The 115343-nt window shown below is 49.0% G+C and carries 111 protein-coding genes, 1 tRNA gene and 1 other RNA gene (2 of these 113 cut by a window edge); 48 read left to right on the top strand and 65 right to left on the bottom strand.

Features of this window, described 5'->3' with window-relative positions; translation table 11 throughout:
• Positions 1–1048 carry the 5' end (the start) of a putative bifunctional diguanylate cyclase/phosphodiesterase gene (locus BW941_RS01095; RefSeq protein WP_076513571.1) on the bottom strand. 1622 nt of this gene lie to the left of the window's left edge, so the window shows 1048 of its 2670 coding nt (coding positions 1–1048); the start codon lies at positions 1046–1048; its stop codon lies beyond the left edge, outside the window.
• Positions 1049–1401: 353 nt separating this feature from the next.
• On the opposite strand from BW941_RS01095, the gene BW941_RS01090 reads away from it, so the two are divergent.
• Together BW941_RS01090 and bfr are read left to right on the top strand one after the other, a co-directional pair.
• On the top strand, positions 1402–1602 hold the full coding sequence (locus BW941_RS01090; protein ID WP_068435260.1) for a (2Fe-2S)-binding protein: 201 nt from the start codon (positions 1402–1404) through the stop codon (positions 1600–1602).
• Between the two features lie 218 nt (positions 1603–1820).
• The gene (gene bfr, locus BW941_RS01085) at positions 1821–2300 is read left to right on the top strand and encodes a bacterioferritin (protein WP_076513568.1); all 480 of its coding nucleotides are present in this window, start codon (positions 1821–1823) and stop codon (positions 2298–2300) included.
• A gap of 94 nt (positions 2301–2394) precedes the next feature.
• Here the strand turns inward: bfr and BW941_RS01080 are convergent, their stop codons facing one another.
• Complete coding sequence (locus BW941_RS01080; RefSeq protein ID WP_076513566.1) at positions 2395–3693, bottom strand: YncE family protein; 1299 nt, start codon at positions 3691–3693, stop codon at positions 2395–2397.
• Positions 3694–4179: 486 nt separating this feature from the next.
• On the opposite strand from BW941_RS01080, the gene doeB2 reads away from it, so the two are divergent.
• From doeB2 to BW941_RS01060, 4 genes are read left to right on the top strand one after another with little or no spacing between them, the layout of a single operon-like run.
• Positions 4180–5340, top strand: a complete 1161-nt coding sequence (gene doeB2, locus BW941_RS01075; protein WP_076513563.1) for a N(2)-acetyl-L-2,4-diaminobutanoate deacetylase DoeB2 — start codon at positions 4180–4182, stop codon at positions 5338–5340.
• Positions 5341–5388: 48 nt separating this feature from the next.
• Positions 5389–6663 carry an aspartate aminotransferase family protein gene (locus BW941_RS01070; protein ID WP_068443251.1) on the top strand — a complete coding sequence of 425 codons (1275 nt, stop codon included), beginning with the start codon at positions 5389–5391 and terminating at the stop codon, positions 6661–6663.
• Positions 6660–7946, top strand: coding sequence for an ectoine hydrolase (gene doeA / locus BW941_RS01065; RefSeq protein ID WP_076513560.1), 1287 nt, complete (start codon positions 6660–6662; stop codon positions 7944–7946). Before BW941_RS01070 ends, doeA begins: the two co-directional genes overlap by 4 nt.
• Before the next feature lie 12 nt (positions 7947–7958).
• Entirely contained in the window at positions 7959–9317 is a 1359-nt protein-coding gene (locus BW941_RS01060) for an NAD-dependent succinate-semialdehyde dehydrogenase (RefSeq protein WP_076513558.1), read from the top strand.
• Positions 9318–9732: 415 nt separating this feature from the next.
• Here BW941_RS01060 and ggpS read toward each other — a convergent pair whose 3' ends face one another.
• The 3 genes from ggpS to gtfA all read right to left on the bottom strand — a co-directional run bounded on the left by ggpS (position 9733) and on the right by gtfA (position 15004).
• Positions 9733–12012, bottom strand: a complete 2280-nt coding sequence (ggpS, locus tag BW941_RS01055) for a glucosylglycerol-phosphate synthase (RefSeq protein ID WP_076513555.1) — start codon at positions 12010–12012, stop codon at positions 9733–9735.
• Positions 12013–12193: 181 nt separating this feature from the next.
• Positions 12194–13525, bottom strand: coding sequence for an MFS transporter (locus BW941_RS01050; RefSeq protein ID WP_076513552.1), 1332 nt, complete (start codon positions 13523–13525; stop codon positions 12194–12196).
• A 36-nt stretch (positions 13526–13561) separates the two neighbouring features.
• Positions 13562–15004: a sucrose phosphorylase gene (gtfA, locus tag BW941_RS01045; protein ID WP_076513550.1), complete on the bottom strand. Its 1443-nt coding sequence runs from the start codon at positions 15002–15004 to the stop codon at positions 13562–13564.
• A gap of 450 nt (positions 15005–15454) precedes the next feature.
• Here gtfA and mqo point away from each other — a divergent pair, with 450 nt between their 5' ends.
• Complete coding sequence (mqo, locus tag BW941_RS01040; RefSeq protein WP_076513547.1) at positions 15455–16936, top strand: malate dehydrogenase (quinone); 1482 nt, start codon at positions 15455–15457, stop codon at positions 16934–16936.
• 97 nt (positions 16937–17033) lie between these two features.
• Here the strand turns inward: mqo and BW941_RS01035 are convergent, their stop codons facing one another.
• From BW941_RS01035 to BW941_RS01020, 4 genes are all read right to left on the bottom strand, one after another.
• Positions 17034–17516 (bottom strand): MgtC/SapB family protein, encoded by a 483-nt coding sequence (locus tag BW941_RS01035; RefSeq protein WP_076513543.1) that lies wholly within the window; start codon positions 17514–17516, stop codon positions 17034–17036.
• Between the two features lie 151 nt (positions 17517–17667).
• Entirely contained in the window at positions 17668–18969 is a 1302-nt protein-coding gene (locus BW941_RS01030) for a sodium ion-translocating decarboxylase subunit beta (RefSeq protein WP_076513541.1), read from the bottom strand.
• Between the two features lie 13 nt (positions 18970–18982).
• Positions 18983–20764 carry a sodium-extruding oxaloacetate decarboxylase subunit alpha gene (gene oadA / locus BW941_RS01025; RefSeq protein ID WP_076513538.1) on the bottom strand — a complete coding sequence of 594 codons (1782 nt, stop codon included), beginning with the start codon at positions 20762–20764 and terminating at the stop codon, positions 18983–18985.
• A 63-nt stretch (positions 20765–20827) separates the two neighbouring features.
• Positions 20828–21076, bottom strand: coding sequence for an OadG family protein (locus tag BW941_RS01020; RefSeq protein ID WP_076513536.1), 249 nt, complete (start codon positions 21074–21076; stop codon positions 20828–20830).
• Between the two features lie 230 nt (positions 21077–21306).
• On the opposite strand from BW941_RS01020, the gene BW941_RS01015 reads away from it, so the two are divergent.
• Positions 21307–22290: a tRNA dihydrouridine synthase gene (locus tag BW941_RS01015; protein WP_076513534.1), complete on the top strand. Its 984-nt coding sequence runs from the start codon at positions 21307–21309 to the stop codon at positions 22288–22290.
• Positions 22291–22380: 90 nt separating this feature from the next.
• On the opposite strand, the gene BW941_RS01010 is transcribed toward BW941_RS01015, so the two are convergent.
• Genes BW941_RS01010 through BW941_RS00995 form a run of 4 tightly spaced genes read right to left on the bottom strand, consistent with a single transcriptional unit; the run spans position 22381 to position 25897 of the window.
• Positions 22381–24063, bottom strand: coding sequence for a flotillin domain-containing protein (locus tag BW941_RS01010; RefSeq protein WP_076513532.1), 1683 nt, complete (start codon positions 24061–24063; stop codon positions 22381–22383).
• A 35-nt stretch (positions 24064–24098) separates the two neighbouring features.
• On the bottom strand, positions 24099–24752 hold the full coding sequence (locus tag BW941_RS01005; RefSeq protein WP_076513529.1) for a YqiJ family protein: 654 nt from the start codon (positions 24750–24752) through the stop codon (positions 24099–24101).
• The gene (locus BW941_RS01000) at positions 24753–25406 is read right to left on the bottom strand and encodes a PspA/IM30 family protein (protein ID WP_076513527.1); all 654 of its coding nucleotides are present in this window, start codon (positions 25404–25406) and stop codon (positions 24753–24755) included.
• A 26-nt stretch (positions 25407–25432) separates the two neighbouring features.
• A complete protein-coding gene (locus tag BW941_RS00995) occupies positions 25433–25897 on the bottom strand; it encodes a hypothetical protein (protein ID WP_076513524.1) in 465 nt (154 codons plus the stop codon).
• Positions 25898–26078: 181 nt separating this feature from the next.
• Between BW941_RS00995 and BW941_RS00990 the strand changes: the two genes are divergently transcribed.
• Both BW941_RS00990 and BW941_RS00985 read left to right on the top strand, forming a co-directional pair.
• Positions 26079–26300 carry a DUF2061 domain-containing protein gene (locus BW941_RS00990; RefSeq protein ID WP_076514176.1) on the top strand — a complete coding sequence of 74 codons (222 nt, stop codon included), beginning with the start codon at positions 26079–26081 and terminating at the stop codon, positions 26298–26300.
• Between the two features lie 38 nt (positions 26301–26338).
• A complete protein-coding gene (locus BW941_RS00985; protein ID WP_076513521.1) occupies positions 26339–26821 on the top strand; it encodes a LabA-like NYN domain-containing protein in 483 nt (160 codons plus the stop codon).
• Positions 26822–26836: 15 nt separating this feature from the next.
• On the opposite strand, the gene cmoB is transcribed toward BW941_RS00985, so the two are convergent.
• The 5 genes from cmoB to rpe are packed head-to-tail and all read right to left on the bottom strand — an operon-like array spanning position 26837 to position 31589.
• Positions 26837–27841, bottom strand: a complete 1005-nt coding sequence (gene cmoB, locus BW941_RS00980) for a tRNA 5-methoxyuridine(34)/uridine 5-oxyacetic acid(34) synthase CmoB (RefSeq protein WP_076513518.1) — start codon at positions 27839–27841, stop codon at positions 26837–26839.
• 25 nt (positions 27842–27866) lie between these two features.
• Positions 27867–28592 (bottom strand): carboxy-S-adenosyl-L-methionine synthase CmoA, encoded by a 726-nt coding sequence (gene cmoA, locus BW941_RS00975; protein ID WP_076513515.1) that lies wholly within the window; start codon positions 28590–28592, stop codon positions 27867–27869.
• Positions 28589–30214 (bottom strand): DNA recombination protein RmuC, encoded by a 1626-nt coding sequence (locus BW941_RS00970; RefSeq protein WP_076513512.1) that lies wholly within the window; start codon positions 30212–30214, stop codon positions 28589–28591. Before BW941_RS00970 ends, cmoA begins: the two co-directional genes overlap by 4 nt.
• 7 nt (positions 30215–30221) lie before the next feature.
• On the bottom strand, positions 30222–30911 hold the full coding sequence (locus BW941_RS00965) for a phosphoglycolate phosphatase (protein WP_076513509.1): 690 nt from the start codon (positions 30909–30911) through the stop codon (positions 30222–30224).
• A 3-nt stretch (positions 30912–30914) separates the two neighbouring features.
• On the bottom strand, positions 30915–31589 hold the full coding sequence (gene rpe / locus BW941_RS00960; protein ID WP_076513507.1) for a ribulose-phosphate 3-epimerase: 675 nt from the start codon (positions 31587–31589) through the stop codon (positions 30915–30917).
• A gap of 142 nt (positions 31590–31731) precedes the next feature.
• Here rpe and BW941_RS00955 point away from each other — a divergent pair, with 142 nt between their 5' ends.
• The 4 genes from BW941_RS00955 to BW941_RS00940 all read left to right on the top strand — a co-directional run bounded on the left by BW941_RS00955 (position 31732) and on the right by BW941_RS00940 (position 35233).
• Entirely contained in the window at positions 31732–32898 is a 1167-nt protein-coding gene (locus BW941_RS00955; protein ID WP_076513504.1) for a DUF3530 family protein, read from the top strand.
• A 52-nt stretch (positions 32899–32950) separates the two neighbouring features.
• Entirely contained in the window at positions 32951–33559 is a 609-nt protein-coding gene (locus BW941_RS00950; RefSeq protein ID WP_076513501.1) for a protein-tyrosine phosphatase family protein, read from the top strand.
• Positions 33553–34290 carry an oxygen-binding di-iron domain-containing protein gene (locus tag BW941_RS00945; protein ID WP_076513498.1) on the top strand — a complete coding sequence of 246 codons (738 nt, stop codon included), beginning with the start codon at positions 33553–33555 and terminating at the stop codon, positions 34288–34290. Before BW941_RS00950 ends, BW941_RS00945 begins: the two co-directional genes overlap by 7 nt.
• A gap of 118 nt (positions 34291–34408) precedes the next feature.
• Positions 34409–35233: a PhzF family phenazine biosynthesis protein gene (locus tag BW941_RS00940; RefSeq protein ID WP_076513495.1), complete on the top strand. Its 825-nt coding sequence runs from the start codon at positions 34409–34411 to the stop codon at positions 35231–35233.
• Between the two features lie 332 nt (positions 35234–35565).
• Here BW941_RS00940 and BW941_RS00930 read toward each other — a convergent pair whose 3' ends face one another.
• Complete coding sequence (locus BW941_RS00930; protein ID WP_076513489.1) at positions 35566–36474, bottom strand: hypothetical protein; 909 nt, start codon at positions 36472–36474, stop codon at positions 35566–35568.
• Between the two features lie 285 nt (positions 36475–36759).
• On the opposite strand from BW941_RS00930, the gene BW941_RS00925 reads away from it, so the two are divergent.
• Positions 36760–38466 (top strand): S8 family serine peptidase, encoded by a 1707-nt coding sequence (locus tag BW941_RS00925; RefSeq protein WP_076513487.1) that lies wholly within the window; start codon positions 36760–36762, stop codon positions 38464–38466.
• A 68-nt stretch (positions 38467–38534) separates the two neighbouring features.
• Here the strand turns inward: BW941_RS00925 and pnp are convergent, their stop codons facing one another.
• The 14 genes from pnp to rlmE all read right to left on the bottom strand — a co-directional run bounded on the left by pnp (position 38535) and on the right by rlmE (position 53782).
• Entirely contained in the window at positions 38535–40637 is a 2103-nt protein-coding gene (pnp, locus tag BW941_RS00920; protein ID WP_076513484.1) for a polyribonucleotide nucleotidyltransferase, read from the bottom strand.
• Positions 40638–40866: 229 nt separating this feature from the next.
• Positions 40867–41136, bottom strand: coding sequence for a 30S ribosomal protein S15 (gene rpsO / locus BW941_RS00915; protein ID WP_076513482.1), 270 nt, complete (start codon positions 41134–41136; stop codon positions 40867–40869).
• A gap of 94 nt (positions 41137–41230) precedes the next feature.
• A complete protein-coding gene (gene truB / locus BW941_RS00910) occupies positions 41231–42193 on the bottom strand; it encodes a tRNA pseudouridine(55) synthase TruB (RefSeq protein WP_076513479.1) in 963 nt (320 codons plus the stop codon).
• 1 nt (position 42194) lies between these two features.
• The gene (gene rbfA, locus BW941_RS00905; RefSeq protein ID WP_076513477.1) at positions 42195–42626 is read right to left on the bottom strand and encodes a 30S ribosome-binding factor RbfA; all 432 of its coding nucleotides are present in this window, start codon (positions 42624–42626) and stop codon (positions 42195–42197) included.
• A gap of 114 nt (positions 42627–42740) precedes the next feature.
• The gene (gene infB / locus BW941_RS00900; protein ID WP_076513474.1) at positions 42741–45269 is read right to left on the bottom strand and encodes a translation initiation factor IF-2; all 2529 of its coding nucleotides are present in this window, start codon (positions 45267–45269) and stop codon (positions 42741–42743) included.
• Positions 45270–45295: 26 nt separating this feature from the next.
• Positions 45296–46792, bottom strand: a complete 1497-nt coding sequence (nusA, locus tag BW941_RS00895) for a transcription termination factor NusA (protein WP_076513471.1) — start codon at positions 46790–46792, stop codon at positions 45296–45298.
• A 22-nt stretch (positions 46793–46814) separates the two neighbouring features.
• Entirely contained in the window at positions 46815–47276 is a 462-nt protein-coding gene (rimP, locus tag BW941_RS00890) for a ribosome maturation factor RimP (RefSeq protein ID WP_076514175.1), read from the bottom strand.
• A gap of 273 nt (positions 47277–47549) precedes the next feature.
• Positions 47550–47635: transfer RNA gene (locus BW941_RS00885), tRNA-Leu, on the bottom strand.
• A 15-nt stretch (positions 47636–47650) separates the two neighbouring features.
• Entirely contained in the window at positions 47651–48055 is a 405-nt protein-coding gene (gene secG, locus BW941_RS00880; protein ID WP_076513468.1) for a preprotein translocase subunit SecG, read from the bottom strand.
• 15 nt (positions 48056–48070) lie between these two features.
• Entirely contained in the window at positions 48071–48811 is a 741-nt protein-coding gene (tpiA, locus tag BW941_RS00875) for a triose-phosphate isomerase (protein ID WP_076513466.1), read from the bottom strand.
• An 82-nt stretch (positions 48812–48893) separates the two neighbouring features.
• Positions 48894–50228 (bottom strand): phosphoglucosamine mutase, encoded by a 1335-nt coding sequence (gene glmM / locus BW941_RS00870; RefSeq protein WP_076513463.1) that lies wholly within the window; start codon positions 50226–50228, stop codon positions 48894–48896.
• On the bottom strand, positions 50221–51063 hold the full coding sequence (gene folP, locus BW941_RS00865) for a dihydropteroate synthase (RefSeq protein WP_076513461.1): 843 nt from the start codon (positions 51061–51063) through the stop codon (positions 50221–50223). The genes glmM and folP overlap by 8 nt, the downstream gene beginning before the upstream one ends.
• Positions 51064–51152: 89 nt before the next feature.
• Complete coding sequence (ftsH, locus tag BW941_RS00860; protein WP_076513459.1) at positions 51153–53090, bottom strand: ATP-dependent zinc metalloprotease FtsH; 1938 nt, start codon at positions 53088–53090, stop codon at positions 51153–51155.
• A gap of 71 nt (positions 53091–53161) precedes the next feature.
• Complete coding sequence (gene rlmE, locus BW941_RS00855) at positions 53162–53782, bottom strand: 23S rRNA (uridine(2552)-2'-O)-methyltransferase RlmE (protein ID WP_076513457.1); 621 nt, start codon at positions 53780–53782, stop codon at positions 53162–53164.
• Between the two features lie 116 nt (positions 53783–53898).
• Here rlmE and yhbY point away from each other — a divergent pair, with 116 nt between their 5' ends.
• From yhbY to BW941_RS00840, 3 genes are all read left to right on the top strand, one after another.
• A complete protein-coding gene (yhbY, locus tag BW941_RS00850; RefSeq protein ID WP_068437937.1) occupies positions 53899–54201 on the top strand; it encodes a ribosome assembly RNA-binding protein YhbY in 303 nt (100 codons plus the stop codon).
• 98 nt (positions 54202–54299) lie between these two features.
• Positions 54300–55424, top strand: coding sequence for a beta-ketoacyl-ACP synthase III (locus BW941_RS00845; protein ID WP_076513454.1), 1125 nt, complete (start codon positions 54300–54302; stop codon positions 55422–55424).
• A gap of 164 nt (positions 55425–55588) precedes the next feature.
• The gene (locus BW941_RS00840; protein WP_068437929.1) at positions 55589–56107 is read left to right on the top strand and encodes an acyl-CoA thioesterase; all 519 of its coding nucleotides are present in this window, start codon (positions 55589–55591) and stop codon (positions 56105–56107) included.
• Between the two features lie 36 nt (positions 56108–56143).
• Here the strand turns inward: BW941_RS00840 and BW941_RS00835 are convergent, their stop codons facing one another.
• Entirely contained in the window at positions 56144–56953 is an 810-nt protein-coding gene (locus tag BW941_RS00835; RefSeq protein WP_084188467.1) for a PaaX family transcriptional regulator C-terminal domain-containing protein, read from the bottom strand.
• A 125-nt stretch (positions 56954–57078) separates the two neighbouring features.
• Between BW941_RS00835 and BW941_RS00830 the strand changes: the two genes are divergently transcribed.
• Positions 57079–58098 (top strand): fatty acid desaturase family protein, encoded by a 1020-nt coding sequence (locus BW941_RS00830; RefSeq protein ID WP_076513452.1) that lies wholly within the window; start codon positions 57079–57081, stop codon positions 58096–58098.
• Positions 58099–58222: 124 nt separating this feature from the next.
• Here BW941_RS00830 and greA read toward each other — a convergent pair whose 3' ends face one another.
• The 3 genes from greA to carA all read right to left on the bottom strand — a co-directional run bounded on the left by greA (position 58223) and on the right by carA (position 63203).
• Complete coding sequence (gene greA / locus BW941_RS00825) at positions 58223–58699, bottom strand: transcription elongation factor GreA (protein ID WP_068437926.1); 477 nt, start codon at positions 58697–58699, stop codon at positions 58223–58225.
• A 117-nt stretch (positions 58700–58816) separates the two neighbouring features.
• Positions 58817–62032: a carbamoyl-phosphate synthase large subunit gene (gene carB, locus BW941_RS00820; RefSeq protein ID WP_076513449.1), complete on the bottom strand. Its 3216-nt coding sequence runs from the start codon at positions 62030–62032 to the stop codon at positions 58817–58819.
• A 22-nt stretch (positions 62033–62054) separates the two neighbouring features.
• Positions 62055–63203 carry a glutamine-hydrolyzing carbamoyl-phosphate synthase small subunit gene (gene carA, locus BW941_RS00815; protein ID WP_076513447.1) on the bottom strand — a complete coding sequence of 383 codons (1149 nt, stop codon included), beginning with the start codon at positions 63201–63203 and terminating at the stop codon, positions 62055–62057.
• 325 nt (positions 63204–63528) lie between these two features.
• Here carA and BW941_RS00810 point away from each other — a divergent pair, with 325 nt between their 5' ends.
• Complete coding sequence (locus tag BW941_RS00810; protein WP_084188465.1) at positions 63529–64182, top strand: TetR/AcrR family transcriptional regulator; 654 nt, start codon at positions 63529–63531, stop codon at positions 64180–64182.
• Positions 64183–64306: 124 nt separating this feature from the next.
• Positions 64307–65071 (top strand): SRPBCC family protein, encoded by a 765-nt coding sequence (locus tag BW941_RS00805; RefSeq protein WP_139325707.1) that lies wholly within the window; start codon positions 64307–64309, stop codon positions 65069–65071.
• Positions 65072–65323: 252 nt separating this feature from the next.
• On the opposite strand, the gene dapB is transcribed toward BW941_RS00805, so the two are convergent.
• The 4 genes from dapB to grpE all read right to left on the bottom strand — a co-directional run bounded on the left by dapB (position 65324) and on the right by grpE (position 70557).
• On the bottom strand, positions 65324–66127 hold the full coding sequence (dapB, locus tag BW941_RS00800; protein WP_076513442.1) for a 4-hydroxy-tetrahydrodipicolinate reductase: 804 nt from the start codon (positions 66125–66127) through the stop codon (positions 65324–65326).
• Between the two features lie 449 nt (positions 66128–66576).
• Positions 66577–67701 (bottom strand): molecular chaperone DnaJ, encoded by a 1125-nt coding sequence (gene dnaJ / locus BW941_RS00795; protein ID WP_076513440.1) that lies wholly within the window; start codon positions 67699–67701, stop codon positions 66577–66579.
• A 242-nt stretch (positions 67702–67943) separates the two neighbouring features.
• Positions 67944–69860, bottom strand: coding sequence for a molecular chaperone DnaK (dnaK, locus tag BW941_RS00790; RefSeq protein WP_076513438.1), 1917 nt, complete (start codon positions 69858–69860; stop codon positions 67944–67946).
• Positions 69861–69984: 124 nt separating this feature from the next.
• The gene (gene grpE, locus BW941_RS00785) at positions 69985–70557 is read right to left on the bottom strand and encodes a nucleotide exchange factor GrpE (protein ID WP_076513436.1); all 573 of its coding nucleotides are present in this window, start codon (positions 70555–70557) and stop codon (positions 69985–69987) included.
• A gap of 166 nt (positions 70558–70723) precedes the next feature.
• On the opposite strand from grpE, the gene recN reads away from it, so the two are divergent.
• Positions 70724–72400 carry a DNA repair protein RecN gene (gene recN / locus BW941_RS00780; protein ID WP_076513433.1) on the top strand — a complete coding sequence of 559 codons (1677 nt, stop codon included), beginning with the start codon at positions 70724–70726 and terminating at the stop codon, positions 72398–72400.
• 97 nt (positions 72401–72497) lie between these two features.
• On the opposite strand, the gene fur is transcribed toward recN, so the two are convergent.
• Complete coding sequence (fur, locus tag BW941_RS00775; RefSeq protein ID WP_217693554.1) at positions 72498–72902, bottom strand: ferric iron uptake transcriptional regulator; 405 nt, start codon at positions 72900–72902, stop codon at positions 72498–72500.
• An 89-nt stretch (positions 72903–72991) separates the two neighbouring features.
• Between fur and BW941_RS00770 the strand changes: the two genes are divergently transcribed.
• Positions 72992–73390, top strand: coding sequence for an outer membrane protein assembly factor BamE (locus BW941_RS00770; protein ID WP_076513428.1), 399 nt, complete (start codon positions 72992–72994; stop codon positions 73388–73390).
• On the opposite strand, the gene BW941_RS00765 is transcribed toward BW941_RS00770, so the two are convergent.
• The 3 genes from BW941_RS00765 to BW941_RS00755 are packed head-to-tail and all read right to left on the bottom strand — an operon-like array spanning position 73391 to position 75641.
• Complete coding sequence (locus BW941_RS00765; protein ID WP_076513426.1) at positions 73391–73696, bottom strand: RnfH family protein; 306 nt, start codon at positions 73694–73696, stop codon at positions 73391–73393. It lies immediately after the preceding gene.
• On the bottom strand, positions 73689–74120 hold the full coding sequence (locus BW941_RS00760; RefSeq protein WP_068435363.1) for a type II toxin-antitoxin system RatA family toxin: 432 nt from the start codon (positions 74118–74120) through the stop codon (positions 73689–73691). The genes BW941_RS00765 and BW941_RS00760 overlap by 8 nt, the downstream gene beginning before the upstream one ends.
• Positions 74121–74165: 45 nt before the next feature.
• Positions 74166–75641, bottom strand: a complete 1476-nt coding sequence (locus tag BW941_RS00755; protein ID WP_076514173.1) for a sodium-dependent transporter — start codon at positions 75639–75641, stop codon at positions 74166–74168.
• 104 nt (positions 75642–75745) lie between these two features.
• Here BW941_RS00755 and smpB point away from each other — a divergent pair, with 104 nt between their 5' ends.
• From smpB to cysE, 8 genes are all read left to right on the top strand, one after another.
• Complete coding sequence (gene smpB / locus BW941_RS00750) at positions 75746–76228, top strand: SsrA-binding protein SmpB (protein ID WP_068435346.1); 483 nt, start codon at positions 75746–75748, stop codon at positions 76226–76228.
• Positions 76229–76350: 122 nt separating this feature from the next.
• Positions 76351–76709, top strand: a transfer-messenger RNA (tmRNA) gene (gene ssrA / locus BW941_RS00745).
• A 162-nt stretch (positions 76710–76871) separates the two neighbouring features.
• Positions 76872–78125, top strand: a complete 1254-nt coding sequence (locus BW941_RS00740; protein WP_076513424.1) for an integrase domain-containing protein — start codon at positions 76872–76874, stop codon at positions 78123–78125.
• Between the two features lie 454 nt (positions 78126–78579).
• The gene (locus BW941_RS00735; RefSeq protein WP_076513422.1) at positions 78580–79068 is read left to right on the top strand and encodes a cysteine dioxygenase; all 489 of its coding nucleotides are present in this window, start codon (positions 78580–78582) and stop codon (positions 79066–79068) included.
• 16 nt (positions 79069–79084) lie between these two features.
• A complete protein-coding gene (locus BW941_RS00730; protein ID WP_076513420.1) occupies positions 79085–79924 on the top strand; it encodes a TauD/TfdA family dioxygenase in 840 nt (279 codons plus the stop codon).
• Positions 79925–79937: 13 nt separating this feature from the next.
• The gene (locus tag BW941_RS00725; RefSeq protein WP_076513417.1) at positions 79938–80702 is read left to right on the top strand and encodes a TSUP family transporter; all 765 of its coding nucleotides are present in this window, start codon (positions 79938–79940) and stop codon (positions 80700–80702) included.
• A 21-nt stretch (positions 80703–80723) separates the two neighbouring features.
• Positions 80724–81482 (top strand): SDR family NAD(P)-dependent oxidoreductase, encoded by a 759-nt coding sequence (locus BW941_RS00720; RefSeq protein WP_076513414.1) that lies wholly within the window; start codon positions 80724–80726, stop codon positions 81480–81482.
• 8 nt (positions 81483–81490) lie between these two features.
• Positions 81491–82303: a serine O-acetyltransferase gene (cysE, locus tag BW941_RS00715; RefSeq protein ID WP_076513411.1), complete on the top strand. Its 813-nt coding sequence runs from the start codon at positions 81491–81493 to the stop codon at positions 82301–82303.
• 222 nt (positions 82304–82525) lie between these two features.
• Here cysE and BW941_RS00710 read toward each other — a convergent pair whose 3' ends face one another.
• A complete protein-coding gene (locus BW941_RS00710) occupies positions 82526–82777 on the bottom strand; it encodes a helix-turn-helix domain-containing protein (RefSeq protein WP_245820016.1) in 252 nt (83 codons plus the stop codon).
• A gap of 157 nt (positions 82778–82934) precedes the next feature.
• Here BW941_RS00710 and BW941_RS00705 point away from each other — a divergent pair, with 157 nt between their 5' ends.
• From BW941_RS00705 to BW941_RS00665, 8 genes are all read left to right on the top strand, one after another.
• Positions 82935–83288 carry a hypothetical protein gene (locus BW941_RS00705; protein WP_076513405.1) on the top strand — a complete coding sequence of 118 codons (354 nt, stop codon included), beginning with the start codon at positions 82935–82937 and terminating at the stop codon, positions 83286–83288.
• Positions 83289–83705: 417 nt separating this feature from the next.
• Complete coding sequence (locus BW941_RS00695; protein ID WP_076513399.1) at positions 83706–84023, top strand: hypothetical protein; 318 nt, start codon at positions 83706–83708, stop codon at positions 84021–84023.
• 34 nt (positions 84024–84057) lie between these two features.
• Entirely contained in the window at positions 84058–85014 is a 957-nt protein-coding gene (locus tag BW941_RS00690; protein WP_076513396.1) for a DUF932 domain-containing protein, read from the top strand.
• Between the two features lie 127 nt (positions 85015–85141).
• Positions 85142–85822: an AHH domain-containing protein gene (locus tag BW941_RS00685; RefSeq protein WP_076513394.1), complete on the top strand. Its 681-nt coding sequence runs from the start codon at positions 85142–85144 to the stop codon at positions 85820–85822.
• 2 nt (positions 85823–85824) lie between these two features.
• On the top strand, positions 85825–86391 hold the full coding sequence (locus tag BW941_RS00680; RefSeq protein ID WP_076513391.1) for a hypothetical protein: 567 nt from the start codon (positions 85825–85827) through the stop codon (positions 86389–86391).
• A 235-nt stretch (positions 86392–86626) separates the two neighbouring features.
• The gene (locus tag BW941_RS00675; protein WP_139325706.1) at positions 86627–87541 is read left to right on the top strand and encodes a hypothetical protein; all 915 of its coding nucleotides are present in this window, start codon (positions 86627–86629) and stop codon (positions 87539–87541) included.
• A 141-nt stretch (positions 87542–87682) separates the two neighbouring features.
• Entirely contained in the window at positions 87683–88741 is a 1059-nt protein-coding gene (locus BW941_RS00670) for a nucleoid-associated protein (protein ID WP_076513387.1), read from the top strand.
• Positions 88738–90213, top strand: coding sequence for a hypothetical protein (locus BW941_RS00665; protein ID WP_076513385.1), 1476 nt, complete (start codon positions 88738–88740; stop codon positions 90211–90213). Before BW941_RS00670 ends, BW941_RS00665 begins: the two co-directional genes overlap by 4 nt.
• A gap of 450 nt (positions 90214–90663) precedes the next feature.
• Here the strand turns inward: BW941_RS00665 and BW941_RS00660 are convergent, their stop codons facing one another.
• Positions 90664–90855, bottom strand: coding sequence for a helix-turn-helix transcriptional regulator (locus BW941_RS00660; RefSeq protein WP_076513382.1), 192 nt, complete (start codon positions 90853–90855; stop codon positions 90664–90666).
• A 60-nt stretch (positions 90856–90915) separates the two neighbouring features.
• Complete coding sequence (locus BW941_RS00655; protein ID WP_076513379.1) at positions 90916–91578, bottom strand: inovirus Gp2 family protein; 663 nt, start codon at positions 91576–91578, stop codon at positions 90916–90918.
• A 335-nt stretch (positions 91579–91913) separates the two neighbouring features.
• Here BW941_RS00655 and BW941_RS00650 point away from each other — a divergent pair, with 335 nt between their 5' ends.
• Positions 91914–92867: a hypothetical protein gene (locus tag BW941_RS00650; RefSeq protein WP_076513376.1), complete on the top strand. Its 954-nt coding sequence runs from the start codon at positions 91914–91916 to the stop codon at positions 92865–92867.
• Positions 92868–92900: 33 nt separating this feature from the next.
• Here BW941_RS00650 and BW941_RS00645 read toward each other — a convergent pair whose 3' ends face one another.
• The 10 genes from BW941_RS00645 to BW941_RS17695 form a co-directional block, all read right to left on the bottom strand.
• Entirely contained in the window at positions 92901–94508 is a 1608-nt protein-coding gene (locus tag BW941_RS00645; RefSeq protein ID WP_076513373.1) for a recombinase family protein, read from the bottom strand.
• Between the two features lie 22 nt (positions 94509–94530).
• The gene (locus BW941_RS00640; RefSeq protein ID WP_076513370.1) at positions 94531–94773 is read right to left on the bottom strand and encodes a hypothetical protein; all 243 of its coding nucleotides are present in this window, start codon (positions 94771–94773) and stop codon (positions 94531–94533) included.
• Between the two features lie 11 nt (positions 94774–94784).
• The gene (locus BW941_RS00635; protein WP_076513365.1) at positions 94785–96005 is read right to left on the bottom strand and encodes a relaxase/mobilization nuclease domain-containing protein; all 1221 of its coding nucleotides are present in this window, start codon (positions 96003–96005) and stop codon (positions 94785–94787) included.
• Positions 96002–96367: a plasmid mobilization protein gene (locus BW941_RS00630; protein WP_076514172.1), complete on the bottom strand. Its 366-nt coding sequence runs from the start codon at positions 96365–96367 to the stop codon at positions 96002–96004. The genes BW941_RS00635 and BW941_RS00630 overlap by 4 nt, the downstream gene beginning before the upstream one ends.
• 82 nt (positions 96368–96449) lie before the next feature.
• Positions 96450–96710: a hypothetical protein gene (locus BW941_RS00625; protein WP_076513363.1), complete on the bottom strand. Its 261-nt coding sequence runs from the start codon at positions 96708–96710 to the stop codon at positions 96450–96452.
• A 190-nt stretch (positions 96711–96900) separates the two neighbouring features.
• Positions 96901–97536, bottom strand: a complete 636-nt coding sequence (locus tag BW941_RS00620) for a hypothetical protein (RefSeq protein WP_076513361.1) — start codon at positions 97534–97536, stop codon at positions 96901–96903.
• Positions 97537–97550: 14 nt separating this feature from the next.
• The gene (locus BW941_RS00615; RefSeq protein WP_076513358.1) at positions 97551–98471 is read right to left on the bottom strand and encodes a hypothetical protein; all 921 of its coding nucleotides are present in this window, start codon (positions 98469–98471) and stop codon (positions 97551–97553) included.
• 4 nt (positions 98472–98475) lie between these two features.
• A complete protein-coding gene (locus BW941_RS00610) occupies positions 98476–98766 on the bottom strand; it encodes a hypothetical protein (RefSeq protein WP_076513355.1) in 291 nt (96 codons plus the stop codon).
• A complete protein-coding gene (locus tag BW941_RS00605; protein ID WP_076513352.1) occupies positions 98763–100511 on the bottom strand; it encodes a type IV secretory system conjugative DNA transfer family protein in 1749 nt (582 codons plus the stop codon). The genes BW941_RS00610 and BW941_RS00605 overlap by 4 nt, the downstream gene beginning before the upstream one ends.
• Before the next feature lies 1 nt (position 100512).
• Positions 100513–100728 carry a hypothetical protein gene (locus tag BW941_RS17695; RefSeq protein ID WP_139325705.1) on the bottom strand — a complete coding sequence of 72 codons (216 nt, stop codon included), beginning with the start codon at positions 100726–100728 and terminating at the stop codon, positions 100513–100515.
• Between the two features lie 120 nt (positions 100729–100848).
• On the opposite strand from BW941_RS17695, the gene BW941_RS00600 reads away from it, so the two are divergent.
• Positions 100849–101676: a hypothetical protein gene (locus BW941_RS00600; protein WP_076513349.1), complete on the top strand. Its 828-nt coding sequence runs from the start codon at positions 100849–100851 to the stop codon at positions 101674–101676.
• Between the two features lie 27 nt (positions 101677–101703).
• The gene (locus tag BW941_RS00595; RefSeq protein ID WP_076513346.1) at positions 101704–102399 is read left to right on the top strand and encodes an ankyrin repeat domain-containing protein; all 696 of its coding nucleotides are present in this window, start codon (positions 101704–101706) and stop codon (positions 102397–102399) included.
• A 17-nt stretch (positions 102400–102416) separates the two neighbouring features.
• On the opposite strand, the gene BW941_RS00590 is transcribed toward BW941_RS00595, so the two are convergent.
• Positions 102417–103736 carry a hypothetical protein gene (locus BW941_RS00590; RefSeq protein WP_076513344.1) on the bottom strand — a complete coding sequence of 440 codons (1320 nt, stop codon included), beginning with the start codon at positions 103734–103736 and terminating at the stop codon, positions 102417–102419.
• A gap of 701 nt (positions 103737–104437) precedes the next feature.
• Between BW941_RS00590 and BW941_RS00580 the strand changes: the two genes are divergently transcribed.
• The 5 genes from BW941_RS00580 to BW941_RS00560 all read left to right on the top strand — a co-directional run bounded on the left by BW941_RS00580 (position 104438) and on the right by BW941_RS00560 (position 109972).
• Positions 104438–105529 carry a dsDNA nuclease domain-containing protein gene (locus BW941_RS00580; protein ID WP_076513340.1) on the top strand — a complete coding sequence of 364 codons (1092 nt, stop codon included), beginning with the start codon at positions 104438–104440 and terminating at the stop codon, positions 105527–105529.
• Positions 105526–107277, top strand: coding sequence for a hypothetical protein (locus tag BW941_RS00575; RefSeq protein WP_076513338.1), 1752 nt, complete (start codon positions 105526–105528; stop codon positions 107275–107277). Before BW941_RS00580 ends, BW941_RS00575 begins: the two co-directional genes overlap by 4 nt.
• A gap of 157 nt (positions 107278–107434) precedes the next feature.
• Positions 107435–108037 (top strand): hypothetical protein, encoded by a 603-nt coding sequence (locus BW941_RS00570; protein ID WP_076513336.1) that lies wholly within the window; start codon positions 107435–107437, stop codon positions 108035–108037.
• 402 nt (positions 108038–108439) lie between these two features.
• Positions 108440–108949, top strand: a complete 510-nt coding sequence (locus BW941_RS00565) for an antirestriction protein ArdA (RefSeq protein ID WP_076513334.1) — start codon at positions 108440–108442, stop codon at positions 108947–108949.
• A 303-nt stretch (positions 108950–109252) separates the two neighbouring features.
• On the top strand, positions 109253–109972 hold the full coding sequence (locus BW941_RS00560; protein ID WP_076513331.1) for a hypothetical protein: 720 nt from the start codon (positions 109253–109255) through the stop codon (positions 109970–109972).
• Here the strand turns inward: BW941_RS00560 and BW941_RS00555 are convergent.
• Complete coding sequence (locus tag BW941_RS00555) at positions 109955–110275, bottom strand: hypothetical protein (protein WP_076513328.1); 321 nt, start codon at positions 110273–110275, stop codon at positions 109955–109957. The genes BW941_RS00560 and BW941_RS00555 overlap by 18 nt on opposite strands.
• Before the next feature lie 209 nt (positions 110276–110484).
• Here BW941_RS00555 and BW941_RS00550 point away from each other — a divergent pair, with 209 nt between their 5' ends.
• The gene (locus BW941_RS00550) at positions 110485–111096 is read left to right on the top strand and encodes a tyrosine-type recombinase/integrase (protein ID WP_084188457.1); all 612 of its coding nucleotides are present in this window, start codon (positions 110485–110487) and stop codon (positions 111094–111096) included.
• Between the two features lie 133 nt (positions 111097–111229).
• Here the strand turns inward: BW941_RS00550 and BW941_RS00545 are convergent, their stop codons facing one another.
• From BW941_RS00545 to BW941_RS00525, 5 genes are all read right to left on the bottom strand, one after another.
• Positions 111230–111619, bottom strand: coding sequence for a carboxymuconolactone decarboxylase family protein (locus BW941_RS00545; protein WP_245820015.1), 390 nt, complete (start codon positions 111617–111619; stop codon positions 111230–111232).
• Positions 111620–111816: 197 nt separating this feature from the next.
• Positions 111817–112188, bottom strand: a complete 372-nt coding sequence (locus BW941_RS00540; protein ID WP_076513326.1) for a MerR family transcriptional regulator — start codon at positions 112186–112188, stop codon at positions 111817–111819.
• A gap of 303 nt (positions 112189–112491) precedes the next feature.
• A complete protein-coding gene (locus BW941_RS00535; RefSeq protein WP_076513323.1) occupies positions 112492–114135 on the bottom strand; it encodes a hypothetical protein in 1644 nt (547 codons plus the stop codon).
• Positions 114136–114183: 48 nt separating this feature from the next.
• Positions 114184–114489, bottom strand: coding sequence for a DUF3892 domain-containing protein (locus BW941_RS00530; RefSeq protein WP_076513321.1), 306 nt, complete (start codon positions 114487–114489; stop codon positions 114184–114186).
• A gap of 710 nt (positions 114490–115199) precedes the next feature.
• Positions 115200–115343 carry the final stretch of a ferredoxin reductase domain-containing protein gene (locus BW941_RS00525; RefSeq protein ID WP_076513319.1) on the bottom strand. 639 nt of this gene lie beyond the right edge of the window, so only the last 144 of its 783 coding nucleotides appear in the window; its start codon lies off the right edge, out of view; the stop codon is at positions 115200–115202.

Here is a 115343-nt window from a genome sequence, read left to right as displayed (position 1 = left end):
CACTGTTGAGGTAGAGCAGAAGACGGTCGCTGGTAATGCCCACCGTACTGATCACCGCGATGACGATGAACATACCGCTAACGACACCGAGGCTGAAACCGCTCATGATGTCATGGAAGAGAATCAGTAAGCTGTACCAGGCAAGCTGATTCAGAACTACGCCGGCACCAAAGAGCAAACGCCAGTCCCGGAGACGCAGCCTTTCTGGGTTTTCACCATGCGCCAGGAATCCTGCAGTCCGCAACGTCTGTACCGACAGATAGCCCAGTAACCAGCACCAAAGCAGGCTTTCGTATGCTTCAACCCTTAGGGTAATGACCATGAAGAAAGCGGCAACCGACTGCATCATTACCGCAGGGGTGCTGTTAGCATGGAGAGAAAATACGAGGCGCTTGCGAAAGCCCTCCTCTGACATGTCGGGCTCCTGATCAGGAGCGCCATCGGCTTCGTTTTTCTTGAGTGCGAGCATGTCTTTACGATGAAGCCAGCAGAAAGTCCCCACCTCCATGAACAACAACATTACACCACACAGGCCGAAGGCTATGACAGAGTCATCATTGAGTAAGGTCAGCTGGATAGCCAAAGGCAACAGGTTGAGAGCCATTAGCCCCATGCCGATTAAGGGAAACAGGGCGAACGGCAGGCAATGCGCATACACAACGACAATAAAAATAGACACCGCAACAAGGCGGGTATCGGCATCCAGCCCGGGCAGGATGATCATGCCCACGATACTCCAGAGCGTAACCATAGCGATGGACATGTAGAGCAGGTTGCGCCTTGCAGTTGTTGGGCGCCTCTTCTCTTCTGGCGTACGAATATAACGGTAGGCGTAGGTTGCAGGCACCAGGTAGAAAGTCAGTAAGGCAGATACTATATCCCAGTGGGGCCAACCCGTACGGAGAGCAACCATAGACAGAGCGGCAATGCTGAAGCCCAATGCAACAAAAGCTCCTGCAATCGCTCTCTTCATCAGCGAAAGTGTTCTCTCATCTGCGTACTCTTCAGTAGCCCGCAAATTCTTTGGGAAGAAGTTCGACATCAACATGCTGTGCGCACCAAAACGTATTTTTATTATTTGTAGTGCCTTCCCTGAGCGTAGATATGAATCCGGTAAATCAGAACCACACCTGACAACACTTATTCTAAACAAGTGTACACCAGAAAATGTGACCCGATTAACGTTTGTTCGTTTTTTAATTGATCTTTACTCAACAAACGGCCCCTACCTGACAGAACTGTCAGTAAACCCTCCCTACTCTCTGCCCCCTGGCCTAAACGCTTCATACGAGCTTAATTGTTACAAATCATTCGCACTTCCATCCTCTGAAAACTTGCGTTTGATAGTAATTCGTATTTATAATGGCATCAGTTTCTTAACAACAACTCAGGTGGGCTTAAATGTACGTATGTATCTGCAAAGGAGTAACTGACCGCGACATCGTTGCTGCTGCTGAGCAAGGTGCTACCCGCATGAGCCAGCTGAAAGAGTGTACCGGTCTTGGAAGTCAGTGTGGAAAATGTGCTCGTGATGCCAAAGCCATCTTTAACGAAGCCAAACAGACGGCCGCGCAGATGAGCCACCTCTTCTCTGCGGCTTGATCAGCGGACACCTGACAAATCTGATTCGTTACGATTTCGACCTGTATTAAGCCATAAATGCCTATCATTTATGGCCAAATATCCCCCAAATAAGGGACTGAAAACTAAATCGTTTTCAGTCCCTTATTTTTTTCACCCCAAAGCTCCCTAATCGTTTGACTCAAGACCAAATCAGTATCCAGAATAGAGTCATATTCACTCACAGGGAGACGCTGGCAATGAAAGGCGACGCTAAGGTTATCGAACACCTCAATACAATTCTGGCCAATGAACTGGTGGCCATTAATCAGTACTTCCTGCATGCGCGCATGTACAAAGACTGGGGGCTCAAGAAAATTGCAGATCACGAGTACCACGAGTCAATTGATGAAATGAAACACGCAGATGTCCTGATCGAGCGCATCCTCTTTCTGGAAGGTTTACCCAATCTTCAGGATCTGGGCCGCCTCATGATCGGTGAGAACACCAAAGAAATGATCGAGTGCGACCTCAAGCTCGAGATGAAGGCCATCCCAGACTTGCGTGAAGCTATTGCCTACTGTGAAGAAGTAAAAGACTACGTCAGTCGTGACATGCTCAACGACATCCTTGAATCAGAAGAGGAACACGTCGACTGGCTTGAAACTCAACTTAGCCTGATTGATAAGATCGGCATTGAGCGTTACCAGCAGTCACAGCTGGAAGAAGACGACGACTGATCAGACTGTCGCGAACTAGAAAAGCCCCGTCAGATACATCTGACGGGGCTTTTTTGCGTCTGAAGGACTCGCCTAGGGAGCCCAGACCGGGAGATCAGTACAAAGACAACCAGTCGGCCTTCAGCATACCTTCACGGATACGCTGAGGATGGTTACCCACATCAATGCGCTTAATCTCTTCACGAGTCGCATAGTTGATGACAGATACCTGATCAGTCTCACTCCAGGAAATCAGACAGTTCTCACCACTGCGGTCTGATACTGCCCAGTAGGCCTTCTTACCCAGACCTTCCAGAATGGTGTACTCGAACGTTTCACGGTCAACGATCGCCGCGTAGTCATCCATGGTGCCAGCAACACAGAGCGCTGAATCGTCAGCGCTCATCGCCAGGCCATGGTGCGCAGAGTCATTCACGTAGTAAACCTTAGGCAGATAAGGAACCATATTCGGCAGCTCCGCCAGACGCGTGATGGTTTCAGTTTCCATATCAAACTCAACCAGACCATGCAGGAACGACAACTGGAAGTAGAAGAAGCGATAATCGCTGGTATGTGCCATCGGACGAATCGACGGGCTCAGATCACCGAGACCAGCCTCTTTCAGCTTCGCCTTGATGTCGATATCCTTAACGATCTGTTCAGCTTCTGTGTCGTACACGATGAACTTACGCTCACCACGCGTAGTATCGCGCAGAACTCTGCCATCAAACGGCATAAATACGAAACCGATACTCGAGTGGTAAATATACTTACCATCATCGGAATACAGGTTTTCGTGCGGTGAATTGCCGGTAGGGAAGCGCCCTTCTTCTTCACCCGTATACACATTCAAAAGATGAACAACACTGCCCGTAGACGCCGATACAGCCACCTGAGTACCGTCTGGAGACAGCGCCATATGGTCGGAACGAACGCCATCTACTTCGAAACGCCAGACGATTTCACCGTTATCAAGATCCAGTGCTACTACGTCCGCGAAGCTTGGGCGGGAAACGATCAGAAGCTCACCGTCGTTGGTGCTGTACATGTCATCTACGTATTGGTCGTTCCCTTCACCAATAAGCTGACGTATACCCAGGAATACCGTGTAACGCCAGAAATCAGCTTTGATTTCCTCCATGCGCTCTTCGTAATCAGGAATACCGTTAACGCGGCCCAGAATTTCGTAGTTATCACCATCGATAACGTCGATAGTACCGTCCCAGTTGTTACCTACGAAAATAGCCGGACGTAAACCATCAGAGTAGTCAGGCTGATCAACAACGACCTCTTCTTCCTCTTCAGCAGGAGGCGAAGGAAAGAGCCAGTCGAACCAACCAGCCGACGCTGGTGCAGAGAATACGGCCGCCGCTGACGCAAACGCCAGTGTCAGGCCTGTTTTACGGAAGTTCATAGTAACCCCAGATATTTATCATTATTTTTATGGTGTGTTTTCACACAGATCAATGATGCTACTTCCTTCGCTTGCAGACCTTCAACCGGTTGGCCAGATATGACGTATCCCTTGTCTACTCTGGCGTGAATAGAGGCGTTTGCTAGTGTAAATCATACTTGTTACCCGTCACCTCAAACATTGCCCCGATATTGCGCAGGTGCACCACAAGGTTACATTCGTAGCCGTGGATAGACGCCTGAACTGTTTTAGGGCCTAAACAGATTCAGCTTCTTTGATTTATTTCTTCTTTAACTTCTGAACTACAAGCAATTGAAAACTAATATTTTTTTAAATTCATATTTCAAAAGATTGAAAACTTAGCCCCCTAAACAGTTAAAAAACTGGCCTGCACGTTGCAATAACTATTTCAGGGCACGGAGAGTAAACAGCAAACAATTCTCTGAAAGAGCAAACACTGCTCTCTCATGACAGGCAGGAGACGTTATGTCTGACGACTGGCAAGAGACATTAAGCTTCGCAAAAAATATTCGTCGCGAGTTACATCAGCGCCCGGAGTTAAGCTGGGAGGAACACGGTACGGCAAAGAAAATCCGTTCGCTCCTGACTGATCTTAAAATACGCTGGAAAGCCTGCGCTGATACCGGCACGGTTGCTGTTATTAATGAACAGGGCACTACGCCAGCCATTGCACTGCGTGCGGATATCGACGCACTCCCCATCAACGAAGCCACAGACGCTGACTGGTCATCCACGACATCAGGCTGCATGCATGCCTGTGGTCACGACGGCCATACCGCGGTTCTGCTTGCCACTGCACGTTGGCTGAAGCTCCACGAAAACGAACTTTCCCGTCAGGTTATTCTGTTGTTCCAACCTGCTGAAGAAGGCGGCCATGGCGCCCGTGAAATGATTCGCGAAGGTGCACTGGAAGGCGTCAGCGAAATCTACGGCTGGCACAACTGGCCGGCACTGCCTTACGGCACAATGGCCTGCCCTGATGAGCTGGTTATGTGTGGTAACGGAACGTTCGATATCCGCTTGTCGGGTAAAGGTGGGCACGCCAGTCAACCAGAAGTCTGCAACGATGTTGTATTAGCAGGCTCTGCTATCGTGGTCGCCTTACAACAGGTGGTCAGCCGCCGGTTACCACCTCAGGCAAATGCGGTGGTCAGCGTGACTCAGTTCAATGCGGGTAACGCCCCTACGGTCATGGCTGACAGTGCGACCATCGCTGGCAGCATCCGCGTGCCTGACGAAGCAACCCGCGAACTGGTCAATCACTCCATTACTACAACCGCCGAAAATACGGCAGCAGCGTATGGTGTTGAGTGTCAGGTAACACATCACGGCCGCTACCAGGCGACCATTAATCATCCCGAACAAGCCAGATCTGCGAGAGCTGCCTGGACTGGGCTCTACGGCGAAAAGGCGCTGGAACATGGGCGGCCTATGCCGGTCATGGCATCAGAAGATTTCAGTTATTACTTAAGGAAAATTCCCGGTGCCTTCGCACTGATCGGAAGCGATGACGGACGCCGTAATCCGCATCCATGTCACAGCCCACACTACGACTTCAACGACCGATTGATTGAAGATGTCTGTCGTTGGTTCTGTCGTTTAACCGGGATGCGTACTCCCCCCTGAGACCTGATCCACTCCTAAAAAATACCTATTAACGAGAGGATCAGACTCATGACTATTTTTGAGCAGCGCGAATCAAATGTGCGCGGCTACAGCCGCGTTTACCCTGTTACTTTTACGACCGCTAAAAACGCACGCCAGACCGATGATACTGGCAAGGAATATATCGACTTCTTTGCTGGCGCAGGTGTGCTGAATTTTGGCCACAATAACGAAGCCATGATTAACGCCATGATTGATTACATGAAAAACGACGGCGTACTTCATAGTCTGGATATGCAGACCAGTGCAAAAGCTGAGTTTATGCAGACCTTCACGGATCTGATTCTTGAGCCGCGTAATATGTCGCACCGCATACAATTTATGGGACCGACAGGTACCAATGCCGTTGAAGCAGCGATGAAAATTGCGCGCCGGGCAACGGGCAGAACCGAAATTCTGGCCTTCAGTCAGGGCTTCCACGGTATGACACTTGGCTCACTTGCCGCTACTGCAAACGAGTACTTTCGCAACGCCTCTGGTGTACCACTCAATCACGTCCGCCACGAAGCATTTGGCTGCGAAGTTCCCTGCAGTGGTTGTAACCAAGGATGTGGCCTGGAAGCGCTCGACCATCTTCGTGCGCGCTACCTGAATACCTCGAGCGGTATGGCGAAGCCTGCGGCCATTTTGCTGGAAACCATTCAGGCGGAAGGCGGGGTAAACGTCGCCGGCAAAGAATGGATGAAAGGTGTCGCCGCCCTCGCAAAAGAGCTCGGTGCGGTTCTGATTATTGACGACATTCAGGTCGGCTGCGGTCGTACAGGTAATTACTTCAGCTTCGATGATTTGGGCGTGATGCCGGATATCGTCTGCATGGCGAAAGGTATCGGTGGCATAGGCACCCCCATGGCGATGAACCTTGTCCACCCTGAATTGGATAAGCACTGGTCGCCGGGTGAGCACACAGGGACTTTCCGAGGCCAGAACCTCTCCTTCGTTGCGGGTAAGGTTGCCCTCGATTATTTCCGGAATGACGACTTCATGAAGGAAGTAAAAGATAAATCAGTATTGGTTGATCAATACCTGCAACCACTGCTCCACGCGGATAAAAGTCTGCAACTACGCGGCAAAGGCATGATCTTCGGGTTGGACATGGGTTCCGGTGAGCGCAGTGCTGCCGTGGTTCAGGAATGCTTTAAAAAAGGATTAATCATTGCGGCCTGCGGAACGGGAGGCAAAGTCCTGAAAATTATCCCACCGCTGACCATCCCTAAATCTGACTTAATTGCAGGTCTGGAAATTCTGACTGAATCTGTCCGCAGCGTTATGGAGAAAGCCGCATGATTGAACGTGATGATATGACTTTCCCGCACGAAGAGTACGTGCGCCGGATCGAAGAACTGCGCCAGCGGATTCAGGAACGACATCTGGATGCCGTCGTTATTTCTGACCCTGAAAATATCATGTACCTGACGGACTACCAGACCACAGGGTACAGCTTTTTTCAGGCCTTAGTCGTACCGCTCGAGAAAGAGCCTTTCATGATTACGCGTGCACTCGAAGAATCGAATGTTATCGCCCGGACCTGGGTAGAGGTCACACGCCCCTACCCCGATACTGGTGATGCCATTCAGATGCTGGTCGATGCATTGCGCGAATTTGGGCTAGCTAATAAACGCATCGGTTACGAGCGTAATAGTTACTTCTTCCCGGCTTACCATCAGGATGTGATTCACACATCACTTAAAGATGGAAAGCTGCTCGACTGCTTTGGCATTGTTGAGGAAGGCCGCGTCTGCAAGTCGCGCGTGGAAATAGAAATAATGAAACGCGCGGCTATCGCCACTGAAGCCGGCATGGTCGCAGGTATCGAAGCCTGTCATGCCGGTGCAACCGAGAATGAAGTCGGTGCTGCCATCAGCGCAGCCATGTTCCGCGCCGGTGGTGAATTTCCTTCGGTCATGCCGTACGTGACGTCCGGCCCTCGCACTATGATTGGTCACGCCACTTGGGAAGGTCGTGTTATTCAGCCCGACGAGCATGTATTTCTTGAAGTGGGTGGCTGCTACCGCCGTTACCACACCGCCATGATGCGTACCGTCATGCTGGGCAATATGCCGGACTCTATGTACCAGGCACAGGAGACCATGAAAAAAGCACTGGATGCCGTGCACAACATCGTTCAACCCGGCATGACAGTGTCGGACGTTGATAACCTGGTGCGCAATATTATTTCAGATAACACCGTGGGGGCGAGACTGATCACCCGCTCCGGTTACTCCATTGGTATCGCCTTCCCACCAAGCTGGGACGAAGGCTATATCGTCAGCCTGAAACAAGGTGACGGTACCGTTCTGAAAGAAGGTATGACCTTCCACCTGATCCCATGGATGTGGGGCGTAGATGGCGATAAAACCTGCGGTATTTCAGACACCATTCATGTCACTGAAGACGGCTGTGAATCATTCTTCTCACTGGATAGGGATTTCACGGTAAAGCCTGAAGAGACACATAAAAGCGCCGCTATTGATCTGGGGTCAGCCCGTTCAAAAAAAGGTGCAAAAAGTAAGTCTTCCGCTGTTGAAAATAACAAAGAAGTAGACAGCAAAAGCGATGCGACCGCGTGAGGAGGAATGACCATGCTTAAGCCAATTAACCCGACCACCGGCACTGCGTTACCAGAAGTCGAATCTCTGACTCTGGCGGAAGCCGAAGACACTATCGGACGCGCTGTCGCGGCAGCACCAGCCTGGGCTGCACTCAGCTACAGCGAAAGGGCAAAGTGCCTGATCAATATCGCTGCCGAAATGCGCGAATGCAAAGAAGAACTGGCACAACTGATGGCAAAAGAAATGGGCAAGCCATTGCGTGAGGGCCTGGGCGAAGTGGAAAAATCTGCTTTCTGCGCGGAATATTACGCTGATAATGGAGAAGCCTTCCTAGAGCCGGAAACACTGGCTTCCGACGCCACTGACAGTTACGTTTGCCACCAACCGCTGGGCACCGTCTTAGGAATTCTGCCGTGGAATGCGCCTGTATGGCTGGCCCTGCGTTTTCTGGCGCCGGCATTAATGGCGGGCAACACCTGCGTGATGAAACCCGACCCGAATGTTCCTGAATCTGCCGCGTGTTTAACACGCATTTTTCAGAAAAACCTGCCTGATGGCGTTATGCAGAATTTACCCATCACAACGGAAATCGTGGGTGATGCCATCGATCATCCGGGTATTAAAGCCGTTTCATTTACCGGCTCAAGTGGTGCAGGCCAGAAAGTTGCAGCACGCGCTGCCGCTGGCTTAAAACCCGCCGTTCTTGAACTCGGGGGATCAGACCCTTGTATTGTTCTCAACGATGCTGATATTGAAAAGGCCTGTGACGTCATCACACTGTCACGCATGATTAATGCGGGTCAGTCGTGTATTGCTGCGAAACGTGTCATCGTTGAAGCTGGCGTTTACGACGACGTCTGCCGCGAATTGACCGAGCGTTTTAATGCACTGGAACTGGGAGACCCATCGCTGGAAAACCAGTGCATCGGTCCTATTGCGCGCGAAGACTTACGCGACCAATTGCACAGTCAGGTTATGCGATCCATTCAGGATGGGGCTGAATGCTTAACGGGTGGCGAGAAACCAGATATGCCAGGTTTCTTTTATCCGCCTACTCTATTGGCTGGCGTCACTTCTGAGATGGCAGTCTTCCGTGAGGAAACCTTCGGCCCTGTCCTGGCCGTCTGCAAAGCAGCGAACCTTGATGAGGCACTGACCATTGCCAATGATACTGAGTATGGTCTTGGTTCCAGCATCTGGACTGGCAGTGAGACCAGTGCTCAGAGAGCCGCTCGTGAATTAAACGCAGGCCAGGTCGCTATCAATGGGATCGTCAAAACCGATCCTCGACTTCCTAGTGGAGGTATAGGCAAATCCGGTTACGGGCGTGAACTGGGACCACACGGTATTCGCGAGTTCGTGAATATCAAACAGATATGGGCAGCCTGAGCGCTGCTCCCACCAGATTCAGCTCATTGACATCGATGTGTTGTTTTCCGTCACTGCTGAGCAGCCATTTATGGCGTGGATACCATAACTGAGCCTACATGGATGTATTCACGGCGAGTTGTGAAGCAGTGATGGAAAACAAGTTATAAATCACATTCTAGACAGATCACTGGATTGCATCCCGTGACACGACACAAGTACTTCCATGTAGTCTCGAATGCAGCATCCCTGCTGCATACGGTCACGCGACGCCTCCCAGCGATCTTTTATACACCGCGACATCCGCATAAAGGTATGTTGTTTTCCGTCGCTGCTGAGCAACCGTTTATGGCACGGATGCCATAACTGAGCCTACATGGATGTATTTACGGCGAGTTGTGAAGCAGTAATGGAAAACAATACCACCTGGAAGTGATCAGGCGACAACCGTCAGATCAGCACTACCACGACCATTTTTGCGGGCGCTGTCGGCAACCTCATCGAGGAAGTCCTGCCCCCAATGAGCAATGTCGTAGTAACTGACAACATCATAAGCCTCACTCATGCGAGCCGCCGCATCATCAGGGTGCATCGACAGAGCGAAATAACATGTCTCTGCCATTTCGGCTGGATCATGCGGGTTGCACAATACCGCGCCCTTAACTTCAGCAGCGGCACCAGCAAACTCTGACAGTACCAGCACGCCTTTACCTTCGGTTTTACCCTGAGTAGCAACGTACTCTTTAGCGACCAGATTCAGACCATCACGAAGGGGCGTAATCCACATAACATCGGCCATTGCGTAGTAGGCCACCAACTCTTCAAACGGAACAGCACGGAAGAAGAACTGAACTGGCGTCCAACCGACCTGCGCATAGCGGCCATTAATCCGACCCACTGCCTGTTCAATCTCATTCTGTAATTCTTTATATACGGTCATTTCTTTCGCTGCCGGTACGCAAACGGTCACGAGAGTAACTTTCCCGTGAAGCTCAGGGTGATCTTCGAGTAAGCGCTCGAACGCTTCAAGCTTAGCCGGTATACCCTTGGTGTAATCCAGGCGCTCGACAGAAAGAACCAATTTAATACCGTGCAATTCTTCACGCAGTTCTTTCATTCGGTTCTGAATTTCAGGTTTTTCTAACGCGCTATCGACGCGTTTTAAATCCAGCCCCACCGGATGCGCACCCAACCGGATAGTTCGATCATTCACTTTAATTTCTGTGGTCATTTCATCCAGACCTACGGCACAACCATAAGTCAGGAAGCGCGGTGCACAGCCTGATTTTTCCGTCACTTCAAACGGCATGACACCTTTTGCCACATCGATAAAGTTTTCTGACTGACGTGGAATGTGGAAGCCAATGTAATCGCACTGCAACAGACTACCGACAATTTCCTTTCTCCATGGCAGTACGTTAAAGACGTCAGCCGAGGGGAAATATGTATGGTGGAAAAAGGCGATATTTAAATCCGGGCGAATTTCGCGCAGATAGGCAGGCACCATCCAGAGGTTGTAGTCATGCAGCCAGACAGTAGCCCCTTCTGCAGCTTCTTTTGCTGTCTGCTCGGCGAATTTACGGTTTACCTTACAGAACACATTCCAATGATCTTCAACGAAACTCGCACGCTCCCAGAAGGTATGCAAGGTTGGCCAGAAAGCTTCTTTCGAAAAGCGCTTATAAAAAATATCGACTTCTTCTTTCGTCAATGCAACACGCGCCGCTACCAGGTTGGGATATTGCTCTTTATCGACTTCAGTATGAACTTCAAACTCTTTCAAAGACGGGTCGGTAATAGACCAGGCGACCCAAGCGCCTTTTCTGCCGTCTTTAAAGAAACTCGCTAACGTCGGAATAATGCCATTCGGTGAGCGGTGGTTACGGCGTTTCATTTCACCGTCTTCGATATATTCTTCGTACGGCAAACGGTGGTAAACAATCACCAGATCGGAAGCGCCTGGCTCGATATCATCGCGACCTTCGGCATCAATACCCTCAACACCTAAGAAACCAAAGTGACTGATAGCCTCGAGGATACCGCCAGCCCCCGGTGCTGATGCGTGATAAACACGGGCACGACCTTCAGTGGCTTCTGTCAGACCTTTCTCAGACTCACCTACGCATACTCCGATAAAGTCGTGTTCATACATCGACAGGTCATTGAGGGTATCACCCGCCACCATGACGTCGGCTTTATCCAGCTTCAGGTGTTCGATCAGTGCAGTCAGCGTTGAGCCTTTGTTAACGTTACGCGGTAAAAAATCGAGATATAAATCAGCGGAATACAAGACATCACAATCCAGTGATTCACCTATTTTTTCAATTTCTTCGCGGTGTTTTTCCATCACGTCCGGGGCAACGAAATAGGAGCAGCGACGTTCTTGTGGAACATCCTGACGCACCAGACCGTCAATATGTTCGACGGCAGCATGAATCGTGTACTCGCCTGGCCATTTATCATCAATGCGACCCTGAACTTCCACCACCGGGTGAAGGTTCTCGCCATCAACGACAGTACAGCCCACGTCACAGATAATGTAATCCGGTTGCGGAATCGTCGGATCTGCCAGTAGAGGCATGACCGACTCCAGGCCACGGCCAGTCACAAAAATAAGATCAATATCGGGATGCGCAGCAATCAGTTGGTAAAGCTGCTGACGTTGCTCCTGTGAGCCACCAAGAAAGGTTCCATCAAGATCTGTTGCAAGAAGCATAATTTTCTCCGCTGTCCGCACCGCTCTCATTTCAACCAGCGATGATCTGCCGACTGCAGTGCGGGTTAATTAATAACCAGTATGCGACCGCGATTGTGAGATGCTCCGGAGTACCGCCGGGTCAGGGCGGCTGGTATCACCGGGCGATTGTAGAAGTACAATCAGAAGCAACCGGAGCTTTTCAGCTTTGAGCTGCCTGAGACGGAGGTGGTTCCCTACCCTCCTCATGAATGTCCGATTCCTCACTGGTTCCCTGTGTTATGTCTGGAGTCAGATCTGGCGAATGTTCACTGTCATCCGGATGCATTTCCAGAGCAGTAGGCGTCGTTCTTACCATGGGTACGAACTGAGCTGGTTCGCCTGTCGTCTCGTCCTTCTGTCGTTGATGCATTTTCCATACCGCCACCAGGAACAGGGTGCCCTGAACTGCGGCAAAGTACACAGGCAGTGCACTTGCGCCGGTCATGGACATCAACTGCCCACTCAGTGCTGGCCCAATAGCTGCACCAATACCGTGCACCAAGAGTAACGCACTGCCCCCTGGAAGGATGTCCCCGCTTTCCAGGTGGTCAATCAAATGAGCAACGGCCACGGGGTACACTGCAAAAGCCAACCCGCCGTACAAAGCGATAGCGGCATAAAGAAATTCCACCGAGGCAAACGACGCCGGGATAATCAGCAAGGCAGAAAGAGCAGCCACGCCAACAATCCCCGCCAGTACACGGCGACGATCAAACCTGTCGGATAAACGTCCTACGGGATACTGCAATAAAGCACCACCAATAATGCCGGCGGTCACAAAGGTTGCTACCTCTGACGTTGGTAACCCAATTCGTGAGGCATAGAGCGCACTCATCCCCCAGAATGCCCCCATCGCCAGCCCCGAGAGAAACGCGGCACTGATCGCCAGAGGTGCAATGCGCCAGAGAAAACGTATGCCCAGGCGTTTAACCTGCTGGACTTCTGGAGGGCCAAAGCGTGTGCCTGTGACAGGGACCAAAGATAGTGTCACCAATACCGATGCCAGTGCGAAAAGCAGATAACTGGACGCCGGTGCCAGCGACATAAACTGCTGAGAAACAGCTAATGCCCCGAGATTCACCACCATATAGACGGCAAACACCTGACCGCGATTCTGCGGCGGTGTCGTTGCATTCAGCCAGCTCTCAATCACTGTGTAGAGAATCACCAGCGCTGTCCCGGTCAGGATTCTCAGCCCACCCCAGGCCCAGGGTGTGGCAAACGCATCATGCAGAAGTACAGATACAGAACCCACGGCAGCGCACATCGCAAAGGTGCGGATGTGGCCCACGCGCCGGATGAGTGGCAACGCGAGAAAGGTGCCCACAAAAAAGCCAACGAAGTAACCCGACATGATCAAACCCATGGCCTGATCACTGAAGGATTCTTCGCTGCCCCGCACTGCCAGTAAGGTGTTGAGCAGGCCGCTGCCGAGAAGCAACAGGCTTACTCCAGCCAGCAATGAAAGAACCGGTCGGAGTTGTTTAAGCATGCGATACCTTAACGAATAATTGCTGACCCAGAGCGATCAGCAGGTAAAGGACACTTCTTCCAGTGTCTCAGTATCAAGATAACTTAATACAGCAGTATTAAAGTTCAGATCTACGAACACTTCGCAATAGTATTCACCATGACGCCATGCCATATGAACGCTGCTATCATTACTTGAATGCAGCTCGAATCGGCCATCAAATGCCGGGTAGTTAGAGCGGAATTCCATCAGCTTGAGTAAACGTTTAACAACCGGGCTGGTGAGAGATTCTTTCGCTTCTTCAAGGCTGTAATAGTGACGATTAATATCGCGTAGTTCGCCGGTTTCTTCCATCAGGTCTTCATCATTAACACCGGCCAGCAAGCCAACGTAGTAGACCTGGGGAATACCCGGCGTGAAGAACTGAATCGCACGCGCTGCAATGTATGCGTCGTCGTTCTGCATCAGTGCGTCATAGAAAGTACAGGTAATCTGATAAATAGCCCCAACACTGTGAATATTCGCGGCTGACTTACGCATAATCGGATCGGCACTGCGCTGCTGCAGGTTGTCGATCAAAGCAGCAATTTTCTCTTCCGGCAGCACACCTTCAACATCCGGAATACAGATACCATCGTGGGTATCCAGCACGGTCACCATGTTCCGCGGACACATACGCAGCCAGTGCTTGAGATAGACGCTGTTGGCATCAAGCAGCGAGAAGAGCACCAGAGGAGGCAGAGCAAAGCCGTAAGGATGCATATCGCGCCGACTGATCGCGTATTGATAGCTGCTGTGGTCATGAACTTCGGGTAAACAGCGCGCTCCGTGTTTCTGCGCAACGGAGTTCACCCAATCGAGATTACGGTAAACATCAGGCTCTACCAGAAAGCAGGTACTACCCACGCGTTTAGTCGTGTAGCCGAAGGCATCGAGACGAAAGAGTTTTACACCTTTTGAAGCGAGAAAACCGATGTAATCTTCCATCAGTTCATAAGTAGCATCCGCCTCATAATTAAGATCGATCTGTTGCTCGGTGAAAGTACACCAGACGCGTTCGGTCGAGCCATCGGCAAAGGTAACCTCACGGAAGGGTTCTTTCTCTTTGCGGATATGAATTTTCGCCATATCGTCTGGTGAGAATTCACCCATTTTATCGACGCGGACAAATAGCTCAGAGTACTTCGACTCGTCTTTCTTTTGCAGAAAGTCTTTAAATTCTTCCGATTCGTCAGAGATGTGATTCACTGTCAGGTCTGCGCAGATATCGAACTGTGCTGCGATCCGCTCAATGTCTGCCCAGCCGCCATACGCCGGATCAACCTCTTTGTGCGTTAACGGTGAAAAGCCAGCATCGGCATTCGACGGATAAAACGGCAGTATGTGGACGCCCCCGACTGCAGTGCTCAAATGCTGTTCCATGAAGCCCGCGAGGTCTTTCAGGTCTTGACCTATGCGGTCTGGATAGGCGATTAGTTGTACGGCATTCTTCAACGACATAGTGTCCTCCTCTCATTTCACCCTAACGCATGGCACAAAGTAATCACCCCTCTATGGCCGATTACGCCCGACGTTCTGGTCATTCTTCTGATGGAGGGAACTGATCAAGGTTCCTGACACTCTCCAATGCATACCAATGTGCCGGAAAACCCGCCTCAGAATCACGCCTCAAAGCCACTCGTCAAAGCCTGACAAAGTCGCTATCCAATTGACCCGTATAGGGTTTTCGGGTATTTTCGCGAGCGAATGAAAAGACATATGTTATGTAGAGCCAGTGTAGACGCGATACTGGCCCAGGCCTGATTTGCAGGTCTATTCTCTTCATACAGACGAGCAGGTTCAGACGGATATCCCGTTCTGTATCGGATCAGAAGCTGGCTTAAAAGGACACCCCTTGCTCCCGCCTTCTGCCTGCATTGAAAGAGTATCTGAATTAAAGGCGATTCCCGAATGACGACAGAAAAGGTCGACGTACTGCTGGTTGGCGGCGGTGCAATGAGCGCAACCCTGGGCACACTGCTACGCAGACTGGACCCATCCCTTCAAATTACCCTGGTTGAACGCCTCGACCACGTAGCACACGAAAGTACAGATGGCTGGAACAACGCTGGCACCGGACACGCCGGGTACTGTGAACTCAACTACACGCCACAAACCGCCGATGGCGATGTCGAAATCGACCGGGCACTGTCGATCAACGCAAACTTTGAAATCTCACTTCAGCTCTGGAGCTATCTGGTACGCGAAGGCGGCCTGCCCGAGCCAAAGAACTTTATCAATACAACGCCACACCTCAGCTTTGTCTGGGGAGAGGACAACGTTGAGTTCCTGCGTCGCCGTCATGAAAAGCTGAGCGCTCACCATCTGTTCAAAGAGATGGAGTACTCCGAAGATCCAGCTGTACTGGAACAATGGATGCCGCTCGTTATGAAGGATCGCGATCCTTCGGAAAAAGTTGCCGCGACCCGCATTGCTCACGGCACAGATGTCGACTTCGGTTCACTGGCCCGTAACATGGTCAAGAACCTCCAGAACGACGACAACTTCACTCTTTGCCTGAATCATGAAGTCAACGATTTTGACCATGCTAAAGACGGAAGCTGGCACGTTCGCGTGAAAGACCGCAAGTCAGGCAAATCGAAAACCATTCAGGCTAACTTCGTCTTCCTCGGCGCCGGTGGTGGTGCTCTGCCACTCCTGCAGGCTTCAGGTATCGACGAGGCTGATGGCTATGGTGGTTTCCCAGTATCGGGCCAGTGGCTGGTCTGCAAAGACCCTGAGATCGTTGCTCAGCACAGCGCTAAGGTGTACGGCAAGGCTGCGATTGGTGCGCCGCCAATGTCAGTACCTCACCTGGATACACGCATTATCAACGGTGAACCCGCCCTGCTGTTTGGCCCATTCGCCGGCTTCACAATGAAGTTTCTGAAGTCTGGCTCTAAGTTTGACCTGCTTAAATCTGTCAGCGTCAGCAACCTGATGCCTATGATGGATGTAGGTTTTAACAACATGGATCTGACCAAGTATCTGATCAGCGAAGTTCGCCAGTCACATAAAGAGCGCGTCGGCACTCTCCGTGGTTACTACCCGGCTTGCAAAGCCGGCGACTGGACACTTGCCCGTGCCGGTCAGCGCGTTCAGATCATCAAGAAAGACGCCAGCGGTCGAGGTAAACTCGAGTTCGGTACCGAACTCGTTGCAGCCAAAGACGGCTCACTGGCCGCTCTTCTTGGCGCATCTCCGGGCGCATCCGTCGCAGTACAGGCGATGATCGAAGTGCTGGAGCGTTGCTTCCCTGAGAAGATGGCATCAGGCTGGGATAAGCGCCTGAAGGAAATGATTCCTTCTTACGGCGAGTCCCTGAAAAACGATGCAGAACTCCTTGGTTGTATCCGTTCAGAAGTGCTAAGCACTCTGAAGATCGGCGAGTAAACGCCCGCATAACTGAAAAAGCCAGGCACCTGCCTGGCTTTTTTGTTTCCGCTGCCCCGTCGAAAAAACTGATCAGTCCTGATCTACGTCGACGGCTTTATTCGCTTTCTTTCGCGACACGCTGAGGTTCGTCGGCTTCGTCCTTTCGGGATACCGCTCTGGTCTCCTGCTTGATCACACCACCAAACTGCAATACAAGGAAGTTAATCAGTGACAGAGTAATCGCAATTTCGTAATAGCTATACGCCACGGAGACACCAATCGCTCCAGTGTTCCAGATACTCGCAGCCGTTGCTGTACCTGACACATTACTGCCGTTCTTAAGTATTGCACCACCACCAATAAAACCTATCCCGGTAATCAGCCCATACATCACCCGTGCCTCAGCATCTGAGCCGCTGTAAACCTGCATCGCCAGCAACATATATCCACAGGACGCCACAGACACCAGAGGAAACGTACGTAGGCCAACGCCTTTGCTTCTGAGTTCACGGTTTACAGCGACCGGCACGGCCAGCAAGAAAGCAATACCAAGGTGAACAAAGTGATTTAACATTTGTGTCCATTCAAGCTCTGTCATGTAACTACTCCACTAATCTCTTACCATTGAGAGCGCAAAGCACACTACGAGGTTCCTCTGATTAGCTGGTTGACAGTCCTGAGTACAAACAACAGGCAAAAAAAAAACGGCACCTAAAAGGGTGCCGTTTTGGACTGCAGGGTTGTGAGCCTTATCCGAAGAACGAGATCATCACACCTGCCGCAACTGCTGAACCGATAACACCCGCAACGTTCGGGCCCATCGCATGCATCAGCAGGAAGTTCTGGCCGTTGGCTTCCAGACCCACTTTGTTCGACACACGTGCCGCCATAGGTACCGCAGAAACACCTGCCGAACCGATGAGTGGGTTAATTGGATCTTTGGACAGGGTATTCATCAGCTTCGCCATCAGAACACCTGCCGCAGTACCTACCATGAAGGCAACCAGACCCAGAACGATAATCGCCAGGGTACTGCCATTCAGGAAGGCATCAGCACTCATCTTATAGCCTACTGACAGGCCGAGGAAGATAGTCACAATATTGATCAGAGCGTTCTGAGAAGTATCACTCAGACGCTCAACAACACCAGATTCTTTCATCAGGTTACCGAAGCAGAACATCCCCAGCAGCGGTGCTGCTGAAGGCAGTAACAATGCAACCAGAATCAGTACCGCGATCGGGAAGACGATTTTCTCGCCTTTTGTCACCGTACGCAGCTGTTCCATCTGGATCTTACGCTCAGCTTCTGTCGTCAGTGCCTTCATAATCGGAGGCTGAATCAGAGGAACCAGCGCCATGTAGGAATACGCAGCAACAGCAATCGCACCGAGCAGCTCAGGAGCCAGCTTAGATGCAATAAAGATCGAGGTTGGGCCATCTGCACCACCGATAATACCGATCGCAGCTGCCTGCTGAACGGTAAAGTCCATCAGACCAGCGTCGGTCAGGAGCACCGCCCCAGCAACGGTACCAAAGATACCAAACTGAGCAGCAGCACCGAGCAGCAGTGTTTTCGGGTTAGCCAGAAGCGGACCAAAGTCAGTCATTGCGCCAACACCCATGAAAATCAACAGAGGCGCAACGCCGCTGGCGATTGTCACACTGTAGAAGGTGTAGAGCATACCGTTTTCAAAACCAGCTTCTTTACCCAACAGGAGCGCCTTCTTGTACAGCGCCGATTCTGCGCTGTGATACGCATCCAGTATATTGTGCACGGTCGCATCAGCCGCCAGACCGAACAGGTCGCGGAACTGAGCAAGCAGTGCAGGATCAGCAGAACGGATTGCACCTTCAGCCGCAGACCAACCCAGGCCAGCACTCGGGATGTTTACCATCAGAGTACCAACTGCGATTGGCAGCAGCAGAAGCGGTTCAAAACCTTTCTTGATGGCCAGGTACAGCATACCGAAGCCAACCAGCATCATGAACGCCTGACCACCCTCAATGTGGGCGATACCAGTGTCATTCCAGAGGCGGAGTAAACTTTCCATCAGTCAGCTCCCATTAACCCAGTGTGTAGAGGGTGTCACCCACTTTCACAGCAGCACCTTCGGTGGCTGTCACACTGCCGACGGTACCCGCGCGAGGTGCTCGCACTTCAGTTTCCATCTTCATGGCTTCAAGGATGATAACGACATCACCTTCATTCACAGCCTGGCCTGGCTGAACCAGTACTTTCCAGACGTTACCAGCCAGTGGAGCAGAGATAGGGTCACCACCGCCCGCAGCAACTGGAGAAGACGTCGCAGCACCAGCGTTACCTGAGTCACCACCGAACGACATCGGCGCGCCATTCACTGGAGCCAGGTCGGTCACCTCACCGCCGTCGTCAACTTTAACAACGTACTCGTTGCCATCGACAGTCACAGTGAAGGTGTCTTCATCAGCGCCTTTTGGAGCTGGCTCAAACGCGTCTGGGTTATTACGGTTCTCAAGGAACTTAGGCGCAATCTGAGGGAACATAGCGTAGGTCAGAGCATCGTCGATCTTGTCGGCAGACAGCTCGATGCCTTTCTCTGCAGCAAGCTTATCGACATCAGCGATCACTTTATCGAGTTCGTTTTCGATCAGATCAGCCGGACGACAGGTGATGGCTTCTTTGCCATCCAGAACACGAGCCTGAAGCTCAGCGTTCATTGCCGCAGGAGCAGCACCGTATTCGCCTTTCAGGATACCCTGAGTCTCTTTCGAGATAGACTTATAACGCTCGCCTGTCAGAACGTTGAGTACTGCCTGAGTACCAACAATCTGAGACGTTGGAGTAACCAGAGGGATATGCCCCAGGTCTTCACGAACGCGTGGGATTTCTTTCAGAACGTCGTCGAACTTGTCAGACGCACCCTGCTCGCGCAGCTGGTTTTCCATGTTGGTCAGCATGCCACCTGGCACCTGAGCAACGAGGATACGGCTGTCAGTGCCGCGCAGTGCGCCTTCAAACTTAGCGTACTTCTTACGGACGTCACGGAAGTAAGCAGCAATTTCTTCGATCAGCAACAGATCCAGCCCTGTGTCGCGATCCGTACCCACCAATGCAGCAACAACAGATTCTGTTGCCGTGTGGCCGTAGGTCATCGACATAGAAGAGATCGCAGTATCAACGCGGTCAATACCCGCTTCGATCGCTTTCAGAATGGTCATGTCAGACATACCCGCTGTCGCGTGTGCGTGCAGCTGAACTTCAAGGTCAGTCTGTGACTTCAGACGAGATACCAGCTCGTAAGCCTGGTACGGCGTCAGGATGCCGGCCATATCTTTAATGGCGATGGAATCAGCACCCATATCTTCGATCTGTTTTGCCAGATCAATCCAGGAATCCAGAGTGTGGACCGGACTGGTGGTGTAAGACAGCGTACCCTGCGCATGCTTGCCTTGTTTCTTAACAGCTTTCAATGCTGTCTCAAGGTTGCGCGGGTCGTTCATTGCGTCGAACACACGGAAAACGTCTACGCCATTGGTAGCCGCACGCTCTACAAACTTTTCAACCACGTCGTCAGCGTAATGACGGTAGCCAAGCAGGTTCTGACCACGCAGCAGCATCTGATGCTTGGTCTTTGGCATTGCGTTCTTGAATTCGCGGATACGATCCCATGGATCTTCACCGAGGAAGCGGATGCAGGAGTCAAATGTTGCGCCGCCCCAGGACTCAAGTGACCAATAACCAACCTGGTCGAGTTTTTCAGCAATAGGGAGCATGTCATCGATACGCATGCGGGTCGCCAGAATAGACTGGTGAGCATCACGCAGGACGACGTCGGTAATACCTAATGGTTTCTTAGAATCGGTCATGGATGATGGCCTTTTCTTCCGTAAACGTTGTTAATTAACGTTGAGTTCTTCTTATATCGCGCCTTACTTTTGGCGGGCACGATGCTCTTTTACTGCCGCAGATAATACTTTTAACAACTGCGGATCCACCCCTGTGGTCTGTGGCGCTGGGGCTGGTTTAGCCGCTGGCACTTCTACCTCAGGAGCAATTTTGTTCACAATTCTGGACATGGCTCCAGTAACGAACACCAGCATTGTCAGAAAGACAAATACGACGCCCATACCGAAAATCATCAGCTCCAGACCTTGTGATACGATGCTTGGCTCAGCCATGCAGGCGCTCCTCAAATTGGTCTCTGTGGATCTCTCCGTATCCGTCTGGCAGACACAAAACGTCCTGCCACGGAGTCCGGCAAGCTGCGCTAGAGTACTTAACTTGACCAGCCAAAGCAACCGCCTAAAACGGCCACAGGCCGCTCATGCACTGGTCGGCGGTAGCATATGCGCTGACAGCTCGCGTATACTCGCGCGCCACTCAACAACACTTTCCCCGAGACAGATCAATGTTTACCGGAACCCTTCCTTTCACAGATACTCATCGCCCTTATATTGCTCTGGCGCCGATGGAAGGCCTGATGGATGGAACATTCCGGGAGCTGCTGACCGCCGTAGGCGGCATTGATCACTGCGTCACAGAGTTCATCCGTGTGACGCAACAGGTGTTTCCATCGAAAGTGTTCTACCGTCTCTGCCCCGAATTACACAACGGCGGGCGCACCCTCGCAGGCACACCAGTCCACGTGCAGCTGCTCGGCAGCGACCCTGAACTCATGGCAGGCAATGCTGCAAAAGCTGCTGAGCTGGGTGCTCTGGCCATTGACCTGAATTTTGGTTGCCCGGCAAAGACTGTCAACCGCAGCCAGGGTGGCGCTGTGTTACTGCAGTATCCAGACCTTCTCAACCGTATCGCCAGTGCAGTTCGCGATGCGGTACCTGAGAACATTCCTGTCAGCGCCAAAATGCGATTAGGTTTTAAGGATAAAAGCCTGGCACTTGAGAATGCATCTGCACTCACCTCAGGAGGGATTCAATGGTTAACGGTTCACGCCCGTACGAAAACAGAAGGCTATAAGCCACCGGCTTACTGGAAATGGATTGCCGACATCAAGCAAGTGGTTGATATTCCGGTACTCGCCAATGGTGAAATCTGGACGCCTGAGCAGGCGCAACAATGCCAACAGGAAAGTCAGTCTGATCTTTTGATGATTGGACGGGGCCTGGTCGCTACTCCGGATCTGGCTCAGGTAATTAAAGAGCCCGGCTATGAGCCCATGACATGGCAACAACACCTCGGATTACTCGAAAAGCTGTCTGAATCGCTGGAACACTTAACGGATAAGCAGCTCACGGACAGGCTGAAACAATGGCTGCACTATTTTTCGATGCATTCAGAGACGATTAAATCCGTCTTCGATACGGTAAAGCGCGAACGCTCGAGGGAAGCATTTTTTAACAAGATAAAACAAGCGTCCGGTTCAAGCCTGTAGCGGACTTTGCTTATCTGAATGCCAGTCTAACTGCCGCGCTAACTGACCTGCAGTGCAGGCCAGTTGGCAGGTCAGTTAACAGGATAGAAATCAGGAGTTCAGATCTGCCGTCAGATCATTCACACCGGCTTCTTTTAACAGTGAATCTACCAAAGGTGCCATGGCGCGATGCTTCAGGGCGCTATCGACCAAAGCCTCAGGTAAGCTTTGTCCGGCTTCTTTGTCTGCACTCAGAATACCTTTGTGGCCACCCTCGCCCAAACCACTGAGCCCATCGATTGATACGATCTTCATACCGTCGATATTCTCCAGAGGCTTGACGCTTTCACGGATAATCATTGGCAGACTCTCGTGCAGGCTCAATACACGCTTCAGTGCAATCTGTGCTTCGCTGAGGCTGTTCAGTGCCTCATTCATTGCACGCTGACCTTCTGCATCTACGATGTATTTCTCACGGTCAGCTTCAACCCGGACGCGAATCGCATCTGCTTCGGCCTGTGCCTGCAAGCGCAGCGCCTCGGCTTTGTCTTCGGCTGCAAATTTCTCAGCTTCGGCTGATACTTTCACACCCGTCGCCTGACGTTCAGCTTCTTTCTTGGCTTCGATCAGTTCGATCTCTTTTTCACGCTCGGCAATTTCTACCTGCTTCGCAGTCGTTACTTTCTCTTCGGCTTTTACTGCTTCTGAGCGGGCTACGTTAGCTTCCTGATCAGCCAGCGACTGCTCTTTCGATTTCTGAGCAACGGCAATGGCACGTTCCTGCTGAGCAATCTCCAGAGATTTCTGCTTCTCAATTTCGCGCTCTTCCAGTTGGCGTTCACGCTCAATTTCCTGCTCACGGAGACGACGCTCTTTCTCAATTTCCAGCAGACGAGTGGTTTGCTCCGCTTCAATACGGGATTCATCGACCTCACGCTTTGCAATGATCTCAGCCTGCAATGCAGTACGCTCTTTGTCTGCTCTTTCTTTTGCGATATCCGCTTGCTGCTGGGCTTCGCGATTTTCAATTTCGCGCTGTTGATCCATCTGTGCATAACGGACTTCACGCTGAATTTCGAGACGCTGGCGTTCAGCTTCCAGGTTCTTGGTTTCAATCTGAACTCTGGTCTCCTGCTCTACATCATTCACCTCTTTACGCCGTGCTTCGATGGAGCGGGTCATTCTCGAAAGACCTTCAGCATCGAACACATTGTCCTGCTGGAAGAATTCACGCGGGGTCTGATCCAAACCTGTGAGCGATACAGACTCGAGCTCCAGACCATTCTTTAACAAGTCTTCACTCACGACCTGCTGCACTTTCTGAACGAACTGGCTACGCTGCTCGTGCAGCTCGGCCATTTCCATTTCAGCCGCTACGGAGCGTAGAGCATCAACAAATTTACCCTCGATCATTTCTTTCAGAGCTTCAGGGTCAAGCGTGCGCGCACCCAGTGTCTGAGCAGCGTTTGCGATCGCATCATTCTCTGGCTTTACACGCAGATAGAATTCAGCCAGAACATCAACACGCATACGATCTTTAGTAATCAGTGCCTGCTGTTCCTTACGGGATACAGCCAGACGCAAGGTATTCATATTTACCGGAATCACCTCATGAAGTACCGGTAATACCATTGCCCCACCATTCAGAATTACTTTTTGTCCGCCCATACCAGTACGAACAAAAGACCGTTCTTTAGACGCTCGGGTATATAACCGGGAAAAAATAATACCGACCACCAGCAGCGCAACAAACAGCACGACTGAAATAAAAATAATTGAACCAAGATTACTCATTTTTCTTCAATTCCTTATGAGGGATTCACTAATATTTATACCTGCCCCAGATTCGGGTTAGCAGGTTCTATCACTTTAAACGTCGCCCCAGCAGACTCGACCAGGAGTACTTTGTCGCCCTGTTTAAAAACAACGTCTTCCATTGGCTCGACCATGACGTAATGGGTAGTGCCGTGGCGATCTTTAAAACGGGCTTCCGCCGGAGAATTCTGACGAGCTTCACCTATGGTGATGACCGCAACGCGACCCACAAAGGTGCTGGAGGAAATAGATTCCGTCTCGTCTTTGAAAACTACTTTCGCTAATACCCCATTGCATCCACGCACCATTGGCAGCGCAGCAACGACTGCCAGGGGCGAAGCAATTAATGCGGGTAGCGTAAAACCCAGGATACTTTCGAGAACTGACTGAAGAACCAACCCCGCAAGCCCAAAAGTAGCGAGAAAGATAACCAGAAGTACCAACGCAGGAACCTGACCAAAACGAATCCAGCCAAGAAAACTGGTCAATACCCCTCCCGAACTGATATTCCCGTCAATATCAAACTCAATATCGGGAAGCAGACTGTCTATCGCTTCGGACATACCCGCACCGATGACCGTCAACACGCCTTCAGTCAGAGCAATAATCAGCATTAGCATCAAGGCAACACTGAACGGGAAGTTATTGTCAGCGAGCAGAAATTCCATTTACGATTCCGACTTAATACGTGCTAGACGTTCTTTAATACGGTTACTGCGCGACAGTGATTCCAGCTCGGCTAACTTAGCAGCATCCTGATTTCCACTGACGCCCGGCGCACCGGCATTATTCATCACACGGTTAAACGCTGCCGTAGCTTTCTCTACACGGCGGGAGGGTTCGCTACTGCCTGGAACACCGGGTTCACCAGAAACCTGCGCTTCTGCTTTCCGGTACTCTTCCTTCGCTTCTTCCATTTCACGCTTTTTCGCCTGCAGAGCCTGAATGTAAGAATTCAGTTCAACAATTTCAGCATCGGCATCAGTAATTGATTTCTCAACCACCGGAAGCATGGCCTCTATGTCCATCTGACGCGCGATCGCTGCTTCTGCAAGGTCATCGCGACCTTCGTTGACGGCAATTTCAATCTGCTCCTGAAGCTCAACATGGCGGGCGTTATCTTTATTCAGAGACTGGCTGCTGAGATAACGGGCCGCTTCTGTCTTGCCTAGCTGCTGCCTGACTTCTTCAATGGCTTCGTCAATTTCGCGGATCGTCTGCTCCATTACCATAACGGGTGCGACATTCTCCAACGAATCGATCAGGGTATTCGCGGATGCTGCTACCAGGCGCCCGATTCTTGCGATGTATCCTTCCGGCATAATGTATTCCTCAGTGTGTCGTTAATCTATTCAGTCAGAGTTTCAATCAAATGAAGAAGCCGCTGCTTACGGTCGACATCGACGTCTTCAATACGATTGGCATGTTCAGATATCAGAGCAGGTAGCAGTTGCTTAACCAATTGCTCAGCTACAGGGAGTAATCTCTGCTCCAGGTTTCTCAGAAAGGCATCATCACCCATCGTGGCCTGTACGCAAGCTGCGGTCTCTGCTACCCCAGCGAGCAGGGCTTCACAAACATCACTGCGTGATTCAGGGTCAGATTTACATTCTGCAAGGATGGGCGCTGCTACTTCTGAAGACGACAAGTAGGCTCGGGTAAAACTTTCGGTGCCGACCTGCTCCCGAGCCATACGAATAAGCTCGCGTACTTTTTCACTCTGGGTGACAGCACCATTTTGCTCAATACGCATAAGATACGCGTAATCTTCCGGAGACAGTCTGACGCTGATGGATTGGGATTTATTGAGCACCTTACCCTCCTTGAGGTTGGCTTTCCTTGTCTGCATACAAATGTATACACCCTTAGAGGTATCGGTCAAGCACTTTCGTCATAGCGAACCCCTATCGGGATAATGGATAAGACCAAATATGATAATGATTCTCAAGTGCTATTCTAAAGTTCTTAAAGCAACCTACAGCGAGATCAGACTCATGACTAAGACTATCAGCTTTGCAATTATGCACTTCGCCATTGCCTTTTCTGTGGCCTACGCCCTGAGTGGTAGCTTTATTGTTGGTGGGGCGATCGCCATCGTAGAGCCCGCCATTAACACGGTCGGGTACTACTTCCACGAGAAGATATGGGCCCGCCGTCACGTTGCGGCTCAGGCCTTTGATATCAACCAGAATGGGGCTGCAATGGTCAAAGCCTGATATCCTGAATCCCCCTATTCGCTAACCATGGCCTTCAGATGACACCCAGAATTTCCCTGTTTGCAGACGTACAGAACATTTATTACACCTGCCGTCAGGAATTCGGGCGTCACTTTAATTACCGGGCCTTGTGGGATGAGCTGACCAAGGAACGTGAACTACATACCGCCGTCGCGTATGCGATTGATCGTGGCGATGCCGGGCAGATGAACTTCCAGCGCATATTGAAAGACATTGGCTTTCACGTTCGCCTGAAGCCTTATATTCAGCGACGCGACGGCTCAGCCAAAGGCGACTGGGACGTTGGTATTACCATCGACCTGCTGGATGCAGCACCGTCGTCAGATATTATCGTGCTGTTATCTGGTGACGGAGATTTTGATCTGGCGCTGGAACGTGCCCGAAGAGACGGTGCGCAATGCTGGGTGGTCGGCGTGGAGGCTCTTACGGCAAAGTCTCTGATCGACGCCGCAGACCGGTTCATCTCCATTACAGAGGCGCACCTGTTACCTTCCAGGTAATGAGTAAAACCGGGTTTAACTCTCAGCCAGAACGACCACTCGCAGTGGGGCCGGGTAGCCTTCCGCCGTTTTCTTACGATCTTCCGGATCGAGAAAATCAGGCAGCGAATTAAAGCGCATCCAGTCAGTGCTGCGTTGCTCATCCAAAGACGTCTGATTCAAATCTACGACCCTGGGGTTCTTTAAGCCCGCGCGACGACACCATAAAAGCAGTGTTTCCACAGAAGGCAAAAACCAGACGTTACGCATCATGGCATACCGGTCTTCGGGCATCAGTACTTCACCCAGCTCACCATCTATCACCAGAGTTTCGAGTACCAGTTGGCCACCCGGGCGCAATGTATCCCGTAATTCCTGCAAGTGATCAATCGGGGATTTCCGGTGATACAGCACCCCCATAGAGAAGGTAGTATCAAATGCGCGCAAACGCGGCGGAACGTCTTCCATACGTAGCGGTAGAAGATCGATGTTTAACGTCCCATGGGCGCGTTCTGCGTATCTTTTATAGGCCTGAAACTGCATTAAAAACAGGCGTGACGGATCAATACCAATCACCCGCCCCGCACCGTCTCCCAGCATGCGCCACATGTGGTAGCCAGAACCACAACCCACATCGAGAATATTGCGCCCTTTTAAGGGGGCAAGATGCGGAGCTACGCGATCCCATTTCCAATCTGACCGCCATTCAGTATCGACGTAGGTATCAAAGAAGCGGAATGGACCTTTACGCCACGGCATCAGGCCGCGCAGCCCCTGCTCCACAGCATCGCGCTGTGCATCATCAAGCTGTGTTTTGGTCAATGCAAGATCATAGGATGTGAGGTCACACGCGTCTGGTGTAATCGCTGGGAGGCTATCCAGCGCTTCAAGCCATCTCGCCTGGTCGCCGTGTTCTTTATCATGAAGAAACGTCTGTAACTGTTCGCGCAGAATATTGCTCCACGGGCTGAATTTCCCTTCACAGAGAAACGCGTGAACATCATCAAACCATGGCAGCAAAGAGTTGTCGGCGGCAGTCATTTTTTTTATCGATTTATTGAGCTATTTATTTAACAGCGAGGTAAGAAACAAAATTAAAACACTGATACCAGCGGATCACCTGAGAGAAACCAGCTGCTTTCAGTCGGTCACGATGCACTTCTTCAGTTTCAGGAATCAGTACGTTTTCGATGGCACTGCGCTTCTGTGCTATTTCGAGATCCGAATAGCCGTTTGCACGCTTAAAGTCATGGTGCAGAGTATCCTGAATGCTCTGCTCACTGTCTGAAAATGCTATTTTTTCAGAAAGAATAAGTGCACCACCGTCACAGGTAGCCTCTGCAATACGCGAAAGAAGACTCAGACGTTTTTCAGGTTCTATAAATTGCAGAACAAAATTGAGTGCAGTTACTGACGCATTTTCTATCGGATGTTCACAAATATCGGCGCAGATCAGGTCAACCTCTGGACCATCATCGTCGAGAGCAAGGTAATGTCCAGCGCGTTCCAGCATAGACTGTGAATTATCAATACCGATGATTCTGCAATCGCTGTTCTTCAGTGCATGACGCATGGCCAGAGTCACCGCCCCCAGAGAACAGCCCAGGTCATATAAGTTCGTCCCCGGCTGTGCGTATCTCGCTGCAATAATGCCCGACATCGCCACGGTCTCAGCGTATCCGGGTACCGAGCGTTTGATCATATCCGGGAAAACACGGGCGACTGCGCTGTTAAACTCAAAGTCGGCTACCGATTCATGCGGCCGGGTATAAATATCGTCTCTTTCGCTCATGAGTCTGACGTCTCTTTCTCTGAAGGTGCCGAAGTCAGGGAGAAGTCATCGTCATCAGCGCCAGAGCCAGACTGACGACCTGACTCTTTAAACTCTGGTTTAGTCGACTCTAAAGCCTGAGCCTCATGCAACTCGTGTTCAGCATTTGCTTCTTCTACCAGTGATTTTGCCATTTCCTTCTTAGCCCGGACGCCTAGCTTACGGAACTGGTCCGCCTGATTAATCAGGTTTCCGCGTCCGCCTTTGAGTGCTTTCCAGGTGTCGTCGTAGGTACTCTGAACTGTGTTGATCTGACGCCCCATGGTTTCCATCCGCTCAGCAACAATCACCAGCTTGTCATAGATCTTACCGGCCTGGTCGGCGAGTTTTTCGGTGCTTTTATTACGTCGCTCAATTGCCCAGATACTGGCTACCGTGCGCAAAGTTGCCAGCAGAGTTGTCGGCGTCACCACAACAATCCGACGCTCAAACGCTTCATTAAACAGAGTATCGTCCTGCTCGAATGCAGCCATAAACGCAGGCTCTACCGGCATAAAGAGAAACACAAAATCCGGCGAGTTCAGACCTTCGAGTTGTTGATAAGCTTTTTCGCTCAGAGTGCGGATATGCTGTCGGATGGCCTCAACATGCTGGCGCGCATACTGCGAACGCTCGGCGTCCGTTTCGGCATTGACCATATCGGTATAGGCATTCAGCGAGACTTTAGAATCGACAATAATGTGTTTATCGTCCGGTAGATTAATAATGACATCCGGGCGATAGCGCTTACCCTGGTCGTCATTGAGTGACTGCTCGCGAGCAAACTCTTCGCCTTCACGCAATCCGGATTTTTCCAGAACCGTTTCCAGTACAAGCTCACCCCAGTTACCCTGCTTTTTCTTTTCACCGCGCAAAGCGGTTGTCAGAGCGTGCGCCTCTGCACTCATCTGTTGATTCAGTTTATGCAGCTCACCGATCTGTGCTTGCAAGGACGCACGGTCTTTAGCGTCGGATACATACACGTCCTCTACTTTTTTCTTCAGTCCGTCGAGCTGTTCGCGGAAAGGATTCAACAAGGCATTAATGCCCTGCTGACTCTGCTCACTGAACTGCTTGGTTTTCTGCTCAAAGATTTTTTGTGACAGGTTTTCAAACTCTTTTAGCAGCTGCTCACGTGACTCATTAATAACCGCAAGCTTTTCATCGGCGCTGCGCTGCTCCTGCTGTCGGGCCTCCTGCTCGGTCGCCAGTCGCGACTGCACATCACTGAGTTGCATCTGGAGCTGTAATGACTTCGAATCCAACTCCGATATGCGATTATTCAGTAACGCCTCCTGACGAACTAACGCAGCGAGTTTTTCCTGTTCTCTGGCCAGCGCGAGCCCCGAATCATTGGCACGGGCTTCTGCTTCCTGGCGCGCCGACCGTTCAGCATTGAGCTGATCAGCCAGCAAGGACTTTTCTTCGCGCAGGCGCTCTGCGTCCGCCGTCAGTTGCTGAACCTGCAGCGCTGACGCTTCTTTGTCTGACGCTGCTTTGCGCTCACGCAACAACCAGCCCAAAGCAAATGCAGCCGGAACAAAAGCTGCTATTACTGCAGCCAGTAACGGTGAATCTGAAAGAAATTGGAGGGATTCGGTCATGATTTACCTAAACAAGTAATTCGCTCAATGAGTCGACCACCAGATCCGGAGCGCTGTTACGGATATCGTCGCCATGATTGTATCCGTAGGTCACTGCGACCGTCGCAACGCCTGCCGCTTTCGCTGCGGCAATATCATGGCGGGAGTCACCAATCATGATGGTTTGAGAAGGCTTAACTCCCGTTTCTTTACAGGCATGCAGAACCGGAACAGGCGATGGCTTCTTTTCAGCGAGGTCATCGCCGCAAAGCATAAAAGCAAAGTATGTTTGCCAGCCCATAGAACGAATCAGGGGCTCAGTAAACAAACGCGGTTTATTCGTCACCAATACTTTTCTGACTTCAATGGTCTGGAGAAACGTATCCACACCGGCAAACGCGCCGGTCGCGTGATGAAGACACGCCAGGTACGCGTCATCAAAGTGCTGCCGTGCGGACGATACCTGATCAGCATCAAGCGCTAATGCAGCGTCTTCGTTTCCTTCTGCGAGCGCACGACGCACCAACATATCAGCACCGTTACCTACCCAATGCGCAACCTGTTGTGGACCCGCTGCCTTACGCCCCAGTGCCACCAGCATGTTGTCGGTTGCTGCTGCCAGATCGGGTACGCTGTCGATCAGCGTGCCATCCAGATCGAGCAGTACCAGCTGCGGCTGACCATCGCCTGTCAGTGCGCAGACGTCTGTATTGAACATGGATCAGCTGCCCGCTTTGGCGATTTCCGCGCGCATGTCGTCAATGACGGTTTTGTAATCTGTTGCATTAAAGATCGCAGAACCCGCAACGAACATATCCGCGCCAGCAGCGTATATTTCACCAATATTATCGACCTTCACACCACCGTCGATCTCGAGGCGGATGTCATAGCCTGACTCGTCAATCTTCTTACGTGCTTCGCGCAACTTGTCCAGCGTTGCAGGAATAAAAGACTGACCACCAAACCCTGGGTTAACTGACATCAGCAAGACAACATCGAGCTTGTCCATGACGTAGTCCATGTAATGCAACGGCGTTGCCGGGTTGAATACCAGACCCGCTTTACAGCCGGCAGATTTAATCAATTGCAGGCTGCGGTCAATGTGGTCCGAGGCTTCAGGGTGGAAGGTGATGTAAGTCGCTCCCGCTTCGGCGAAATCCGCGATCATGCGATCAACCGGGCTGACCATCAGGTGAACATCAATGGGCGCGGTCACGCCGTGATTACGCAGAGCCTTACACACCATAGGGCCAATCGTAAGATTCGGAACGTAGTGGTTATCCATCACATCGAAATGAACGACATCGGCACCGGCTGCCAGAACGTTGTCGACTTCTTCACCTAAGCGGGCAAAGTCGGCGGACAGGATAGACGGGGCAATCAGACATTCCTTCATGGGCTTGGATTCCAGGGGACAGTGAATTTGGCGTTATTGTACGTGCTCTCCCTCTCCTATGCCATTTACCAGGCCATTTCCTGTGCCATTCTGCTCCCTGTGCCATTCTGTATTGGGGAACGGTTTTTGCTGTCGTTCATGTATGTCCCTGATTCGCGATATTTCTGACACTATGAAACCAATGTTTGCCTGCCGCTTTGCCACTTGCCTGCTCCTGATTGCCGTCTCGTTGCCGGCGTTCAGTGAAGAGGAAGAGAATGAAAGTACTCCGCCGGAGGAAACGGCAGAACAGGCAACGGATGACTCAGGAAGCCCCGCCCCCGTGGCACCTGTCCGGGCGCTCCCCTACCCCGATTCAGAGCGACATCAGAGCATCATAGAGCATCTGGCACTGTTTCAACGATCAGATGAAGTTGTGACCCTTGTCGCCGGCCCCGACTCTTTTCATGGACTATTCCTACGGGAACAAAGCGGTAGACCCCAGGGCGGAGCGCTGATACTTCACGACATCGAACAACACGCTCACTGGCCCGAACTGGTAGCCCCCCTGCGGGAGGCACTGACCGACTATGGCTGGACCACCCTGGCGATTGAATTGCCAACCGCACCAGTAGAAAGGCTACCTATCCGGCAGCCTGTACCCACCAGTACCGATGCTGCGCTAGAAGGTGGTAATACTTCCGAAGACGACACAACTGAGGAAGACACGGCCAATGAAGACGCAGAACCAGCCAACGACGAACCGACTCAGGAAGATGCTGACGGCACCGCCATTCAGGATATCGCGCCAGATGAAGGCTCCGTAAATGCGACGACTGAGAGTGATTTGCAAGAGAGCGATACTGGCCTTACGGCAGAACAGAAGCGCAAAGCCTACACCGAAGGCATTGCCGGGCGCATTCGCTCCGGCCTGGGTTATCTGGCCAGCCGCGGCCAGCTGAACAATGTCGTTATCGCTCATGGTGACAGTGCCGTATGGGCTGCGAATGCCGTACAGACCCGACAACGTGAGACTGAAAACTCAAACGGTCTGGTATTGGTTCTGGTTGATCCGAGAGAACACCCTCTGAGCCCTCTGCGTCTCTCTCAGGTTCTGGAAACGCTGGAAGTTCCCGTGCTCGATATCCTTACCGCAGAGGCGAGGTCCTCTTCATGGCAGGACAAACAGAGAATGGGCGCAATGAAGCGTCGCCATCGCGACCGTTATCAACAAATTCACCTCAGCAGTGCCTCTGCCGACAGCAATACCGTACTTCGAAGGATAAGAGGCTGGCTGCGAACAAATGCTGCAGGGACAGAACTACCCTAATTCAGAATCTATTCTAAGCTTAGTGGGAATACCCACCTGATGGAGAGAGATTGTGGCCGCGCCAGTATTCATAATTGCAGCCAGCGTATCCGCCGAGTTGCACCAGGCAATGATAGAAGCCAGAGGTCTGGCCCTGACAGCAAAGAATGCCAGGGCGCTGGCGGTTCGTGCCGGGAGTAAGACTGTTGGCTTCCGTGCGATCACGGATTTTATTGAAGAACTCGCCAGTGCCATTATCTCGCAATCGAGGGTGATCAATCATCACGCTGAGAAACTATCGACTCAGGCCGTAACAGCCTGGCATTCGGATAACGCCATGGCACATTTTCGCTGGGTTGAAGCCCAGAAGCCGGAGCACCTTGCTTCTATCCGCCCGCATATTAATCAATGCGATAAGCAACTCGACGCACTGAATCACGAACTCCAGATCGGTCTCAGAGACCTGATTGGCCAGATCGATGAGAGTTACAAACACATTCGAACTGCAAACCTGATTGCAACCTCCAGCCACGTAGAAGCGGCTACCGCGGGCGATTTCCGTGAACAGCTTGAGGTAATTGCCGACAACATCCGTAAAACAGCAGACCGGATTGCAGCCCATCTTAATCGCGCTAACAGTCTGCTCAGCCAGAACCACAGGGAAAGGAAAATAGCATGCTAGCCACCGTTTTGTATGAAGATGGCGATCACCGCTGGATTATGTTCGCGCGTGATCCAGGTAAGCCAGATGGCATCATTGATACCAACCAATACCTGATTCAAAGCGGGAACGAGGCCATTCTCCTTGATCCTGGTGGTATTGAGCTGTTCGCCCCTATGCTGTCCTCTGTGCTGAAGTACGTCCCGGCCGAGGGCATCACTAAATTGTTCGCCTCTCATCAGGACCCGGACATTATTTCGTCTCTCGGTCTCTGGGATCAGGCGCTACCGAATGCGGAACTCTATTCTCCATGGTTATGGGAAAGTTTTATTCGCCACTTTGGTATGAACAACATCACGTATAAAGCGATTCCGGATGAAGGCATGACGATTACGCTCGGGCGTATCCAGCTGCAATTCATTCCCGCGCACTACCTGCATTCCTCAGGTAATTTTCATGTATGGGATGCTAAAGCCGGCATTCTGATGAGTGGTGACGTCGGTGCCGCCCTCGAAGAGCCCGGTGCCCCGCTGTGGGTAGACAGCATGGAGCGGCATGCCCCAAAAATGAAAAAATTTCACCAGCGCTGGATGCCCTCCGATGCCGCTAAACACGACTGGATCCGTCGGGTAAGTGCACTCGATATCAAGATCATGGCGCCCCAGCACGGCCGTTTGTTTAAGCCACCACACGTTGCTGACTTCCTGCGCTGGTTCGAGCAACTGCCTGTCGGTGTCGCCATCAAAGGCTAATCCCTGATTAGTAACACTCCCGGGAGCCTGACTCGCTCCCGTTACCTCTTCTGTTACTGCTCCCGTTAAACGAGTCGTCGTGATAGCATGCCTGCGAATTTTCTCTGGAACATCGCGCATGGATCTCCCTATATTTCAGATCGACGCTTTTACTCTGAAAAACTCGCGTTCCCTGAGTGGCAATCCGGCAGCTGTTGTTCCGCTTGATGACTGGCTGGACGATCGCCAGATGCAGGAAGTTGCTGCCGAGAACAACCTCTCCGAAACGACATTCTTTGTTAAACAGGAAGACGGCACCTATCACTTACGCTGGTTCACGCCGACCAGCGAAGTCGATTTATGTGGGCACGCAACACTGGCGACAGCCCATGTGATCCATCAGATTCTGGGGGATACACGAGAACAACTTCCAATGACCTGCCAGGCGGGTGATATATCGGTCACCGTACTGAGTGAAAAGTCTCCTGTCCGCTATTGTCTTGAGTTTCCAGAGCGTGCGCCGGAGGCGGTCACGGGCAAACGGTTACTGAACAAGGTCAGTAAAATACTCAACACGGAAGTCGTTGAGCTCATGCAGTCCCGCGACCTCATCGCCATTCTGAAGGATGAAAAAGCAGTGCAGGACTGCACACCCGACTTCGCTGCTCTCGCCGAACTGGATTGCTTTGCTCTGGCCATAACCGCTCCAGCCCAGCAGGGTCGCATTGATTTCGTCAGCCGCTTCTTTGCACCGCAGCAGGGGATTAACGAAGATCCTGTAACAGGCTCGTCTTTCTGTTCATTGACCCCACTATGGGCCGAGAAACTCGGGAAGAACCGCCTGCAAGCCCGACAGATATCTCAGCGAGGCGGCCAACTCAGCCTCGACCTGAAAGATAGCCGCGTCAGGATCACGGGAACCACCTACCACTACATGCAGGGCGTTATTCGCATACCCGACTGACAAGTCAGTGCCCAGCTCGTCAAAACCAGCTAAACTCTGAGCTATGGTCTCAAATACGATTCTACCTCCCGTCTTTGTTCCTCCCGTTCAGGATAATGAACGGGGGGAAACTTCTGCGCGCAGACAAAGCACGCAGACTATTGACGAGCGAGAAAGTAGCAGAAAAGTAGAATATATCCCGGCAATACCGGATGAAGCCGATCTTGAGGCCATGGCAAACAGCTTTCAGCGTGAAAAACCAGCCGGACCAACCTCAGCCTATGGTGAGGTCGCGGCTATGTCAGTAGAAGAAAATCGAGGCCGACTGCTCGACCTTTACATCTGATGCGGTACTACTGCGCCGACACAGGATCAATCCTGTAACTGCCCTGAGCAGAATCTCCCCACCCCATGTCCGCATTGAGCGAATCTGCGATATGACGCACTGAAATATCCGTCATCACAAGTCCTTCGTCCAGCATCGATGCTTCGATAAGCTTTTTGCGCAACCGGACTTCAAGAGTTCCATTTTCGTCAAAGTGACTACGACTATGGATGTGCGTCACCAGATTACCTGCCTTATCAAGCAGACGAGCCGATACGACAACCACCCCAGGCTCGTACACCTCAGCCATAATAGGGATCAACCACTCGTCCCCCTCACTTGAGATATTACCAACACCCTTTATCAGCACTTTTGGATTGAAGAGTTCAATGTCGACCGTGGACTCAATCGGTAAACGTTCTGGTGCCTTAAGAGTCAGAATAAGGGTCAACTGATCCGGCCAGCCTGCTTCAGGGGTAATCATCGCACTGCCAACGGTGCCGTTACCCGTGGTGATCCATTCAGGCGTTGCCTCAGCGATGTAATTTCCCTGACGGGTTGTCACTGCCAAAGACATGTGTGAGCCCCTCGGCGGCTCACCAGACTCAGGGGCGAACTGCATCCGTGCAGCAATCTGCTGATTTCGGCGGAACCTGTACTTGAGCACCTGTAAGGTCAGGCTGCCAGTCATTTCATCGGTACGAATCCGCTCAGTAGAAGTGACAGGTTTCAAGGCTCCGGACCAGATGTCTCCACCAATATCCGTCAGGTCAGCCTCGCCCGCCGCCGTGGGGGGTAATGCAGACAGGACACGAATAGACTGATGTTGATCTGAGGACAATAGCTCAGGTGAAAGGAACTGCATAGTGAGCGCAATCAGCGCTCCGGGTAGCAACAGGATGCCACCAAGTAACCAGGATTTTGACGAGTTTTTCATGCCGGTACGAACCAGATTGTTATTGTTGTGCCTTCGATCAATCGAAGAGACATGATAGACAGCTATATAAGTGTAGTAGCACATCTGGCCTTAACGCAAAAATCACGAACGCAATTATAAAGCTTGTCGCACTGTGTTCGCATTCAGCATCGGATAAACCAGAACGCCACGCGTACACACTAACACCTTAACCGTGGCACGTCATGCCATTGCCATGCGCATTCGAATAGAGTGGAATATAGGGTTGAGCAATGGAATTAAAACGAAGAAAAACAGGACACGATAATGACAATAAAAAAGTATGTGCCTGCAGCTCTGGCTGCATTAGTGGCACTGGGGGCTAACCCTGCACAGGCTGGGCAATACGTTGTAACCACCCGAGTCGCGCAAGACGATGCCGGGGAACGCTTTCAGAAGTGGTTCCCTGAAATGGCCGTTAAACGCCGTATGGCAGACCGTCGCCGCTGGGTAATTAATCTGCCTGACCACAACACCCGCCTGATCGAAGCGCTGCAGCGCTACAACCTGATTGAAGCCGTAGAGCCGGATATACAGGTTCAGGCCAACCTGGTACCGAATGATCCGTACCTCAGTCAGCAATGGGGACTATTCAGTGCTGCGGCAGGTATTAATGCCCAGGACGCCTGGGATATCACTCAGGGGGCTGGTGCAGTGATCGCGGTCGCAGACACAGGTTATGTCCCTCACCCCGATCTGAACGACAACCTTCTCCCCGGCTATGACATGATCAGTAGCTCAAGCAGCGCACGGGATGGCAATGGTCGTGATAGCAACGCGATCGATGAAGGAGACTACACCACTTTCTGGACCTGTGGTTATTCCAGCAACTCATCATGGCATGGCTCCCATGTCGCCGGTATTGCCAACGCTTCTGCTGATGATGGCATAGGAATCACTGGCGTAGCGCCTCAGGCTAAGCATGTTCCGGTACGCGTTCTGGGCACCTGTGGCGGATCACTCTCTGATATCGCCGATGGTGTGCAGTGGGCGGCTGGCCTGACTGTTGCTGGCTTGCCAACAAACAACAACCCGGCAGATGTTATCAATATGTCTCTCGGTGGTGCAGGCAGCTGCCCGGGCTTTATGCAGGATGCCATTAATGCAGCCACTGCGGCAGGAGCCGTGGTAGTCGTGGCAGCCGGTAATGAAAACACCGACGCGTCAGGTTCAGTTCCTGCGAACTGTAATAATGTTATCACCGTCGCCTCCGTTGGCGTCGATGGTAGCCGGGCGAGCTACTCTAACTATGGCAATGTTGTTGATATCGCAGCACCTGGTGGTGGCAACGGTGATGGCATCCTCAGTACTGTTGATAGTGGATCGCAGGGACGTGCAGGCGCGGCTTACGCAAAATATCAGGGCACATCAATGGCAGCGCCTCAGGTGGCGGGGGTTGTCGCTCTGCTTCGCTCGGCCAATCCATCCCTCACGCCTCAGGCCATTGAAGATGTTCTGAAGGATACGGCTCGTCCTTTCATTGGAAACTGTGATGGCTGTGGCACGGGCCTGGTAGATGCCTATGCGGCCTTACTGGCCGTGACCGATGGTGAACCTACCGACCCGACGGATCCGACCGACCCAACGGACCCGGTAGATCCAGACCCCATTATTGAAACAATCACCTATGGCGGTGCTACCAATGTCACGCTCAATGACGCAAGTCGTTACTGGTGGTTCTTCACCCGCGAAGGGGTTTCAAGGATCTCCCTGAATGTTGGCAATAGTGGTGAAAACGGGCAGGCAAACGTTGTAATCAATCACAGTAACCACAACGAGCTGAGTGTAACGCTGACAGCGCCGGATGGTACGCAAACAGCCATGAGCCGTACCTCGGTGGCTGGCACTGCCGGGCAGTATGCTACGACCACTAACGGTATCAGCGGCACTTATACTCTGACCGTCGTCGACCGCACTCCGGGTAACCGGGGCAGCCTGAATTACTTCGCTGCTTCTCAGGATGAAGTGCAGTAATCACATAATCTTCGCATAAAAAAAGCCGCTCAATGAGCGGCTTTTTTATTGAACGATATCAGCAGAACTTACTGCTCAACACCCTTCATGGTCAGCTTCACACGACCTTTCGGATCAACGTCCATGACGTGAACCTTAACGGTCTGGCCTTCGCTCAGGTAGTCAGAGACGTTCTCAACACGCTCTTCGCTGATCTGAGAGATGTGCAGCAGGCCGTCTTTGCCTGGCAGTACGGTAATGAACGCACCGAAATCAACGATCTTGCTGACTTTACCTTCGTAGGTAACGCCAACTTCGATATCCGCAGTGATGCCTTCAATCATGTTAACCGCTGCATCTGCGCTGGCTTTATCAGTCGCGAAGATCTTGATCTCACCGTCGTCGTTGATATCAACAGAAGCACCAGTCTTCTCGGTGATGTCACGAATAGTCGCACCACCTTTACCAATCACGTCACGAATTTTGTCAGATGCAATCTTCATGGTCGTCATGGTCGGAGCGTTCTCAGACAGCTCTTTACGAGGTTCTGCGATCACTTTGTTCATGTCGCTCAGGATGCTAAGACGTGCAGCCTTGGCTTTTTCCAGAGCGATTTCCATGATCTGCTCAGTGATACCTTCGATCTTGATATCCATCTGCAGTGCAGTGATACCTTCGTCAGTACCAGCTACCTTAAAGTCCATATCGCCGAGATGGTCTTCGTCACCCAGAATGTCGGTCAGTACAGCGAACTGCTCGCCTTCTTTAACCAGACCCATAGCGATACCGGCAACAGGGGCTTTAATCGGCACACCTGCATCCATCAGCGCCAGAGATGCGCCACACACAGACGCCATAGAAGACGAACCGTTAGATTCAGTGATCTCAGATACAACACGGATGGTGTATGGGAATTCGTCCTGAGTCGGCATCATTGCCTGTACACCACGACGGGCCAGACGACCGTGACCAATCTCACGACGACCTGGAGAACCCATACGACCCGCTTCACCCACAGAGAATGGAGGGAAGTTATAGTGGAACAGGAACGGATCTGTTGTCAGACCGTGCAGGAAGTCGATCATCTGTGCGTCACGGGCAGAACCCAGTGTAGTCGCAACAATCGCCTGAGTTTCACCACGGGTGAAGATCGCAGAACCGTGAGTCGTCTTCAGAACGCCAGTTTCGATGGTCAGCGGACGTACGGTGTCGTTGTCACGACCGTCGATACGTGGCTGACCTTCGATAACGCGGTTACGAACCACTTCGTACTTCAGTTCGCCAACCATCTCGGCGATTTCGTCAGCAGAGAAACCTTCCTCGCCTTCAGCAGCAGCCAGTTTTTCAACGGCTGCCTTTTTAACTTCGTCCAGCTTAGCGTAACGAGCCATCTTGTCAGAGATGGTGTAAGCCTCACCAATGCCAGCCGCAGCTTCTTCTTTAACAGCGTTGTACAGCGCTTCGTTACGAGCTTCTGCACTCCAGTCCCAACGCTCAACACCCAGCTCAGCAGTCCACTCGCTGATCGCAGTGATCGCACTCTGGAAAGATGAGTGTGCGAACAGTACCGCACCCAACATTTCGTCTTCGGTCAGCTCGTCAGCTTCTGATTCAACCATCAGAACCGCGTCTTTAGTACCCGCCACAACCATGTCCAGCAGAGACTCTTCAAGCTGCGCATCAGTTGGGTTCAGCATGTAACCGTCTTCGTCAGTGAAACCAACGCGGGCTGCACCGATAGGACCATTGAAAGGTACACCAGACACTGCCAGCGCCGCAGATACAGCGATCATTGCACAGATATCCGGATCAACACCCTTTTCAGAGGCCATTACAGTAGGGATTACCTGAACTTCGTTCAGGAAGCCTTCCGGAAACAGAGGACGAATAGGACGGTCAATCAGACGAGAAGTCAGTGTTTCTTTCTCAGAAGGACGACCTTCACGCTTCAGGTAACCACCAGGGATACGGCCAGCGGCGTACATTTTTTCCTGATAGTGAACAGACAGCGGGAAGAAATCCTGGCCCGGCTTAGTAGTTTTGGCGGCTACAACAGTCGCCAACACCTGAGTCTTGCCAATGGTGGCCAGCACAGCGCCGTCTGCCTGACGGGCGATACGACCAGTTTCGAGAGTGACGGTCTGGCCGCCGAATTCGAAGGTTTTTGTCTTAGCAACAGGGATATTGCTCATTCAGTCTTTCCTTAAATGTATACAGTAAATTCCCTACGTCACTGCCGGTGCTTCTAAGCATTGACCTTCGATCGATACGACCCGAAAGAAGATAAATGGTTAGAAGCACCACCGTGGATTACTTGATACACGGGGTTGGCACCACAGCTTGCGCAGGATGGTCTTAATTTACAGAGTCAGAGAAGCACAAAAAATAAGAGCCGCACTTGGCGACCCTTATCTTGCTGTCTTAGCGACGCAGACCCAGCTTCTTGATCAGCTCAAGGTAGCGGTTTGCATCTTTGCCTTTCAGGTAGTCCAGCAGCTTACGACGCTGGTTAACCATGCGAATCAGGCCGCGACGTGAATGGTGATCCTTCTTGTTCGATTTGAAGTGACCCTGCAGACCATTGATGTTGTAAGTCAGCAGTGCAACCTGAACTTCAGGAGAACCAGTGTCGCCTTCAGCGGTCTGGAATTCTTTTACGATTTCGGCTTTCTTTTCAGCAGACAGTGCCATGTTCTTTACTCCGTCTAATGTGCAAAAAATCACATCACCACCGTGCACATTTACAGTGGTATGCGGTGTCACTTATGTGACGGTTAAATCTTTTTCAGGCCAGATCTGGCAGGCTCACCTGCATCAGTCTCTGTGACCGGATGGCGCCGTTTTCAACCCGGCCAATACCAAGCAGAATACGAACCCCAGATTCAACGGCCCATAATTGTACAGAAGGGTTATCCGTTAAGCCAGTCTTAATCGCCTGTCCTTGCAGTAACCGTGCGGCTTCGGCGAGGGTCAGTGACACTTCCGGCCAGGTCTCTGGCAAGGCAGTTTCAGGAGGCATTAACAGTGCGTCCAGGGCGGCTTTATCTTCGCTCTGCTCCGCCAATTGCTCCAGCTCTTCAAGCGTATGAGACATGGCTTCGTTGTATGGCCCGGAATGCGTGCGGTGAAGGTCCTGAACGAAAGCACCACACCCCAGAGCTTCGCCGATATCTTCCACTAAAGTGCGGATATAAGTGCCCTTCGAACAACGCACACTCAAGCTCAGCGAATCCGGAGTGTAGCTGTTGAGGGTCAATTCGTGGATACGGATAACGCGACGCTTCTTTTCAGCGACAGCGCGCATTTCCTCCTGCGACATGCCCTGGCGTGCCAGCTCATACAGCGGCTTGCCATCCATTTTAAGCGCAGAAAACATCGGCGGCACCTGTTCGACGTCACCACGAAACCGGCTAAGCACAGTTTCGATTGTTTCAGTATTCAGCTCGGGGACCGGACGCTCCTGCAGAATCTCGCCTTCTTTATCGCCAGTACTGCGCACCTGCCCTAGCACACCGCGAGTGTCATAGCCTTTGTCGGAGTCGAGCAGTAACTGTGAGAATTTGGTGGCTTCGCCTAAGCAGATGGGTAGAACACCGGTGGCCTCAGGGTCCAGCGCCCCCGTGTGCCCTGCCTTGTTGGCGTTATACAGGCGCTTTACGCGTTGCAGAACCTGATTGGAACTGAGCCCGAGCGGTTTATTCACCACCAGGATGCCGGAAATATCCCGGCCTTTCTTTCTACGCGCCATATCAGTCCTGACGGTCGTCCCCGTCAGTTGCAGCGTCGTCTGATGCCTCGTCGGGATGACGGGCATCGTCTGCGGCACGCGCCTGCTTAATCAGACCCGTCAGGTGATGACCACGTTCTAGCGTCTCGTCGTAATGGAAACGCAGCTGTGGCGTAACACGTGTGGTCAGAATTCTGGCCAGCTGAGAACGCAGGTAGCCTGCGGCTTCGTTCAGAATCTTACTGGTGTTGGCACGAATCTCGGCGTCGGTTTCACCCTTTGCACCCATCACGGTGAAGTAGATGTCGGCATAACCGAGGTCTTTCGCGACCTTGACCGAATTCAGGGTCACCATACCCAGCTTCGGGTTTTTCATTTCAAACTGGATCATCTGCGCAACTTCGCGCTGGATCTGCTCCCCAAGGCGGGAAGTACGGCTGAAATCTTTAGGCATTTTTATCTCTCTGAGGCCAGCTTTACGGCCTGGTAAATGCGGATTCCGGGCATCGCCCAGAGACACCAAAGCCCGGCATGGCCGGGCTCTGGTCTATGGCTCACACACTCGTGATTACAGAGTACGTGCGACCTCTTTCACATCGAAGACTTCAATCTGATCGCCTGGGCGAACGTCCTGATAGTTCTTCACACCGATACCGCACTCTGTGCTCTGGCGAACTTCCTGAACGTCGTCTTTGAAGCGACGCAGGGATTCAAGTTCACCTTCATAGATCACCACGTTTTCACGCAGTACGCGGATCTTCTTGTTACGGTAAATCGTACCTTCGGTCACCATACAGCCAGCAATCTGACCAAACTTAGGCGACTTGAATACGTCACGTACTTCAGCAATACCGACGATCTCTTCACGCAGCTCAGGCGCCAGCAGACCAGCCATTGCCTGTTTCACGTCATCAATCAGATCGTAAATAACGCTGTAGTAGCGCATATCCACATCGTTGTTCTCGACAACTTTCTTCGCTGCGTTATCGGCACGGACGTTGAAGCCGAACAGTACCGCACCCGCCGCAACGGCCAGGGTGGCGTCAGTTTCGGTGATACCACCAACACCTGAGGCAACAACGTTTACTTTCACTTCATCGGTCGCGAGCTTCTGCAGTGAAGACACGATCGCTTCGAGTGAACCACGTACGTCGGTCTTAACAACCACGTTCAGTGCAGCAACTTCACCTTCCGCCATGCCGGCAAACAGTGCATCCAGTTTCGCGGCCTGCTGACGCTGCTGAAGCTGTTCTTTCAGCTTGGTCTCACGGAACTCGGCCACTTCACGAGCCTTCTTCTCGTTCTCGACAACCATAAAGTTGTCACCAGCATCCGGCGTGCCATTTAAGCCGAGAATCTCGACCGGAATAGACGGGCCCGCTGAATCAGTCTGTTTACCGTTTTCATCCAGCAATGCACGAGCTCGGCCGTAACAGGTACCGGCGAGAACAACGTCGCCCTTCTTCAAAGTACCGTTCTGAACCAGCAGAGTGGCAACCGGACCACGACCTTTATCCAGACGTGATTCAACCACGACACCCTGACCCGGGCCATCGAAGTGCGCTTTCAGCTCAAGCAATTCAGCTTGCAGCAGTACGGCTTCGAGGAGGGTTTCGATGCCCATACCCGTTTTCGCAGAAACCGGGATAAACGGAACGTCACCACCCCAATCTTCTGGGATAACATCACGCGCTGACAGTTCGTTTTTAACACGATCCGGGTCAACACCTTCTTTATCCATCTTGTTAACAGCAACAACCAGAGGTACACCTGCTGACTTCGCATGCTGAACCGCTTCTTCCGTCTGAGGCATCACACCATCATCGGCAGCAACAACGAGAATAACCACGTCCGTCGCCTGTGCACCACGCGCACGCATTGAGGTAAACGCTGCGTGTCCCGGTGTATCGAGGAAAGAGACCATGCCATGATCAGTTTCAACGTGATACGCACCAATGTGCTGAGTAATACCACCCGCTTCGCCTGACGCTACGCGTGAGCTACGGATGTAATCCAGCAGTGACGTTTTACCGTGGTCAACGTGACCCATCACGGTAACAACCGGCGCACGAGTCGTCTGGTCACCGTCATAGTTAACGGCTTCAGTGACATCCTGCTCAAGCTGGTTGTCTGCGATCAGCTTAGATACTTTATGACCCATTTCTTCGACGACCAGAGTCGCAGTATCCTGATCCAGAGGCTGGTTAATGGTTGCCATAACACCCATTTTCATCAGCTCTTTGATCACTTCACCGGCTTTCACAGACATCTTGGATGCCAGGTCACCAACCGTAATGGTTTCAGGCAGCTCAACTTCGCGAACCACTGGCGCAGTCGGTTTAGTAAACGCATGCTCGTTATTCGCATTACGATTACTGCTGCGACCTTTAGTCTTAAGTTTAGCTTTTGGTCGACGCTGATTGCGCCCGCCATTGTTGTCTTCGTTATCGAAGCGGCTGTCTTTGTCAGTGCGCTTACGCTCTGGCGTTTTAGCCTTCTTACGATGATCGTCACGCTGCTGAGCTGCTTCTGCTGCCGCACGTTTCTGCGCAGCGTCTTCTTCAGGCGTTGGAGCTGGTTTTGCTTCCGCCTTCTTCTTAGGCGCTTCTTTCGCTTCAACTTTAGGTGCAGGCTCGCTTGCCGCTGGCGCTGATTCAGCTTTGCTTGCAGCCGCCTTAGCTTTCTCAGCTTCCTCAGCTGCCGCTTTCTCAGCTTCAGCCTGAGCCTTCAGGGCCGCTTCTTTTTCTGCAGCGATACGCGCTTCTTCTTCCTGACGGGCTTTCTCAGCCGCGACATCAACTTCTTCGCGTTTCACATAAGTACGCTTCTTACGTACTTCGATATTGACCGCTTTCTTACCACCCTGACCTGTTTTTAAAGTCGTAGTAACTTTACGCTTCAGAGTGATTTTTTTTGGCTCAGCGTCAGCTTCGCCGTGACTTTTTTTCAGAAATGCGAGCAGGCTTTGCTTCTGCTCGTCATTTACGGTGTCAGTCTCAGCGCTCTGAGGCAGGCCCGCTTCTTTCATTTGGGAGAGCAGGCGGTCTGTGCTCGTCCCTACCACGTCGGCGAGTTCTTTAACTGTTACATCTGCCATACGTTTCTCCTATACCGGGCGAGTGATTATTCAGTGCCTTCAAACCAAGGCTTACGGGCAGTCATGATCAGCTCGCCCGCTTTTTCTTCGGTCATCCCTTCTACATCCAGCAGGTCATCAATTGATTGCTCAGCAAGGTCTTCCATCGTGCAGATACCTTTGCTTGCGAGAACCAATGCCAGATGCTTGTCCATGCCTTCCATATTCAGAAGGTCTTCCGCCGGCTGTGCTGATTCGAGTACTTCTTCAGACGCAATCGCCTGAGTCAGCAACACATCTTTGGCGCGATTACGCAGCTCAGTCACGATATCCTCATCAAGGCCATCAATCTGGAGCATTTCTTCCATAGGTACGTAGGCGATTTCTTCGAGGGTAGTAAAGCCCTCTTCCACCAGAAGTGTCGCGAAGTCTTCGTCGATATCAAGGCTGTTCATAAAGCCTTCAATAAAGCCGGACGCTTCTTCGTTCTGTTTCTCGATGGCGTCTTCTTCCGTCATGACGTTGATTTCCCAACCCGTCAGTTCAGAAGCCAGTCGAACATTCTGACCACCCCGGCCAATAGCCTGAGCGAGATTGTCTTCTGCAACGGCAACATCCATTGAGTTGGTTTCTTCATCAACAACAATCGACGCAACTTCAGCCGGAGCCATTGCATTGATTACCAACTGCGCTGGGTTGTCGTCCCACAGAACAATGTCGATACGCTCGTTACCACCCAGTTCGTTGGTTACTGCCTGAACACGTGCACCACGCATGCCCACACAAGCACCAACAGGGTCGATTCGTTTATCGTTAGATTTCACAGCGATTTTAGCGCGCGAACCCGGATCACGTGCAGCACCTTTAATTTCAATCACTTCTTCTGAAATTTCCGGCACTTCGATACGGAACAGCTCAATCAGCATGGCTGGTACTGTGCGGCTCAGCATCAGCTGAGGACCACGATTTTCCGGACGGATATCAAACAGAATGGCGCGAATACGATCGCCCATACGCATGATTTCACGACCAATCAACTGATCTTTAGGCATCAATGCTTCAGCATTATTACCAAGGTCGACGATAACGTTGTCACGCGTTACTTTTTTCACTGTGCCGCCGATCAGCTCGCCGACACGGTGTTCGTACTGTTCAACGACCTGAGCACGCTCAGCTTCACGAACTTTCTGTACGATGATCTGTTTTGCGGCCTGTGCGGCAATACGACCGAAATCAGGATTCTCTACCTGAATTTCGTAGGTATCACCCGGCTGCAGGTTGGTATCAATTTCGTGTGCTTCTTCCAGGGTCAGCTCATCACCAAGACCCGGTACCACGTCATTGCTTACAACCAGCCAGCTACGGAAAGTTTCGTAGTCGCCCGTCTTACGGTCGATATCCACACGGATAACGGCCTCTTCATCTTCGTAACGTTTTTTCGCTGCTGCGGCCAACGCCGATTCGATCGCCTGAAAAATAATTTCCCTGGAAACGCCTTTCTCGTTGGAAACCGCTTCCGCGACCAGGAGAATTTCTTTGCTCATCTTCTAGCCTCGCTTTGCAACCTTAATCCTTGAATTGTGGAACAACGTTAGCCTTTTCAATCAGCTCGATAGGCAACAGGTATTCGTTATCGTCAACGCGAAGAACGATGTCTTCCTGCTCCACACCAATTAATTGGCCCTTGAATTTCCGCCGCCCGTCAAACGCCATGCGTAAACGTACGTCGATAATATTTCCTGCTAATGACGCGTACTGCTCTAGTGTAAAAACAGGACGGTCCATACCTGGGGATGACACTTCCAGGTTGTAAACCTGAGAGATCGGATCTTCTACATCCATCACACTACTGATCTGACGACTGACTGCAGCGCAGTCATCAACGGTGATACCGTTTTCGTGATCAATAAACACACGCAATACAGTGTCCTTGCCCTGAGACAAGTACTCCAGCCCCCAGAAGGTATATCCCATGGACTCAACGACCGGACCGAGCAGTTCGTTCAACAGACTCTCTTTTGCCACGATTAATTCTCCCGGGGATTTGGCTCTCGCCACAAACAAAAACTGGGCAACATGTGCCCAGTCCGCTACTGCCTTTTGCAGACCGGAATCCGCTAAGCAGATTCCTGTGATACTGAGCATCCATAAACAAACAATTTCAGAATGCCAGCTACTAAAAAGCCCCTGACGTGAGGGGCTTTTCAAATAAGCAGCCGCATTATACGCGCTGCCAATAAAAAAAGCGAACCCTGGTCCGCTTTCTCAGATGACCGTTCAGTCACGATCATCGGAATAAGTTGGTGCGGATGGCGAGACTCGAACTCGCACGAGCGTTGCTCACCACCCCCTCAAGATGGCGTGTCTACCAATTCCACCACATCCGCACACAGGGGAAGAAATTACTTAGTCGTTTCTTCCGTTGTTTCCACAACCGGGCTATCTGCTTCAGCAGAAGCGTCCAGTTCTGGAGCGTCATCTTCAGACGGCGCGTATTCTTCCACAACTGGGGTGTCTTGCTCAAGTACTTCTTGCACTTCCAGTGTAGGAATTCCTGCTTCATCTGCACCAGAGGCCTTTTGCTTGGCATAAATGGCCAAACCCAGACTGGTAATGAAAAATGCGGTAGCGAGAATTGCTGTAGTACGACTCAGAAAATTGGCAGAACCCGCAGAACCGAATACGGTCTGAGATGCACCTGAACCAAACGAAGCGCCAGCGTCAGCACCCTTACCTTGCTGCATCAGAACGAAAGCGATAATCGCGATAGCAATGACGATGTGACCGATGAGAATAATCTGTTCCATAAAAATCCTGAGCCCTTATGCCCGACAAATACCGAGAAATTCATCTACATCGAGGGATGCCCCGCCGACCAGACCACCGTCGATATCCTGTTGTGAAAATAATTCAGCCGCATTTGCAGCTTTTACGCTTCCGCCATAAAGCAGGCGAGTTGCAGCAGCAAGATCTGCGCTCCGTTCAGTCAATAATCCACGAATAAACGCGTGAATTGCCTGCGCCTGCTCTGGTGTTGCTGTTTCGCCAGTACCGATCGCCCATACTGGTTCGTAGGCGATCACTACGTTTTTCCAGTCGGCATCTGTAAGCTCAGAGATCAGCAAAGACATCTGAGCCCCGACAACCTCTTCGGCTTTTCCGCCTTGACGTTCTTCCAGCGTCTCTCCAACACAGACAACAGCAATCAACCCATTATCCAGTGCCTTGCGTGTTTTGCGCAGAACAACTCCGTCAGTCTCGCCGTATAGAATCCGGCGCTCTGAGTGACCAATAATGACCATACTGGCACCGAGATCGCTCAGCATTTCTGCCGACACTTCACCAGTGAACGCACCGCTGTCCGCCTCTGCACAGTTCTGTGCACCCACACTGATCTGGCTGCCTTCAGCGACAGAGATCGCCTGACTCAGGTACGGAAACGGAGGAAACACAGCCAGGTCACATGTGAGTTCACCGGCATTACGGAGCCCCGTAATTAAAGTGTCAGTCTGAGCGCGTGACGCGTTCATCTTCCAGTTTCCGGCTACTAATATGCGACGCATGTGTCACCCCAAAATTCAAAGAGCGCAGATACTATCTGAGAAGCTCGTCTGAAACAAGACGGGCAGCGCTGGCTACTTTAGCCTAAGCCAGCACCTTGCTCACTTCTTCAGCAAGTTCCTGCGCCAGCAACTGAGTTACCGCTGGGTCATCAGCCTCGACCATCACGCGAACCAGCGGCTCTGTACCAGACGGACGTAACAACACCCTGCCGCGATCCCCCAGTTTTTTCTCTGTAGCAGAAAGCGCTTGCTGGACACGTTCATCAGCCATCACATCCAGATCACGCTGGCGACGCACATTAATCATGGTCTGTGGCATCTTACTCATACGTTCAGTCCATTCACGCAGACCTACACCGGTGTCTCGCAAAGCAACCAGTACCTGCAGCGCAGATACGATACCGTCGCCGGTAGTGTTGGCATCCAGACACAAAAGGTGCCCGGACGATTCGCCACCGAAGCGCCAGTTATGCTCAACCAGTTTTTGCATCACATAGCGATCGCCCACTTTTGCGCGCACAAAATCGATGCCCTGCTCTTTTAATGCCAGCTCAAGACCGAGATTGCTCATCTGAGTCCCCACAACCCCACCGTTCAGTCGTCCTTGTTCAGCTGCATGGCTCGCAACGATGAAGAGCAACTGATCGCCATCGACCAGCTCGCCAGTGTGATCGACCATCATGACGCGATCGCCGTCACCGTCGAATGCGATTCCGAGATCAGCTTTCTGTTCAAGAACCGCAGCACGAAGTTTCTCAGGCGAGGTAGAACCGCAGTCTTTATTGATGTTAAGACCGTCTGGCGTATTACCGATGGTGGTAACGCTTGCGCCAAGCTCAGAGAATACTGCTGGAGCAATCTGATAGGTTGCTCCGTTACTGCAATCCAGCACCAACTTGAGGCCGCGCAGATTCAGAGAATTTGCCGTACCTTTGCAGAACTCAATATACCGCCCCGCCGCATCGTTGATGCGCACAGCTTTACCCAGTTTATCTGACTCAACACACTCAATCGGCTGATCCAGATAGCTCTCAATCTCAAGCTCAACTTCATCAGGCAATTTGGTACCGTCGGCCGAGAAGAACTTGATGCCATTATCATAGTAAGGGTTATGCGAGGCACTGATGACTATGCCTGCATCGGCCCGGAAAGTACGCGTAAGATAAGCAATGCCAGGCGTCGGAATGGGCCCCAACAAACCAATATCAACACCGGCAGCCGACAGCCCGGCTTCCAGGGCTGATTCGAACATATAGCCTGAAATACGCGTGTCTTTACCAATCAGAATACGGCTCACTCCACGCTTGGCAAACACCTTACCGGCAGCCCAACCGAGACGCATTACAAACTCAGGGGTAATAGCCCCCTCACCGACCCGTCCACGGATACCATCGGTGCCAAAATACTTTCTACTCATGCCCTTCCCTCAGGGTTGCATTCACGACCTGCATCGCTTCCCAGGTCTTTTTAACATTGTGTGCGCGGATGATACGTGCGCCCTTCATCGCACAAACTGTTGCCGCTGCTGCACTGGCATCATCACGCTCGACGGCGTCACCACTAATATTGAGCACATCTGCAATCATACGTTTACGGGATAAACCCGTCAGCAATGGATATCCCAGTGCTGCGATCTGTTCAAGCCGATTCAGCAGTGTGTAATTGTGGACTCGCGTTTTACCAAAACCGAACCCCGGATCAAGCAGTATCTGCTCAGAGGCGATACCTGCGGCCTGAGCGGCAGCAATGCGCTCCTTTAAGAAGTTCCTGACGTCCTGCACTACGTCATCGTATCTGGGATTCTTCTGCATAGTGTCCGGTTCCCCCTGCATATGCATCAGGCATACAGGCAGGCCTGACTCTGCAGCGGCCTTTAGCGCACCTTCTCTTCGCAATGCGCGTACATCGTTAATAAGGTGTGCGCCGGCTTTTGCAGACTCTCTGATGACTTCTGCGGTACTTGTATCGACCGATATCGCAACATCCAGTCTGGCGGCGATATGTTCAATAACCGGCACTACTCGCTCAAGCTCTTCGGCGACAGATACAGGAGCAGCTCCCGGCCGGGTGGATTCACCGCCCACATCGAGAATGGTGGCTCCTTCAGCGACCATACTCCCGGCATGAGCAATAGCTTTATCCAGCTGGTTAAACTGTCCACCATCGGAAAAGGAGTCAGGCGTGACATTGAGGATACCCATGACGTGGGCAGTACCCAGATCGAGAGTGCGATTACCACAAGATAGTTTCACAGGAAGGTCCGATCAGATCATACGGGGGGATTTAAACAAAACAGGCACCGGAAACCGGTGCCTGTATGAGACATCAGAGCCTTAAGTGACTACTGACGTTCGCCAGCAGGCTCACCTGCGACATCATCGTCATCACTGGCCATGTCACGAGACTCTTTTTCTACCGAGTCATCCGCAGACACTGCCGGAGAGCCACCTGAACCATCGCCCCAGCCTTTCGGCGGACGCGGCTTGGTGCCCGACATGATGTCGTCGATCTGATCAGAATCGATTGTCTCGTATTCCATCAGAGCATCTTTCATCATTTCCAGTTTATCCCGGTTATCAACCAGAATCTGAGTGGCACGCTGATAACAGCGATCCAGCAGCTCTTTCACTTCAGAGTCAATTGAACGCGCAGTATCGTCAGAAAGATGAGCCATCTGACCACCACCTGAGCTACCCAGATACCCGTTCTGTTCATCCTCTGAGTACAGCTGAGCACCCAGCTTGTCAGAAAGACCCCACTTGGTGACATAGTTACGCGCATACTTTGTAGCACGCTCAATATCGTTCGAGGCCCCTGTCGTCACACCGTCTTTGCCCAGTGTGAGTTCTTCGGCGATACGACCACCGTAGAGCGAACAGATATTGCTCTCGATACCACGCTTGCTGATTGAGTGACGGTCTTCCTCAGGAAGGAACATAGTCACACCCAGGGCACGGCCACGTGGAATGATAGATACCTTATAGACCGGATCGTGCTCGGGCACGAGTCGACCAACAATCGCATGACCAGCCTCGTGGTACGCCGTATTTTCTTTCTCTTTCTCAGACATCACCATGGTCTTGCGCTCGGCACCCATAAGGATCTTGTCTTTTGCCTTCTCGAACTCTTCCATCGTCACTTCAGAGCGATTAGCGCGAGCAGCAAAGAGAGCGGCCTCGTTCACCAGGTTAGCAAGGTCTGCACCCGAGAAACCTGGAGTACCGCGTGCAATAAGAGATGCGTTCACATCGTCAGACACAGGTGCTTTCTTCATATGCACCTGAAGAATCTGCTCACGACCGCGAATATCCGGCAAACCAACAACTACCTGACGGTCAAAACGGCCCGGTCGAAGCAGCGCTGGGTCAAGTACGTCTGGACGGTTAGTCGCAGCAATCACGATGATGCCGTCATTGACTTCAAAACCATCCATTTCAACCAGCAGCTGGTTAAGGGTCTGTTCGCGTTCGTCGTTGCCACCACCGATACCTACGCCACGGGAGCGACCTACAGCATCGATCTCATCAATAAAGATAATGCAAGGAGCCTGCTTCTTCGCCTGCTCGAACATATCACGGACACGGGAAGCACCCACCCCGACGAACATCTCGACGAAGTCAGAACCCGAAATTGAAAAGAAAGGTACACGAGCCTCACCCGCAATCGCTTTCGCCAGCAGTGTTTTACCAGTACCAGGCTGACCAACCATCAGCACACCGCGAGGGATCTTACCGCCCAGCTTCTGGTACTTGCCTGGCTCACGCAGGAACTCAACGAGTTCTTTCACGTCTTCTTTCGCTTCGTCGCAACCTGCAACATCGCCAAAAGTGGTTTTGATCTGATCTTCGCTCAACAGTTTGGCTTTACTCTTGCCGAAGGCCATCGGGCCACCACGACCAGAGCCGCCACCCTGCATCTGTCGCATGAACAGCATAAAGACGGCGATGATGATAAGTATCGGCAAGGAGGCCAATAGCAATTGAGACAGGAAGCTCTGTTTCTCTGGTTTTTCGCCGATTACTTCGACGTCATTTACCAGCAGAGTATCCATCAGCTTATCGTCGAATGCGGGTAACACAGACTCAAATGCCTGCCCGCCACGAGAAGTCCCCTTGATGGATTGTCCGGAGATAGTCACTGATTCGACCTGACCGCTTTCGACAGCCTTCATGAACTCCGAGTAGGACCAGCTGTTGCTACGGTCTACCGGATTGAGTCCCTGAAACACCATCATCAGCACTGCGGCGATAACAGCCCATAAAACGAAATTCTTTGCCATGTGAGGCACCACCTTACTCGTACAGACCGCCGTGCGGCCGGAATCACTCTGCTTAGCTTAGCAGCCAATGGTCAGGGACGGAAACCTTTAGCGACGATATACACTTCACGTGACCGCGCTCGTGATGCTTTAGGTTTACGAATCATTACCTTCGCAAACGACTGTTTCATATCAGCCAGGTAAGCATCGAAGCCTTCGCCCTGAAACACTTTGGCTACGAAACTGCCGTTTGGTTTCAACACTTGACGCGCCATATCCAGTGCCAGCTCTACAAGGTACATAGCGCCAGGCTGGTCAATAGACGACATACCACTCATATTGGGGGCCATATCCGAGATTACAAGGTCTACCGGTCGCCCATCGATCACATCGACTAATTGGTCGTAGACTTCTTCGGTCGTAAAGTCGCCCTGAATAAAGGTCACGTCTGCGATGGCATCCATTTCAAGTATGTCTGAGGCGATCACCAGCCCCTTCTCACCAACCCGTTTGGCGACCACCTGAGACCAGCCCCCTGGTGCAGAGCCGAGGTCGACCACCACAGATCCCGGACGTATCAACTTGTCTTTGTCATCCAGTTCAATCAGCTTGTAACTGGCCCGCGTACGATAGCCGTCCTGCTGTGCTTTCTGGACCCAGATATCATCAACGTGTTCTTTCAACCAGTCAGCACTGGATTTCGAGCGCGCCATAAGGCCATGTACTCCGTAATTTTACGTCTGCGAGGCACTCAGAGTGCAGTTATTCTCAAGCACCTGAGGTATACTTTGGCCATATTTTACACCCTAAAGTCGAGCGACCGAACCCTATGGCGTTAAGCAACGAACAGAAGAAGGCCTACAGATCTATTGGCCATACCCTGAATCCTATTGTCACTGTAGCTGGCAATGGCCTCACCGAAGGCGTCATGGAAGAGCTGAACCGTGCTCTGGATGATCACGAGCTGATAAAAATCAAAGTATCAGTGGGTGATCGCGAAGTTAAAAAAGCGGTTATCACTGAACTGGTGAAAAAGACCGGAGCAGAACTGGTACAGCAGATCGGTAATACCGCCCTGCTTCTGCGCAGAAACCCGAAAGCTAAGCCAGCTCTGTCGAACCTGCAGCGCTGAGCGCCGCAAATCAGGACAAGTTAACCACCGTGCCCGCGCAGAGGTTGGATACCGAGCCCGCAGCGGGGATAATGCAAAATAAAAAAGGTTAAGCAGCGATGTCGAACATTGTTATTTCAGGCTCAGGCCTCTTTATTCCGCCACACACTATCTCCAACGATGAACTGATCGAAGCGTATAACGCCTACGTCGAAAAGTTTAACGCCGACAACGCCGCTGCTATCGAAGCTGGCGATGTTGATGCCCTGCCATCATCCAGCAGTGAGTTCGTCGAGAAAGCTTCAGGCATAAAATCCCGCTACGTGATGTACAAAGAAGGCATGCTCGACCCTGAGCGTATGGCTCCGGTGTTCAAACCAGCACTGGCTGGTGATGAGCCTGAAACAGTGACCATGGCGATTGCTGCAGGCCGTGAAGCGATGGAACAGGCCAACAAAAAGCCTGAAGACATTGATCTGGTGATCATGGGTACGACCAATCACCAGCGCCCTTACCCATCCGCTGCGGTTGAAGTGCAACAGAAACTGGGAATTAAAGGCTTCGCCTACGACATGGGCATCGCTTGTTCGACCATGACGTTTGCCATGATCAATGCCTACGCGGCCTTGAAAGCAGGCACAGCTAAATGCGCACTGGTTGTGAATCCTGAGTTTGCCTCACCTCAGCTCAACCTGAAGTCCCGCGACAGCCACTTTATCTTCGGAGATGTTGCAACGGCGGTCGTGATGGAACTCGAAGATACCTGTACTGCCGATTATGCTTTCCGCGTACTCGACACAAAACAGATGACCACTTTCTCTGACAACATCCGCTGTGATGGCAACTACACCGATCACAACTTCAGTGGCGACCAGCTCCCAGAAGACCGTCCTTACTTCCGCCAGAATGGCCGTAAAGTCTTCAAAGAGTTACTGCCCCTGGTCACCGGCTTCATCACAGAGCAGCTCGGTGAGAACCACCTTGAGGCCAGCGACCTCAAGCGCATGTGGCTACACCAGGCTAACCTGACGATGAATATGTTTGCCGCTAAGAAGCTACTTGGGCGTGAACCTGAAGCGAACGAAACTCCCATTGTTCTTGATGAATTTGCAAACACAGCGTCTGCCGGCTCTCTGATCGCTTTCCACCGCCACAAAGATGGTTTCGAAAGCGGCGAGAAAGGCCTGATCTGCTCATTTGGTGCGGGTTACTCGGTCGGCAGCCTGTTAGTCGAGAAAATATAACCGTCTGACAGTTCCGCTCTCTTAAGCCGCACATGTGTTTCACAGTGCGGCTTTTTGTTTGGCTGACCTTTTCCCATACGACAAAGGCGACGTTAGCACTAAGCCGCTGATAAATATCGGATAATCTGACAAAATGAACGCTTGTCTAAACCAAGGTAAGATTCATGGGTCAGATTATCCAGACCGAAATGACCGAGCTGGTTACCCCCGGCATGGCCAACTTCTCCGGCAACATGCACGGCGGAGAATTACTTAAACTTCTCGATAAAGTCGCATACACCTGCGCAATGAGATACAGCGGCCACTATGCCGTCACCCTTTCTGTAGATAATGTTCTGTTTAAGCAACCCATTCATATTGGCGAGCTGGTCACCTGCCTGGCAACAGTCAACTACGTTGGCCGCACTTCCATGGAGATCGGCATCAAAGTGATCGCCGAGGACATTAAACTCAAGACGGTACGTCATACGCACACCTGTTATTTCAACATGGTAGCGATGGACGAAAACAACAAGCCAACGCCCCTGCCACCGCTTGAGCTGAAAGATGACGTTCAGGTCAGACGCTACAACAAAGCAATGAAGCGACGTGAAGCCGGCAAACGCTTACAGAAAATGATGAAAGCCATTGAAGCGGATGATGGTTCCGATGAGCTGGGCGTAGATCTGGTTAGCTGTCCTTAAACCCAGCGTCGCGTCAAAGAAAACAGGTCAGGCCCCTCAGGTCTGATCTGCCATAAAACGGCTGATCAGCTCGCGCCAGATAGACTTACCCAGATCATCAAAGTCCGCCATGGTAGCGACCATTTCACTACGCGCCTGCTGATCTACAATCTCCTCTGGAAGAAGTGGATCATAAGCAATATCGCGAAGGACCCTGTCACCAATCAAGAAGCACTCCCGTGCAGCAACATCCAGCGGCTTGTCCTCAAATGAAGACCGCCAGTTAAGCATCTCTTCCGTATTGTCGCGATAGCGGGCATTAATCTCTGCAATCGGCCAGAGTGCTTCCGGTGAAGGCCCAGACTCCTGACTAAAACCCTCAGCACGAAATACACATGCCTCAGATTCAAGCCCGAGATGGAACAGCTGCTCAGTCAAATCCGCTAAAGAAGCCTGCAAGTTATCAGGACGGATCAACAACCCCTGATAGAACTCACTGAAACCCAACATTGCCGTTGCCCTCTGACGCTGGCGCAGCATTTTTCGGTCGCGCCGTCCCAGGTGCGCCGTATAAATAGCGATCCATTGTCCTTCCCACGGACGGACTTTGTCTTCTGTAAGACGCCAGGCACTCTGGCGCTCAGCGAGATGCCGTGCTGCAGAGCCGAGCACATATACACCACGTTCAGTCAGATCCAACAGATCCTGACGCGTGAGACGATTCAGGGTCACCCGGACATTATTCGCCTCAACAGAAAATAACTCGGCCATACGTACCATCACCTGCGCAGAGATGGGCTGTTGAGCCTCTTTAACGAGATTCAGAATTAGTTTCTTTGCGGGGTACGGACAATCGGAGTCAGGCATAAGGGGTTCTTATCTTGTTGTAATCACATACTAACATATCAGCCTGAAAGGAATAATTACTTGAATCGACACATTGATTCATATATTGTAATTTTAAGAATAATATAAGACCTCCGGTACCAATAATGAAAGATGACAGAGATCTATTTGAAACTGGCCTGCTTAGAGAATCTGCCCGACAGCGACTAAATGATATTCTCGGCGAAGACACCATCCGGCGACTCCAGCAGCGCTCCGATTTCCAGGGCGCCATCGGAGTCGCTAAATGCTGGTTCGCTATCTTCCTATTGCTGGGCCTCTCATGGTTAGCCATGGATATATTGAATTACTGGTCCATCCCCCTGGTTGCGCTGTGCCTCTTATTTTTGGGTGGACGTATACTGGCCCTGGCCATCCTCACTCACGAGGGTGCCCACCGGACTCTATTCGCCAACAGCAAGCTGAATGACACAGTAACTCATTGGCTGTGTGCTGCCCCTGTCTATCTCGACCTGCTCAAGTACCGGCATCATCATGCCCAACATCACATACATACCGGGACCGACAAGGATGTTGATCTACCATTGATTGAAGGATTTCCCACAACACGAAGGTCTCTGCTGCGCAAATTTATCCGTGACCTGACTGGTCAGACAGGGCTGAAGTCCGTTATCGGGCTAGCGATGATGAATGCCGAATTAATTCGCTGGAATGTTGCCGGCGTGGTAGAGAAGCTGAATCGGGACGATTGGGGAACACTAAAGCACTTTCGCGCTTTTTTCGTAAACAGCCGACGTACGCTGATATTCCATACGGCATTCTTCGCCATTGCATTCAGCCTGAGCCTGACAGAACTTTTTGCACTCTGGTGGGCTGCGTATCTTTTTACTTACCCATTCTGTATCCGGGTACGAGCGATTGCTGAGCACGCGGTAACAGAGCGCACTGGCGACATGTTGAAAAATACCCGCACTACACGTGCTGGTATCATGGCACGAGCCCTATTCGCACCATGCCATGTAAATTTTCATATTGAGCATCACGCACTGGTCTCTGTACCTTTCTGGCAGCTACCCGAACTGCACAGGCTAATGCAAAACCATAACATTACTCCGCCTCCTCCCAACTACTGGCAGGTACTCAAAATGGCCTCATCGGCGGGCTGATCCTGCCCCCGACACATTCGTAGCCCCAAAAAAGAGCCCCAAAAAAGAGCCCCAAAAAAGAGCCCCAAAAAAAGAGCCCGCTTTCGCGGGCTCTTTTTTTAAATGACAACACAGGAAGTCGACGTCATACGTGCTTCACTTCGTCAATTTCATATTCAACCGTACCACTAGGGATATTCACCACGACAGTGTCCCCTTCTTCCTTACCAATCAGTGCACGAGCAATCGGCGAGGATACAGAAATACGGTTATTTTTGATGTCCGCTTCGTCATCACCTACGATCCGGTATTCCACTTCCTCGTCGGTCTCGACATTGATGATAGTTACCGTCGTACCAAACAGCACTTTGCCACTGTGCGGGATTGATTTGATATCAATCACTTGAGCATTCGACAGCTTACCCTCAATGTCCTGAATACGGCCTTCGATAAAACCCTGCTGCTCTCGCGCTGCATGATATTCTGCATTTTCTTTCAGGTCGCCGTGCTCACGCGCATCTGCAATGTCCTGAATTACCCGAGGACGCTCAACCGTTTTTAGCTGCTGCAGTTCTTCACGCAGTGCTTTTTCACCTTCGACAGTCATAGGATACTTTTGCATCGTATTTTGACTCCCTTGTTATAGAAGACGCCCGAAGTCATTTACTTCGGGCATCTGGATATTATTTTTAATGTCGTTATGTCATTCGCGATATCGGAATAGCACGCTTCGACTGAATTAAATCGAAGCGTGTAACTCCTGCAGACGGCGAACTTCTTTCAGACCTTCTGAGCGCAGAGCTTCAACAACGGCTTCTGCACCTGCCAGTGTGGTGGTGTAGTAAACTTTGTGCTGCAACGCGCTGCGACGGATGTCAGCAGAATCAACAATCGCCTGTGGGCCATCCGTCGTGTTAACGATCAGAGCGATTTCATCGTTCTTAATCATATCGACAATGTGCGGACGACCTTCGTTCACCTTGTTAACGCGTGCGCTTTCGACACCCGCTTCACGAAGAACGCGACAGGTACCATCGGTAGAAATTACCTTGAAGCCACAAGCGATCAGGCCTTTTGCCACTTCGACAACGCCTTCTTTGTCCGCGTCACGAACTGACAGAAACGCCAGACCTTCATTCGGCAAGAATGCGCCAGCACCCAACTGAGCCTTGAAGAAAGCTTCGCCAAAGGTGCTGCCTGCACCCATCACTTCACCGGTCGATTTCATTTCAGGGCCAAGAATCGGATCGACACCCTGGAATTTATTGAACGGGAAGACCGCTTCTTTTACTGAGAAGTAAGACGGTACAATTTCGCTGGTGAAACCAAGCTCGGCCAGTGTTTTTCCTGCCATCACTTTGGCTGCAATCGCTGCCAGTGAAATACCGATACACTTAGACACGAACGGAACCGTACGGGAGGCACGAGGGTTCACCTCAATCACGTAGATTTCGCCATCCTGATACGCGAGCTGAGTGTTCATCAGACCGACAACACCAAGCTCCATCGCCATTGCCGCAACCTGTTCGCGCATTTTGTCCTGCACGTCTTTCGCCAGGCTGTATGGAGGCAATGAACATGCTGAGTCACCAGAGTGAATACCAGCCTGCTCAATGTGCTGCATGATGCCGCCAATAACAACCTGCTCACCATCACATACGGCATCAATATCGACTTCGATCGCACGGTCGAGGAAGTGATCCAGCAATACCGGCGAGTCGTTAGACACTTTAACGGCTTCGGTCATGTAGCGACGCAGCGCTTTCTCGTTGTTCACGATTTCCATCGCACGGCCACCCAGTACGTAGGATGGACGAACGACCAGCGGATAGCCGATCTCAGTCGCCTTGGCGATCGCTTCTTCCGTAGAAGTCACGGTCGCGTTGACTGGCTGCTTCAGACCCAGACGCTGGATCATCTGCTGGAAACGCTCACGGTCTTCAGCGCGGTCAATCGCTTCTGGTGACGTACCGATAATCGGTACACCGGATGCTTCCAGCTCGTCAGCCAGTTTCAGCGGTGTCTGGCCACCGTACTGAACGATAACGCCTTTCGGCTTCTCTTTAGCAACGATTTCCAGAACATCTTCCAGAGTCACCGGCTCGAAGTAGAGGCGATCTGACGTGTCGTAGTCAGTAGATACTGTCTCTGGGTTACAGTTGACCATGATGGCTTCGAAACCTTCTTCTTTCGACGCCAGTGCCGCGTGTACACAGCAGTAGTCAAACTCAATACCCTGACCAATACGGTTAGGACCACCACCCAGAACGATGATTTTTTCACGATCTGACGGATTCGCTTCACACTCTTCTTCGTACGTGGAGTACATGTACGCAGTGTCCGTTGCAAATTCTGCCGCACAGGTATCCACACGCTTGTACACCGGATGGATATTCAGCTTGTGACGGTGCTTACGGACTGTCTTTTCAGTGACACCCAGCAGTTGTGCCAGACGCGCATCGGAGAAACCTTTACGCTTCAGGCGGAACATGCGGTCGCCATTCAGCGCCTGCAGGCTGCTCTGAGCCACAGCTTCTTCTTCTTTGATCAGATCTTCAATCTGCACCAGGAACCAAGGGTCAATCGCAGAGTGCTCGTACACTTCTTCAACCGACATACCCAGTCGGAAAGCATCACCCACGTACCAGATACGCTCAGACGCTGGCGTACGCAGTTCAGAAATAACTTTGTCGCGGGACATTGGGTCTTTCAGGTCGACCATTGGGTCGAAACCAACAGAACCCACTTCCAGACCACGCAGGGCTTTCTGCAGAGACTCCTGCTGAGTACGACCAATCGCCATCACCTCACCCACAGACTTCATCTGAGTCGTCAGACGACCATCCGCCTGTGGGAATTTCTCGAAGGTGAAGCGAGGAATCTTAGTCACGACATAGTCAATCGATGGCTCAAACGACGCCGGCGTTGCACCCCCCGTGATGTCGTTCTGCAACTCGTCTAGCGTATAACCGACAGCCAGCTTGGCAGCCACTTTAGCAATCGGGAAACCAGTCGCTTTAGATGCCAACGCCGAAGAACGAGATACACGTGGGTTCATCTCGATCACGACCATACGGCCATCTTTCGGGTTGATACCGAACTGAACGTTAGAACCGCCGGTTTCTACACCGATCTCACGCAGTACCGCCAGAGAGGCGTCACGCATGATCTGATATTCTTTATCGCTCAGCGTCTGTGCTGGCGCGACAGTGATAGAATCACCTGTGTGAACACCCATCGCGTCAAAGTTTTCGATAGAACAGATGATGATGCAGTTGTCGTTTTTGTCACGAACCACTTCCATCTCATATTCTTTCCAACCGATCAGAGATTCATCAATCAGCAGTTCGTTAGTCGGAGACAGGTCCAGACCACGAGTACAGATTTCTTCGAACTCTTCTTTGTTGTACGCGATACCACCACCGGTACCACCCATGGTGAACGATGGACGGATGATGCATGGGAAGCCCAGTGTTTTCTGAACTTCACGCGCTTCTTCGATGCTGTGCGCGATACCGGCACGTGGACACTCAAGGCCAATTGCCTTCATAGCCTTGTCGAAGCGATCACGGTCTTCCGCTTTGTCGATGGTGTCTGCGTTCGCACCGATCATTTCTACGCCGAACTTCTCTAGTACGCCTGCAGATTCCAGACCCAGAGCGCAGTTCAGTGCAGTCTGACCACCCATGGTTGGCAGCAGTACGTCAGGACGTTCTTTTTCAATGATTTTAGCGACGGCTTCGACAGTAATAGGCTCAATGTAGGTCGCGTCGGCCATCGACGGATCGGTCATAATGGTGGCCGGGTTAGAGTTCACCAGAATAACCCGGTAACCCTCTTCACGCAGTGCTTTACAAGCCTGTGCACCTGAGTAGTCGAACTCACAGGCCTGACCGATAACGATCGGACCAGCACCGATAATCAGAATACTTTGTATGTCTGTACGTTTTGGCATGTCTCGGTATTTCCTGTTTCTGTTACTTCGCAGCCTGGGCAGCTTCAATCAATTCAATAAAGTGGTCGAACAGTGGCGCAACGTCTTTTGGACCTGGGCTCGCTTCAGGGTGACCCTGGAAGCTGAAGGCCGGACGATCCGTCAACGCGATACCCTGCAGAGTGCCGTCGAACAGCGACTTGTGCGTCGCCTTCACGTTCGCAGGAAGTGACGCTTCAGTCACAGCAAAACCGTGGTTCTGAGCAGTGATCATCACGCGACCCGTCTCGATGTCCTGAACCGGGTGGTTACCACCGTGGTGACCATGAGGCATTTTTTCAGTCTGGGCGCCGGACGCCAGAGCCAGCAACTGATGCCCGAGGCAGATACCAAATACAGGGATTTTGGTTTCAAGGATTTCTTTAATTGCGCTGATGGCGTAATCACATGGCTCCGGGTCACCCGGGCCATTCGACAGGAAAATACCGTCGGGATTCATCGCCAACACTTCAGAGGCTGGTGTTTGCGCCGGTACGACGGTCAGATCACAACCACGCTCCGCTAATAAACGCAGGATGTTGCGTTTCACACCGTAGTCGTATGCCACGACTTTGAACTTAGGGTCACTGACCTGGCCGTAGCCCTGTCCCAGCGTCCAGTCTGTCTCTGTCCACTTATAAGACTCGGAAACCGTCACTTCTTTCGCGAGGTCCATACCCTTCAGCCCCGGGAAGCCCTTGGCCGCTTCCAGCGCTTCGGCGACCGCAGCCTCAGAATGCGCATCTTCACGTGCAATCATACAACCGTTAAGGGAGCCCTTTTCACGCAGGATACGAGTCAGGCGACGGGTATCAATATCAGCGATACCGAGAACGTTATGCTCTTTAAGGTATACGTCCAATGCTTTCTGATTGCGGAAGCTTGATGCAATCAATGGCAGATCACGGATGATCAGGCCGGTAGCGTGGACGTCGTTTGACTCTTCATCTTCATCATTGGTGCCGTAGTTACCAATGTGAGGGTATGTCAGAGTAACCATCTGGCGGGCATAAGAAGGATCGGTAAGGATCTCCTGATAACCGGTCATGGAGGTGTTGAATACCACTTCTCCGACAGACAGACCTTCTGCACCAATGCTGGTACCTTTAAAGATGCTGCCGTCTTCAAGAGCTAGAATTGCTGGCGTAGACAAGACTCGTTCCCCGAAATTTTACGATAAAACTGGTAGAGTATGCGTCGTGCTGACGCCTGCCTGTCCTAGCGTGAGCCGTAAAAAAGCGGGATGGTGACTTTTCTGACTCCATCCCGCTTCCGGATCAATTCTGACAGTGCGTGACTGGCGTCCGCTGTACATACGTAAATTGCGCGGGATGATACAGAAATATTGACCGATTGTCCACGTGAGCTGATCCCACCAGACGTTGACGCCAGGACTTACAGACCTGATACAAACTAATACTATTGTATAAGTTTTGTTATTTACGTATTCCCTTTTTTATCAGCATTGCCCCATAATTATGTCCCATCAGGAAAATAACTACATACAGGGCCAGACCATGCATGGAGAAGCGCACGTCCGCCGCAGACTGAATCCTTCCAAGCGCAAACAACTACTGATGAAAGACGCTATTTCAGTATTTGCTCTTCGCGGTATCGGCCGGGCCGGGCACACTGAAATTGCTCAACGGGCCGGAGTCTCAGTTGCTACAGTTTTCAACTACTTTAACACCCGGGAAGCACTGGTAGATGAAGTACTGGACGAAGTCGAAAACTATCTGATCAATCTCTCTGTCAGCGCCGTTGATAAACCAGGCAGTGCTGCAGAGGTTCTGGATCATTGCATCACAACCATCATTCATGCCTGTAAGACCTATCCGGACTATTTCAAAATCTGGCTGGAGTGGAGTTCTTCCGTCCGCGAAGACACCTGGCCCCGTTATCTGAAATTTCAGAGCCAGATGATGTCCCTCATAGAGACACAAATAGAAAATGCCGTTAATGACGGGCGCCTGGCCCCTGGGCTGCCCGCTCATGATCGGGCCCGATGGGCCTTGGGCAATGCCCATATGCTTGTAATGATGGTTTTCAGCCCTGACGCAGAAGATGAATCTTCCATCCGCGAACTCATATCAAGAGGCTTCAGCCACACACTTGGCATAAGCCCTGCCTGACCCCTAGGGTTATAACGCGCCACACAGGTGGCGTGTTCTCCGCTTGCGGCCCAGAACAACCTTACATAGCATGACCTCTCGGGGTTAACCTACTAAAAAATTATCACAACAAGAGACTCATACCGTGAAACGCGCAATGTTTTCCTGTGCGGCGGCCGCTGCATTGCTACTAGCCATACCTTTCAGTGCACACGCTGAACCACAAGTCACAGAAATCGATGATTCCATCCCATGGGAAGTCACGTCCTCAGGCGATGAGGTGGGCGAAGTTTCGACCTGGCGCCGGGCAATCCCCGGAGCAGACGTAAAACAGTTTCGCGGTGAAGTGATTCTTAACGAGCCCGCGCTGAATATTCTGCTGACCATCGATACACCGGAAGACCTGCACAAGTGGGTCTACTTCTGTCGCGACAGCGCGGCTGTCCCGCCGGAATACAGCTACATGGAATACAAGGGCGTATGGCCCGTCGCTGCCCGCTACGTAACGATCAAAAGCAAATCATGGATCGAGAACGACGTGATTTACATCAGCAGCCGCAACATCGACGATATCGGCCCTGAGCATGACAACATGGTCAAAATTCGCGAATTCTCGAACCTGTTCGAAATCACACCACTCAGTGAAGACATGACCAAAGTACGCTTCACAACGTTCGTTGACCTCGCTGGGCGACTGCCTTCATGGCTGGCAAACGCCGTATCCAGCCGCGCTCCCTACGTTACACTGAGCGGCATGCGTGACCTGTTGGAAGAAGGCGACCGCGATTTCAGTGACGCAACTCCAGACGACCTGTCGAGTGTTGCCAAAGATAAAGAAGGTCTGAAAGCGCTACTCGCCAAGATCGACGAACTGGACGACAGTGATCCGCTCGATCCAAACGATGACTGATCCTGATCACCAGATATAAGAAAGGCCGCAATCGCGGCCTTTTTTGTGTTTGGCAAACGTCAGCAAGGAAGCGGAATGTATAGGTAATACATGAGCATTCCGCGCTGACTTGGGGAAACTGATACTTCCCTCTGGGTTCCTGAGCGACGCTGAAACAAGGCAAAAACTGATGAGGAAGCGGAGTGTACTAGTAGTACATGAGCATTCCGAGGAAGTTTTTAACGCAGTATCAGCGAGCTCAGCACGCAGAAATTAAAAGCCCAGGACGTCTTGCATGTCATATAGCCCCGCTGGCTGTTCAGTCAGCCACTTAGCCGCACGCACAGCACCTTTAGCAAAGGTCATACGGCTCTGCGCTTTATGAGTCACCTCAACACGCTCGCCTTCGGTTGCGAACATCACTGTGTGATCACCAACGACGTCGCCGCCTCGAATGGTTTCAAAACCGATCTGCTTGTGCGGGCGAGCACCCGTCTGGCCTTCACGGCCGTAGCAAGCCACTTCGTTCAGATCCCAGCCCATGGTTTCAGCAACGACTTCGCCCATGCGCAGTGCGGTACCTGATGGCGCATCGACTTTGTGACGGTGGTGCATCTCGATCACTTCGATATCACTGTCTTCACCCATCACCTTAGCTGCCATGCGCAGCAGGTTCAGACACAGGTTCACACCCACTGAGTAGTTCGGCGCAAATACGATACGGGTATCTGCCGCAGCGGCTTTCAACTTGGACTTCTGCTCATCGGTCAGTCCTGTCGTGCCAATCACAATACCTTTGCCATGCTTCTGGCACAGTTCGACATTCGCCATGGTCGACTCTGGTGATGTGAAATCGATCAATACGTCGAAGTGCGGGATTGCTTCTTCGACCGAAGTGACAGCCTTCACGTTCAGGGTCATGGCCAGACCAGCGATAGCGCCGGCATCAACACCCACCATAGGGTCGTTCTCAAGAACAATCGCACCTGCAACTTCGGCGGTTTCATCATTATGGACGGCTTCAATCAGCACGCGCCCCATACGGCCGGCAGCACCGGTGATAGCAATTCGGGTCATTATTCTTCTGCTTTGTAGATAGGATAAATAGATAGCCCAAGGATACCGAAGGCACAGAGTAAGGAAAAGCGCGGGAAAGGCCAGAGTGTCGCGCATGGGATACGTCCCTACAGCCTAAACGCCATTGGGTTAGCAAACATCAGCCCTAGGGCGAGACTGGTTCGCGCATATGATGCGCTACTACAAACTGTATAGAGGCAACCTCATCGAAGCTCCAGACCGTCGGCGAAGAAGTCAGTACAAGGCAAAAGAGGCCCGGAAACGCGCAGTGTATAAGTCATACATGAGCATTTCCGGGCCTCTCAGTTAACAAAGGTATCCGCTTATGAATTGATAGCGTTAACGAGGCAGGTGGAGCAAGGCAAATTCGATCGAGAGCGCGGAGCGTACTTTAGTACGTGAGCACTCGCAGATCGGATTTAACAAAGCTCCGGCAACGCAGTTAGCTATCAAATGTCTTCGAAGAAGCGTTTCACACCCTCAAACCACGATTTTTTCTGCGGCGAATGCTTTTCTCCTGTCAGCGACTCCTGAAACTTCATCAGCAGATCTTTCTGCTCATTCGTCAGGTTCACTGGCGTTTCTACCTGCACACGGCAGAGGAGATCACCGGCGGTACCACCACGCACTGGCGTTACGCCTTTCCCACGCAAGCGAAAGAGTTTGCCTGACTGAGTCTCGGCTGGGATCTTCAGCTTCACGCGACCATCAAGAGTCGGTACTTCAAGCTCGCCACCCAGTGCTGCGTCAACGATGCTGATTGGCACATCACAGTACAGGTTACGGCCATCACGATGGAACAACTCATGCTCTTTCACCGACACCTGAACGTACAGGTCACCGGCTGGCCCACCCATGGCACCGGCTTCACCTTCGCCTGACAGACGAATACGATCACCTGTATCGACGCCCGGTGGAATTTTCACTGAAAGCGTTTTGGTTTCTTCTTTCACACCGCGACCGTGACAGCTGTTGCACGGATCTTCGATCATGGTGCCCTGACCACGGCAGGTCGGACAAGTCTGCTGAACGGAGAAGAAACCCTGCTGCATACGCACCTGACCCGCACCACCGCAGGTACCACAGGTCTTAGGTGACGTACCTGGCTTGGCTCCTGAGCCATCACAGGTTTCACAGCTTGTCAGGGTGGGTACACGGATTTTCTTCTCGATACCGCGTACGGCTTCTTCGAGAGAAAGCTCCATGGTGTAACGCAGATCAGAACCACGCTGTGGTCCACCGCGACCGCCCCGGCCACCGCCGCCACCAAAGATATCACCGAACACATCGCCAAAGATGTCGCTGAAGTTAGCACCGCCGCCACCGAAACCACCGCCACCGGCGTTCGGGTCGACACCTGCGTGACCATACTGGTCGTACGCGGCACGCTTCTGTTGGTCACCCAGAATTTCGTAGGCTTCAGTCGCTTCCTTAAACTTAGCGTCTGCATCTTTATCATCCGGGTTACGGTCCGGATGGTACTTCATCGCCAGTTTACGGTAAGCCTTCTTCAGCTCCTTCGCGTCGACATCCCGGCTGACACCGAGAACTTCGTAATAATCCCGCTTGGACATGATTCACCTGTTAATTAAAACCGCTTCGCAGCTCCGCTACGAAGTAAAACGCGGCAAACTGGTTGCCGCGTCCACTTATTCTGCCAAGTTGAACCGAAAGCTAAGGTCTTCCGGTTCAGCTGAGCGTCACCGAGGCCGCAGGGCCAAGGCGGATTTTATTGAGGGAGCGCAGTGTACAAGCAGTACATGAGCATCCCGAAATAAAATCCAACACAGGCCCTGCAACGCAGGTAGCTCAGACCTTACTTGTCTTTAACTTCTTCGAACTCAGCATCAACTACATCGTCATCTTGAGCGCTGCTGTCCGCCTGCTCTGCACCACCGGCTGCTTCCGCCTGTGCTGCCTGCTCTGCGTAAAGCTTCTGCGCCAGAGATGAAGACGCTTCTGTCAGAGCATTGGTTTTGGCTTCGATGTTGTCTTTGTCGTCGCCTTTCAGTGCTTCTTCCAGGTCAGCGATGGCTGCTTCGATGGCTGATTTCTCATCATCGGTCGCTTTATCGCCGGCTTCTTCCAGTGTCTTACGAGTCGCGTGGATCAGACCATCCGCTGTGTTGCGAACCTGAACCATTTCTTCGAACTTCTTATCCGCTTCAGCGTTTGCTTCCGCGTCAGACACCATCTTCTCGATCTCTTCGTCGCTCAGACCCGAGTTCGCTTTAATCACGATGGACTGCTCTTTGCCAGTCGCCTTGTCTTTCGCGCTAACGTTCAGAATACCGTTGGCGTCGATGTCGAAGGTCACTTCAATCTGTGGCATACCACGTGCTGCTGGCGGAATGTCTGCCAGGTCGAAACGACCCAGTGACTTGTTCTGAGCAGCCTGCTTACGCTCACCCTGTACCACGTGAATGGTTACCGCGGTCTGGTTGTCTTCTGCGGTTGAGAATACCTGCGACTTCTTAGTAGGAATCGTGGTGTTTTTCTCAATCACCGGCGTGGCTACGCCACCCATGGTTTCAATACCCAGTGTCAGTGGTGTTACGTCGAGCAGCAGTACGTCTTTCACGTCGCCAGACAGTACCGCACCCTGAATCGATGCACCGACAGCAACTGCTTCATCCGGGTTAACATCCTTACGTGGTTCTTTGCCGAAGAACTCAGAAACCGCCTTCTGAACCATTGGCATACGAGTCTGACCACCGACCAGGATCACTTCGTCGATTTCTGACGCACTCAGATCAGCATCCGCCAGTGCAGTGCGGCAAGGCTCGAGTGAACGCTTAACCAGCTCTTCTACCAGAGACTCCAGCTTAGCGCGGGTCACTTTGACGTTAAGGTGCTTAGGACCAGACGCATCTGCTGTGATGTACGGCAGGTTTACGTCAGTCTGCTGGCTTGAAGACAGCTCAACTTTCGCTTTTTCTGCGGCTTCTTTCAGACGCTGCAGGGCCAGCGGATCGTTGTGCAGGTCGATGCCGCTTTCTTTCTTGAATTCATCTGCCAGGTATTCGATCAAACGCAGGTCAAAGTCTTCACCACCGAGGAAGGTGTCACCATTGGTCGCCAGAACTTCAAACTGCTTCTCGCCGTCTACGTCCGCAACTTCGATGATAGAGATATCGAATGTACCACCACCCAGGTCGTATACCGCGATAGTACGGTCACCCGCCTGCTTGTCGATACCGTACGCCAGTGCCGCTGCAGTTGGCTCGTTAATAATACGCTTAACTTCAAGGCCCGCGATCTTACCGGCGTCTTTGGTTGCCTGACGCTGAGAATCGTTGAAGTATGCTGGTACAGTGATCACCGCTTCAGTTACTGGCTCACCCAGGTAATCTTCTGCAGTTTTCTTCATTTTCTTCAGAACTTCTGCAGATACCTGTGGTGGCGCAAACTTTTCGCCTTTCACTTCAACCCACGCATCACCGTTGCCCGCTTCGATGATTTTGTAAGGCACCATTTTGATGTCTTTCTGAACGACGTCGTCTTTGAAGCGACGACCGATCAGACGCTTAACTGCGAACAGCGTGTTCTGTGGATTAGTAACAGCCTGACGTTTTGCAGACTGACCAACCAGAGTCTCGTCGTCGGTATAAGCGATGATAGAAGGGGTTGTACGATCACCTTCGGCGTTCTCAATAACACGCGCCTTGTCACCGTCCATAATCGCAACACATGAGTTAGTGGTGCCGAGGTCGATACCAATAATTTTACCCATAATTGAATCTCCAATTTGCCGCCTGCTGCGGCTATCTGAAACTTTGTAAAAACAGCGTTATCTGTCGTTGTTAGCTATATAAGGTCACGTTTTTTGCTTTCAAGACCTTAATCCATACTTTTTATCAGGCATTCTCGTCGATCTGAGCGGCGCCTTTGCTGACCATCACCATCGCTGGGCGTAACAGACGGCCATTCAGGGTGTAGCCCTTCTGCATCACGGCCATGACTGTGTTTGGCGCCAGCTCTGCATTTTCGACCATGCTCATTGCCTGATGTAGCTCTGGGTTGAAAGGCTCGCCTTCCGGGTTTACCTGTTCAACTTTGAAGCGTTCAAGCGAACTGATTAAGCCGGAAAGGGTCATTTCCATACCTTCACGGATCGCTTTGGTCGCCTCTTCTTCCGGCGCAGCAGCCAGACCGCGCTCCAGATTATCGACAACGGTCAACATTTCGTTGGCGAACTTCTCGACAGCAAACTTGTGCGCTTTCTCAACGTCCTGCTCTGCACGACGGCGAACATTCTGCATTTCAGCCTGCACACGCAGTACCTGATCTTTGGCTTCTGCCACTTCCGCACGGGCAGCTTCCAGCTCAGCATCAGCCGGAGCTTCTGCCTCTACATCAGCGTCTTCGAGCGTTTCCTGTTCGGCAGTTTCTTCCAGAATTTCTTCCTGGGGTTTCTGTTCTTCAGACATCAGTCACCTCTGTCATCGGTCTTAATTCATATCGCTGTCGGCTATATGGGGCCAGCCGTTGTCAGTTCAACCCCTGTTTTCAATCCCTGATCATGGAAAACACCTTGACAGGAATCGACACTGTATATAAAAACACTGTATATACATTCAGATCAGAGGATGTCGTATGCTGACCTCACTGTCGATTCATCAGTTCGCCCTGATTGAGCATATGGAGCTCGATTTCTCTCAAGGCATGACGGTTATCACCGGTGAGACCGGCGCCGGCAAGTCTATTCTGCTGGGTGCACTGGGCCTGACACTGGGGCAACGTGCAGAAGCCGGAGCGGTACGACAGGGGCAGGATAAAGCCGATGTCGCGGCTACTTTCTCTACTAATACCGCCGCACTGGAGTGGCTCAGGCAGCATGAACTCCCTACCGACGACGATAACGTCATACTTCGTCGGGTCATTTCTGCAGAAGGTCGTTCGCGTGGTTATGTGAACGGCCGTCCGGTGTCTGCAGCCGACCTTCGTGATCTTGGGCAGCACCTCATCGGCATTCATTCACAACACGCGCATCAACGGTTGCTGGAAAAAGACGCCGCACGCGACATTCTCGATGCCTATGCAGGGCTAAACCCGCTCGCAGGGACGGTTCGCCGTGGATTTTCAGCCTGGAAAAAAGAAGAGAAGCGCTTACAGACACTGCGCGAATCCAGTAGCGAACTTCTGGCGCAAAGACAACTGCTTGAGTATCAGGTGAGTGAATTACGTGAACTGGACCTGAAAGAGGACGAACTTAGTGACCTAGAGCTCGAACAGAAGCGTTTGTCCGGTGCAGAGAACACTTTGATCTGTGGCCAGTCGGCCATGATTGTATGCAACGGCGGAGACTCCGGCGACGATGCTGCCAGCCAGATGATTCACCGGGCCCTGCAGGAAGTCGATAACATCAATGATACACATCCCCTGCTCGACGAAGTCCGGGACATGTTGAATCAGGCCCAGATTCAGCTGGACGAAGCGGCCAGCTCCCTGCAGCGGTATCTCGATAACATTGACATGAATCCACATCGCTTGCAGCAGATCGATGCTCGCCTGAGTGAACTGTACAGCATGGCGCGTAAACATCAGATCCACCCCGAGTCGCTTTATGCACACTGGCAGGAACAGGAAGCGGCATTGGAAGCAACGAGCCTGTCAGGTGATGACCTTGAAGCATTGGAAGAAGAAGTGGCCAACCTCAGAGCGACCTGTCTGAAAGACGCTCAGCAGCTGTCGGATAAGCGTCAGAAAGCGGCCAGCACACTGAGCAGCGCAGTAAGCAGTCACTTCGATTCTCTGGGCCTTGGCAAGGCCATCTTTACAACCCGCTGCGATGAGTTGTCTGAGGATGACCTGAATCCACACGGGCTGAACTTTGTTGGCTTTGAAGTGCAGACTAACCCTGGCATGCCCGCAGGCCCTCTGGCTAAAGTTGCTTCCGGTGGCGAACTCTCACGAATCAGCCTGGCGCTTCAGTTCGTCACCGCAGCAACGTCTCATACCCCATGCCTGATCTTCGATGAAGTCGATGTGGGTGTGGGCGGTGGCACTGCTGAACGTGTCGGGCGTCTGATGCGCGAGCTTGGCGGCCAGGCCCAGATTATGTGTGTGACCCACCAGCCTCAGGTGGCGGCACAGGCGCACAATCACTTTCAGGTGAGTAAAGTAAGTGGCGACACTGCTACCCATACCAGTATCCGCACGCTCAGTACCTCTCAGCGTAAAGAAGAGCTGGCGCGCATGCTGGGCGGCGTTGAAATCACCCAACAGACGCTGGCTCATGCGGGTGAAATGCTGGCCATGGCAGGTTCTTGAGTGTCCGGTTCATAACGGATCAATAGGTATAAGCAGATATAAAAAAGAGCCGCAATTGCGGCTCTTTTTGATCGTGCTTGCTAATAACAGCCTGACGTCACTTCTTGCGAACGTACAGTACCAGGCTGTGATCAACGAGATCGAAACCATGCTGTTCCGCGATTTCGTGCTGCAAGCGTTCGATCTGTTCGTTAGAGAACTCAATCACAGTGCCATCTTCGACGTTCACCATGTGATCGTGATGCTCTCCACGAGCAAGCTCGAATACAGAATGGCCGCCATCGAAGTTGTGACGCTCAACCAGCCCCGCACTTTCAAACTGAGTCAGTACACGATAAACAGTGGCAAGACCCACGTCTTCGCCCGCGTCGATCAATGAACGATACACATCTTCAGCACTCATGTGCGCTTCTGGGTTGCTCTCAAGAATGCTGAGAATTTTGACTCGGGGCAGCGTGACCTTCAGGCCCGCTTTACGAAGTTCCATGTTCTGTTCTGACACGGTATTCCTCTATCATTTCACAGTGGATGGGGTGATCAGGTATCATCCCGTCCATTCTTAATAACTAATGCCCGGATTTAACCCTGACTATGCGAGCTTTAATTCTGACTGGATTACTGGGTTTTGCAACCCTTTCCGGCTGTACCTTCCCAGGCGTCTACAAACTCAACGTTCAACAGGGCAATATCGTTACCCAGGACATGTTGGATCAGCTGGAGTCCGGTATGACTGAACGCCAGGTCATCTATCTGATGGGCAACCCTGTCGCGAGAAACCCATTTTCAGATCAGCGTTGGAACTACATCTACACCCTGGAAGTGAGAGATAAAATCACCAAACGCTATCAGGTCACACTGCACTTCGACGACGCCGCACTTTACAGCCACTACAGTGGTGAGCTGCCGCCCGAAGAGTTCAGCGAAGAAAACCAGACCAGCGAAGTGCCGCCTGAAGAGCGCAACCCGACTATCCCTAGCGTCGAAGAGTAATTACTCTTCGGCTTTTTTGGCCTTAGCAGCGCGGTTTGCTCGCGCCTGCTTAGGATCAATAATCAGGGGACGGTATATCTCTACCCGATCCCCTGCTTTCAGTATTTCACTGTCAGGCGAACGCACTGCCTTACCGAAAATTCCAAACTTGGCAGCACTCAGATCCAGCTCTGGAAATTCATCCACGATGCAGGATGCCTCAACAGCCTGAATCATGGTTGTGCCCGGCACGACATCAATCGCGATAATTTTTTGCTTATCAGGCAAGGCGTACGCCACCTCAACCTGAATTTTTTCGTCACTCATATATTTCCTTCGCGCGCTTAACAAACGCATCGACCATCATTCCGGCTACCTGCTTAAATAGGGCTCCCATGGCGGCTCCGGCAATGCGGCTGGCCATTTCAAACTCAAGCTCAAGCGTTACTTTGCAGGCCTCATCAGACAGCTTCTGAAAGTGCCAGGTACCGGTAAATTTGCTGAATGGCCCTTCAACCAGACTGATTTTCATCGTTTCCGGGCGATTGAGTTCATTACGCGTCGTAAAGCTCTGCTCAAAACCGGCTTTGGCGAGCGTTAGCCTGGCCTCGATAAAATCCTCAGACTCATCGATCACATGCGTCGATTCGCAGCCCTGAAGGAATTCAGGGTACCGACGCACGTCATTCACCAGGTCAAACATTTGCTCTGCGGTATGTAAAACAAGCGCGCTTCGCGATATTCGGGTCATCTGACTCAACCAACTGTTAATTCAATAGGGCACATCATTAAGGCCTCACAGAAGGCCATGATAAAACACGAATAATACCGCGAGCGGCGATACAACTCGAATCATAAAGCGCCAGAGAGTAAGCAGCCGCTCACTTTTCATACGTGCTTCATCTGCAATGGCTCTGCGGGTCATAAACCACCCGACAAACAGAGATATCAGCACACCGCCCACTGGCAGGAGGATGTTCGTCGTCAGGAAGTCGAGTACATCGAAGAAGGTTTTACCTTTCACTTCGTACTCAAGCCCACCTGTTGAGCCCAATGTTTCCTTTAAAACGGCGACATCCGCGTACAGTAAAAAGTCATCCTGCTGCACGTCACCTTCAGCATCGACTCCTGACACAGTAACGAAATACTGATGGTTCTCCCAGTGATTGAATGACATCACAGTACCCAACCCCATCATCCAAGCCAACGCGCAAACGGCGATCGTGGCACGACCACGGCTGAACCCTTTCTCTACTGCCCAGGCCACCGCAGGCTCTGCTAAAGAAATAGCCGAACTCCAGGCTGCAATTGCCACCAGCACAAAAAAGGTCGTACCAATAACAACACCGCCAGGCAACTGACCAAACGCAATAGGTAATGTCTGGAACATCAGTCCCGGACCCGCACCGGGTTCAAGACCATTTGAAAAAACGATCGGGAAGATCACCAGACCCGCGACCAGAGCTACCAGTGTATCGAGTGCGCCTACGGTAAGAATGGTTTTACCCAGTCTGGAGTTCGCCGGCATGTAGGCGCCGTAAGCCATGATGGCGCCCATGCCCAGCGACAGCGTAAAGAATGAGTGTCCAAGGGCAGTGATAATCGCTTCCTGAGTCAGCTTTTCAGGCTCAAAACGAAACAGGAAATCCCACCCCTGACTGAACCCTGGGGTAGTCAGGCTGTATCCCAGCAGCACCAGCAACATCACAAACAGAAGCGGCATCAACAAACGTAGAGACGTTTCCAGCCCACGGTGAACGCCTCGTGAAATGACAAATCCTACGAGAAAAAGAAACAGTGTGTGATAACCAATCAGAGTCGCCGGATCTGCCAGCAAACCACCAAACAAGGCGCCTGCATCTTCGGCGCTGATATCTACAAAGGTGCCAGTCACCATCGCCTGAGAGTAATAAAGCGTCCAGCCAGCGATGACACTATAAAACGACAGAATAAAGAAACCTGCGACCGCGCCCATCCAGCCGATGCCCGAGAAAAACTCTGGCGCTTTGTACTTGGTAGTCAGGCGATGCATCGTATTAATCGGGCTCATCCGGGCCTTACGCCCCAACAACACCTCGGCCATCATGACCGGGATACCTACCGACAGAATGCACAGCAGATACACCATCACGAATGCCCCACCCCCGTATTCACCGGTGATGTAAGGGAACTTCCAGATATTACCTAATCCTACAGCCGAACCCACGGCCGCAAGAATGAATGTCCAGCGACTAGCCCAGATACCATGCATACCGCGCTTATCTGACGTCATTACCATTATCCTTATTCTGCGAAGGGGCTATTGTCCGAAATTTAAACGCTTGCCTCAAGCGCACCCCTCTGCCCTTCAGACTCACTGTCAGTTATACTGGCGCGATGAGTAAAAAGAAAAAAGCCAATAGCGGCTCCTCAACAATCGCGCTGAACAAAAAGGCCAAACACGATTTCTTTCTGGAAGATAAGCTCGAAGCAGGTCTTGAGCTGGTCGGCTGGGAAGTGAAATCGATTCGTGAAGGCAAAGTTCAGCTGCTGGATTCCTTTATCGAGTTTCATCGTGGTGAAGCCTGGCTGCATAACGCCCAGATTACACCGATGACTCAGGCATCAACGCACGTTGTTGCTGAACCTCGCCGCCAGCGCAAGTTGCTGCTGCATCGTCGTGAGATTGAGCGTTACTCACAGAAGGTACAGGCGAAAGGTTATACCTGTGTCTGCACTGCACTCTACTGGAAAGGGCATCACGTCAAAGCCGAGATTGCCCTCGCCAAAGGTAAGCAGAGCCATGACAAGCGCAACACGGCCAAAGACCGTGACTGGGCGAAGCAGAAAGAACGCATTATGAAGCACTCGGTGCGCTGACAGCTCACTGCAACCTGTGCTACATTAGCGACTGTTCTGGGGTTGAACTTCCACTAATTAACCCTATCTAAAGAACAAGGATCAGAAATGATCCAGCTCCTGGCTGAGAGCGACCAGAATTCGGGGATGATCTGGATTCGACGTTGATTACAAAGCTATGGGTGCATGCCGAGAGCGTACGACGATCTCGTAAATAAACGTTGTACATTTAAATATTCGCAAACGACGAATCTTACGCACTAGCGGCCTAATAGCCCCGCTTACCTCCGAACCCGGGTTCCTGTAACCGGGGGACGAGGGCGCAGCCCTACAGGATCGTCCGGAGGCTTTGCTGGGAGCCAAAGGACTAAACGTAATCCAGCTCGTTCCGAACGGCCTGTCTCTCGGCCCGTGACGAACTAAATCAATAGAGAAGACTAAGCATGTAGATCCTCTAGTGGAGGATTGGCGGACGCGGGTTCAAATCCCGCCATCTCCACCAAATTGAAGTCCAGGCAAGTCCAAAGACTTCCGAAAAGGCCTTAAACCACGCGGTTTAAGGCCTTTTTTGTATCCACTAACGTCCACAGAGGTTTGGTAACATCCGAGATCCGATGTAACATTCAATGTAACACCGACTGAAGAACAGGATTCCAGTGTTACAATGGCCAAGACAACCACCCCACTGACGGATGTCGAAATCCGAAACGCAAAGCCTAAGGACAAGGAGTACAACCTGTCTGATGGTCGCGGATTAGCCCTTCGAATCAAAAACACTGGCTCAAAAGTCTGGATATTCAACTACCAACAGCCATACACAAAAAAGCGCACTAACCTGGGATTTGGTAATTACCCTGAGGTCTCGCTCGCTCAGGCCCGACTCAAACGGGACGAAGCTCGCCAGTTACTTACCCAGGATATTGATCCCAAGGATCACCGCGAATCTCAAGTCGCTGAGCGCACTGCTGAACTCAACAACACACTAGAGAAACTTGCTGAGCAATGGCTTGATATTAAACGCCCGTCAATTACAGAGGGCCATGCCAACAGCACCTGGAACTCTCTGGCACTTCATGTGTTCCCTTCTCTGGGAGGCTACCCAGTTAGTAAGCTAACTGCGCAGAAGGTAATTGCCGTGCTCCGCCCCATCGCAGCAAAAGGCAACCTGGAGACAGTTAAGAGGCTATGCCAGCGCCTAAATGAAATCATGATTTATGCAGTGAATACCGGTGTTATCCAACACAACCCACTAGCAGGTATAGGAAAGGCATTTTCAGCACCAAAAAAGCAAAATGCGCCAACGATCAAACCCGAAGAACTCCCTGCTCTAATGCGTTCCATTAGTCGTGCGAGCATTAAATTTGTTACTCGCTGTTTAATAGAATGGCAACTGCACACGCTTGCTCGCCCAAGCGAGGCAGCTGGAGCCAAATGGGATGAAATCGACTTCGATCAGAAGCTCTGGATTATTCCCGCTGAACGAATGAAAAAGCGACGTACACACAGCGTTCCTCTTACGCCTCAGGCCTTAGCCATCCTGGAAGAGCTAAAACCTATCAGTGGCCACAGGGAGCATATATTCCCCGCAGATCGTAACCCGAGAAGCCATATGAACGCTCAAACTGCCAATATGGCACTTAAGCGTATGGGCTACGAAAACAAGCTGGTGGCTCACGGTTTAAGAGCTCTGGGAAGTACAACACTTAACGAACAAGGCTTCGATCATGACTTAATCGAAGCCGCATTGGCTCACGTAGACAAAAACGAGGTAAGAGCCGCATATAACCGCAGTGACTACATCAAACGTCGCACAACCATGATGGAATGGTGGTCTGAACATATTGAGAAATGCGCGACTAATGTCACCGCGATTGGTGGAGGTTCACGCAGAAAGGTTTTTGATAGCATAATAAAGTAGGAATAAATTCAGTAAATTTATACCTGAACTAACAGCCACGCGTTTTAGGCTGGAGCCCGTCAGATTAAATTTTAGTTAACTTCGTTGCATCCCAGAAACAATTGCTCATTCAGCAAGGAGCCTTGGGTGTCCTGGCGCATAATATACAGTTAAACGGTTTCTGCTATTCGATACTGCCTGTCATAATTTTTAAACCTGATCACCGGCGCAGTCCAAATGCAGCCTCACATGAAACTAGCATATAAAACGTAAATGGCGCCTGAATTTCTTTTTCCCGTATAAAACTAGCACTAACGCAGTATAAAAAAAAGGCACTCCTAATTAGCGGCGCGATAGGTCTGTTTCTACCAACGGAACTAATCGTTCAGAGAAATAAACTCGCAACCAAACATAGTGCAGAGTACTATCGTCCCGAGTTTATAAATGGATAAATATAAATTAATAGGGAAAATATATGGATATAGATGTAAGTTTAGATTTGGAAAAATCCAGACTAATAAGGAAGTTAGCCGACAGTGTCAACTCAAAGCTCTGCTACTTTGATATATTAATTAACTCAAAAAAAATAATCACTGGTAATGAAGAAGAGTATCTACATTACTTCATTGACGAAGAATCCTATTCTAGAAACTCGATCTATCGGAATGATTCTTTCGAGCTGGTTCTTATCTGCTGGAAAAAGGGACAGAAATCGTTAATTCACGACCATGCAAAATCCGACTGCTTTATGACTTGCGTTGCTGGAGAGTTAGTTGAAGAACGCTATTCAAAGTGGGAAGCAAGACGACTATCAGTTGAAACCATATCCACACACAAAGATAGCTGTCACATTGGAGGAGGGAATTTTCTCCATAGATTGTCCAGCCCTAACACCGACTCAATTTCTCTGCACCTATATATACCAGAAATTAAAAGCAACGAAGTAACTCTCATCAAACCTTAATCAGGAGCTATGGATAGTGAATACTTTTATAACATCAGGAAACCTTAATAAAGAAAACCTGATAAATTATACCGAATTAAAAAATTCGATTTACTCATCTAATAAAAGAATAATTATAGAAGAAATATTAAACCAAAGTTTCTTTCTAATAGACGAATTTCCGATTGATAAGAACTCTGAAATTGATGAAACATTTTTGTCAATATGTAGCCTACTAGGCTCACCAATAAAGCATGAAAAAGAAGGCGATATCATCATGAAGATAAAGCCTAACCCTTTGGAGTCTAAGGCATCAACCCCCGCTTATAACAACGGTGTAAAATTCGACTTACATTCCGAACTTCCATATGTACATCTTCCACCCGACTATATAGCCCTACTTTGTATATCTAACGAGCAAAATATTGGCACCAACATATCTAATATCGACACTATTCTCGAAAAACTAGATGGGAGTACTATAGACTTGCTTAGCGATAAAGCCTACAAAGTACTAATTCCTCCACATTTTGGTCATACTGACTCCCACTCAGAGTGCAGACCAATGATTTCTAGGAATGCCAACGGGATGTACGACCTCCACGTTCGATTTGATGGAATACTTTGCGACACCAATGAGCATAGAGTGGCGGTAGAGAAATTAAAAAAAGTGGCCGATGAAAATATAAAAGAAATTATCACAAAGCCGGGCCAAATATTAGTCATCAATAATCGCCGTTCCCTTCATGGACGAAGAGCCATCACTAGCGATGCTCGATACTCAAGTAGAGAACTTCGAAGAATATACATTTCGAGAGACGTGCAGGCGTACGGCGATAAATATAACGATAAAAATATGGCCATCTCAGGTTTTTAACGAGGTATATAATATGGATTTTTCGGGATTGGATGTTTTAGCAGTTCTATTCGCCATTGCCATTATTGCTGGCTGGGTGGACACAATTGCTGGCGGAGGTGGGCTAGTAACAATACCTTCGTTAATATTCGCTGGGGTTCCTGCCAGCTCGGCTTTGGCAACGAACAAATTTCAAGCCACGTTTGGCTCATTAGTTGCGACGTATCATTTTGTTCGAGCTGGTGAAATTGATTTAAAGTACGTAGTTATTCCAGTGATATTTACCTTTATTGGAGCTGTTTTTGGAACCTGGCTGGTTCTTGACATAGGAAATGATAAATTAATTAAGGTATTACCATTCCTATTAATATCTATAGGATTGTACTTTCTGTTTTCAAAAAAGGTAGACGACACTAAAGGTAAAGTAAGGCTAGGAATGATATCTTTTTCAGTACTAATTTGCCCTGTCCTCGGGTTCTATGACGGTTTTTTTGGGCCAGGTACTGGTAGCTTCATGATTTTAGCATTAGTACTTTTCTCAGGCTTTGGAATTTCTAAAGCTACCGCAAATGCTAAAGTACTTAATTTATCTAGCAACATATCTTCCCTATGCTACTTTCTTATGTTTGGAGAAGTTTATTGGACCATTGGAATAGCAATGATATTGGGTCAACTAATAGGCGCGACAGTAGCAGCAAGAATGGTGGTTAAAAATGGTGCCAGCATAGTACGACCAGTACTAGTGGTAGTTTGCTTTATAATGGCGGCAAAGCTTATTTTTGACAACAGTATAACTTAGTATATTTTAGGGATGATTTAAATGGATAATATCGTATTAATAACGGGTGCTTCCTCTGGCTTCGGAGAGGAATGTGCAAGAGTATTTGCAAAGCAAGGAAGCTACAGATTAATTCTGGCATCGAGACGACTTGATCTACTGGACAAACTTGCTAGTGAGCTCAGGCCCATGTGCGATGTTCATATATCAGAGCTCGATGTGTCATCTACTACTTCAGTCGATAAATTTCTGACAGACCTACCGGAGAAATATAGAGATATAGATATCTTCATTAATAGTGCTGGTTTAGCGCTTGGTCTCGACCCAACTCAGAATTCAAATTTTGAGGATTGGAATGTCATGATTCAAACTAATGTAATGGGTATGTTACGCCTTACTCACGCTATACTTCCCAGAATGGTCGAAAGGAATAAAGGACATATTGTTAGCTTGGGATCTACGGCAGGAAACTGGCCTTACCCGGGTGGGAATGTGTATGGAGCGACAAAGTCATTCATACAAAGCTTTGCTAGAGGATTAAAATCTGATCTTCTTGGTACAAATGTGAGGATAACCAATATTGATCCAGGACTCTCCAAGACCAATTTTTCCTTGACCAGATTTAAAGGTGATGCTGTACGAGCGGATAGCCTATACGAAAATAAGAAACCATTATTGGCTGAAGATGTAGCAAGTATAATATGCTGGGTTTGCTCCCTTCCCAGCCACGTAAACATTAACAATATTGAAGTAATGCCTGTGTGCCAGGCATTTGCAGGCCTGTCAGTTTCATCCTCGTGAGATTTTATATGGATATTTCCACTAAAGATTCGAAGTTACCAGCATCTAATATTGGTAACAAAAAACCGGAAGGTGAACTCTGTAAAAAATCTGTTTGGAGTTCATTGTACGCTGAAGGTGTCCACAAACTTAATTCGTCTAGCTACGTTAGTTTTCTATATCAAGATCACATATTGAGCCATGAAAACCTAGATACTTCACTAGCCTGGAAAATTTCTAAAGCAATCTCAAGCACCCCAGAGGAGTTCTATAATATTTATCATTTCTTAGTTGATATATATAGGGATAATCAATCCTTGGGAGAGCTTGCTTGTAGTGACCTCCTTGCCACATTCAATAAAGACCCTGCATGCAAGTCGATTGCTCAGGCTTATCTTTTCTATAAAGGCTTTATAGCTATTCAGATTCATCGACTATCACACAACCTCTACAGCACAAAATTTACAGACATTGCGTACTACCTTCAGTCAAAATGCTCGGAGGTTTACTCAGTAGATATACACCCAGCTGCGAAGTTCGGTTCTGGAATTTTCCTTGACCACGCCCACTCAATTGTCATTGGGGAGACCAGTACTATTGGCAATAACGTATCAATACTTCATTCCGTTACTTTAGGTGGTAAAGGAAATGGTTCCGGTGACAGACACCCTAAAATTGGTTCTGGAGTGGTTCTAGGGGCTGGCTCTACTATTCTTGGTAACATTTCTATTGGAGATAATAGTGTAATTGGAGCTGGGGCTGTTGTTCTTGATGATATCCCAGCTAATAGCACCGCAGTGGGAGTACCGGCAAGCCTTTGTAATAGTTTAGCCCCCTCCTGATAGAACTAGTTTAAGCTAGTACCTGCCGGGGCCTGGTAGTTGCAGAAGCAGAGGCCTAACCGCTAAGCAATGTACTCGCTAAGCTCACTAGTTCAAAACGAAGGCACTCTTAGCTCTTTACTACCCAATATAATACTGTGGCGATCTTCGGTTAATGCTCACGCTACAGAGCATTAGTTCTACCATACTTGATCAAAACTGAGAGTATCCAAGGAGTAAAGCTTACCGAACCCCGCCTAACATCCTCTCTGCCGAAATCCAAAGATCTGACGGCTTACACTCAAGAGCTACTGCCAGCTTCCACACAGACGTAGTGGTTGCCTTGGCAGCACCACGCTCGACACCAGAGACAAAAGAGCGAGCCAGATCAGCCCGATACGCCAACTCCTCTTGGCTGAGATCCAGCTCAACGCGACGCAGTTTTATGGCCTTACCAAAAGCCAGACTTGGGTCTTCTACCTCGACAATTCCCACACACTCTCTCCCACCCATAATACAGGTTGAAATGGTGCGTACGCTCCTATGTACATTCCACGCGATATAAACTACATTTAGACCTCTATAGTGGTCATTATGATATTCAAAAAGGCCGCTTTGACCTTAGAGTAAACAAAACTAAAGGAATGTATGGATGAACGACTTTGAAGGTGCTGGATCAACAGGAAACGTTGAACTCAAAAAAGCGGCCATAATCTGGGGCGTAGCGTCTGCAATACTCGCTGCCTTGGCTCTGATATTTAACAACTCCCCAATCGTACTGGGCGCTAGTTTTCTGGCGAAGTGTGTCGCCTTTTTGGTTGCTGCGCCTCTCGGCTTGGTTGGTGCAATGATCGGGGACGCGTTCAGAAAGTTTGCAGCTCCAGACTTTGTTTTCACGAGCGGAATGGGAGCAATGGTCTGGCAAAAGATTTTCTGGCTGATTGGGCCACAGACTATCGGCTGTATGGTCGGTGTCGGCTTAGGGGCTGCGTTGGTACTGGGCTAAAAGAATGTTCGGCTACCGTGCGATTTTATTACTATCAGTACTCTTTCTGATCTCGTGCTCAAATGAGTACTCGAAGGTTAAAGGTAAATTCCTGTCCGGCTGCATGGCATCTGGAGCCCCACACCGTCTCTGCTTATGCACGTTTGAACAGATATCCAGAGACAAAGCGACAGATGAGTTGATACAGCTCTTCTATTCTTCAAAGGGTCGCCAGGAACTGGACGAGCGAATAGTACCAGCCACCGAATACTGCCTGGATACACTCTAACCTTCCCGCCCCCGTATAAGCCCCGCTCTGAGAAATCAGGGCGGGGCTTTGCGTATCTGACTTTCCGTGTTCTAGAGAATCTCATTCCCACATTGCCTATTTGAATCAGGAAATGAATCCGTTCAACACCGCAAAGATGAGGAAATCAGATGACTATTCGCTGTCCGAAATGTAACTCAGATTCTTTTACCACCAGAGATACAGGCCGCAAGATCGGCGGAGCCATTGGGGCCACGGTAGGAGCCACCAGCGCTCTTACTGGAGCCTTAAAAGGCTCTCAGGTAGGAATGCGCGTTGGTGCTTACGCGGGCCCAGCAGGAAGCCTGGGAGGCGCACTTATCGGTGCACTGGTGGGTTGTGCCACAGGTGCCGCAACAGGTGCGACCGTCGGCAAGGTAATTGACGAAAAAGTACTCAACAACTGCGTGTGCACCGAGTGCGAACAGGAATTCAACCCGCATTTCTGAGCCGTTCTTTCAGACCAATTTAGAGGTAACAAACATGGCACACTTAGTTGAAAACATGGCATACGTTGGTGAAGTTCCGTGGCATGAACTCGGATCTCGGCTTGAACGAGGTATGCCCCTAGAGGTATGGGCTAACAAAGCAGGCCTTAACTGGGAAATAAATCGCAGCCCCGTAATGTTCGATACCGGAGCAGAAGATCCTAGTCTACTGCCGTTTGATGAGAAATCAGTACTCTACCGCTCTGATACCGGCGCACCGCTATCCGTAGTAGGCCAACGATACAACGTTGTGCAACCCCGAGAGATTCTGGAGTTCTACCGCGACCTGACAGAAATCTCAGGGTTCGAGCTCGAAACAGCGGGGGTATTGAAAGGCGGCAAAAAGATCTGGGCTCTGGCCCGTACTGGGCAGTCCACCAGCCTCAAAGGTGGCGACGTCACCAATGGCTATGTGCTGCTCGCTACCGCGTGCGATGGCTCTATGGCCACCACAGCCCAATTCACAAGCGTACGCGTCGTATGCAACAACACACTGGCTATATCACTGTCTCAAGATAAAGAGAGCGCAGTTAAGATCCCACACAGCACAGTTTTCAATGCTGAGGAGGTAAAACGAAAACTGGGAATCTCTGTATCTTCCTGGGATAACTTCATGTACCAAATGAAGACACTGAGTGAGCGGAAAGTATCCTTGAAGGAAGCCCGAGAATTCTATCACCAGGTTCTTATTCCGCCGCAACATATCGGCGTAGATGGGGCAGGAGGAAAGTCTATCGCCAAGGCCATCAGCCTCTTTGAAGGTAATGGACGCGGCTCGCGCCTGGACTCTGCTCGAAATACCGCCTACGGCCTACTGAACTCAATTACTGAATTCGTAGATCACGAGAAACGCGCCATCAGCAGCGAACACCGCATAGATTCGGCTTGGTTCGGACACGGTGCGGTAACAAAGCAAAAGGCCCTGGACGCTGCTTTGGCGCTGGTGGCTTGAACAAGCTCTCCCCACTCACTACAAAGGTAGTGAGTGGGGTGATCTGTGTTTTTCTTAACTTTTCATTGTAAGCCCCTCATAATCTCACGAACGGAACTGCCCGTAAGAACGGTTATGGAGCAAAGCAATGCAAGGAAGTATCCCAGAAATTGAAGTTTTTGAGGTTCAACCCCAGGAGCTACTGAGTGGCCTGATCGAAGTCATTCGTGAAACTGATCGAAGGATCGGGTACTACGAAATGAAAAAAATGGCTGGGGAGCACGTAGCAGCATCAGCCCAGGAGCAGCTAGAGAAGCGAAACAAACACCTATCTGCTCAAGAGATAACCCGCCTTGCCGCCAAGCTATACAACAAAATCATGGTTCGGAGTACGGTACAGGCTCTGACCGCCCTGGCTGAATACCAAGCAGAAGCTAAGGGGATGACTCGTAGGCAATTTTTGTCAGAAGAGCATAAGTCTTCTCGTCTATCGAGACATATCAAGGCTACGGGTGAAACTCGCCCCATAAACGTTGCGGCACACGCCATTGTGAGCGGCACTCACCCTGAAGCTCGCGCAGCAAGACGCATCTTGGCAAACTTCAGGATACGTATTGATGACCCCGATAACGGGATCTACTTACCGCGTAATTCCCGATTTATCCCCCACGAAAAGATGCCCAAAGCAATCAATCATGCTGAGATGCATACTGAGCAGTACTACGCCAACGTCACCAGCATGTTAGGAACTGCAACCAGCGAACTGGAATGTCGGCTAGCACTGCGCCTGATCGCTAGAAATCTTAGGGAAGGAAAACAGGAGTATTGAATATGAAAGTCTACATAGTGAAGCCCGACACGTCTTACCGCTTCATGTATCCAGAAGATGAGGTATATGACTCTGATTTCTGGGAATTCAAATGCAATGAACTTGCTGGAAAGCTACCACTGCACTTCACTGCCTACCTCAGTGACAAGAAAGAAGAGCCCATTCCCGATATCGCATGGATTGGCATGAGTACATTCGCATTTAAAGAGGCAGTCGCAGAGTACATGGTGGAAATATTGGAAGAGTCTGGCGAGCTTCTGCCATTCACAGTAAACGACGAGCAATGGTACTGCTTGAACATCCTGCAAAAAGCTGACGATGCTCTGGATACTGAGAAATCAGAGTACGAATACAACGAAGGCGGCATAAAGTTTGGTCTTAAGAATATCGTACTGAAGGCCGAGAAGCTTCCCGCTACTGGTCTCTTTAAAATTAAAGGAGACAACTACACCAGTACCTTCTGTGTTGATGATCAGAGCACCGATGAAGGAGTACTAGGTAGCTTTTTCTGCGCAGTCGCATCTGGGAAGCTCACCGGCGTGACATTCCAGGAGGTCACGTTAGTTTAACCACTTACTTGGTTGCTGCCAATAATAGTTAACATCGCCCAAGGCTAGATATAAAGAACGGGCTACACAGCGAAAATACCGACATGTGCATAGAATTCGTAGCTAATGCCACTACGGTTTTTCTAACATGTTGTTAGAAACCTTATACCGTGAATACCCGGGCTGGTGGAATCGCAGTTTATCGCCAATCCAAACAAATGCGGTACTAAATTACAATAGAACATTGGGAGAGATCATGGAAGAAAGTAATCATCGAATAGCCTACGCTCTTCACATGAAGAAAAAATGGATATATGGAAAGGATAATGAAGAATTACTCCATGAAAATGGCATTCAAGTAACCCCAGAGGAGTTTGATCTTTCGATGAAGGGAATGATATTCTGCCCGGTCTGCGCCACTCCGCTATCAAGATCTCCCGACACTAGCTCAGTCTCCACAAACAGCAGAACAGCTCATTTCAAACATAAACCAACATATTCGAAGATATCATGTCGATTGAAAACTAAGAGAATGGAAGGTCTTTCTTATAAAAATGAAGAAGAAGCATTCAAATCAATAGAAGATCAAACTCTAGTAATTGTTTCAGATTGGATGGCTCATCCTCCATCGAATCACGATGATATCGACGAAACTGGAGAATTTAATCAAACTGCCATTGAGGATGCTAATGGGCCTGAAACAGAGGTAGCAATTGGTAGGCATAGGGGGAGAGAGTTCAACCTTCCCAGCAAAATATCTAGCGTAACTGCCTTATGCAAAGAGTTTGATAAAAACCTCCATAAAGGTTACCACCTTCCAGATTCTCAGTTCCCAATGCTACTGTCTGATATGTTATTCAATATAAACAGAATAACCGAGAATACGGATAGCAAAAACCGATTGTTCTTTGGAAAAATATCCGGCTATAAAAAATTAAACAAGCGCAACATAATCTATATTAAAATTGAAGGGTTTAATGAATTCAAATTATATTCATGGCCAGAATTTGACAAAAGGAAGCATATAAATACAAACTCCATAGGAAGACACATATTATTTCACTCAAGTTTGGAGTGGGAAGGTAACATACCTAGATGCTTCGTTAATAGCTGGGGACAGTATAGCTTACTACCCCAAAAATATGAAAAGCTATTAAACCACCATAATTAGCACAAGCAATAAAATGGGGTTGATTGTACACCAGTAACCAAATCATCAAAACTTTGCATTCTCATGTAAATATAGTTTGAGACAGGTACAACAATATGTTATTTTTCACTGAGTTAGGCAGCATCTAATAAGGAAATTACTTTGAATCCTATAATCAAGTGGGCTTCGGTTCATAAAATTGATATAACTAAGAAATTTGACTCCAAGACAACCATGATCAATGGTGACACGGACGCTACTGATTTTGTTTCCAAGTTATTAGATGATGTTTCAAAATCTAGCGCGTATAAATATTACAGATTTAGATCCAATACCACAGAAGTACATAACATCATTAACTCCCTATCAGACAACGAATGGGAGGATTCTGCTACTAGAATATCAAATAGACTTTATGAAGCTGAAGAAAAAGCCCAGAAGCAAGTTGAGAACTTAACTGATCTCCGCAGAGGAGGGTTACTTCAAATATACTTAGAGAATGACAATGCCACTCTATACGTTATCACAAAAGTTGATTACGATGACTATCTGGGAGAGAGCCTAAAGAAAGAAAGCGGTTTGCCTTGGGAAAAAAGAACTCAAAAAGTTGCCATTATAGAGTTTAATGAAGAAGATCATATTGTAAAAGTTAGAGATACAAACTCTACGATTTCAACGTATTGGTGGGATTCATTTTTAGAGCTCGTGGAGTTAAATAGCTCACAAAAAAATACCAAATCCGCCTTCATGGAAATAGATAACTTATTAACTAGAAAAGTCAAAAAAAAATCAAAGATAGACTATTGGAATATTCGAAACTCTGTACTGTGTTACTTTAGAAACAACGAAGGATTTTCAATTACAGGACTAATTGAAAACACCCTATTGCATTACACTCCTGACAACTCCAGCATTGATATTAAATCGCTAAGCGAAGATCTTCTAAACCTCCCAGAAAAGAAGAATTTTGATTCTCAATTTGACATATCTATCAGCCACATTAAAGGCAGAATTAAAAAGAACATACCATTGAGAGAGAACTTGGAATTGCGATTCAATGGGGAAATCGAAAATCTCAAGGATATTATTAAAGCAGGAGAGGATTCAGAAGGCAGAAAGTTCATTAAAATATTTTCCGACACTGGATACGAAGAATTTAAATCATCCAATAATGATTCCGCCACAGAAAATAGTCAGTCTGACGGAGCGAGAAAAGAATGAAATCAAGTCGTTCTTTTTTCGAAGTTATTGCAGCTTTATTTGGCGAACCAAGCAATATAACCGAAAGGGAAACAACTGCTGAATATATCTACTCATATCAAATCACAACACTTAAATCTCCAGATAAATCCGTATTAGAGAGCAAGCTGCGAAGCTTACTTCCAATAGCAAAATCCACGACCATATCAATAGACTCAGATATTATAAACGAAAAGATATTTTATTCAGGGTGCAATGAGACCATAGAAGAAAAAATATCGCTTCTTTCAGATATATTATCAGATCAAGAATCGGAAGAAAACGTAACCAATATAACAATAAAACTAGACAAGAAAACTGATCAAAGGGAGCTCTTCATCATAAACCCAAAAGCTTTGGTCGACTTTTGGGACGACGGTGGAATTTACAAATCTCTAGAAAAAATAAACACAGTAATATTAAATTATGATCAGTTAATCATTCCGAATTCCGATGAGAGCATAAGAAGATTAAGAATTGGTTCCAACACCACACGGCGAAACAATATTTTATCGAAGAGACGAACTTCGTGCCACTTTTCAAATGAGTCTCAATTTTCATTAATCCCTGAAGACTTTGACTTTATCGAATCCATAGAAGCAGATCCACTAAAATGCTTTTTTAGAAAAATCAAATTCTACTGTCTTTTAACTTTCATTTGCGATTACTCCAGATTGGATGCCAACTCATCCAACTTAATAGTTGCATTAAATGGCTACAAATATTTACAGACAGAAATCGACCAACAAGAAGAAATAGCAGGTGCTATAGTAAAAGAGTACCACCAAATATATAAGTGGATTTATAGCGAGGGCGATACTTCAGATAAAATAGGATTGGCTCGAAATATAATTTCCATACATTCACAGGATGACAGCCTTATATTTCTTCGCTCTGGAACAATGAAGTCTATCTTATCAGGGTATCAAATTTATCTTAAAGAAAATATAAAACAGTACATAGAAATTAAGAACAAGCTTTCAGATCACATCCATGACTCTTCATTAAAAGCAATGAACATCGCAAATGGGCTTGCTAGCTATCTTAAAAATAGCATTTTCTCTTTAGTTTCTTTTTTTATTTCTGTCATTCTAATTCGGTTGCTTGCTCAAAAGGAAACCAAAGTAGTTAGCGATGACGTATACATTATCTTTATAATGCTTCTTGTAATTTCGACTTTCGTTTTATTTTTCTCGATATACGAAATAAATACCGAAATCAAGAGATTTGACTTGAGCTATAGTAAATTTAAAAATAGATACAAGGAACTTCTAAACAAAGATGATTTATCCCGAATATTAGACAACGATGAACAACACCTATCTGACATGACCTACCTGCAGGAAAAGAAGATTTCTTATACAGCAATTTGGTCCATCATATTATTCTTACTCTTTGTCGTAATAAGCTGTATGTGGGCATTTTTTGAGCCGCCCCTCCCCCCTACGGCCTAATGCTAAGCACTAGCAACTACTATTTCCTGATCTTTCGTAGCAAATCAATACTCACTTAAAGTGAGAGATGCACTTGTGATGACTCATAAGAACAAAGTATGGAGCCATACATCTCGCTTACACCACTAGGCGATTTACTTCCAGAAATACTTGCCACTCTCCTCCCGTAAGCATTCCGACCGATACCAACTTTCAGAGTATGGGCCAAGAGGCTTCGTGAACAAGCGCCGGTGAATAGCACCGTTCAAAACCTCTTCTAACAAGTGACTCCTAACCTCAAGCATTCTCTTTGTGTCTCCCTGACCGTTAAACTAAAGCATGACCAAGTTACAACTTTTTCATGATGTACAACACCTGACAGGTCTGCGACTATCCAGGCTGTCACGCAAGTAAGCTTGCCACGGCACCTGAGCCCACAAGGACGTGGGCCTTCTTTCGTTCGATACTGACTCAGGCGAATGAGTCATCCCGCTCAGCAATCCTCGCCAATATCCAGTCTTCGACTTCACTCTGTAGCCATCCTACCGACCGTGAGCCGAGTGGAATTGGCTTTGGGAAAGTATCTTCAGATATGTACTTGTAGATAGTAGAGCGGCCCAGTGCAGTGCAGTCCATTACTTCTTTCAGCTTTAAGATCTTCATGTTTGTAGTCTTCAATTTGTCTCACACATGCAATCCGGGATTTCTGTAAAAGCCCGGATATCAACGTGTGCTACAACCAAAGTGCCTGATGTGCCGTCCGTAGTGCTTTGTCTCCAGCTTGGCCATATAGCTGACCCGGTGGTAAACGCTGTTGTAGGACTCACTGAAGTCCACACTTGCGCTATTGATCAGGTATGTGGGGTTTTCTGGAAAGTGGACACACCCACCTAACTCCTCCTCGGGTATTCCCAATGCACTGGCCCAAGAGGCCTTGATACGAGCCGCGAGGTTTCCTGACTCTGCCTGATAGCTACCCAGGCAGTTGTACGTGTCTGCATTAGCCAGCAAGAGTACGTGATAGTGCTGGTGGGGCGCTGAGTCTTGCTCTCGTACCCAGACGTAACGTAACTGGCAGTCGTGAACACGTTTACGCTCTCTTCGCTTCTTCTTGAGATCTGCGTCAATTCGAGCCTTCAGTGACTGAAAGAAACGCGAGATCACGGCATCGTCACTACGGCACATGCCCGGATAGTCATCCCCATAGCCACCAGAGTAGGGAAAGCGCAGATCTACCCGTACCGCCATTGTTCTCGGATGGCTATCTATAGCTTTGTTAAGGGTGTTCTCTATGTTGCGCAGATAGTCGGGACTTAGTGGGCCACAGTGTTCTTGAACTGGCAGTGAATGCGAGGTGTAGCCAGTGGAAGGGTTTGAAGGAGTCATGATCAATACCTATGTAGATGAGTTCATAGGTATTACTCGTGTCTGTATTTTTCTGGTCAGCAGGCTCTGATACCCACTCCATAGCTAACAGTGAAGAGCTAAAGACACTTATTAATATTAGCTATAACCGACAACTCGATTACGCTCCACCAGCCTTCAAACTGCGCTAGATCTAGCACTGTTTCTTAAGCATCTGTGTACTTTACTATGGAGTTATCGTGCATTATTCAGGTTCATCCCGCGTAAAACCTGCGCACATAGAAATATCAAGTACTTGAAAATTACTAATAAGTTACTCATGATTTACCTTTAAATTACTGATAACTTACTATGTAATGAAAGAAGAAGAAGATGAATGTCTAAGAGAGATCCTAGAGATACTTCGGAAACGCCACAGTTCATCCTCAAGCACTGATTGCGACGATGATGGAAGCGACGAATCAATGAGTGCCTCGATGACCCTTGATACTGATTATGAAGTAACACTGGAAGACAGGCTTTCGTGGCTTTCTTCAAATGAGTTAGCACGAGCGCTTTGCTTTCTTTGCATCAAAGTGCAACCCAGAAGCCAGTTCCAGTCACTAGCTCAAGTTGAGAATACGCCATCAGATGACTATCTGAAGCGAGACGAAGAAAAACGCAAGTTAAGAAGCTTTATAGAGGGGAATGCGACGCATGGGGTGCCATACGCGGACATGACGTATGCAAGAGCTCCATCTTCCTGGGACGATATTCTGAACAGCCCAAGTCAAATTTTTGAGGGAGTCTTTGATAAGATTTCTCTTCCCACATGGGCAGCATCCTTATTTTTGGAGGTCGTAGCCGATATTTACTATGAATCCGCTAAAGGTAGGACACGGCCAGCCACCCCTTTCGACCAGCTAAGTACTGGCGATGAGGACTTAGATTGGGCTTCGAACTACTGGAGTAAGCACTTCAAAAATGACGGCGCGCAGCATGCCCAGGCTCATCAGTCCGTAGTGCCTCAAGCCTACCAAGTCGCTGTAAGCCACAGACACCTTGCCCCTTCAGTTCGACTAAACCTGCTCAAAGCTGCTTACATACTTGGCTTTACTGATAGATACCAAAGACTTTACTTTGAGAAGTCATTCAAAAATGCTCTGAGCCAGAGAAAGCATCGGGCGAAACGTAAAGACAGAGTCCCACTGAACACTCAAATATCAGCCAGGCAAAAGGTTCAGCTGAAGGAATTGGCCAAGCGTAAGGATAAAACGATGTACGAAGTTCTAGAGGAGTTGATACTTCGCGAGTACGGAAGAAGGCGGTAAGTAAGATCTTCAGATCGGCTCTAGCAAACAGCTTCAGTAACACCCAAAGTAACACCAATAGGAATTTACATTACTTTTCTTATTTAATTTCAATAAGTTACGAAACCTGTTCACATGACGCCATCCCACCATTTTTGTACCACCATCGCCCACTAGCCCGCAAAGCCTTATGGGCTGGGCGATTGGGCGGTTCAAAAACCCACTCTCTTTGTCATACCTTAAGTTGTCAGTAAACAGCACTTTTAGCAGCGATTTGCGGTCTGCTAAACACCCTGTATCCCACAGTACAGCTGGGTTTGTTAACCAGACGAGAGCGGTTTTAAATGCACGCTCAAAGCTAGGTTGCCTTTTGCGTCCAACCTTGAGTTTTTCATCGAGCAAAACTTTCTGTTTCTCAAGCTGCTTTATGGATTTTTCATAGGTTTTGATGAGCGTGGGACTGTCTGTATCCAGTAGCCGATCCACCAACTTGTCCAACTTTTGCTCAATCTTTGTTTTTTCCTGATTAACTATTCCCAGATCCATACTGCTATTTGAGCGCTTCTTCTCCCAGAGTATCTTTAGTGCTTCTTGAGCGAGGAAGAAAATGTCCTTGGGCATTCTCAGAGACTGCAACAGCTCATTGAAATCTTGATCAATAGCCTCTCTTTTGATGACTTTGCCGTATTTCTCACAGCCTTTCTGAGAACACCAATAGTACGGGTACTTTTTGCTACGTCCCTTCACCATTCCCGCCGTCATGGGCTGATTACAGCAAGAGCAAGAGATATGACCTCTCAATGTGAACTCATCACTGATAAAGGACTGCTGTGGTTTACGAGCGGCCTTTTCGATCTTGTCTATGATGGCTTGATGGGTTTCAAAGTTAATCAGAGCCTCATGTTTAGCTGGGTGCATGTAGATATTCCACTTAGGAACACTCAAATATCCGGCATACAAAGGCTTGGTTAAGATATCGGCGACTCGCTGGTGCGATACCCGACCTTTCTTATCTGTCGGGAACGCCTCAAAAGACTCAAAGAAGCGTTTAATGTCGGTCTGCGTCTCGAAGCGATTAGACGCGAAACCCTCAAGCCCCTCTCGAATGATAGAGGCCACGGGTTCCTGTTTGACCAGTATCTTCCCGTGTTCTGGAAGCTTGTCGTACTTGTAGCCCGGAACGGGACAGAAGCACCAATAGCCACTCTTTACCCTAGCCTGCATGCGATTGAACACCTGTTCCTTATTTTTTTCACGCTGGTGCTGGGACACGGATGCCAAAAGGTTCTCGACCAGCATAGAGTCGGAGTCTGTGCCAAATTCAATGCTAGGGGACTCAAGCTTACCCCCAGCTTGTTGAATAGTGGTTCTAAGTTGTAAATGCGCCTCCAGCCCTCTCGCTAAGCGGCTGATGTCATCAATAAGAACGATGGTTTCTTCAGGTTTTCTGTCTGCAATGAAATCAAGTAACTCAAGCATTGCAGGACGCTCAACCATTCCACCAGACACGCCTTCATCGTAGAAGACAGCCTCGACACAATAGTTTTTGTGCTTGGCATATTCCCGACATCGACTCTCTTGTGAAGATAGTCCATGACCTTCCTTCAATTGTCTGGCGCTAGAAACACGGCAATAAATAACCGCATTACGGATATGAGTCATGAAAATCTCCCTTCATTCGTTCTCAATGCAATCGAAACTCTTTTGTTAACTGGGTTAGTTCTGAATCTAAGGGTAAGTTTTGATCCTGTAAATCGTAAAATTGGACTTGTCCGCGCCCATGCCGAGTAGGATTGATGCCCCATTCTTGGTCTGCTATAGATTCCATCGCCTGCCATACAAAGTTGATCACTTCAATTCGCTCACTCATGGTGAGCCCCATATGCTCGGTATAAGGCAAAAGTCTCTTTTGCTCCTCAGGTAACATGTTTTCCTCCTTTACGGCTCGTAATTCAGTGTATCCAAGGTCTCGGTAAAGCTGTCATCCAGTGACTGCCGTTCTTGCCGTTGCTGCTCACGCAGCGCCTGAAGCTCAGCTTGTAAGGCTTGCCGCCTCTCCAGTTGCGCCTTGATGAGCCTTTCTTTTTCTTGTCTGTCTCGCAGCTCTGCGGCGTGTGCTTCCTGCTCATTTTGCTGATGTTGTTTCTTGGATCGTCCGCTCAGCAAATCCCACAGCCCCAATAGACCTTTACGGATTTTGCTTTGTCTTGCCTGTTGTTCCTGTTGTGATCGAACCTCTTGCTGTTGTTTAAGCTCTTGTCTGGCTTCACGGTGAGTTTGCTGCATAGCCTGACGCTTATCGGATAAAGGCTTGCGGGCAAATTCATGCGTAAGCTGCAATTCCTCAGAGAACTGCCGGTGCAGTTCAACATGCTGAGAGGCAATCTTGCTTTTCACGGTCTCGACCGCTGGCAGCGCATCGGGATCACCCAATCGCGCTTTCAGCTCTTTGGTTTTGATGCTGAGTGAGCGTGACAGCGAATAGATTTCGCCGCGCCAATCCAGTGCAACATAGCCGCGCCTGTCACCCTTGGCGATGAAGAACCCTTTTTCTGTCATTGCGTGTTCAAAGCTGGCTTTGTTGTCTGACGCTTTCCAGCATTGCTGCATGGCGTTTTTAATCTCACGCGGATCAATCTTGTGGCGCTTGGCTTGCTGCCACTCTGCCAGCGTGAAGTTGCGCGGATCGCTCAGCTCTTTTGAGATAAAGCCCTTGGGCAAATCCCAGCCATGTTCGATATAAAGCTCTTTGGCGATGCCGTTTAAGCGCTGCTTAAAATACGGCAGTTTGATGGCCTTCATTTCTTGGCCATCAATCCGTGACCAGACCGCATGGCAATGGCGTCTGCCTTGTTTCTCATGAAGAACGATGCAGCGCGGCTGGCCTTTGATGTTCAGCTCTTCTTCAATGCGGCTAATCGCATCTTCAAAATCATCTATGCTGGCACTTTCATGCTGCGGCGGATTGAGCGACAACGAGAACATGAACTTTTTACACTGGGTGCCTTTGGCAATGGCCTGCATTTCTTTGAAAGCACCCACCACGTCATCACTGATAAAGCCCTTTATTTCATGCACGGTCACATGCTCGTTTTCATCATTGAGCAAGTGATAGGCAAGCTGGGTTGCGCCGCTGCGCTGTGAGGCCTTTAAAATCATGCTTTCAGCCCTAACTGGTGTATCAATGTCTGACGTATCCACAGCACCATGCGGTACGCCTCATCAAGATGGCGCTCAGTATCAGGGGTGACGATCAGCGTGCCCATGTTGATGCCCTTGGCAATCTGGTTCAGATTGTTGGGGATGCGCGACTGACCCAAGAGATAGATCACTTGGCTAATATCACGGTCACTGGCACGTTTAACCGCTGACTTCTGCTTGGGCGTAACGAGCGCAGCATCGGTAAATAGCACCGTTCGTATCCAGTCAGATTCACTCATCTTTGCCGCCTGCGATTGCTCTTTGATAAACGCACGCTGTTGCACTGTGAGCCGAATGGAATATGGTGAGTTTGTCGTCATATCACTTGCCTGCATTCTAAACACTTCAGGTGGTATCGGGCTGGCATAACCAGCCCGAAAACCTGACGTGCTATCTCCGTTATCAGTGAAGCGCATTACCGTTAGCGGGCTTAGCCATGCTCGCAAACGCTTGCAGTGGCACACCCTCATCTTTTTTCTTGCGGCGAACGATATAACTGCCTTCGGCGATTTCGAGATAGGCAATGCCTTTCAATATGCCCTCGATATGAACACGGCCTGCCGGAATTTCGATGGTTTGACCATCGACATCAATCGGCTCATACACACCGTATTCGTCATCGCCTTTTCTTGGTTTGAGTAATTCGTAGTCATCGTTAAACATGCTGTTTTTCTCCTTCAGGTTGTTGCTGTTCACCCTTCTATTTGAAGGTGGAAATCGTGAATTAAGTGTTAATAATCAATGGCTTGACACGGGCATCCTTTAGTAAGGATGCACCGTTAAATGTTTGTTAATTACAACTATTGATTGCATACGTGCGCATGGTGCAACGTGTGAAACGCATCCTGTTTGGTTACAGCGGTACAGCCGAAAATCTGGCTCCGGCCTGCTTGAAATACTCTGCCCACGCTTTGCGCAAGCGCATCGTTTCCTGATCCAAGCGGCCAGCCCCCACGCCGAACATAAAGACCTCACAGCCACGAATGTTTACAAACTCACTTGGCGCAGGCAGTGCCTGCTTGCCTGACAGCAAGTGATTGGGGTTCACATACTCTGAGGCCTCAATCCCGTCTGTGATGATCAGAATGGTGTGTTTATCTTTGCTGCAATCCACGGGATTGCGGTTAAACCACGCCAGTACATTGGTGCTGCCTTGGGGGTGCAGCTTTTGCGGCAACGAGACAAGGTAGGCGGCTACGGCTGCGGAGATTTTGCGGTGATTATGTCGGCTGACTTGCAGTGCCTTTACCTCAAAGTTATCGGCGCTTTGTAGAGAGCCGAAGGTTTGCAGCCTTACCGTGTCGTGTTGCTTAAGCTGCGTGATCGACTGCACCGCGAAGGCCGCTGCGCGTTTGTTAAAGGCGGTATCAATCAGCATGGGATTGGATTGACTGGCATCGATTAAGATATGCAGGTCTTTCGCCATGACGGGGGCGCTGATGACACCCGCGATGAGGAATGTGGCCAGTGCTGTCTTTGCTTTATTCATGGGTAATACTCCTGTCAGGCTAAGTGCTTCAGAATGTCTTTGCGGTTAATGGACTGAATGGGCTTGATGGCTTTCTCCAGTGCCGTGACGTTGATCTGGTTGGGTGGCAACAGGCCTTCAGGTCGTTGCTGGTATTTGCTTTGATTGATGAGCTGAACGGTGGGGGCTAAGCCATCCTGAATGCTGATCAGCACTTCATCCGCCAAGGCTTCACGAAGAGCCTCTTCGTCCTGAATAATCAGGTTGTCAATTTGTGCCTGTAGTGCGTCATAGTCGGCGAAGGCTTGCTGATAGGCTTGCACATCGCGGTTGTCCAGCGCCGCCGCTTGAGAAATGCGCAGGTATTTTTCGGCGAGTATTTCCACTTTGGAAAGCGTGAAATGCGCGACAAAGACCGAGACAATGGCAAGTGAGCCAATCCCTACAGAGAACAGAATGCCTGCCAGCGGCGTTAAAGCCGTTGTCATGACCTGATCCAAGGCGCTGTCGGGCTCTGGGTTGAGCATGGCCTCAAGTGAGATGTCTGCACTGGAGGCCATCAGCATTTCGCCCAAGCCATTGTTGTACAGTGTAACGACAATCAAAACCCCAATGCCCAGCAGGTAGGCCGGAATCAGTATGGCGGCAGCTCGGTTTACGAAGCGGATCACCGGATGCTGAGCGTTCTTATGGCCGATAAAATGCACGGCCAGCACCAGAATCAAACTGGCAAACGCCATAATCCAAGGCTTCCACACGCTGTCACTGGAGCCAAAGGTCATATCGAACGTGGCGTAGACAATCTTGGCCTCAAAGGCGACCACAAGCATCGCAATCAGGGCGCAGGCTGCCAGCGCCCATTTGATTGAGGGCAATTGTTGCGCTTCAGCCAGACTTGGCTGGCGCAAGGTTTCTAAGGTTGCCTGTACAGGCTGATTAAAAATGGTCTGGCTCATGACGTTATTCCTCATGTGGTTGAAGCGTGTGCTCATAGGCGTTCATATCGAATGCCTTGCCGCTGGCATTGGCTTGATATTGGTGGCGCTGATACATGGCGCAGGCCGCCGCTTCGCCGCGTGCGATGCATTGCTTCTGCTGGGCAAGCAGCGCGTTGATCTGCTCTTTCTTTTCTCGCTGCCGCTCCAAGTACAGGCTCTTTAGCAGCGATAGATCTGGGATCTGATGCGCGGCTACGGCTTGTTTGATATGCGTCAGTGCTTGGCTGGCAGTGCTCTGGTTAATGGGTGTCATGGCTCAGTCCTCTTTCTAACGATGGATTTAGGGTTGAAAATCAGGCGACTGATACGCCGTAAAATGGGTTCACGGTGATCAGGATCTGGGGCATAGGCCGTGACGAGCAGCTCACTGAAGTACGGTGCAATCTTCAGGCGTATCGCGCGTGCGCCAGCGCGTATGGCAATCAGGTTGCCTTTATCGGGGGAAAGAAAACGCTTCACCTGATCTGGCGTCATCACGTCTGTCTCGCGGTAAGCCTTACGACCAGTGCGATGATCAGTTTCGATATGGGTACGTTTGCCTAATGCCTGGCTGACATAGTTGTAATTGTCGGGGTGGTTGGTGGCCATGAAGAGCACCACATCGGCGTTCCCCTCAAAGCTGCCATAGGTCTGAGGGTAGGATGCCTTCATACCCTCGCGATCCTGTGCAATAGCCACTACAGACAGGCCGTATGAGCGCGCTACAGGCAGCGCCACTTCCAATGTGGCGTTGTGACCCATCGCCTGAACCTCATCAATGACAAACAGGCACTGACCTTTCTTTTTAGGGACAGATTCAAAGGTGTAAGAAACAAAGTTGGTATAGACGCGAAACAGTGGCTTCAGCTCTTCCCGCAATGACAGTACCGGCGCGACAAACGCAAACACCACATCATCTCGTGATTTCGCATCACTCAGAGGCCTTGTGGTCGCAGACAGCAAAAACTTCACCGATGGCAACGCCATCCATTTAAGTTGCTCCAGCAGGGTCGCAACCAGAGAGCCTTTGGTATCACCACTGGCATTGATAAAAGCACTGGCCGAGGAACTCACCGCCCCCTGAAAGGCGGGGTTCTCCAGCAATTTTTTATCCAGAATCTGCCTAGCCTCTTTGGGCGTGCTTTCTATCGCTCCGTCATCGTTAAAGACGCGGCAGCCATGTACGGCCAGCTCATAAACAAACAGCAGTGTGTGGCAATCGTCTTCATGGGCAGAGAGCACATGCAGGATTAAGCCCGTCAGATAGCCGCGGGCTGTATCCGCGAAGAAGGGAGTTTTAGTTTGAGCAGGCGTCACAATCAGGCTTTCAGACAGGCGTTGCGCCCACTTAACAGCGCTGTCGTGGCCTTCACGCTGCATAGCGGCCTTGATGTCATCCAGTGGGTTCCACTGCGCAGAACGCTCAGGCTCGTGCGGACGAAACACAATCCACTCACGCTTATCAGCGCGCGCCAAGGCATACGTAATCTGCCCTTTGGGATCAACAATGCAGGCACTGCCACGCCAGAGCGCCAGCATGGTGGTGATCCATGTCGTTTTACCCGCGCCGGTCATGGCGTACACCATGATATGGCGCTGAATGCGCGCGCCTACAGGCTGTACCAGCCCAAATCCTGCCCACCATACGCGCCCAATCAAAACCGTCGAGGGCGTATATAGCTGAGTCATGGTGGCCAGCGTGCCTGCAAAACCGGCGGTGGCATACTGACCAAACCGGAAGACGGTTTCACGCCAGTGCGTGAACGTCATGTGCAACCGAAATATAACCCGCCAGTACGGCAAGGTACTGGGCAGTGCTGCATAGACAGGGGGACTGTAGAGGCCAAAGGCGCGAAGCAGCTGCAGCAGAAATGCTTTCACAGCAAAGCAAGTGAGAACGTAGGTCAGTCCCATGATGACAGCTAAGTCGACAATCTCTTCAGGTGAGATTGACTGCAATGTCGCAACGAGTTCGGCTAACTCAGGCATGGACGGAATAGCAGATGATGACGTATTCATATCAGCCACCATTCCCGTAGTGGCCGAAGATACGGCGCTGTATAACGCCAATGATCAGTTTGGCAATGTGCGCCCAGAACATGAAGGCAATCACGCCAACGATGATCACTCGCCATTCAGACGGGAGGTTGTGCAAATCCAAGCCAAAAAGCATTAGGATGGCATTAACAATGTGTGTAGCAGGCCATAGGGCAAAGTCTTTCCACGAGATATTCATAGCTATATGCAACCCAAGAATGTGTCAACGTGCGATAAGGGTTAGGCTATCTCAGGTAAGGAATTGACTTGTTCCCCATGTTCCCTGCGTTAAAAGCTAGGATCTTGACACGAGGGAAATATGTTTTTTGAAAAGAGTGAGGATTATTTACCCGAAGAGATTGACGCTGTTCGGTTATGTTTAGGTGAAATAAAGGACAACGCTAAAACGAAGAAATCACGCAGTTTAGCTAACGTAAGTGATGAAACATTGGCCGACATGATTAATCACTACTACGAAGACACGTTGTCTTTTGAGGCACGCCCGATCACTAAACGGATAATCTGGCGCTTCTTAACGGGAGAAAGAAATGAAAGTGGTGATCGCGTCCAATCTGTTCCAAATAAATCCACATTGGATTTATTTGTGTCGTTTTTAACTGATGAGAAGAGTGAGTATAAAATTACGGATATTGACTCACTCATTATAAGCAATAGCAAATCAAACAATGACTTTATAATTGATCCTGAATTACTGTACAGACAGTACAATCAGAGCAATATAAGGCCTTTCCTATCGACATCACAACTCTTTGATAAGTATGGATACAAAAGCAAACAGGGATATTGCACTTTATCGTTTTCCAATACATACAGCAGGCATGCATTAGCCGTTTCGCTTGAAGTCTTTGACGCTGACCTTATTAATCTAAAAGCTGAATTTAAGGGATACTGCGTACCGACTTCTGAAGACAACTTATTCTTTATTCTCAATAGGCTTGGATCACTGGCGAACTTTCATTTGTATTCACTTGATATTGATACAGATATTTACGATGGTGAAAAAGCAAAACAGATAGGCTTTATAATGCATGATCTTCCATATCAAATTGATTATTGCGATGACTATCTTAGTTGCATCACCAACGAAACTATAAAAAATATTGCCATATTCGAAAAAATTAGTTGACGTAAAATATTTTTGGGATTATGCATTATGTCAAATTACGGTATTATTAAAAGATATGAGAGCTTAGTAAATACAGGTCAACTTAAACCTGTAAGGGAGCTAATAAAGGCAGACTTAGAGAAGTCTACAGTTAACTCCCTTAGTTTTTCTGGCTCAATGAATAATATAGAGAACTTAACTGATAAAACTGTAAAGAGCTTAATACAACACCTTTACAGAGAAAGCGAAACAGGAAGCATGTATGATCGCGACATAAGAAGAGCGAAAAGCCTTTCAAAAATATTTGGCAAAAATGACGAAGAAAGAAAACTAATCTCTCTTGGTCTTGAATTCTTAGCAGCGGTTCGCTGGCATGAATTTGACAAAATGGAAGAGTTTCTTGATGAGGATTTTCCTGTAAATTTCCAAGACCCAAGGACGTTGGAAACAGCAATGCATATTGCGACCGAGTTCAATAATGAGCGCGCCATAAAAATGCTCTTGGAAACTGAAAAATGCGATTTACTAATCAAGGACGGGATTGGCAGGCTCCCTGTATCAAACCTGTTATTAGCTAAGGGGGTTACAGAAGAACTGGGGTGGGATGTCAGAACCGCATCTGAAGCACAGGCAAGAGAACGAGGAATCGACTTCGCAACCTACCACAGGGAATGTATCGAAGAGTTCCTACCTCATATGCGTAAGTCTTGGAGTGCATTTCCAAACAAGTTCGAAATTGGTTAAATCTAGAAGACAAGAAATCAGGAGTATATTCGGCTGAGCTTAGACTCACCAAAGTACTCTTGAATTTCTAAAGAAGGAGATAAAATTTCGTTTTTTAACAGCCATTCCTGTAGAAAATGATTCCACAATACCTGAAAGAATTGGTTAATATTGTAGTCAATATTGTCAATATCTCCCTGTATCGCGGAAACACTTTGTCCCTCGAAGAAAGTATTAGCAAAATTACCTTTCAGATATTTTAGGATTCTCGTTATTCTGGTTTGAGGTGACGTGTTTTTGCTTTCGACAACAAACTCGTATACATCGGAAAAATATAATGGGTCACTCTCTATATCCAAGGAAAAAGAGTGAAAATGATATAGTCTTTCAATAAACTGCAAGGTGTACAGTGTAATCAGGCACCCAGAAACCCCAATTCTCCAGCGATCCGTTTTATCAACAAAAGAGTTGTCATCAGAAATCAGGTAAGTCAGAGTCTGAAGAAGACCTTCTTCATCAGCTTCAAATTCCTTTAAATTCGAAATAAATCGCCTTGCGAACTCATCGCTTCCCATCCATTCAAATTCATACCCATGAGCTTTGAATAGAGGAATCATGGCCTGCTCAAACCCTTGAATGTATTCATAGTCAATATCACATTCCACGTCATCACAATCATGTCGAAGCTTGAAGTGACCTAATTCATGGGCTACTAGAAACGAACTTGCTGCCTCTGCCCCCCAAAATGCATACTCCACCCATGTTGTCCTTTGGTCACGGTCAGGCTTGGAGATCTGCCTGCCCGCCAACAACTTATGAGCCATATCTATAACCAAATCACCGTACAGCATTGCTGAATAATAGATATTTTCTGGCTGGGATGTTTGGCCTGTTCCAAATTGAACACCAACAACATTATTGGAAATAATTATTTCTGACACATATCGAGCCATATCCACCAAGCTGGAATTAAATATGAAGCCGAATGAGTGGTCTGACTGATCAGAAAGAAAAGTAGCATCTAGGCCTAAACTGGGAACCACCCTGAAAAAATCACCTAATGCATCAAAGTCATTATCAAAAACAGAGTACAAGAACTTATTGATGCTATAGACCGACTCTAGGTTCTCAATAGGTGTATTAAGGTTTCTTTCGATGCAGCAAGGGAGATGATCCAAATACCCATCCGGCATTGAGCGATGAGGTTTCTTTATGCCATACACATAATCGAGAAGGTGGGCCGTATTCGGATTGTCCAAAATGTTAGAGTGCAAATCTGCTTTTAGATCAATCCCAGACCTTCGAGCGTGCTGTCTGTACAGCTTATCGAGAAGTGACTGGCAGCTTTTCATTGGCATATCGACATCCTTTTGGTTAGCCCGTACCTCATGATGATATTAAACTGAATGGACGGTCTCGTCATTCACCACTGGGATTGAACAGAGCTGCGCACTGCAAGATGTCCCTGTGTAATACAAATGCAAGCAATTGATCACAAAGGGAATCTTGGCAAGGGAACCCACTGGCGTGTTCCCGTTGCATCCCTCCGGCCTGATACCGATACAGCGTTGAGGTTTTCGGTATCACAAAACGTATCGCCGTTTCACCACTCGCAGGGGCTTGGAGACATGCCTCTCCATCCTGCACCCAACCATGCATGAACAATTGTTCGTTCAACCACCAACCATGGAGCGTTCCTGCTCCCCGATACCCCTTGACCACTTCATGGAGACCAAAGAGCGTATTCAAGCCCTTTGGAAACCTGAACCAACCCTGCGCGGATTGGATACCGTAAGCATTTCGAATGCTTAACCTCGAGTACTATTTCGCCAGTGGAGGACGACCAGGGCAATATCTGCGTTATTCAGATAAACCTTAAGCTGCATCAATGATTGTGGTTGCCCCTAGTGGTTTATGTGGTTATCTTGTATTGATTATAGCTGGTTAGGTTTTGGCTCATTTCGACACTAAGCGGACATTAAAAAGAGTAGAGATCTGAAAGGTAATAAAGAGCTATGGACTCGAGCTCGACTATATACATGGTTAACTATGGGCAGTTATGTCAGAAATAACAAATGATACAAATTCAGGTGTAGAAGCTTTAACGGGGTTCTCCTTCCAAAGGAATAGCGCAATTTTTATTGTGTTAGATAACTATGATTTCTTGGTCACCCATGATTTTTTTATATGTATAGAACATCATGATGATGTGATTTTTTCCCATTTAAATGATTCCAATGAGGTTTTTAAGGTCGATGCGTATCAAGCCAAGAAGTCCACATCTGAATGGGCAACAGAAAAAGTTTTAGCTGAAATCATCGCCAAAATGACTTTAGTCGGTCATGATCTAGACAAGGATATTATAGATAAGAGTGAAGATTACTCTCAAGGTCTAACGTTTTTAACAAATAAGAGTGTCAAGCTGAATTGTGGCTGCAAGAAAAAGAGCGAAAAAAAATATAGTGAAATCGTCAGAGAGAATAATCTTGTTGCCTTCTATAGTGATCTTCACAGCAAGATACAGGGTAATATCCTAAACAACCTTAAACACTTCACCTATGAGACTAGTCAGCTTGAGAAAGTAAGCTTTAGATATATAGATATTGGAAACACAGATAAAGCCCAGCAGAATCAATTGATCGGAATGATATCCGATCTCTTTAAAGATAAAGTATCAGATCCTAGTGCAGCCCTTGATCTTCTCCTGAAATTATTTAGACAAGTCGAAACTGTATATAATCAAGGTGGCACTAGCAAATTATTAGACGAGTCAAAGAGAGTGTATGGAAAAGATATACTCAAAGCAATCAATGTCATATGCAGTAAATCTAAGGCATTCAAACTTTGGAGAGATAATGCTCAAGAATTGTCTGAGGCTCTAAGAATACCAATTAGCAAGGGAAGGAATTATGCTGAAATTCTCAATAACTGCTTTGACTATTTTAAGGATTTAAAACAAGTAGAATTTCAAAAAATATACCACTTCGTGAATGATAATAGAGACATAGATGATTTATCTTACTCCGATGTCAGCTGCATAAAAAAAATCAACGAAAAATTTCATCAAATGCATCAAACACAATTAGATAAAATATTAGTTTCTTTCGTTATTATTGCTGCATATGTGGAGACAAGGAATATAGTATCATGATAGTTAAGTTTAAAAGCCTGTTAGTCTTTTCGGAAGTTCACAGAAAGTATTTCTACACCACTTTTAGCGAAGGCATTAATATTATAAAAGGAAAGAATACTTCTGGGAAAAGCACCCTGATCCAGTCAATTATTTACAATCTAGGAATTAATGACGGAAATGAAAAGCTAAAAGAAATTTTAAGTGAGCAGTTAATTTTTCGGCTTGACTTAGAAGTGCATAAAAATGATGAGAAAACATCATTTACATTTATTAGAGACGATCAATCTTTTTATTTATATGAAGAGGGAAAAAGGGCGCTTAGATTTGATGGTATAAACTCAGACAATTCTAATGAACATATAAAATTAAAAAAAGAAATATCTTCTATATTTAACTTCAGCCTAGCTCTGGAGAGTAAGAATGAGTTAAAAGAAGCTCCATTAGAAGTAATGTTATTGCCTTACTACATATCCCAATCTGTAGGATGGGTATATTTAAGAGAGTCTTTCAGCGGGTTAAATTTTTATAAGAACTTCAAATTTGACTACCTCGATTATTTCTTAGGTCTGACTACCGATATTGACCGGATTTTGCTACACAAGCTATTAAAGAAAAAGTCCGAAATCATAAGCGAGATTGATTTTTTTGAAACAATGAAAAGCAATAATGATCAATTACAACTATCTAAATTGTTAGATGAAGAATTTAAAGGTGAGTCGACGAAGTATCTTAAAGAGTATTCCGAGCTCAGAGGAATATTGATAAGAGAAGAGGATCATCACATTCAGCTTTGTAATAGAAAAAGTTTGGCTTCAACTAGAGAAATTGTTCTAAAGCGAGTTAAGCGAAACACCGCTAGTCAAAGGCCTGAAATAGATACATGTCCGGTTTGCGTTCAAACATTACCAAGCTCCTTTGAGGCTATATATAACCATCAGCAAGACTTAAATGATACTGTTAGTGAAATTGCATCAGTAAAAGCAAAAATCACAGACTTGCAGTCACAGATAAACTCCGCTTCGAACAAGATTGAAAAGGTAAATGGAATTATAGAAAGCAAGTATGCTGTTATTAAAAATTACTTATCTGAAAATTCATCGCTCACCTTCGACACATGGCTAGATCATAAATCCAATATGACGCTTCTTAAAAATATTGACTCGGCCATCTCCAATAAGAACACCGAGCTAATTGGAGTCCTTGATGATATTGCAGATATTGGAGAAGATGAAAACATTGAAGAGTCGAGAAATAATAAAGAAAAATTGTTTTCGACGTATTTTCATGACTGTCTTACAGACCTTGGTATGAGCTCTTTTGATGAATCACGGCATAGATTGCTATATAAAATTAATTCCTTCCCATGCCAAGGAGTTGAACTGCATAAAGCTGTCATGGGATATCATTTTGCATTGAACAAACTAATTTCTAAAACTCAAGGCATACATCGTTTCCCTTTTTTGCTCGATGCTGTCATGAAAGAGGATATCGATGAAGGTAACCGCATAACAATATTTAAATTCATCAATAAGCATTCACCAAAGGATACGCAGACAATATTTTCTGTCTCAGAATCTCTATCACATGCAAAAGACGATGAGACAACATCAAATAATATAAACCTAGTAAATGATAATTTTTTCAATGGTTCTTCCAAAATTATTCAAATAGGCGATGGAAATTCAGAAAGATCTTTTTTATCACCTTATGATGGTAATCATGAAGAACTAATTAATGAAACAATAGAAATGACTAATCTAGCTTAGAACGCCCTCTTTTGGCAGTAGGCTGATTATATTTAACATGCTATAAAATTCTTGGCGGTCAGAATTAGAAGGTATTCGTCTACTTTCGGGAAATACTGCTACCTTCTAGTAAACTGCTGGGTTTCATCAGACAGAGTGTAATGAAAAGGTCATATAAATGGATTGGTTGACGTTTACGAGTGAAGTTATTGATTCTCTTGCTTGGCCAGTAGTTATTTTAGTCTTAGGGGTGACGTTTCGTCGCCAAGTGTCGAATTTGATTCCGTATCTTAGAAAATTGAAGGCGGGGCCAGTTGAGGCTGAATTTGAAATGGACGCTAGGCAGGCTCTCGCCAACTCAGAAAAGCTTTCTGGCCAATTCCTTAAAGGAAGCACCACAAAAATAGAAAAGCCTACAGACGAGAAAGAAGCTATAGCCAAACTAATTGGTGCTCGAAATGACCCCGCTGGGATGATTATAGAAGCCTGGACGGGAATAGATGGAGCCCTGTTTCGTTTGGGCAAGCAAACGGGCTTAGTTGTCGATCCGTTAGAAAGTATTAGCAGCGTTTATAAATCGATAGTCTCGTCTGAATTGCTCTCTGACGAAACAAAACGACTAGTTATGGAGCTTTATGAACTGAGGAATCGTGTGGCGCACGCAAGAGTTAAACCTACCGTTGGTGCCGCACAGGACTACGTGCTAGCTGCTGACAAAGTGATAGATATGTTAGAAGTACAGAGAAAAAATACAGACTCAATTGAGTCCACTAAAAATTAAGGCTCGCCTTTAACGGAGCGTTAAAAGTCCGCTTTTGGACGAAAGAAGATATAAACTCTATAAAGGGAAAAGCCTTCCCCTTATTGCAGCCGCCAGAGGCGTCTTCCATCACCCCTTCAAGCGGGGACACCCCGCAACGCCCCGTAAATAATGATAGTGAGCATATTCATGCTCGCCGGTTTATCAGGTTTTCCCCTTTTGGGTAGACCTAAAAATATCACATAACTTACCTCCATCAAGACATCCCCCAGCCTTCCGCACGTTGTTTGTGCAGGCTGGGCGGTTCCCCCTGTCTGGATTCCGGTAAAACATGCGATTTAACGCTCGCTGCTCTCGCTCCTTTTTCTTGGGTTTTCAACCCCAAAAGGGGATGTGTTTTTTTAAAGATCAAAGGAGCAGACAATGAGCGAAGAAATCAGAATTTATGTGGCGTGTTTGGCGGCATATAGCAGCGGGTATTTACATGGTGTTTGGATTGATGCCACGAAAGAGCTTGATGACATTCAAGAGCAGGTCAGTAATATGCTGAAATCAAGCCCAATAGAAATGGCCGAAGAATACGCCATTCATGATTACGAAGGGTTTGAGAGTGTCAGATTAAGTGAGTGGGAAGGATTGGAACGCGCTCACAATATCGCTTGTTTTATAGAGGAGCATGGAACTCTTGGTGCAGAGCTATTGAACATCTACGACATTGAGGAAGCCTCGAAGGTACTGGAAAACAATTATCACGGCTGTTTTTCTTCGTTGGCTGATTACGCAGAACAGTTCACCTGTGAAACAAGCTCAGTGCCTGAACACCTGCAATATTATATTGATTACGAGCGCATGGGGCGTGACTGGAAAATGTCAGGTGATATCTACACTATAGAGACAGCACACGACGAGGTGCATATTTTTAGTAACCATTGATTTTTATCAGGGCTGGCCATGTTCAGCCCTGACTTTTTTGCGCGATAAGGAAACGCCAAGGCGTTGCGACATTATCATCCAACATACGCCACTACCGGCTTCATATTGTCTGCTTTGTTTCTCCGATTAACGGTTTGTTAAATACATGCGCATAAAATACAACTATAGATTTAATCGGATAGGTGGGGCAATGGGGCTTGATCACTTGAAATTACAAAGCAATACCAGTGTTTTTAACTGTGTCAAAAACACTGGTATAAAAGCTATAGCTTTTCGCCGCACGTCTTGTTTGAGAGGTGCGCGATGAGCTCCGATCAAGACACCATCCAAAAAGCCGAAACTGACCTTCGCCGTGAAAAGGATCTGGATGACTATCATAACGAATTGATGGGCAACGATGTTGGCCGCATTCAGCGTTTCGGATTTGAACATGGACGCCAAGAAGCGGCAGCAGATGAAAAGCGTAAGAAATCCGCTTTCGAGCAAATGATGTTCAATGAAGTCTACCGCGCAGCATGGGAAAGTGCCATGGATGCGGTCAATAGAGCTGAAAATGCCGTTTATGAGGCATTAATTCAAGCCAGTTATGATTTGTCCGCAGCAGAAACAAGCTATAACGATCTACTGAAACAAGCGACAACAACGACAGATGGGACAAAGGTGTTTTGCGATAAAGATGGCAATGTCTATACAGAGGACGGAGAACCTCTTCCTGCTGAGATAGCTGAATCTCTTGTCTGGGATGACAATGCGCCGACATGGGAAGAGTATTCTGCCAGCAAAGAAAATCTCACAAATGCTCAAAGCCGGTATGGTGAGGTCAATGCCAAATCAGGTCGTCTTGTTGAAATTCGTGAGGAATTAACCGACGAGAATAATCCTGCATCTATTGAGCGAATACATGAATTAACACAGGACGCATTAGACCTTCAGGAGTCATTGGATAACGAGGTAAGGAAAGAAACGAGCCTTGAGCAATCCATGAAACCTGTCATTGCGCCAGATTTATCCTTTAGCTTTTAAAGAGCCACAACCGCGTTCAATTAATGCGACCATGATTGCATTAGGTGGAACATCTGGGTACTTCTTCATGCTGGCCAAAATTAAACTGTTCCGTTCAGCATGTTTATCGCCGTAGTACCACTCAAAAACACACCGACCTTTTTGCTTGTTGCCACCCGTTGAGATGACAAGCCCAGTCATATCTATGGCGCCTTCAATCCAAAATTTCTGGTGAGCTTCATTCAGCTTTAGGAAGTCTTTGGCTGTGAAACTTTCGGCATAGGCTGCGTTAGAAACGGCTACGGCCAGTCCTGCATATAACAAAAAACTCTTTAAGAAATATTTGAAAGTTGATAAAGGTATAGTAACTGAGTAATCAGCAAGGCGTCTGGGTCAGCACTGCCACACACACTGTCAATCCAGACCCTTGCTACCACATTGATTAATAAGTGAAATTCTGATTATGCCAACTTTCAAATAGAAGTTGACAAGACAAATTAAGTCCAGACATTTCACTTGGAAAGAACATCACCATGATGACCAAGGGGCGTAACGATAACCATCCCCGCAAAGGTTCATCCATCAAGGTTCAACCAATCCGATCATTTGAGGCCATTGCCGCCATCAGAGCGCATCTGTACGGCCACCCCCGCAATCTCTGCTTGTTCACATTAGGGATCAACACAGCCTATCGTGCCAGTGAGTTGCTATCACTGACCGTGGGGCAGGTAGATCACCTGAAAGCGGGTGATATTTTGGACATCAAGCAGCAAAAGACCAATGAATACCGTATGGCCGTTTTGAATACGGTAGCGGTGGATGCTATTCAGAGCTGGCTTACGCTCCATCCCTGTCGCAGCACGGCCACAGCCCCATTGTTTCTGTCACAGCGCGGCAGGAGGTCTCTGTCTGTATCGGCGGTTAACCGCTTGGTTAAGTCGTGGTGTCGCGAGACTGGCCTATCAGGCAACTTCGGCAGTCACAGCCTGCGAAAGACATGGGGCTACCACCAGCGCATTCACAACAACGCGAACGTGGCCTTGCTCATGCGAGCCTTTGGCCACGCCACGGAAGCCCAGACACTGGACTATCTTTGCATCCTGCCAGACGAGATCAAGGCTCTTTATCTGGGGCTGGAGTTATGAAAGATACACGCGGTTCAGCTCCCAAATAGGAACTGAACTGGCAGCCAAAACTACTCAACGCAGTTAATTGTTCGGCATCAGTCTGCCCTTCAACAGAATGACTATCCACAGTGCTCAATGGTATCTACTTCATTTAGATTATACCACGCTCTATAAATACTGACTTGGCTACGGTAGCCGCGTTCAATGCCGCTGGAAATCCTGCATAAACAGATATCTGAATAATAACCTCAACGATTTCATCAGGCTTGCAACCAACGTTAAGTGCAGCATTAATGTGCACTTTCAATTGAGGTGTAGCATTACCCATGGCCGAAAGAGCCGCGACAGTTGCAATTTCGCGTGATTTTAAATCTAAACCCTCCCGGCTATAGACATCCCCAAAAGGAAATTCTATTGTGTAGCGACCTAAATCTGGAGCAATATCTTTCAGAGATTCAATAACCTTTTCTCCAGCATCTCCGTCGATTTCTTTGAGTTTTTGCCAGCCACGTGTATATCTATCATTCATGCCATTATTCATTTTTTTCTCCAATAGAGTTGAGTTCAGTAGTGTTGAACATCCGTTTAGGAGGAGATTTCCGTAGGAACTAGCGACCAGAATCGCCGACATTCTTAGAAAATTACGCCGTAGTTCATTGGGCTTATCTGAATTGTTGGCCATCGCCTCACCATTGATTGTTCTACCGTATCCTCAAGGCTAAGCTTTAGAGTAAACTCTCAGTCAAGCGATATTTTCCCGTCTAGTGCGCATTGATATAGGTTAATTTTATCATTCAGCTTTACAAGGTGTTGTTGCTCGATTTGGATTTTCTGTTGAAGCTTGGCTGAGTGTTCCTTAAGCATGTCCTGCCGCGAGGCAAGAGTTTTTTTACCTTCTTTGCGCAATGCTGCATATATTCGTATCTTCTCAATCGGCATGCCTGTTCCCTTCAATCTCTGGATAAACTCAAACCAAGCAATATCTTTCTCCTGAAAATACCTGTGACCACTAGGAAGGCGGTAGACGTCATCTAATAAACCCAGTTTGTCATAGTACCTTACGGTATGAGGGTTTACGCCCATATGCTTTGAAAATTCCGATACATTCACTGTGACTACTCCTTATCTTCGGTCAGGATCAACATTTCTGCCAGATCATATAAAAATACTACCTCATGGGCTCCGTTTGCTAGCGCTACTTTAAAACAACAGAATAATTTGCCTTACCAAACGGCCATACTCTAGATAATTTGCTGATATTCTTAATAACCAATCAGAAAATCATAGAGAACGTGGGCGTAAGCCTCCCCTCAGAGTGGCTAGAATTCAAAGGCCCACATTCGTGTGGGCTTTTTTAATGACAGAACACTAGTCTCCTATTGAAGCAAACAGCCCTTTTTTGCTAGCAAAGACTTACTTTGACCACAATTTGTTAACACCTTCGATAACGAACACAAACACACCAACAGTAAGCAGTGCTAATACGAATGCACTGAGACCAAGCTGGAAGTCACTCCATTTTGTAAAAGTACCCTTCAAATAAGGATGTATGACAAGATCCGCAAGACCTGTAGATCCAATAAACCCAAACAGTACTGCTAACCAGCGATCTATATGAGATCTACTTTTATCATTTAAATAGCGGCGCTCATCGAGATGCCAGCGTGCTCGCTCTTTAGCATCTGTAATCAAGTTTTTGGTTCCGACAGATTCCAATAAGTAATTTACTGCATCAATGATCTCACCTGCTTGACTAGACGTATGTAAAGTAGATTCTACTGACGACAGTACTTTGTACGCTGCAATTAAGCTTTCATCACTTGATGGAGAACATGCGACGGCGCAGGCTCGAGCGATTTTCAGATTAAGGTATTCAAAATGTTCAGCGCGGGCTTGATTTTCAAAGACTCTTGCTCCGGTATTTCTCTCTTCCCAAGCATCATCCGGTGAATTACTTTCTCTCAACCACGTCCATATAAGGAGTGCACGATTGCCGTGGAGTGCATAGTCATCAAAAATTCTTAAATCTGGTGGCAATTCAACAGGGTTTGTAGAACCTTGAGAACGCATCAAAAAACGAGACATTGATAAGCCGAATTTTTTATATAAGTCTTGCTTATTATCAGGTTGATCTTTGAACCGCATTATGGATACTGACGGTCTTCCTTGCCACATCAGCAACTCGCCCGAATTCGCCCGATCATCTTTACTCGTGGATGCCACGAGACTGCTTATAGCATTAACATATATTGATCGACATAAGTCGAAAGTGGATTCCCATCCATCTTCATCATCCGCACAAGCAATATGATGCAGAAGCCACAATTCATCGCCTACCTCGAATTCCCTTCCCTCACTAGCAAGTGATTCATCTAGCTTTCTGCGGCTCTCGGCACGAAGTTTTTTTATCAATCGAGTTGAACGCCATCCTTTTATCTTCTGACCACCCAAAGAAAGATCTGAGGTAAATGCTTCTGGAATTAGTAATTCCGCATCAAGTCTTTGAAGCTCACCATGAACAAATATTTGATCAAAGTAGCGTTGAAAAATATTTACAACGCTCTTAATGAAGTCCGATTCATCCATACCTTCCAACGATGAATCGATTTGGAAACTAAGGATCATCACTCCATCTGAGTATATCTTCAGCCAAGGAAATAACACTGTTTCCTCGTCATCCTTTACAAGAACTACTGGAGGCAATGCCGCCCTTAAATATAGGGGCGACCTTTTGGACTCAACACCTTCAATGCGTTGCTCTTGAAATGATAATTCCAAGCAATATGCCAAATCATGAACAATATCCGATGGAACTTTATCACTAAACTTAATATTCCAACTTGAATCCCACTGACGGCCTTCAGGTCTAATCCACTCAACTTGCGACTTGCCATCCTCGTCTATGTATATAGCCTTTAGATCTGAAAAACAGATAGCCTTAGTAAACCCTGATTTTAGGAGGTTTTTGGATGTTTTTACCAAATCAACTTCTGTCAGATTCAACCCAATAGCATAATTATAAAAACAGTTAAACTGCCGTATTTCCATGCTGTCCATTTATCTCACAATCATCAATTCTCGACTAGCCATTAGTGTCATTGACAACTAGAACTCAGGTAAATTTTCTAAGTTATCTTCCTCCTTACCGTTATCAACAGTTTTCAAGTAACTAACACCCTGAACTTTAATCACATATACTTTTTGTCCTTTAGCCCAATTACCACTAGAATTCTTAAAGACAGTTATAAAGGATGTACCATTATTGATCGCATCCACTATAGCTTGACGTTCGTATACTTCCCCTATGCCAACGGTGTCATCATTATCTTTATGTGCTTTAAGTTGGCTGATATGAGTATGATCGGCATTATACCGGACTGCTGAAATCAAATAATCTGCCCATTTAGCCATCGTGTTTCTCCCTTTGAATAGATGGTATTCAATTGTTCGTGTGAACTTCATGCCTACCATAAAGGGAAACACTCAAGGGTTGAAGAGCTTTATTTGCATAGCTCGCAGTGTACTAACGGAAAGTCTCGGCCATATACGCCGAGCTTATTAGACCACTAGCGCCTTAGTGTGATTGCTAATTACTAATAGTAACGATAGAAACGCGTCAGATTTCGGACACCACTTCCAAAACCTAACTTCATGGCACTGCTCCAACATTAAATAGTTAATCTATATCACATAATAAATATTGATAGCTTTCATTAACATCAGTAAAAATCCTTGGCCATGTAGCGACTTGTCTTTGGCTCGAATGGTCTTGTTCCTTTCCCTAATGAAGTGTCTTGCAAGATACTCTCAATTCTAGCCAAATCAGTGAATAATTGGTTTAAGTCACTTTCCATAAGCTCCACCAAATAATAAGCCCTCAGTGCGCTGCACTGGGGGCTTTTTATTTGGTGCGGCGGAATTATGAACCCTTCATAGTTCGGGGTTCTCAAAACGGCAGGATAGCCGTTTTGCACAACTCCGCTGCCCGAAGGGCGAGGCACATGGATGTGCCGAGTGCAATCCCGTCTCTGTTTCCGTCCGGGGCCTTTTTATTTGTCTGACGATCACAATTCTAAACTCATCCTATTCCCGATTTCTTTTCGCATAATTGCCCGTAGCAATCACACCGCAACCCGCTTATCCCGCGGCGCATACTCAAAAACATCAGAGTAGCAGTTCGCTTCAGTTAGCCCATACGGTGCCAGCTGATCAATAGTGCCATACACCATTCGAGGCGATCCACAGAGGTAAGCGACTGTATTATC

The organism is Thalassolituus maritimus, from assembly GCF_900156675.1.
In the GTDB taxonomy this organism is placed as follows: domain Bacteria; phylum Pseudomonadota; class Gammaproteobacteria; order Pseudomonadales; family Oceanobacteraceae; genus Thalassolituus; species Thalassolituus maritimus.
This window is presented reverse-complemented; position numbering and strand designations above follow the sequence as displayed.

Bases quoted from the DNA above. Each gene is read 5' to 3' on its own strand.
- BW941_RS01030 (WP_076513541.1), bottom strand. From the start codon at position 18,969: ATGGAAAGTTTACTCCGCCTCTGGAATGACACTGGTATCGCCCACATT.
- BW941_RS00660 (WP_076513382.1), bottom strand. From the start codon at position 90,855: ATGAAGATCTTAAAGCTGAAAGAAGTAATGGACTGCACTGCACTGGGC.
- doeB2 (WP_076513563.1), top strand. From the start codon at position 4,180: ATGTCTGACGACTGGCAAGAGACATTAAGCTTCGCAAAAAATATTCGT.
- yhbY (WP_068437937.1), top strand. From the start codon at position 53,899: ATGGCGTTAAGCAACGAACAGAAGAAGGCCTACAGATCTATTGGCCAT.
- mqo (WP_076513547.1), top strand. From the start codon at position 15,455: ATGACGACAGAAAAGGTCGACGTACTGCTGGTTGGCGGCGGTGCAATG.
- BW941_RS00985 (WP_076513521.1), top strand. From the start codon at position 26,339: ATGACACCCAGAATTTCCCTGTTTGCAGACGTACAGAACATTTATTAC.
- BW941_RS01005 (WP_076513529.1), bottom strand. From the start codon at position 24,752: ATGGAATTTCTGCTCGCTGACAATAACTTCCCGTTCAGTGTTGCCTTG.
- greA (WP_068437926.1), bottom strand. From the start codon at position 58,699: ATGCAAAAGTATCCTATGACTGTCGAAGGTGAAAAAGCACTGCGTGAA.
- ftsH (WP_076513459.1), bottom strand. From the start codon at position 53,090: ATGGCAAAGAATTTCGTTTTATGGGCTGTTATCGCCGCAGTGCTGATG.
- BW941_RS00640 (WP_076513370.1), bottom strand. From the start codon at position 94,773: ATGTTACCTGAGGAGCAAAAGAGACTTTTGCCTTATACCGAGCATATG.
- BW941_RS00570 (WP_076513336.1), top strand. From the start codon at position 107,435: ATGGATTGGTTGACGTTTACGAGTGAAGTTATTGATTCTCTTGCTTGG.
- BW941_RS00630 (WP_076514172.1), bottom strand. From the start codon at position 96,367: ATGACGACAAACTCACCATATTCCATTCGGCTCACAGTGCAACAGCGT.
- BW941_RS01060 (WP_076513558.1), top strand. From the start codon at position 7,959: ATGCTTAAGCCAATTAACCCGACCACCGGCACTGCGTTACCAGAAGTC.
- carB (WP_076513449.1), bottom strand. From the start codon at position 62,032: ATGCCAAAACGTACAGACATACAAAGTATTCTGATTATCGGTGCTGGT.
- BW941_RS00565 (WP_076513334.1), top strand. From the start codon at position 108,440: ATGAGCGAAGAAATCAGAATTTATGTGGCGTGTTTGGCGGCATATAGC.
- rbfA (WP_076513477.1), bottom strand. From the start codon at position 42,626: ATGCCTAAAGATTTCAGCCGTACTTCCCGCCTTGGGGAGCAGATCCAG.
- BW941_RS00840 (WP_068437929.1), top strand. From the start codon at position 55,589: ATGGGTCAGATTATCCAGACCGAAATGACCGAGCTGGTTACCCCCGGC.
- BW941_RS01020 (WP_076513536.1), bottom strand. From the start codon at position 21,076: ATGGCTGAGCCAAGCATCGTATCACAAGGTCTGGAGCTGATGATTTTC.
- BW941_RS00680 (WP_076513391.1), top strand. From the start codon at position 85,825: ATGAAAGTCTACATAGTGAAGCCCGACACGTCTTACCGCTTCATGTAT.
- BW941_RS00930 (WP_076513489.1), bottom strand. From the start codon at position 36,474: ATGAAAAACTCGTCAAAATCCTGGTTACTTGGTGGCATCCTGTTGCTA.
- BW941_RS00955 (WP_076513504.1), top strand. From the start codon at position 31,732: ATGTCCCTGATTCGCGATATTTCTGACACTATGAAACCAATGTTTGCC.
- BW941_RS00595 (WP_076513346.1), top strand. From the start codon at position 101,704: ATGTCAAATTACGGTATTATTAAAAGATATGAGAGCTTAGTAAATACA.
- BW941_RS00760 (WP_068435363.1), bottom strand. From the start codon at position 74,120: ATGACCCGAATATCGCGAAGCGCGCTTGTTTTACATACCGCAGAGCAA.
- BW941_RS00665 (WP_076513385.1), top strand. From the start codon at position 88,738: ATGAAATCAAGTCGTTCTTTTTTCGAAGTTATTGCAGCTTTATTTGGC.
- BW941_RS00740 (WP_076513424.1), top strand. From the start codon at position 76,872: ATGGCCAAGACAACCACCCCACTGACGGATGTCGAAATCCGAAACGCA.
- BW941_RS00620 (WP_076513361.1), bottom strand. From the start codon at position 97,536: ATGAATAAAGCAAAGACAGCACTGGCCACATTCCTCATCGCGGGTGTC.
- BW941_RS00705 (WP_076513405.1), top strand. From the start codon at position 82,935: ATGAACGACTTTGAAGGTGCTGGATCAACAGGAAACGTTGAACTCAAA.
- BW941_RS00545 (WP_245820015.1), bottom strand. From the start codon at position 111,619: ATGAATAATGGCATGAATGATAGATATACACGTGGCTGGCAAAAACTC.
- BW941_RS00615 (WP_076513358.1), bottom strand. From the start codon at position 98,471: ATGAGCCAGACCATTTTTAATCAGCCTGTACAGGCAACCTTAGAAACC.
- BW941_RS00530 (WP_076513321.1), bottom strand. From the start codon at position 114,489: ATGGCTAAATGGGCAGATTATTTGATTTCAGCAGTCCGGTATAATGCC.
- BW941_RS01035 (WP_076513543.1), bottom strand. From the start codon at position 17,516: ATGACAGAGCTTGAATGGACACAAATGTTAAATCACTTTGTTCACCTT.
- infB (WP_076513474.1), bottom strand. From the start codon at position 45,269: ATGGCAGATGTAACAGTTAAAGAACTCGCCGACGTGGTAGGGACGAGC.
- BW941_RS00940 (WP_076513495.1), top strand. From the start codon at position 34,409: ATGGATCTCCCTATATTTCAGATCGACGCTTTTACTCTGAAAAACTCG.
- BW941_RS00645 (WP_076513373.1), bottom strand. From the start codon at position 94,508: ATGACTCATATCCGTAATGCGGTTATTTATTGCCGTGTTTCTAGCGCC.
- BW941_RS00605 (WP_076513352.1), bottom strand. From the start codon at position 100,511: ATGAATACGTCATCATCTGCTATTCCGTCCATGCCTGAGTTAGCCGAA.
- BW941_RS01050 (WP_076513552.1), bottom strand. From the start codon at position 13,525: ATGCTTAAACAACTCCGACCGGTTCTTTCATTGCTGGCTGGAGTAAGC.
- rlmE (WP_076513457.1), bottom strand. From the start codon at position 53,782: ATGGCGCGCTCGAAATCCAGTGCTGACTGGTTGAAAGAACACGTTGAT.
- recN (WP_076513433.1), top strand. From the start codon at position 70,724: ATGCTGACCTCACTGTCGATTCATCAGTTCGCCCTGATTGAGCATATG.
- BW941_RS00990 (WP_076514176.1), top strand. From the start codon at position 26,079: ATGACTAAGACTATCAGCTTTGCAATTATGCACTTCGCCATTGCCTTT.
- truB (WP_076513479.1), bottom strand. From the start codon at position 42,193: ATGGCGCGTAGAAAGAAAGGCCGGGATATTTCCGGCATCCTGGTGGTG.
- BW941_RS00925 (WP_076513487.1), top strand. From the start codon at position 36,760: ATGACAATAAAAAAGTATGTGCCTGCAGCTCTGGCTGCATTAGTGGCA.
- ggpS (WP_076513555.1), bottom strand. From the start codon at position 12,012: ATGCTTCTTGCAACAGATCTTGATGGAACCTTTCTTGGTGGCTCACAG.
- BW941_RS00725 (WP_076513417.1), top strand. From the start codon at position 79,938: ATGGATTTTTCGGGATTGGATGTTTTAGCAGTTCTATTCGCCATTGCC.
- tpiA (WP_076513466.1), bottom strand. From the start codon at position 48,811: ATGCGTCGCATATTAGTAGCCGGAAACTGGAAGATGAACGCGTCACGC.
- BW941_RS00550 (WP_084188457.1), top strand. From the start codon at position 110,485: ATGATGACCAAGGGGCGTAACGATAACCATCCCCGCAAAGGTTCATCC.
- rpe (WP_076513507.1), bottom strand. From the start codon at position 31,589: ATGAAGGAATGTCTGATTGCCCCGTCTATCCTGTCCGCCGACTTTGCC.
- dnaJ (WP_076513440.1), bottom strand. From the start codon at position 67,701: ATGTCCAAGCGGGATTATTACGAAGTTCTCGGTGTCAGCCGGGATGTC.
- BW941_RS00765 (WP_076513426.1), bottom strand. From the start codon at position 73,696: ATGAGTGACGAAAAAATTCAGGTTGAGGTGGCGTACGCCTTGCCTGAT.
- smpB (WP_068435346.1), top strand. From the start codon at position 75,746: ATGAGTAAAAAGAAAAAAGCCAATAGCGGCTCCTCAACAATCGCGCTG.
- pnp (WP_076513484.1), bottom strand. From the start codon at position 40,637: ATGAGCAATATCCCTGTTGCTAAGACAAAAACCTTCGAATTCGGCGGC.
- rpsO (WP_076513482.1), bottom strand. From the start codon at position 41,136: ATGGCACTGTCTGCTGAAAAGAAAGCCGAAATCGTAAAAGAATTCCAG.
- cysE (WP_076513411.1), top strand. From the start codon at position 81,491: ATGGATATTTCCACTAAAGATTCGAAGTTACCAGCATCTAATATTGGT.
- BW941_RS00600 (WP_076513349.1), top strand. From the start codon at position 100,849: ATGTTTTTTGAAAAGAGTGAGGATTATTTACCCGAAGAGATTGACGCT.
- BW941_RS00970 (WP_076513512.1), bottom strand. From the start codon at position 30,214: ATGACCGAATCCCTCCAATTTCTTTCAGATTCACCGTTACTGGCTGCA.
- BW941_RS01015 (WP_076513534.1), top strand. From the start codon at position 21,307: ATGTTTACCGGAACCCTTCCTTTCACAGATACTCATCGCCCTTATATT.
- cmoA (WP_076513515.1), bottom strand. From the start codon at position 28,592: ATGAGCGAAAGAGACGATATTTATACCCGGCCGCATGAATCGGTAGCC.
- BW941_RS17695 (WP_139325705.1), bottom strand. From the start codon at position 100,728: ATGAATATCTCGTGGAAAGACTTTGCCCTATGGCCTGCTACACACATT.
- nusA (WP_076513471.1), bottom strand. From the start codon at position 46,792: ATGAGCAAAGAAATTCTCCTGGTCGCGGAAGCGGTTTCCAACGAGAAA.
- BW941_RS00770 (WP_076513428.1), top strand. From the start codon at position 72,992: ATGCGAGCTTTAATTCTGACTGGATTACTGGGTTTTGCAACCCTTTCC.
- BW941_RS00835 (WP_084188467.1), bottom strand. From the start codon at position 56,953: ATGCCTGACTCCGATTGTCCGTACCCCGCAAAGAAACTAATTCTGAAT.
- BW941_RS00625 (WP_076513363.1), bottom strand. From the start codon at position 96,710: ATGTTTAACGATGACTACGAATTACTCAAACCAAGAAAAGGCGATGAC.
- BW941_RS01070 (WP_068443251.1), top strand. From the start codon at position 5,389: ATGACTATTTTTGAGCAGCGCGAATCAAATGTGCGCGGCTACAGCCGC.
- BW941_RS00755 (WP_076514173.1), bottom strand. From the start codon at position 75,641: ATGACGTCAGATAAGCGCGGTATGCATGGTATCTGGGCTAGTCGCTGG.
- gtfA (WP_076513550.1), bottom strand. From the start codon at position 15,004: ATGTCGTTGAAGAATGCCGTACAACTAATCGCCTATCCAGACCGCATA.
- oadA (WP_076513538.1), bottom strand. From the start codon at position 20,764: ATGACCGATTCTAAGAAACCATTAGGTATTACCGACGTCGTCCTGCGT.
- BW941_RS01000 (WP_076513527.1), bottom strand. From the start codon at position 25,406: ATGCCGGAAGGATACATCGCAAGAATCGGGCGCCTGGTAGCAGCATCC.
- BW941_RS00580 (WP_076513340.1), top strand. From the start codon at position 104,438: ATGTCAGAAATAACAAATGATACAAATTCAGGTGTAGAAGCTTTAACG.
- BW941_RS00655 (WP_076513379.1), bottom strand. From the start codon at position 91,578: ATGACTCCTTCAAACCCTTCCACTGGCTACACCTCGCATTCACTGCCA.
- BW941_RS01080 (WP_076513566.1), bottom strand. From the start codon at position 3,693: ATGAACTTCCGTAAAACAGGCCTGACACTGGCGTTTGCGTCAGCGGCG.
- BW941_RS00945 (WP_076513498.1), top strand. From the start codon at position 33,553: ATGCTAGCCACCGTTTTGTATGAAGATGGCGATCACCGCTGGATTATG.
- BW941_RS00845 (WP_076513454.1), top strand. From the start codon at position 54,300: ATGTCGAACATTGTTATTTCAGGCTCAGGCCTCTTTATTCCGCCACAC.
- BW941_RS00685 (WP_076513394.1), top strand. From the start codon at position 85,142: ATGCAAGGAAGTATCCCAGAAATTGAAGTTTTTGAGGTTCAACCCCAG.
- BW941_RS00810 (WP_084188465.1), top strand. From the start codon at position 63,529: ATGTCCCATCAGGAAAATAACTACATACAGGGCCAGACCATGCATGGA.
- BW941_RS00695 (WP_076513399.1), top strand. From the start codon at position 83,706: ATGACTATTCGCTGTCCGAAATGTAACTCAGATTCTTTTACCACCAGA.
- secG (WP_076513468.1), bottom strand. From the start codon at position 48,055: ATGGAACAGATTATTCTCATCGGTCACATCGTCATTGCTATCGCGATT.
- BW941_RS01090 (WP_068435260.1), top strand. From the start codon at position 1,402: ATGTACGTATGTATCTGCAAAGGAGTAACTGACCGCGACATCGTTGCT.
- BW941_RS00675 (WP_139325706.1), top strand. From the start codon at position 86,627: ATGGAAGAAAGTAATCATCGAATAGCCTACGCTCTTCACATGAAGAAA.
- BW941_RS00720 (WP_076513414.1), top strand. From the start codon at position 80,724: ATGGATAATATCGTATTAATAACGGGTGCTTCCTCTGGCTTCGGAGAG.
- BW941_RS00690 (WP_076513396.1), top strand. From the start codon at position 84,058: ATGGCACACTTAGTTGAAAACATGGCATACGTTGGTGAAGTTCCGTGG.
- BW941_RS00575 (WP_076513338.1), top strand. From the start codon at position 105,526: ATGATAGTTAAGTTTAAAAGCCTGTTAGTCTTTTCGGAAGTTCACAGA.
- bfr (WP_076513568.1), top strand. From the start codon at position 1,821: ATGAAAGGCGACGCTAAGGTTATCGAACACCTCAATACAATTCTGGCC.
- BW941_RS00535 (WP_076513323.1), bottom strand. From the start codon at position 114,135: ATGGACAGCATGGAAATACGGCAGTTTAACTGTTTTTATAATTATGCT.
- BW941_RS00965 (WP_076513509.1), bottom strand. From the start codon at position 30,911: ATGTTCAATACAGACGTCTGCGCACTGACAGGCGATGGTCAGCCGCAG.
- BW941_RS00735 (WP_076513422.1), top strand. From the start codon at position 78,580: ATGGATATAGATGTAAGTTTAGATTTGGAAAAATCCAGACTAATAAGG.
- BW941_RS00830 (WP_076513452.1), top strand. From the start codon at position 57,079: ATGAAAGATGACAGAGATCTATTTGAAACTGGCCTGCTTAGAGAATCT.
- dnaK (WP_076513438.1), bottom strand. From the start codon at position 69,860: ATGGGTAAAATTATTGGTATCGACCTCGGCACCACTAACTCATGTGTT.
- doeA (WP_076513560.1), top strand. From the start codon at position 6,660: ATGATTGAACGTGATGATATGACTTTCCCGCACGAAGAGTACGTGCGC.
- BW941_RS01010 (WP_076513532.1), bottom strand. From the start codon at position 24,063: ATGAGTAATCTTGGTTCAATTATTTTTATTTCAGTCGTGCTGTTTGTT.
- BW941_RS00560 (WP_076513331.1), top strand. From the start codon at position 109,253: ATGAGCTCCGATCAAGACACCATCCAAAAAGCCGAAACTGACCTTCGC.
- BW941_RS00610 (WP_076513355.1), bottom strand. From the start codon at position 98,766: ATGACACCCATTAACCAGAGCACTGCCAGCCAAGCACTGACGCATATC.
- BW941_RS00635 (WP_076513365.1), bottom strand. From the start codon at position 96,005: ATGATTTTAAAGGCCTCACAGCGCAGCGGCGCAACCCAGCTTGCCTAT.
- glmM (WP_076513463.1), bottom strand. From the start codon at position 50,228: ATGAGTAGAAAGTATTTTGGCACCGATGGTATCCGTGGACGGGTCGGT.
- dapB (WP_076513442.1), bottom strand. From the start codon at position 66,127: ATGACCCGAATTGCTATCACCGGTGCTGCCGGCCGTATGGGGCGCGTG.
- BW941_RS00650 (WP_076513376.1), top strand. From the start codon at position 91,914: ATGAAAGAAGAAGAAGATGAATGTCTAAGAGAGATCCTAGAGATACTT.
- cmoB (WP_076513518.1), bottom strand. From the start codon at position 27,841: ATGACTGCCGCCGACAACTCTTTGCTGCCATGGTTTGATGATGTTCAC.
- BW941_RS00590 (WP_076513344.1), bottom strand. From the start codon at position 103,736: ATGCCAATGAAAAGCTGCCAGTCACTTCTCGATAAGCTGTACAGACAG.
- grpE (WP_076513436.1), bottom strand. From the start codon at position 70,557: ATGTCTGAAGAACAGAAACCCCAGGAAGAAATTCTGGAAGAAACTGCC.